Below are 115343 nucleotides of genomic sequence, written 5' to 3' on the forward strand. Positions count from 1 at the left end.
TTACATTCCGAACCCGGAAGCTAAGCCTCACAGCGCCGATGGTACTGCAGGGGGGACCCTGTGGGAGAGTAGGACACCGCCGAACAATTCTTGAGAAAACCCCCGCACTTCGGTGCGGGGGTTTTCTGCGTTGTATGGCCTTTCTGCCCCCGAAAAGGGGCGGCGGCGGACGCGGACGGAAGCCTCAGAGCCGGCCCGCCGCTTTCAAAGCCAGATACGCGTCCGCAAGAGCCGGCGCCAACTCCTCCGGAGTCGCGTCCACCACCGTCACCCCGTGACGGCGGAGCTGTTCCGCGGTGCGCCGGCGCTCGTTCTGCGCCTGCGCCGCTGCCGCCGCCTCGTACACGGCCTCCGGAGTCCCGCGGGCCTGTGCCATACGGGCGACATACGGATCCGCCACCGAGGCCACCAGAACCGTGTGCCGTTGCGTGAGCTGCGGAAGCACGGGAAGCAGCCCCTGCTCCACCGGTGCCGCGTCCAACGTCGTCAGCAGCACGATCAGAGACCGACGGGGCGCGGCGCGCAACGCGGTGGCGGCGAGGCCACGGGCATGCGTCTCCACCAGTTCCGGCTCCAGCCCGGCCATCGCGTTCACCAGAGAAGGCAGCACGTCCCCCGCCGACCGGCCCTGCACCAGGGCACGCACCCGACGGTCGTACGCCAGCAGCGCCACCCGGTCACCGGCGCGTGAGGCGAGCGCGGCGAGCAGCAGAGCGGCGTCCATCGAGGCATCCAGCCGCGGGACGTCGCCCACCCGGCCGGCCGAGGTGCGGCCCGTGTCCAGGATCAGCAGGATGTGCCGGTCCCGCTCGGGCCGCCAGGTGCGGACGGCGACCGCGGACTGCCTGGCCGTGGCCCGCCAGTCGATCGAGCGGGTGTCGTCTCCGGGGACGTACTCGCGCAGACTGTCGAACTCCGTCCCCTCGCCCCGGGTCAGCGCGCTGGTGCGCCCGTCCAGTTCCCTCAGTCGGGCGAGTTTCGAGGGAAGGTGCTTGCGGCTCGTGAACGGGGGCATGACGCGTACCGTCCAGGGCACGGTGTGGGCGCCTTGGCGGGTGAACAGGCCGAGGGGGCCGTAGGAGCGGATGGTCACGCGGTCGGCCTGGCGGTCGCCACGGCGGGTGGGGCCCAGCCGGGTCGTCACGCGCCGGCGCTCGCCCGGGGGCACGGTCAGCCGGTGCCGGGACGCCTCCGCCTCGGTGCCCGGCTGCCAGCTACTCGGCGGCCAGGCGTCGCGGAGCCGGGCGCGCAGCGGGCGGTTGCCGGGGTTGGTGACCGTGAGCGTGACGTCCGCGGTCTCGCCGAGACGGACGGTGGTGTCACCGGAGCGGGTCAGCCGCAGCCGGCGTACCGGTGCGGCCAGGGCCCAGTCGCAGGCGCAGGCCAGGGCCAGGGAGCCGTTCACCGCGAGGATGCCCGGCCAGCCCGGTTCCAGGATGCCGACGGGGAGGGAGCCGAGGGCCGCGAGGAGGGCGGCGCGGCCGGTGAGTGCCATCAGCGGGGAACCGGGACGTGGGCGAGGATGGCGGTGACGACCGAGTCGGCGGTCACACCCTCCATCTCCGCCTCGGGTCGCAGCCGGACACGGTGCCGCAGCGTCGGCAGGGCCAGGGCCTTCACATCGTCGGGGATGACGTAGTCGCGGCCCGTCAGCCAGGCCCAGGCGCGCGAGGTCGCGAGGAGGGCGGTGGCGCCGCGCGGGGAGACGCCGAGCGAGAGGGACGGCGATTCGCGGGTGGCGCGGCAGAGGTCCACGACGTAGGCGGTGATCTCGGGTGACACGGCCGTCTTGGCGACCGCGGCGCGCGCCGCCGCCAGATCGGCGGGTCCGGCGACCGGCCGTACGCCGGCGGCGCTGAGGTCGCGTGGGTCGAATCCCGAGGCGTGCCGGGTCAGGACGTCGATCTCGTCCTGGCGGGAGGGCAAGGGGATGGTGAGTTTGAGCAGGAAGCGGTCGAGCTGGGCTTCGGGGAGCGGGTAGGTGCCCTCGTACTCGACCGGGTTCTGGGTCGCGGCGACGAGGAACGGCTCGGGAAGCGGCCGCGGGGTGCCGTCGACCGTGACCTGGCGTTCCTCCATGGCCTCCAGGAGCGAGGACTGGGTCTTGGGCGGGGTGCGGTTGATCTCGTCCGCGAGGAGCAGGTTGGTGAAGACCGGGCCGGGCTGGAACGAGAACTCGGCGGTGCGGGTGTCGTAGACGAGGGAGCCGGTGATGTCGCTCGGCATCAGGTCCGGGGTGAACTGGACGCGCTTGGTGTCGAGTTCCAGTGCGGACGCGAGGGCGCGGACGAGCAACGTTTTGGCGACCCCGGGGACTCCTTCAAGGAGAACGTGTCCACGGCACAGGAGGGCGACGACGAGGCCGGTCACGGCGGGGTCCTGGCCGACCACGGCTTTGGCGATCTCGGTGCGCAGGGCTTCCAGGGAGGCGCGGGCGGTGTCCGCGTCCCCGCCCCGCGCGGCGTTGTCAGCGGTCGGGTCCGTCATGAACGGCGTACCTCTCTTTCGAGGGCGTCGAGTTGGTCGGTGAGGGCGATGAGGGCCGCGTCGTCGCCGGGCGGCGGCCCGAAGAGAAGGGAGTGCAGGGGCTGTCCGTCGCGGGAGAGGCGGGCGGACACCGCGGGCAGCAGGGCCTCGGGTGTGTGCGCCCGGGCGAGGGGGACGCCGACGAGAGGGGCGAGGCGCAGGCGGGTGGCGGAGCGGAGAGCGGCCGAGGCGCGGTCGCGGGCGTCGGCCTTGCGGTAGAGGCGGGCGCGGCCCTCGGTGGTCTCGGAGGCGCGGATCGCGACGGGGAGTCTCTCGGGCACGAGCGGGCCGAAGCGGCGTGCCCGCCAGAAGGCGGCGAGAGCCGCCGCGACGAAGAGTTGCAGGGTGGCCCACAGCCAGCCCGAGGGGAGCAGGTCGAAGAGGCTCTTCCGGTCGCCGGCTGTGGTGGCGGAGGAGTCGGCGAGCGAGGGGAGGTACCAGACCAGATGAGGGCGGGAGCCGAGGAGTTGGAGGGCGAGCGAGGCGTTGCCCTGCTCGTCGAGACGGTCGTTGTAGAGGATGTCGGGCGCGCCGAGCACGACCGTGTCGCCGCCCCCGGAGGCCGCGGGAACGCGCAGCAGGGTGGCGAGGCGCTCGCTGGGGTAGCAGGACTCGGCGTCGAGGTGGGTGGTGGTGTAGCGGACGCCGCCGGTGTCGGCGGTGCCCGCGCGCCGGGCCTCGGGCAGGGCGCAGTCCGGGGCGAGCGGGGAGTCGTCGCTGGTGGCGGGGTCCGCGGTGACCCCGGGAGCGAGGCGTTCGACGGACCAGATGCCGGCCGCGACCAGGACGGTGCGCCCGCCGGAGGCCGCGGTCGCCGTGTGCAGTTCGCTCTGCTGGCGGTGGGTCAGCAGGTCGGGCACGGCGACCAGCAGGGTGGTGTCCGGGCCGGCGGCCGAGCGGGCCGCGTCGAGGCGGGTGACCACGCGCGTGGACACGCCCCGCTGGGCGAGGAGTTCGGCGACGGCGCGGCTGCCGTAGGGGTCGGCGGAGCGTGGGTCCAGTTCGCCGTGGCGGGCGGTGGAGCGTACGGCGGCCATGGCGACGGCCGCGGCCAGGACCAGGACGACGGCGAGGACGATGCCGCGGGACCGGGTCCAGAGCTGACGGCCGGTGGGCGCGGTGGAGGTGCTCTCCGGCGGGGCCTCGGTGGTCACTCGGCCGCTCCCCGGCGGGTGCCGCCGGCCGGGCCGGCGGCACCGTCGACGAGGGCCGGTCTGGTGTGTTGCAGGTCGCGGTCGAGTTCCGCCAGACGGTGGTACGACGCCTCACCGGCGCCGCGTCCGCCGTATGTGACGTCGTCGAACTCACGGGCGGCGGCCCGCAGTCGGTCCGCGTGCGCGGGCAGCACCCGGCCTGCCTCGGCGGCTGCTTCGTCGGCGGTGCGGCCGGGGCGTGCGTCGAGCAGGGCGCGTTCCTCCAGGGCCCGGACGATGGCGCGCATGCGTTCCTGGACGGCCTGGTTCCAGTGGCCCTGGGCCGCGTGTGCCTCGCCGGCCGCACGGTGTTCGGCGGCGCTGCGGACCCGCTCGTCGAACAGGACCGCGGCGGAGACCGGCCGGTGGCGGGGTGTGCCGAGGCGCCACCAGAGGGCGGCCAGGACGGCGAGGACGAAGAGGATCACGACGAGCAGGCCGGCCGCGCCGCCCGGGGTGGCCGAGGCGGCGGTGTCGAACAGCCGGCCGAGCCAGTCCCAGAACGCGTTCAGGGCGCGCTGGAGCAGGCTGGGGTCGTTCTCGTGGTACATCCGCTTGGCCAGCTCGCGCCGGGCCGCGTCCCGGGCGGGGTCCCGCGGGACGGTCACCGGCGGCTCGTCCCCCGAGCCGCCGGCCGCCGGCAGCGCCCGGTGCGCCGTACGCCACAGCCGTGCGGCCGCGCCGGTGGTGCCCGACGGGATCGCCGCCGGGAGGACTCCCCCCGTGACGCTCACCGCATCAGCTCCCGGGGACGGGGCCGGGGGCCCCGGTGGCGTGGTCCCGGACACCGGCGGCGCGGGCCAGTTCGAGGTCGAGGGCTTCGCGGCGGATGCGCTGGTCGATGTAGAGGAGCACGGTGACGCCGGCGCTGATCGGAAGGGTGAGCGTGGTGCCGATCAGGGAGCCGACGCCCCGGATGATCAGGAACACCCAGCCGACGTGTCCGCCGTCGGTGTTGAGGACGTCGGCCATGCCGTCGCCGCTCGCGGCGGCACCGATGACGGCGAACGGGATGGTCACGATCGCCGAGACGATGTTGGCGATCAGTCCGGCGAGCAACTGGATGCCGAAGATGCGCCACCAGGAGCCCCGCACCAGTTTGGCGGAGCGGCCCATGGAGGTCCGGATGCCCTGCCGTTCCAGCATCAGCGCGGGCGCGGCCAGGTAGTAGCGGACGCCCAGCCACACCGCGACCAGGACGGCGGCCAGGATGCCGAGGACCAGCAGCGCGGACCCGCCGGCGTCGCTGCCGCCGCCGGCCAGGACCAGGATGCCGGGCAGCGCCCCGACGGCGATCACCCCGGCGATGATCAGTCCGAGCAGGATGAGCAGACCGCACAGCCTGGGCAGTTGCGGACGGGCCTCGCGCCAGGCCTCGCCGGTGCTGACCGGCCGGCCCAGCACGGCGCGGCTGGTGATGGTCGTGAGCAGGGCGGTGGCGATGATCATGGCGGCCGCGGAGACCACCGTGACGAGACCGGTGCCGATCATGGTGTCGCGCAGGCTGCGGAACACCTCGCCGGGCGTGGCGGTCCGGCTGTCCAGTGCGGGGCCGGCGAGGGCGTCGTTGAGGACGAGGCCTTGCAGGACGACCAGGCTGGTCTCGGTGAGCAGGGCGACCGCGAGCGAGATGCCGAGGACCGAGCGCCAGTAGGTGCGCATGGTGGAGACGGCGCCGTCGAGGATCTCGCCGACGCCGAGCGGACGCAGCGGGATGACACCGGGCTTGGCGGCGGGTGGCGGTCCGCCCCAGCCGCCGCCCCAGGCCGGGGGAGCGCCGTAGCCGGCGGGCGGGCCCGCGTAGCCGCCGCCGGGTCCCGGGCCGCCGGGGTGGTGAGCGCCCGGGTGCGGGCCGCCCCAGCCGGGGCCGGGCGGCGGGGGCGGCGGGGCCTGGTGCGGGCTCGGGGCACCGCTGGGTGCCGACCACTGGCCGGGTGGCGGCTGCTCCTTGGACCATTTCCCGCCCGGTCCCTGCGGTTCCGCACCCGGCTGCGGCGCGGGCTCGGCGGCGCCGGGGCGGCCGGCGGGCTCGGCGGGGCCGGACGCGCCGGGTTCCCGCCCCTCGGGCGACGGGGCGGATCCGGGCGAGGCCCAGCCCGGAGTGTCTGTCATCGAAGCTCCTTCTCGGTGCCCGTCCGCGGTCGCCGCGGCGGGTTGGCAGCCATCGTGCCATGGGCCGGTCGGCGCGGGACCGGCCACGGTGAGGGCCGGACTCCTTCAATTGTCCGCCGGATCCGGGGAAGACTGTCGGCATGGCTGATCAGCAGGCGCGTACCGGTGAGGACAAGCGGCCGGCCGAGATACCGGCGATCCGATGGGAGGAGCCACCGGAAGGGCCCGTGCTGGTCCTTCTCGACCAGACGAGGCTCCCGGCCGAAGAGGTGGAGCTGGTGTGCACGGACGCGCCGGCGCTGGTGGAGGCGATCCGTTCGCTCGCCGTGCGCGGGGCGCCGCTGCTCGGGATCGCGGGCGCGTACGGCGTCGCGCTCGCCGCCGCACGCGGCTTCGACGTGTCCGAGGCGGCGCGCGCGCTGGAAGGAGCCAGGCCCACCGCGGTGAACCTGTCCGTCGGGGTGCACCGGGCGGAGTCCGCGTACCGGACGGCGCTGGCCGGGACCGGCGATCCCACCGCCGCCGCCGTGGCGGCGCTGGCCGCGGCGCGGGCGCTGCACCGGGAGGACGCCGAGGCCAGCACCCGGATGGCGGCGCACGGTCTGGCGCTGCTGGAGGAGCTGCTGCCCGCCGGCGGGCACCGGATCCTGACGCACTGCAACACCGGGGCGCTGGTGTCGGGCGGGGAGGGCACGGCCTTCGCGGTGGCGCTCGCCGCGCACCGGACGGGCCGGTTGCGGCGGCTGTGGGTGGACGAGACCCGTCCGCTGCTCCAGGGCGCGCGTCTGACGGCGTACGAGGCGGCCCGCAGGGGCCTGTCGTACACCCTGCTCACCGACAACGCGGCGGGCTCGCTGTTCGCGGCGGGCGAGGTGGACGCGGTGCTGGTCGGGGCGGACCGGATCGCGGCCGACGGATCGGTGGCGAACAAGGTCGGAAGCTATCCGCTGGCCGTGCTCGCCCGGTACCACCATGTGCCGTTCATCGTGGTCGCGCCGGTGACGACGATCGACCCGGACACTCCCGACGGGGCGTCCATCGAGGTCGAGCAGCGTGCCGGCTTCGAGGTCACCGAGGTCATGGCGCCGCAGGTGCCGGTGACGGGAGCGGGCGGCGGGGTCCCGGTGGCGCCGCTGGGGACGCAGGCGTACAACCCGGCGTTCGACGTGACGCCGCCCGAACTGGTGACGGCGATCGTCACCGAGGAGGGAGCCGTGTCCCCCGTCACCGCCGAGGCCCTCGCCGGCCTCTGCGCCCGGTCACGCCAGACGACCACCGGCTGACCACGTTGCCATGAGAAAGGGGGGCGGTGCGCGGGGCGTACGCCGCGCACGGCCTGACGCGTCCGCGTGCGAGACCTGGACGCCAGGCGCCGGGTCTGCCCGGCACCGCCCTTCACTCGCTCCCTGTCGTACGGAACGGCTGCCCGGGGAGCCGGGGTGGTGCCCGCCTGGCCGGTCGGGAGGAGCCGGTGTTCCGGCGCCCAGACCTGACATCCACCGCTGACATCGATGCCGACGGGCAGGGGCAGACAGTGACGGTCCCCTACGACTATCGTCACGGGCCAGTGACCTCGCTCACCAGCGCCTCTGTCACTGTTACGAGAATGGGATGATGTCGTTTATGAAGGGACGAGTCCTTGTCGTCGACGACGACACCGCACTGGCCGAGATGCTCGGCATCGTGTTGCGTGGTGAAGGTTTTGAGCCGTCTTTCGTAGCCGACGGCGACAAGGCGCTGGCCGCTTTCCGTGAGAGCAAGCCCGATCTGGTGCTGCTCGACCTGATGCTGCCCGGACGGGACGGCATCGAGGTGTGCCGGCTGATCCGGGCGGAGTCCGGGGTGCCGATCGTGATGCTCACGGCCAAGAGCGACACCGTCGACGTCGTCGTGGGCCTGGAGTCGGGCGCCGACGACTACATCGTGAAGCCGTTCAAGCCCAAGGAGCTGGTCGCCCGGATCCGGGCGCGGCTGCGCAGGTCCGAGGAGCCGGCGCCGGAGCAGCTCACCATAGGTGACCTGGTCATCGACGTCGCCGGGCACTCGGTGAAGCGGGACGGGCAGTCGATCGCGCTGACGCCGCTGGAGTTCGACCTGCTGGTCGCGCTCGCGCGCAAGCCGTGGCAGGTGTTCACCCGTGAGGTGCTGCTGGAGCAGGTGTGGGGCTACCGGCACGCGGCCGACACCCGGCTCGTCAACGTGCACGTCCAGCGGCTGCGCTCCAAGGTCGAGAAGGACCCGGAGCGGCCGGAGATCGTGGTGACCGTCCGTGGTGTCGGTTACAAGGCCGGGCCGAGCTGACATGTCCGGGGACAGCGCCGCTTCGGCTCCCGGCGGACCCGGGACCCGTCCGGGGCGGCCTGTCGGCCGGACGGCGACGGGTGCGCGGGTCAGGAGCCTGATCGAGGGCGGACTGCAGCGGGGCGGTGTCCAGGGCAGTCCGGTCCTGCGGCTGCTGCTGCGCTGGGTGCGCCGCCCGCTGCTGCCCGTGATGCGGCTGTGGCGGCGCAACATCCAGCTCCGGGTCGTCGCGACGACCCTGGTGATGTCGCTGGGTGTCGTCCTGCTGCTCGGTTTCGTCGTGATCGGGCAGGTGCGCAACGGCCTGCTCGACGCGAAGGTGAAGGCGTCGCAGAGCCAGGCCACCGGCGGGTTCGCGGTGGCCAGGCAGAAGGCGGCCGAGGCGGTGAGCGCCGCGGACGCCGCCGGTGGCACCGGTGACGGCACGGCGACCGCGGACGGACGGCAGTCGCAGAACGTCATCCAGTGGATGAGCGATCTCGTGGAGTCGCTGTCCAGCGGCGGCGCGGGCGCCTTCGACGTGGTCACGCTGCCCGTCGGCGACGACAGCGGCGGCGGTCGCAGCCCGCGCGGTTCCGGGAACGTCAACCCGACCTCCAGCGTCCCCGCCGGGCTGCGCGAGCGGGTCAACAGCGGTACGACGGCCGTGCAGAGCAACACGCGGATCGTGTACTTCGGCGGCAAGGAGTCGCAGCCGGGGCTGGCCATCGGCAAGCAGGTCAGCGACCCCAACGGCCGCCCGTACGAGCTGTACTACCTCTTCCCGCTCACGCAGGAGGAGAAGTCCCTGAGCCTGGTCAAGGGCACCCTGGCCACGGCGGGACTGTTCGTCGTCGTGCTGCTCGGCGCCATCGCCTGGCTGGTGGTGCGGCAGGTCGTCACGCCGGTGCGGATGGCGGCCGGGATCGCGGAGCGGCTGTCCGCCGGGCGGCTGCAGGAACGGATGAAGGTCACCGGCGAGGACGACATCGCGCGCCTGGGCGAGGCCTTCAACAAGATGGCGCAGAACCTCCAGGTCAAGATCCAGCAGCTGGAGGACCTGTCGCGGATGCAGCGGCGGTTCGTCTCCGACGTCTCGCACGAGCTGCGCACCCCGCTGACCACGGTCCGGATGGCCGCCGACGTCATCCACGAGGCACGCGAGGACTTCGACCCGGTGACCGCGCGGTCGGCCGAGCTGCTCGCCGACCAGTTGGACCGGTTCGAGTCGCTGCTCGCGGACCTGCTGGAGATCAGCCGTTTCGACGCCGGTGCCGCGGCCCTGGAGGCCGAGCCGATAGATCTCCGGGAGGTTGTGCGGCGGGTGGTGAGCGGCGCCGAGCCGCTCGCCGAGCGCAAGGGCACGCGCATCCGGGTGGCCGGCGACCAGCAGCCGGTCGTCGCCGAGGCGGACGCCCGGCGCGTGGAGCGCGTCCTGCGCAACCTCGTCGTCAACGCGGTCGAGCACGGCGAGGGCAGGGACGTCGTGGTCAAGCTGGCCGCCGCGGGCGGGGCGGTGGCGGTCGCCGTACGGGACTACGGCGTGGGCCTGAAGCCCGGCGAGGCGACCCGGGTGTTCAGCCGCTTCTGGCGGGCCGATCCGGCCCGCGCGCGCACCACGGGCGGTACCGGCCTCGGCCTGTCGATCGCCCTGGAGGACGCACGGCTGCACGGCGGCTGGCTGCAGGCCTGGGGCGAGCCGGGCGGCGGCTCCCAGTTCCGGCTGACGCTGCCGAGGACCGCGGACGAGCCGCTGCGGGGCTCGCCGATACCGCTGGAGCCCAAGGACTCGCGCCGCAACCGCGGCCTGGACGACGCCGGTGCGCCGCGCCGGGACGAGGAGAAGCGGGCCACCGTTCCGGTGCAGCAGGGCGGCCCGCAGGCGCCCGCGCTGCCGCCCCGGACGTCGGCCGCGCCGCGGCTGGCCACCGGCACCCCGGGCACCGACCCGACCGCGCTGCCCGGCAACGGCAACGGTGCGCGCGTGGTGCCCCGGCCCACCGGAGGCGCCCGGCGTCCCGGGGACGGGCCGGCCGCACGCCCGGCGCCCGGCCCCGGCGCGGGCCGGCCGGACGCGGCCACGCCGCAGGACTCGACCGAGCCAGGGGAGGCTTTTCGTGGCCGCTGACCGCGAGGGGGGCGCACGGCGGCGGCCGGGGCGCGCGGTGGCGTACGCCGCCTTGGGCACCGTCCTGCTGGCCGGGTGCGCCTCGATGCCCGACAGCGGGGACCTGCGGGATGTGGAGTCCACGCCGCGGCAGGACACCGGGGTGCGGGTGTTCGCCATGCCGCCGGCCGACGGCGCCGGCCCGGGCGAGATCATGCAGGGCTTCCTGGAGGCGCTGACCAGTGACGACCCGGAGTACGACACGGCGCGCAAGTACCTGACGAACGACGCGGCGCGCACCTGGCGGCCGGAACGCTCGACCACGGTCCTGGCGAACGGGCCGAGCATCGAGACCGACTGCAGTCCGGGCGGCCGGGAGGAGACCAACAGCGTCACCTGTGTGCTGACCGGCAGCCGGGTCGCCACGGTCGACACGCAGCAGGCGTACCAGCCCGCCCAGGGCTCCTACCGCAAGAAGCTGCACCTGACGAAGAACCACGGGAACGGGCAGTGGCGCATCGACGGGCTGCCCGACGGCGTCGTCATGGGCAAGTCGGACTTCCAGCGGAACTACACGTCTGTCGACAAGTACTACTACGCCTCCAACACGGCGGTCGGGGAGAGCGGACAGCCGGTGGCGGTCGCCGACCCGGTGTTCGTGCGCAGCAAGGTGGACCCGACGACCCAGCTGGTCCGGTCGCTGCTGAACGGGCCCACCACCTGGCTCGGACCGGTGGTCAGGTCCAGCTTCCCGACCGGTACGGCGCTGCGCGGAAACGCGTCCGGGCTGACACCGGACGACGAGAACAAGCTGACCGTGCCGCTGAACCTCAAGCCGTCCCACGTCGCGGCGGGCAAGTGCACCGAGATGGCGGCACAGGTGCTGTTCACCGTGCGGAACCTGGCGCCGACCCTGAAGTCGGTGGAGCTGCGCGGGACCGGCGACCACCGGCTGTGCGAGCTGTCCGCGGAGCGCGCCGAGAGCACCGCCTGGCACGGGTCGTCCAAGCGCCCCGAGTACGTCTACTTCATCGACGGCAGGCACCGGGTGGTCCGGATGCCGACCGTGAGCACCGGCACGGGCTCCGTTCCGGTGCCGGGCCCGCTCGGCGAGGGCGACAACCCGCTGCAGTCGGTGGCGGTGTCGCGGGACGAGCACACCGCGGCCGGGGTCGGTGACGCGGGCGGATCGCTGTACGTGGCCTCGCTGGCGTCGGGCGGTTCGCTCGGCGAGCCGCTGGTGACCAGCGACGGGGCGAGCCCGGACGAACGGTTGACCACCCCGAGCTGGGACGCCCGCGGCGATCTGTGGGTGGCCGACCGGAATCCGCGCGACTCGCGGCTGTTCGTGCGGGAACAGGGCGGCGACAAGGCGGAGCGGGTCGCCGTCCCGGACCTGCACGGGCAGATCCAGGACGCGCGGGTGGCCGCCGACGGCGCACGGATCGCGCTGGTCGTGGCGAAGGACGGCAAGCAGTCCCTGTTCATCGGCCGCATCCAGCGCGACGAGGCAACCGGGCAGGGTGTCTCGGTGGACGGGCTGCGGCCGGCGACACCGGACCTGGAGCAGGTCAGCGCCATCTCCTGGGCCGGGGACAGCAGGCTGCTGGTGGTGGGCCAGGAGCAGGGCGGCGTGCAGCAGATGCGGTACGTGCAGGCCGACGGGTCCACGCTCGACGGCCCGGCACCGGGCGCGCTGACCAGCGTCAAGGCGATCGCCGCGGCCGAGGACGAGCGGGTGCCGCTGGTGGCCTGCTCCGAGGACGGGATCGTACGGCTGCCGGCCGGGGCGCAGTGGCAGAAGGTCGACAAGGACGGAACGGCCCCGGTCTACCCCGGCTGACCCCACGTCCTGCTCGCTGGCCCGCGTTGTCCACAGGCGGTTGTCCACAGGGGTGGCGGGCCGGCCGCCGGGTGGGCACAGTGGTGGTCATGCGGGGGTGGTGGCAGGACCTCACCGACCTGGTGCTGCCGGCCGACTGCGCGGGCTGCGGCGCACCGCGTACGGCCCTGTGCCCGCGGTGCCGGGCCATGCTGGACGGGTGTGTGCCGCGGCGCGCGCGGCCGGTGCCGGAGCCGGCCGGGCTGCCGGTGGTGCACGCGGTGGCGCCGTACGCGACGGAGGTGCGCTCGCTCCTGCTCGCACACAAGGAGCGGGGCGCCCTGGCCCTGGCGGGACCACTGGGCGCGGTGCTGGCCCGGGCGGTGCGGGCGAGCCTCGGTGAGGCCGGCGAAGCCGGCGAGGCCGACGGGGGCGCGGCCGAAGGTGGCGGGGGCCGGTGCGGCGAGGGCCGCGCAGGCGCGGGCCCCGGCGCGGCTCGCGGTGCGGGGCGTGACGGCCCGCACCTCGGAAACGGCGGCGGTGACTCAGACGACCTGGGACAGCGGGGTGACTCGGGTGGTCCCGGGGCGGCGGGGCGGGCCTGGCGGCGGCCCGTGCTGCTGGTGCCCGTGCCCTCCGCCCGGTGGGCCGTGCGGGCGCGGGGGCACGATCCGGTGCGGCGGATGGCGCTCGCGGCGGCCCGGGAGCTGCGGCGCGCCGGGACGCCGGCCCGGGTGGCGGCCGTGCTGCGCCAGCGGCGGGCCGTCGCCGACCAGACCGGACTGGACGCGCGGCGGCGCCTGGCCAACCTCGCCGGCGCACTGGAGGTCACCCCGGGCGCCGGCCGGCTGCTCGGCGAGGGCGGCCTCGTGCTCGTCGACGACCTCATGACGACGGGCGCCAGTCTCGCGGAGGCGGCGCGGGCCCTGCGGGAGGGCCGGCGGACCGCGATGTCCCGGGGCGATGACGAAACGGCTGTGTATCGGGCCATAACCCGGGAAGGTAGGGAGGAACGACAGATCGGTGTACGGCCGGAGAGGAGAGAGTCGGTGCACGGTGCATCAAGAAAGACGCTGCCGAACGCCCCCGGGTGGATGCCGCGGGCCGTCGTGATCGCCGCCCCCGCCGATTCTCTGGAAATAACCAGGAACTGACCATCGACGTGCATCGTTGCAGGTAGTGAGAGCCTCAATTCACCTGAACGGAGGTGCGGGGCGGTAGAGGGTGACGACATCCGTCCGGGCGAGATATGTTCGGTTGTGAGGAAAGGCGCAGGCCACACCTCGCATATCCGAATGCCGTGCTGCGGGTTTTCACTATCACCCGCGCCGGTGGGGTGGAGATCTCGCCCACGGGGGAGGAGGAGGTGGAAGTCACCGAGTCCGAGGTCCGGTGCTCACTGGACCTGGTGCGAAAGGGAGACGCTCCGCCGGCGCGGTGGAGCGATCCGGGAACGGAGTTCTGCGTGGACATCGTCGTCAAGGGCCGCAAGACCGAGGTGCCCGAGCGGTTCCGCAAGCACGTGGCCGAGAAGCTGAAGCTGGAGAAGATCCAGAGGCTCGATGCCAAGGTGATCAGCCTCGACGTCGAGGTGTCCAAGGAGCCCAACCCCCGACAGGCCGACCGCTGTGACCGAGTGGAGATCACGCTCCGCTCCCGCGGTCCGGTGATCCGGGCGGAGGCGGCGGCCAGCGACCCGTACGCCGCACTCGACCTGGCGGCGGAGAAGCTGGACGCGCGGCTGCGCAAGCAGCACGACAAGCGGTTCTCCCGCCGAGGCGCGCGCCGGATCTCGGCGGCGGAGGTCCCCGACCACGTCCCGGACGCGGTGACCCTGAACGGCGACGGCCTCCCCGTCCACGACGAGGAGACGGACGGGGTGCCGACCAAGAAGATCGGCCCGCTGGAGGTCAAGGGCGAAGGCCCCCTCGTCGTCCGCGAGAAGACCCACGTCGCCTCCCCGATGAGCCTCGACCAGGCCCTGTACGAGATGGAACTGGTCGGTCACGACTTCTACTTGTTCGTCGACTCCGAGACGAAGGAACCGAGCGTCGTCTACCGCCGGCACGCCTACGACTACGGCGTGATCCACCTCAGCACGGATCCGATGGTCGCCGAGGCGGAGACCTCCGCGGCGGGCGGCACGCTGGGCGGCTGACCCCGCCCGGCCGAAGCCGAGCCGGTGCCCCTGGAGCGCGTGTGCGCCCCCAGGGGCACCGGTGTGCGACCACTTCGCGTCCCACATGGCACCCCGGGGCCGGCCGGGCATGGAATCATGGCCGCACCGGCCCAACCGGTGGGCCGTTGCCTTGGGTTGGCGATGGCACAGGACCACAGGCCACAGCCTTCAGGGGGAGGAACGATGGCGGACACCTTCGGACCGATGCGGGACGGGGGCGCCGGCGACGACACCGCCGGCCGCGGCCCGGCCGCGGAATCGTCTCGCAAGGAGCCGATCAGAGTCCTGGTCGTGGACGACCACGCCCTCTTCCGGCGCGGCCTGGAGATCGTGCTGGCGGCCGAGGAGGACATCCAGGTCGTCGGCGAGGCGGGCGATGGAGCCGAGGCCGTCGACAAGGCCGCCGACCTGCTGCCCGACATCGTGCTGATGGACGTCCGCATGCCCAAGCGCGGCGGGATCGAGGCCTGCACCTCCATTAAGGAGGTCGCCCCCAGCGCGAAGATCATCATGCTGACGATCAGCGACGAGGAGGCCGACCTCTACGACGCGATCAAGGCGGGCGCTACCGGATACCTCCTCAAGGAGATCTCGACCGACGAGGTGGCCACCGCCATCCGCGCGGTGGCCGACGGACAGTCGCAGATCAGCCCGTCGATGGCGTCCAAACTCCTCACCGAGTTCAAGTCGATGATCCAGCGCACCGACGAGCGCCGGCTGGTGCCCGCGCCCCGGCTCACCGACCGGGAGCTGGAGGTCCTCAAACTCGTCGCCACGGGCATGAACAACCGCGATATCGCCAAGGAGTTGTTCATCTCCGAGAACACCGTGAAGAACCACGTCCGCAACATCCTGGAGAAGCTGCAACTGCACTCCCGCATGGAGGCCGTGGTCTACGCGATGCGGGAGAAGATCCTGGAGATCCGCTAGCCGAGAAGGCTGGCGAGTTCCCTGGTGAGGGGCTCGCGCAGGTCCGGGCTGTCGGCGCGCTCGACGCGGACGTCCGTGCAGTCCACCCAGGTCGCCGCCTCGGCCAAAGCCTGCGCGACGGCCGGGACCGCCTTCGGCCCGGTCAGCGTGACCTGCTTGGCCACCAGCGTGCGGCCCTCGCGCGCCGGGTCGACCCGCCCGACCAGCCGGCCGCCGGCGAGCACCGGCATCGCGAAGTACCCGTGCACCCGCTTGGGCTTGGGGACGTACGCCTCCAGCCGATGGGTGAAGCCGAAGATCCGCTCCGTGCGCGCCCGCTCCCAGATCAGGGAGTCGAAGGGGGACAGCAGCGTGGTGCGGTGCCGGCCGCGCGGCGGTGCCGCCAGGGCCGCCGGATCGGCCCAGGCCGGCCGGCCCCAGCCCTCGACCCCGACCGGCACCAGACCCGAGTCCGCGATCACCGCGTCGACCTGCTCGCCCTTGAGCCGGTGGTAGTCGGCGATGTCCGCGCGAGTGCCGACGCCGAGCGCCTCGCCCGCCAGCCGGACCAGACGGCGCAGGCACTCGGTGTCGTCCGGCTCCTGGCGCAGCAGCGCCTCCGGGATCGCGCGCTCGGCGAGGTCGTACACCCGCTTCCAGCCGCGCCGCTCCACGCACACCACCTCGCCGTACATCAGCGCGCGTTCCACGGCGACCTTCGTGCCCGACCAGTCCCACCAGTCGTTCGTCTTCTTCGCGCCGCCCAGGTCCGTGGCGGTCAGCGGGCCCTCCGCGCGGAGCTGCTTGACGACCTGCTCATAGGTGCCGTCGGGCAGGTCGTGGCTCCAGTGCGGGCGGTCGCGGTAGGCGCGGCGGCGGAAGGCGAAGTACGGCCACTCCTCGATGGGCAGGACGCAGGCCGCGTGCGACCAGTACTCGAACGCGTGCGTGCCCGTCCAGTACGCGGTGTCGACCGCCTTGCGGCCGACCGCGCCCAGCCTGGCGTACGGCACGAGTTCATGGGAGCGGGCCAGCACCGAGATCGTGTCGAGCTGGACCGCGCCGAGCCGGCGCAGCACACCGCGGACGCCCGCGCGCCGGTCGGGCGCGCCGAGCAGTCCCTGGGCCCGCAGGACGATCCGGCGGGCTTCGTCCGCGGTGAGCGTGAGGGTGGGACGCGGAAGGGTCGTCATGCTTCGGACGATAGAGGGTGCCACTGACAGGCCGCGAGGGGCGCCGGGTCCCCCGCGGACCGCGCGCGCAGTCGCCGGGTCCTCCGCGGACCGCGCGCGCAGAGCGGGCTCAGACGCGCGCCGGCAGGTACGGGGCCGTGGACGGCAGACCGAGGTCCGAGGGGAGCAGGGAGCCCACCCAGCAGTCGCGGCGCACCCCTTTGTTGTTGATGCCGGAGCGCAGGGTGCCCTCGACGGTGAAGCCGGCGCGTTCGGCCACCGCGCGGGAGGCGTGGTTGCCGACCTCGGCCCGCCATTCGACGCGGTCGACGCCGATCGCGGTGAAGATCCAGCGGCAGGCGGTGAGCGTGGCCTCCACGACATAACCGCGGCCGCGGTGCTCCTTGGCCGCCCAGAAGCCGATCTCGGCGGTGCCCAGCGAGCGCATCGTCAGGGCGAGCATGCCGGTCAGCGGACCGTCGGCGAGGAACACGCCGAAGGTGAACACCGCCCCCTGCGCCCAGCCGTCGGGGGCGGTCTGTTCCGTGAAACTGATCGCGTGCTCGGGCAGGTAGGGCGAGGGGACCGTCGTCCAGCGCTGGATGTCCGGGTCCTGTACGGCCGCGTACACGGCGTCGGCGTCGCCGGGGACGACCGGACGCAGCAGGAGACGGTCCGTGGTGAGCGTGACGTGTTCCATCGCCCGATTCTGCTCGGGCCGGCCGTCCGGGGCCACGGTTTTCCGCGATGCGTGAGCGGGTGATCACAATCAGCGCAATTCCTCGCCGCGGAGCGGCACCATCCAGACGCCCCGCCCGTTGTCCTCGATGAGCAGCCGCCGGGCCGCCAGGCCTCCCGGCGTGGCCGGGTCCTCGCATACGATGGCCGTTGCTCAGTACGTCAGAAGGAAAACCGACCGTCCCAGGCCCGACCGGCAAGGAGACCAGCCCCCGTGTCCGTCCTCTCGAAGATCATGCGTGCAGGCGAAGGCAAGATCCTGCGCAAGCTGCACCGCATCGCGGACCAGGTCAACTCCATCGAAGAGGACTTCGTCGACCTCTCCGACGCCGAGCTGCGGGCCCTCACCGACGAGTACAAGCAGCGGTACGCCGACGGTGAGAGCCTGGACGACCTGCTCCCCGAGGCCTTCGCCACGGTGCGCGAGGCCGCCAAGCGCGTCCTCGGCCAGCGCCACTACGACGTGCAGATGATGGGCGGTGCCGCCCTCCACCTCGGCTATGTGGCCGAGATGAAGACCGGTGAGGGCAAGACCCTCGTCGGCACCCTGCCGGCGTACCTGAACGCCCTGTCGGGCGACGGCGTCCACCTCATCACGGTCAACGACTACCTGGCCGAGCGCGACTCCGAGATGATGGGCCGCGTCCACCGGTTCCTGGGCCTGAGCGTCGGCTGCATCCTCGCCAACATGACCCCGGCCCAGCGCCGCGAGCAGTACGCGTGCGACATCACCTACGGCACGAACAACGAGTTCGGCTTCGACTACCTGCGCGACAACATGGCGTGGGCGAAGGACGAGCTGGTGCAGCGCGGCCACAACTTCGCCATCGTGGACGAGGTCGACTCCATCCTCATCGACGAGGCCCGTACGCCGCTGATCATCTCCGGTCCGGCCGACCAGGCCACCAAGTGGTACGGCGACTTCGCCAAGCTGGTCACCCGCCTCAAGCGCGGCGAGGCGGGCAACCCGCTCAAGGGCCTCGAGGAGACCGGTGACTACGACGTCGACGAGAAGAAGCGCACGGTCGCCATCCACGAGTCCGGCGTCAGCAAGGTCGAGGACTGGCTGGGCATCGACAACCTCTACGAGTCGGTGAACACCCCGCTCGTGGGTTATCTGAACAACGCCATCAAGGCCAAGGAGCTGTTCAAGCGCGACAAGGACTACGTCGTCATCGACGGCGAGGTCATGATCGTCGACGAGCACACCGGCCGTATCCTCGCCGGCCGCCGCTACAACGAGGGCATGCACCAGGCGATCGAGGCGAAGGAAGGGGTGGACATCAAGGACGAGAACCAGACGCTCGCCACGATCACCCTGCAGAACTTCTTCCGCCTCTACAAGAAGCTCTCCGGCATGACCGGTACGGCGATGACCGAGGCCGCCGAGTTCCACCAGATCTACAAGCTGGGCGTGGTGCCGATCCCGACCAACAAGCCGATGGTCCGCAAGGACCAGTCGGACCTGATCTACCGCACCGAGGTGGCCAAGTTCGAGGCGGTCGTGGACGACATCGCCGAGAAGCACGAGAAGGGCCAGCCGATCCTGGTCGGCACCACCTCCGTGGAGAAGTCGGAGTACCTCTCGCAGCAGCTCAGCAAGCGCGGCATCCAGCACGAGGTGCTGAACGCCAAGCACCACGAGCGCGAGGCGCAGATCGTGGCCCAGGCGGGCCGCAAGGGCGCGGTGACGGTGGCCACCAACATGGCCGGCCGTGGTACGGACATCAAGCTGGGCGGCAACCCCGAGGACCTCGCCGAGGCGGAGCTGCGCCAGCGCGGCCTGGACCCCGAGGAGCACATCGAGGAGTGGGCCGCCGCGCTGCCCGCCGCCCTGGAGAAGGCCGCGGAGGCCGTCAAGGCGGAGAAGGACGAGGTCGAGGCGCTCGGCGGGCTGTACGTCCTGGGCACCGAGCGGCACGAGTCGCGCCGTATCGACAACCAGCTGCGCGGCCGTTCCGGCCGTCAGGGCGACCCGGGCGAGTCCCGGTTCTACCTCTCCCTCGGCGACGACCTGATGCGTCTGTTCAAGGCGCAGATGGTCGAGCGCGTGATGTCGATGGCGAACGTGCCGGACGACGTGCCGATCGAGAACAAGATGGTCACCCGCGCGATCGCGTCCGCGCAGTCGCAGGTCGAGACGCAGAACTTCGAGACCCGCAAGAACGTCCTGAAGTACGACGAGGTGCTCAACCGGCAGCGCGAGGTCATCTACGGCGAGCGCCGCCGCGTCCTGGAGGGCGAGGACCTGCAGGAGCAGATCCAGCACTTCATGGACGACACGATCGAGGCGTACGTCCACGCGGAGACCTCCGAGGGCTTCCCCGAGGACTGGGACCTGGACCGGCTGTGGGGCGCGTTCAAGCAGCTCTACCCGGTCAAGGTCACCATCGAGGAACTGGAGGAGGCGGCCGGCGACCGGGCCGGTCTGACCGCCGAGTTCATCATCGAGTCCATCAAGGAAGACATCAACGAGCAGTACGCGGCCCGCGAGGCGCAGCTCGGCTCGGAGATCATGCGCGAGCTGGAGCGCCGGGTCGTGCTGTCGGTCCTGGACCGCAAGTGGCGCGAGCACCTCTACGAGATGGACTATCTCCAGGAGGGCATCGGCCTGCGCGCGATGGCGCAGAAGGACCCGCTGGTCGAGTACCAGCGCGAGGGCTTCGACATGTTCACCGCGATGATGGACGGCATCAAGGAGGAGTCCGTCGGCTATCTGTTCAACCTGGAGGTCCAGGTCGAGCAGCAGGTCGAGGAGGTCCCGGTCGAGGCGGAGGCCCAGCCGGCCGGCGAGGGCGCGCAGGACACGGTGCCGGCGCAGGCCGGTGGGCGTCCCGAGATCCGCGCGAAGGGACTGGACGTCCCGCAGCGCCGGGAACTGCACTTCTCCGCGCCGACGGTGGACGGCGAGGGCGGCATCGTCGAGCGTGACCTGGAGGACGACGAGCCGGTGCGCTCCGAGTCGGACGGACTGACCCGCGCCGAGCGGCGGCGGCAGGCCAAGGGCGGACGGCGCCGCAAGAAGTAGGCGCGGGCGGCAGGCGCGGCGCGAGCCGTCGCCCGCGGCGCCTCGGCCGTCGGCAAGGGCCGGGTTTCCCTCGGGAAGCCCGGCCCTTCCGCGTGGGCGCGCGGCTACCCCGGTACGGCGGCGGCCGCGTCCGCCTCGCCGCGCGGGCCCGTCTCCACCGCCGTGCAGCGCCAGCGGAGGTCGGCACCGCGTTCCAGGCGGAAGGCGATGGCCCGCAGCCGGTCACCGGCGGCGATCCGGGCGAAGACCTCCAGGGTGCCTTCGCTCGCCACGTAGTAGCCGATGTCGCGGACGACCGGACGGGCGCCGGCCGAGCGCAGGGGGCTGCGCTCGGCCAGGCGGGCCAGGTCGTCGTAGGCGCGGCCCGCCGTGTGCCGGAGCATCCAGTGGACGGGCCGCCGGCCGCTCAGCACGGCGAGCAGCCGGTCGGCGAACAGGTCGGTCGGGCGGGGCTGACCCGGGGCCGTCCCCGAGGCAGCCCCCAGAGCCGTCCCCGGAGCCGTCCCGGGGGCCGTCTCCGGGGCCGCGGGGGGACGGCCGGTGCGGACGGCCGCCGGTCGGCTGGGGGTGCGGGGAGGCGCGCCGCCGGGGCGGCGGGAGTCACGGCGGGTCGGCGGGCGGTGCCGCGGACGGGACCGGGCGGTGCGGCTCATGACCTTGTTCACGGGAGTCCCCGTTCGCCGGGCCCGGTGATACCGGGCGGTAACTTGCTGGTGGGGATCTTGTACGGGGTGCGGGGCGGACCGGCAAGGAGGACACCGCGCGCGGGGCGGAGCGGGAGGATTCACCTATCAGAGTGACCCGGCGGTGCGCGGGCCCCGTGGGCGGGCGGCGGGACCGGGTGAACCGGGGGACCGGGGTTGCCGGCCCGGCGGGTGCGGGCAGGGGCCCGAAAGGGGACGGGCGCACGTATCCTGAAGGCCCTCCGGGAGACGCGCCCCGCCGCTCTCCCCGGGGTCCGAGCGGAGCCTTTGACCAGGAAAGAGCGGCCAGTATGCGCGTCTACGTCCCCCTGACCCTCCCCGCTCTCGCCGAGGCGCACAGGACGGGTGAGCTGGGGGCCGGCCCCTTCGTCGCGTACGCCGTCACGCCCGCCCTGCGCGAGTGGTACCTCTCCGAGGACATCGAGGAACTGGAGTACGCGGCGCTCAGCCGGGCCGCGCTCGCCTCGCTGCGGCTGCTGGCGGCGGACCCGGACGCGGCACGGCGCCGGGTCGTGGTCGCGGTGGACGTGCCCGACGGCGCCGCGAGCGCCGACCCGGACCGCGGACTCGACCCGGCCGCGCTCGGCGAGGTCACCGTGCGGACGTCGGTGCCGCTGGCGAAGGCGGCCGCCGTGCACGTCGACGCCGAGGACGCCGGGCCGGACGTGGCCGCGGCGGCCCGGGCGCTCGCCGCGGCGGACGGCGGGGACGACGACGCGCAGTTCGTCGTGGACGGCGCCGACGACCACGAGCTGCTGTGGTACGCCACGCAGGAGATCCCGAACCTGGTCGCCCGGGGCTGATCCGGGGCGCGGTCGCGTTGTCGGTGGCGGCGGGTACGGTCTTGGACATGGGGATGCAGGCAAGCGCGCACATCGTCTGGGACTGGAACGGCACGCTGTTCCACGACAATGACGCGATCATCGGGGCGACCAACGCGGCCTTCGCCGAGCTGGGACTCGCGCCGATCACACTGGAGCAGTACCGGTCGCTGTACTGCGTGCCGGTGCCGAAGTTCTACGAGCGGCTGCTCGGCCGGCTGCCGACCGACGCCGAGTGGGAGCTGATGGACGGCGTCTTCCACCGGTACTACGCCGAGCACCGGGTGCGGTGCCGGCTCACCGAGGGAGCGGAGGAACTGCTCTCCGGGTGGCGGTCGGACGGGCACAGCCAGTCGCTGCTGAGCATGTACGGGCACGAGGAGCTGGTGCCGCTGGTCCGGAACCTCGGGATCGAGCCGCACTTCCTGCGGGTCGACGGGCGTACCGGGCCGTCCGGCGGCAGCAAGGCCGAGCACATGGTGCGGCACCTCCAGGCGCTGACCGGGGCGGCGCGGCCGGAGCGGACCGTGGTGATCGGGGACGCGGCGGACGACGCGGTCGCGGCGCGGTACGTGGGGGCGCGGGCCGTGCTGTACAGCGGAGGGTCGCACAGCCGCGCCAGCCTGGAGGGCGTGGGCGTACCGGTGGTGGACACGCTGGCGGAGGCCGTGGCACTGGCGCGCGGCATAGCGGCGTAGCGGCGGGTCCGCTTCCGGCTCCCGGTCACTGCGGGGCTCGGGGCCGCTTCAGGCGGCTCCCGGCGGCTCCAGACGGCTGCCGGTCCCTCCAGGCGGCTCCCGGCGGCCCCGCGCCGTGCTCAGTCTGCCGGGGCGGTCGTGCGCAGGATCTTCAGGAACTCCCGCATCCAGGCCGGGTGGTCCGGCCAGGCGCGGGCGGAGACCAGGGTGCCGTCGACGACCGTCTCGGCGTCCTGGAAGCCCGCTCCGGCGGCCTGCATGTCCGGTTCGAGCGCCGGGTAGGCCGTGACCCGGCGGCCCCGCAGCGAGTCGATCGCGGCGGTGAGCAGCGGGCCGTGGCAGATCTGGGCGACGGGCTTGTCCGCGTCGAAGAACGCCTTGAGGATCTTGCGCAGTTCGGGGTCGTTGCGCAGGTACTCGGGGGCCCGCCCGCCGGGGATGACGAGGGCCGCGTACGCGCCGGGGTCCACCTCGGCGAAGGACAGGTCGGCGGGCCAGGTGTAGCCGGGCTTCTCGGTGTAGGTGTCGTAGCCGGGCTCGAAGTCGTGGACGACGAAACGGAGCGTCTTGCGGGTGGGGGCCGCGATCTGGACCTCGTAGCCTTCCTCGCGCAGCCGCTGGTAGGGGTAGAGCACCTCCAGGGACTCCGCCGCGTCACCGGTGACGATGAGGATCTTCGTGGGCATGGTCGGCTCCTTCGGGGCGGACCCCGGGCTCGGCGAGGCGGCTTCCGGCACCGTGCCCCCGCCGGGCGCGCTCGCCGGGAGGACCCGTTGCCCTCCCAGAGTGCCGCAGATCCGCACCCCGGCGCCCGCGTATCCGCAAAGACCGCGGCCGGATACGTCACCCGACCGCACCCCGCCGCTGTGCAGAACGTCAAACTTCACCACTCGGTTTTGTACACATACGGCTCATGACGGAGCCCGGGTGCGGAGCGATAGCCTTGTGGCGTGATCAGCGCGATAGCTCGCGGGTGCGATCCTGCCCCCGCCCCGCGCCCGGGTTGCACGGAGCACCTCCGTGGCCGGGCGGCGGTCGCTGGTCTTCGCGGGCGGGACGGGGGCGCCGATGCCCCCGGGGCGCCGAGGACGGTCCGGGCCGCGGCGGTGCCGAGAGCAGCGTCACATCCGGCGGACGTCACGACAATGGCCGAAATCCCCCCGCTCATCTCATCTCGCGGCATACCGTCGGAACAGACCGGACACCCCGGGCCGTGGCGTTGTGTCGAGAGGGACGAGACAGAACTTCCTTCTACGTCACGCAACGGCGCGCGACAGGAGTCAGAGGACAATGCAGACCAAGCTGGACGAAGCCAAGGCCGAGCTGCTCGAGAGGGCCGCCCGGGTAGCTGAGAACAGCCCGGCCGGGGGGCATCTACCGACCGGGACGACGAGCGAGGGCACCCCCGGCACCCCGGACAGCGTGCTCGCGTTCCTCCAGCGCTACTACCTGCACACCGCCCCGGAGGACCTCGCCGACCGCGACCCGGTCGACGTCTTCGGCGCCGCGGTCTCGCACTACCGGCTCGCCGAGAACCGCCCGCAGGGCACCGCGAACGTCCGGGTGCACACCCCGACCGTGGAGGAGAACGGGTGGACCTGCACGCACACCGTGGTGGAGGTCGTCACCGACGACATGCCCTTCCTCGTGGACTCGGTCACCAATGAGCTGACCCGGCAGGGCCGTGGCATCCACGTCGTCATCCACCCGCAGGTCGTGGTCCGGCGGGACCTGACCGGCAAGCTGATCGAGGTGCTGCCGACCCCGTTCACCGGGCCCCTCGGCGACCTCCCGCACGACGCGCACATCGAGTCCTGGATCCACGTCGAGATCGACCGGGAGACCGACCGCGCCGACCTCAAGCAGATCTCCGCCGACCTGCTGCGCGTCCTGTCCGACGTCCGCGAGGCCGTCGAGGACTGGGAGAAGATGCGGGACGCGGCGATCCGGATCGCCGACGGCATGGAGGACGAGCCCGTCCCCGCCGACCTGCCCCGGCCCGAGGTCGAGGAGGCCCGCGAGCTGCTGCGCTGGCTGTCCGCCGACCACTTCACCTTCCTCGGCTACCGCGAGTACCAGCTGCGCGACGACGACACGCTCGCCGCCGTGCCCGGCACCGGGCTCGGCATACTGCGCTCGGACCCGCACCACGCCGAGGACGACCAGCACCCGGTCAGCCCCTCCTTCGAACGCCTCCCGGCCGACGCCCGCGCCAAGGCCCGCGAGCACAAGCTGCTCGTGCTGACCAAGGCCAACAGCCGGGCCACCGTGCACCGGCCGTCGTACCTGGACTACATTGGCGTCAAGAAGTTCGACGCGGACGGCAACGTCGTCGGCGAGCGCCGTTTCCTCGGCCTGTTCTCCTCCGCCGCGTACACCGAGTCCGTGCGCCGGGTCCCGGTGATCCGCCGCAGGGTCGCCGAGGTGCTGGACCGCGCCGGCTTCTCGGCGCACAGCCACGACGGCCGCGACCTGCTCCAGATCATGGAGACCTACCCGCGCGACGAGCTGTTCCAGACGCCGGTCGCGGAGCTCCAGGCCATCGTCACCAGCGTCCTCTACCTCCAGGAGCGCCGCCGGCTGCGGCTGTACCTGCGCCAGGACGAGTACGGCCGCTACTACTCGGCGCTCGTCTACCTCCCGCGCGACCGCTACACCACCGGCGTCCGGCTGCGGATCATCGACATCCTCAAGGAGGAGCTGGGCGGCACCAGCGTCGACTTCACCGCCTGGAACACCGAGTCGATCCTGTCCCGGCTGCACTTCGTCGTCCGGGTCCCGCAGGGCACCGAGCTGCCCGAGCTGTCGGACTCCGACAAGGAGCGCATCGAGACCCGCCTGGTCGAGGCGGCCCGCTCCTGGGCCGACGCGTTCGCCGAGGCGCTGACCGCCGAGTGCGGCGAGGAGCGCGCGGCCGAGGTGCTGCGCCGCTACAACCACGCCTTCCCCGAGGGCTACAAGGCCGACCACAGCCCGCGGGCCGCCGTCGCCGACCTGGTCCACCTGGAGCAGCTCAGCGCGGACAAGGACTTCTCGCTGAGCCTGTACGAGCCGGTGGGCGCCGCCCCCGACGAGCGCCGCTTCAAGATCTACCAGAACGGCGGCACGGTCTCCCTGTCCAAGGTGCTGCCCGTGCTGAGCCGGCTCGGCGTCGAGGTCACCGACGAGCGGCCGTACGAGCTGCGCTGCGCCGACCGCACCACCGCCTGGATCTACGACTTCGGACTGCGCATGCCGAAGACGCTCGGCGGCGGCAACGGCGACTTCCTGGGCGACGACGGCCGCGCCCGGTTCCAGGACGCCTTCGCCGCGACCTGGACCGGCAAGGCCGAGAACGACGGCTTCAACGCGCTGGTGCTGAGCGCCGGGCTGACCTGGCGGCAGGCGATGGTGCTGCGCGCCTACGCCAAGTACCTGCGGCAGGCCGGCTCGACCTTCTCCCAGGACTACATGGAGGACACCCTCCGCAACAACGTCCACACCACCCGGCTGCTCGTCTCCCTGTTCGAGGCGCGGATGTCGCCGGAGCGGCAGCAGGCCGGCGTGGAGATCACCGACGCGCTGCTGGAGGAGCTGGAAGCGGCCCTGGAGCAGGTCGCCAGCCTGGACGAGGACCGCATCCTGCGCTCCTTCCTCACCGTCATCAAGGCGACCCTGCGCACCAACTTCTTCCAGGAGGCGTCCGGCGGCGAGCCGCACGACTACGTCTCCATGAAGTTCGACCCGCAGGCCATCCCGGACCTGCCCGCGCCGCGCCCGGCGTACGAGATCTGGGTGTACTCGCCGCGGGTGGAGGGCGTGCACCTGCGCTTCGGCAAGGTCGCGCGCGGCGGTCTGCGCTGGTCCGACCGGCGCGAGGACTTCCGCACGGAGATCCTCGGCCTGGTCAAGGCTCAGATGGTGAAGAACACCGTCATCGTGCCGGTCGGCGCCAAGGGCGGCTTCGTCGCCAAGCAGCTGCCCGACCCGGGTGTGGACCGCGACGCGTGGCTGGCCGAGGGCATCGCCAGCTACCGCACGTTCATCTCCGCACTGCTCGACATCACCGACAACATGGTGGCCGGCGAGGTCGTGCCGCCGCAGGACGTGGTGCGCCACGACGGCGACGACACCTATCTGGTGGTCGCCGCCGACAAGGGCACCGCGACCTTCTCGGACATCGCCAACGACGTCGCGGACACCTACCGCTTCTGGCTCGGCGACGCCTTCGCCTCCGGCGGCTCGGCCGGCTACGACCACAAGGGCATGGGCATCACCGCGCGCGGCGCCTGGGAGTCCGTCAAGCGGCACTTCCGCGAGCTGGGCGTGGACACGCAGAGCGAGGACTTCACGGTCGTCGGCATCGGCGACATGTCCGGTGACGTGTTCGGCAACGGCATGCTGCTGTCCGAGCACATCCGCCTGGTCGCCGCCTTCGACCACCGGCACATCTTCATCGACCCCACCCCGGACGCGGCCACCTCCTACGCCGAGCGCCGCCGTCTGTTCGAGCTGCCCCGCTCCAGCTGGGCCGACTACGACACCCGGCTGCTGTCGACGGGCGGCGGGATCTTCCCGCGCAGCGCCAAGTCGATCACGCTGAACGCGCACATCCGGCAGGCGCTGGGCATCGAGGAGAAGATCTCCAAGATGACCCCCGCCGACCTGATGAAGACGATCCTCAAGGCGCCGGTCGACCTGCTGTGGAACGGCGGCATCGGCACGTACGTGAAGGCGTCGACGGAGTCGAACGCGGACGTCGGCGACAAGGCCAACGACGCCATCCGCGTCGACGGCAGGGACCTGCGGGCCAAGGTCGTCGGCGAGGGCGGCAACCTGGGCCTGACCCAGCTCGGCCGGATCGAGTTCGCCCTGCTCGGCGGCAAGATCAACACCGACGCGATCGACAACAGCGCCGGCGTGGACACCTCCGACCACGAGGTGAACATCAAGATCCTGCTGAACGGCCTGGTCGCGGACGGCGACATGACCGTCAAGCAGCGCAACAAGCTGCTCGCCGAGATGACCGACGAGGTCGGCGCGCTGGTCCTGCGCAACAACTACGCGCAGAACACCGCCCTGGCCAACGCCCTGTTCCAGGCCAAGGACATGCTCCACGCCCAGCAGCGCTTCCTGCGCCACCTGGTGCGCGAGGGCCACCTGGACCGGGCGCTGGAGTTCCTGCCGACCGACCGGCAGATCCGGGAGCGCCTCGCCCAGAGCCAGGGCCTGACCAGCCCGGAGACGGCCGTCGTGCTGGCGTACACGAAGATCACGGTGGCCGAGGAGCTGCTGCACACCTCGCTGCCGGACGACCCGTACCTGCGCGGGCTGCTGCACGCCTACTTCCCGGCGCCGCTGCGCGAGCGGTTCGCCGACGCCATCGACAACCACCCGCTGCGCCGCGAGATCACCACGACGGTGCTGGTCAACGACACGGTCAACACGGGCGGTACGACGTATCTGCACCGGCTGCGGGAGGAGACCGGCGCCTCCCTGGAGGAGATCGTCCGCGCCCAGACCGCGGCCCGCGCGATCTTCTCCTCGGCCCCGGTGTGGGACGCGGTGGAGGCGCTGGACAACGAGGTCGACGCGGCCGTCCAGACCCGTATCCGGCTGCACTCGCGCCGGCTGGTCGAGCGCGGCACGCGCTGGCTGCTGAACAACCGGCCGCAGCCGCTCCAGCTCGCCGAGACGGTGGAGTTCTTCGCCGACCGGGTCGAGCGGGTCTGGCAGGAGCTGCCGAAGCTGCTGCGCGGCGCGGACCTGGAGTGGTACCAGCACGTGTACGACGAGCTGTCCGCGGCCGGCGTCCCGGACGAGGTGGCCGCGCGGGTGGCCGGGTTCTCCTCCGCCTTCCCGACGCTCGACATCGTGTCGGTGGCCGACCGCACGGGCAAGGAGCCGCTGGACGTCGCCGAGGTCTACTACGACCTCGGCGACCGGCTGGGCATCACCCAGCTCATGGACCGCATCATCGAGCTGCCCCGCGCCGACCGCTGGCAGTCCATGGCCCGCGCCTCGATCCGCGAGGATCTGTACGCGGCGCACGCGGCCCTCACCGCGGACGTCCTCGCGGCGGGCGACGGCACCTCGACGCCGGAGCAGCGGTTCACGGCGTGGGAGGAGAAGAACGCCCCGATCCTCAGCCGGGCCCGCACCACCCTGGAGGAGATCCGCAGCTCGGACTCGTTCGACCTCGCCAACCTGTCGGTGGCGATGCGCACGATGCGGACGCTGCTGCGCACGCACGCGTAGCCGCTGCGGCGTGACAGGCGCCCCGGGCCCGCCGTGGCCCGGGGCGCCTTCGCCGTGTCCGGGCGGTAGGGTCGGTGGACCATGCACACCGTGCCGTCCGAAACCGAGCGGGAGCGCCGTACGGCACCGGCGCGCACCCCGGCGGCCCGCGCCGGCCGGGTGGCGGCGCGCGCCGCGGCGGCGCTCGTCGTGGTGCTGCTGCTCCTGGTCGTCGTCCGCCTGCCGTGGGCCGGTGACCTCGGCATGCACGCGGCCACCCTCCAGCGGCTCCGGCACAGCCTGACGCACCCGGGCGATCCGCTGGTCGACGCCGATACGCCGAGCCCGTACTACTCGCCGTGGATGCTGCTCCTGGGCCTGGTCGCCCGGCTGACCGGGCTCTCCGTCTTCGTGGTGCTGCGCCTGGCCGCGCTCGCCGGGCTGGCCCTGCTGGTGACCGGCGTGCGGCGCTACGTCCGCACCCTCACCGCCCACCCGGCCGCTCCCGCGCTGGCCCTGCTGAGCCTGCTGTTCCTGTGGGGCCCGGCGCTGTTCGACTGGAGCGGCTTCCTCGGTCTGCACTCCCTGGCGCTGACGGCCTCGTACCCGAGCGTGTGCGCGCTCGGACTCACCTTCCACTTCTGGGCGTGGCTGACGCGGACGGCGCGCGAGCCGGCCGGGTGGGGGCCGGTGCTCGGGCTGGGGGTGCTGTGGGCGGTGATCCTGCTGTGCCACCAGTTCACCGGGGTGGTGGCGTCCCTCGGCGCGACGGCCGTGATCGTCGCGGCCCGGCCGGCGCGCCGGACCCTGCTGCGGCTCGGCGCCGGGCTGGTGCCGGGGCTGCTGGTGCTGTGGCTGTGGCCGTACTACGACTTCTTCGCGCTGTTCTCCGCGGGCGGGGACCTGGAGGCCATCCACCGCTCGCTGTACCGGGACCCGGCCGGGCGGTTCGGGTTCGCGGCGCTCGGGGTGGCGGCGCTGGTGCCGCGGTGGCGCCGGGACCGCCGGGACGCGCTCGTGCTGTTCTTCCTGCTCGGCGCGGCGGTGTGCGCGGCGGGCGGACTGACCGGCCACTACTCCTGGGGCCGCGCCCTGCCCGCCGCGCTGATCCCGGCGCAGCTCGCCGCCGCGCTGGAGGCGGTGTCGGCGGGACGGCGGGCGGTGCGCCGGGGGTGGGCGTGCGTGCTGCTCGCCGCACTGGCGGCGGGCGCGTGGACGCAGGCCGGGACGCTGGGGTACGTGGTGGACCGGGACGCGCTGCCCGGGGTGGTCGCGGCCAAGTACCGGGCGCCGTGGGCGGGCTGCCAGTGGATGGTGCGGGCGGGGCTGCGGTACGGCGATGTGGTGATGGCGCGCACGTTCCCGGCCCGGCAGCTCCCCGCGTACGGGGCGTACACCGTGGCGCCCGGCTACCCGGACCTGTTCCTGCGGGACGCCGGGCGGCGGGAGGCGGCGGTCGCGCGGTACTACGCGGGCGGGACGGACACGGCCGGCCGGCGGGACATCCTGCGGGAGTACGGGGCGCGCTGGGTCGTGGACGGCCCCCCGGCACCGTGGCTCCGCAAGGCGGCCGTAGGACCGGGCGGCCGGACCCTGTACCGGGTGCTGCCCTAGGGCCTTTCGTTCGGCCCGGTCCAGACGGCCGCACCGCGGGAACCCGCTCAGGCCGCGCGGGTCCTCACCTCAGTGCGCTCGTCACCAGCCGCGCGGCGTTGCGCACCGCCGGGCGCGCCACCCGGCGGGACAGCGGGCGGATCACCCGGGCCGTCACGCCCAGCGGACGCCAGCGGAACTGGAGGCGGCCGGGGTCGCGGCCCTCCGGTTCCGCGGTGACGAGGTGGTTGCCGAGCCGGATCCGGCGCGCCGGGAAGTCGGGCGGGGCGAGCAGCACGCCCGCGTTGGCCAGGCCCTGCTGGTTCAGGCGGACCACGGGGTGCCGGACGCCCTCGAAGCCCTGGAGCGGGAGCGAGGCGGTGGCGAGGTCGAGGCGGACCGTGCCCTCGAAGACGCCGGGGCGGACCGGGTCCAGACGGAAGGGGACCGTCAGCCGGCGTCTGCCGGGCGTCAGCAGCAGGGCGGCGCGCTGCGGGCCCACGGGCAGCCGGAGCCCGGGGTCGTGGGTGCGGACCGTGAGCGTCAGGACCGCTCCCGCGCCGTACGCCAGGGACGTGATCTCGTGGCGGAACAGGGCGGTGGGGAACGGCCGGGTCTCCAGCTCCAGTTCGGACAGGTCCAGCTCGCGCCGGGCGCGCTCGGTGGCGGGCGGTGTGTCGCCCCAGTACGGCACGCCCGCGCCGTCCGTCGTCACCTGCCGCGGCGCCACCGCGTGCCCCAGCGCGCGCGCCGCCTGCCGCACCTCCTCCGTGCGGCCCTGGCGCAGCAGCTCCAGCACCACCCGCTCGGCCCGCGGCAGCCTGGCGTAGGCGCCGGCGGAGAGGGTGTCCAGGTAGGGGTTCACGATCCCGGCGAAGGACGCCAGCCACGCGTCGTCCCGGTAGGGCAGGTCACCGGCGTACATGCGGAAGTCGTGCTTGAGGAACTTGTAGTCCTTGTCCTCCCGCAGCCCCGCGTGCCCGCTGCCGGCCAGGAAGTCGTCGATCAGCCGCTGGACGTGGACGCGGTCGCGGACGTTGGAGAGCTTGTGCCGCTGGTTGGAGATGGAGGCGGCGGCGGCCGCGGCGAACGGCTCGATGTACCAGACGTAGACCGGGTCCGGGATGATCGTGAACGCCTCGGCCAGGCAGTACGCCTGCGCCGAGAAGAGCTGGTCCTCGTAGTGGATGCCCTCGGGGAAGCGGAGCCGGTGGCGGTCCAGGAAGGCGCGGGCGTACATCTTGCTGGTCGACAGGTGCTCGAACAGCAGCCGCGGGTCCTGCTCGATGCCCTCCAGCGTGCGGCGCTCGGCGACCAGGTGGGGCATCCACGTCGTACGGCGTCCGTTGTCCACCCGGACCCGGCGCACCGCGCCCATGGTGAAGTCCACCTCGCGTTCCCGGTGGGCGGCGAGCAGCGACTCGACCGCGCGCGGCGGGAGTTCGTCGTCGCTGTCCAGGAACATCAGGTACGGCGCCCGGGCGATCTCGACGGCCCGGTTGCGCGGCGCGCTGCATCCGCCGCTGTTCTCCGGCAGCCGGAGGTAGCGGATGCGGTGGTCCTGGGCGGCCAGCCGCCGGGCCACCTCGGGCGTGTCGTCCGTCGAGTGGTCGTCGCTGATGACGATCTCGATGTTCGCGTGGGTCTGGGCGCGCAGGGAGGCGACCGCGCGGGGCAGGCGGGCGGCGTCGTTGTAGACGATGACCGTCACCGTGACGTCGGGGCGGGTCATGCCGTGGCCTCCTCGGGGGTCGGGGCGGGGCGGCGGTCCTCGACGGGGAGCACCGGGGGCAGTGCCTCCTCCGGTTCGCCGAGGAAGACCCGCCGGACGACCCGTTCGGCGGCGCGGCCGTCGTCGTACTCGCAGAACCGGCGCCGGAACGCGGCCCGCGCCTTGGCCGCGCTCTCGTCGCGCCAGGCCCCGGAGAGGAGGATCTCGGCGAGGTCCTCCTGGGTGCGGGCGACCTGGCCGGGGTGGTCGGCCATCAGGTCGAAGTAGACGCCCCGGGTGGTGCGGTAGGTCTCCCAGTCGTCGGCGTAGATCACGATCGGCCGGTCCAGGTTGGCGTAGTCGAACATGATCGACGAGTAGTCCGTGACCAGCGCGTCGGCGGCCAGGCACAGCTCCTCGACCGGGTCGTAGCCGGAGACGTCGATGATGCGGCCGGAGCGGCGCAGGCCGGTCAGCGGGGAGGCGGCGCCGCCGTAGAAGTAGTGGGCGCGGACCAGCAGGACGGTGTCCTCGCCGAGCCGGTCGGCGAGGGCGGCGAGGTCGAGGCGCGGGGTGAAGCCGGCCTCGTAGTCGCGGTGGGTGGGGGCGTAGAGGACGGCGGTCCGGCCGGGGGCGATGCCGAGCCGGGCGCGGGCGGCGCGGACGTCGGCGGCGGTGGCCGTGTAGTAGACGTCGTTGCGCGGATAGCCGTGGTCCAGCGAGGTGTAGCGGGACGGGTAGGCGCGTTCCCACATACGGGTGGAGTGGCTGTTGGCGCTGACGCTGTAGTCCCACTTGTCGACGCGGGCCAGCAGGGCGGCGAAGTCCAGGCCCTTGGCGGCGGCCGGGTGGTCCATCTGGTCCAGGCCCATGCGTTTGAGCGGGGTGCCGTGGTGGGTCTGGAGGTGGACGGCGTCCGGGCGTTTGACCACCGCGTTCGGGAAGTTGACGTTGTTCGTCAGGTACTTGGCGGTGGCCAGGGTCTCCCAGTAGCGGCGGGTGCCGGGCACCACGTGGTCGGTGCCGGGCGGCAGCAGGGCCGCGTTCTCCTTGCTCACCACCCACACGCGGCGCATGTGCGGGGCGAGTTCGGCGAGTTTGGCGGCGATCGCGGCCGGGTTGCAGGCCACACCGCGGTCCCAGTAGGCCGCGAACACGGCGAGCCCGGGGTCCACCGGGCGGCTCAGCGCCCGGCGGTACTGCTGGTCGCGGACCTTGGCGCCCAGTTGCCGCTTGCGGGCCCGTACGGTCTGGCGGGCGGCGCGGCGGGCGCGGTTGGCGGTCTGGAACGCGCGGTACTTGGCGTACGCGCCCTCCTCCAGCAGCGCGTGCCGTACGCCGTCCAGCCCGGGCGGGTGCCGGTGGCCCTCGGGCCGCCAGCGGACCGCGGCCAGGGAGGCGCGGCGGAAGAACTCGCGGGCGACCGGGTCGGGCAGGTCCTCGCGGGCGAAGGTGCGCACCAGCTCGCGGACCATCAGGTCGTACAGCACCGTGTGCGGGGCGCGGCGGCCGCGGGTGAGCGGGAGCAGCGACTCGTAGCGGTCGACGAGCGCGAGCCGGTCCTCGGGGGCGCGCGGCGGCAGGCTCTCCGGGCGCAGCACGCGGTGTTCGTACGCCGTCTGGTTCAGGCAGGCGACCCGGCCGGCGCGCAGCAGGGCCGCGTGGGCGGCGCGCGGCTCGTCGTCGGTGGCCAGGTGGTCCCGGTGGGCCTGCCAGAACGCGGCGCGCAGGGCGCGGTTGCCGAGCAGCGGGGTGAGCCGCAGCAGGTCGGGGGTCTCGTCCAGGGGGCGGGCGGCCCGGCCGGCGGCGGCCAGGTGGCGGCCGTCGCGGGAGGGCCGGGCGGCGGTCTGCCAGGTGGTGGTGACGTGGTCGAAGAGGAGGACGTCGACCGGGCCGGCGTCGCCCGGGGCGTCCAGTTCCGCGGTCCGCTCGACGATCAGACGGGGCGCGCCGGCCGGCAGGCCGTCCCTGGCGTGGACGAAGTGCAGCCAGCGGCCGGACGCGCGGTCGGCGCCGGCCGCGCGGGCCGCCGCGTCACCGGTGCCGTCCGGCAGCGCCACGACGGTCGTCTCCGGTGCCCGGCGCTCGGCCGTCTCCCGCGCCCAGTCGCCGACCGCGGCGACGATCACCTCGGTGTCGGGCAGCGGACGGGCCGCCAGGGAATCCAGCAGCCCGGCCAGATGCCCCTGTGCGTTCGGCCCGTAGACGATCACACTCAGCTGGGGCATCGCGGGGGACTCCTTCGGCTCGACGGCTCCGGGCGCACCTTTTCCCACATAGTGGCACCAAGGCAGTGAAAGGGATAATCGCACCGGCTGGAGGGGTACAGCTCAGGACGGAAGAGGGACTTTCGGCGCCGCGGGTTTCCTCGGGGCGGGCTTCTTCTCACCCGTGAAGGCCTCGTACTCCTTCATGACCTCCTCCGTCGGCCCGTCCATGCGCAGCTCGCCCCGCTCCAGCCACAGCACCCGCTCGCAGGTGTCACGGATCGACTTGTTGTTGTGGCTGACCAGGAACACCGTGCCGGCGTGCTGCCGCAGCTCGCGGATCCGCGCCTCCGACCGCCGCTGGAAGGAGCGGTCGCCGGTGGCCAGCGCCTCGTCGATGAGCAGGACGTCGTGGTCCTTCGCGGCGGCGATGGAGAAGCGCAGCCGGGCCGCCATGCCGGAGGAGTAGGTGCGCATCGGCAGGGTGATGAAGTCGCCCTTCTCGTTGATGCCGGAGAAGTCGACGATGTCCTGGTAGCGCTCCTTGATCTGCTCCCGGGCCATGCCCATGGCGAGACCGCCGAGGAAGACGTTCCGCTCGCCGGTGAGGTCGTTCATCAGGGCCGCGTTGACGCCCAGCAGGGACGGCTGGCCGTCGGTGTAGATGTGCCCGTTCTCCACCGGGAGCAGCCCGGCGACCGCCTTGAGCAGGGTGGACTTGCCGGACCCGTTGGTGCCGATGAGCCCGACGGCCTCGCCCCGGTACGCGACGAACGACACGTTCCGCACCGCGTGCACCCGGCGCACCCCGGCCGCCTTCTCGGCCCGCTCGCGGCGCAGGATGCGGTTGAGGGCGGCGGTGGCGGAGCCGCGGCCGGCGCCGGTGCCGTTGACGCGGTAGACGATGTCGACGCGGTCGGCGACGACGGTGGGGATCTTCTCTGCGGTGTGCTCAGCCACGGCCGTACGTCTCCTCAGCCTTCCAGAAGTAGATGAAGCCGCCGATGCCGGCGAGCAGCGCCCAGCCGACGGCCGCCGCCCAGACGTGCGGCGGCAGCTGGTGGGCGTGGAAGCTGTCGATCAGCGCGAACCGCATCAGGTCGATGTAGACGGCGGCCGGGTTGATCTGCAGCAGGACGGTGACGAGGTGCGGCAGGTGGTCGTGCTCGGTGATCTTGTCGATGCTCCACATCACACCGGACACGTACATCCAGGTGCGCAGCACGAACGGCATGAGCTGGGCGATGTCCGGGGTCTTGGCGCCCATCCGCGCCACGATCATGGACACGCCCGCGTTGAAGGTGAACTGGAGCACGAGCGCCGGCAGCGCCAGGATCCAGGAGGCGGCGACCGGCACGCCGAAGCAGAGCAGGATGACGACCAGCGCGCACATGGAGAACAGGAGCTGCTGGAGCTGCTGGAGCGCGAAGGAGATCGGCAGGGCCGCGCGCGGGAAGTGCAGGGCGCGGACCAGGCCGAGGTTGCCGGAGATCGCCCGGGTGCCCGCCATGATCGAACTCTGCGTGAACGTCCAGATGAAGACGCCCGTGACCAGGAACGGCACATAGTCGGGCACGTTGTGCTTGGTGCCGAGCAGCACGCCGAAGATGAAGTAGTAGACCGCCGCGTTCAGCAGCGGGGTCATGACCTGCCAGACCTGGCCCAGCTTCGCCTGGCTGTACTGCGCGGTGAGCTTGGCGGTGGCGAAGGCGCCGATGAAGTGGCGCCGGGCCCACAGCTGGCGGACGTACTCCGGCAGGGAGGGCCGGGCGCCGCTGACGGACAGGCCGTGCCGGGCCGCCAGCGCCGCGAGATCGTCGCCGGCCGGGGCCTGGGTGGGGGGCGGTGTGTCGAGGACCTGGCTCACATCCGCTGCTTTCGCTCGGGGGAGGGGGTGCCGCGGCCGACTCTCGCCGGGAGTCGCCGCGTCCGTCCCGTCGTACGGCGTTTCCTTACGCTCTTCTTCACGTTCTCTTACGACGGGACGGGACCGTATCGTCGTGACGTGAGCGTAGGCCCAACCGACGTCGGAACGCAACCGTTCCGTCGTCACGCCCTATGCTGGGGGTATGACCACGAACGCCGCCGCCTCCGCCGACGAGCCGCCGGCGCGTCCGGCCCGCCGGGCGCCCGCCGGGGCCGCCGTGCTCCGGCAGGACGTGACCGAGGCCATCCGGGCGGCGGTCTTCGAGGAACTGGCCGCCGCCGGCTACGCGCGCATGTCCATCGAGGGCATCGCCCGCCGGGCCGGCGTCGGCAAGACGGCGGTGTACCGGCGCTGGCGCTCCAAGCTGCACCTGGTCCTGGACGTGGTCTCCGCGCTGGCCGTGACCGGCTTCCCGGTCCCCGACACCGGCTCCCTGGAAGGCGATCTGCGCCTGCTGTACGAGGTCACCTCGCGCGCCCTGCGCCATCCCGTGGCCTCCCAGGTCATCCCCGACCTCCAGGCCGAGGCCGCCCGCAACCCCGACCTCGCCGAGGCCTTCCAGAAGGCCCTGCGGGACGGCCAGGAGGGCGTGGCCAGCCGGATCGTGGCGGCGGCGGAGGAGCGCGGCGAACTGCGCCCCGGGATCGACACCGACGTGGCCCTGGACCTGATCTCCGGTCCGCTCTACTGGCGCTCGGTGGTCATCCGCGCGCCGAAACCGCCGAAGGGCTACCTGGAACGGCTGGCCAGGGCCACGGCCGGGGCGCTCAAGGCGCTGTGACCGCGCCGGCCGCGCCCCTGCCCCGGCGCAGCAGGCGGCGGAGCCGGCCGCGCAGCACCCGGAGCACTCCGCCCCAGCCGGTCGCCACCCGCACGGCCAGCGCACCGGAGTGCGTGGCGTACGGCTGCACCAGGAGTACGCCGTGCACGGCGCTCGGGACGGCGCGGCGGCGCAGTCGGCCGGGGCCCGCAAGCGCGTGCGCCGTGACCTCGCGCCCGGTGCCGTCCGCGAACCGGAGCGTCAGCCGCAGATCCCAGGTGCCCGAACCGAGCCCGGCCAGGTCCACGGTGACCTCCGCCGTCCAGGTGTCCGCCGCCGAGGGCGTGAGCGCCGCGGCCGTACGCCCGCGTGTCCGGTCGTCCTCGCGCGCCTGCCAGACGACCTCCACCTCGCGCGGGCCCGCCCCGGCCACCGTCCCGTACAGCTCGTGCAGCCGCAGGCGCAGCAGCGCGGCGCGCGCGCCCGGGCGCAGCGCGGCGTCGACCGCGAGCGGCAGCGCGGCGACGGGCGCGGTCAGCAGCGGGGCCAGCGAGACCTCGGGAAGGCCGGCGGACCAGACCGGGGCACCCTCGCGGTCACGGGCGTAGGGCGGGAGCAGGCGGGCCGGGCGGGCGGCGAGTTCGCGCAGGCGGTCCAGGTCGCGGGGCTCGGGCGACGCCAGCACCACCCGGCCGAGCACATGTCCCGGGGCGGCGGGGTGGCTCTCCCAGTCGGCCGTGTCGTAGCGCGCGAGGTACGCCCGGGTGCGGGTCCACCACTCGCGCTGGTAGCGCGCGTCGTGGAGCACCAGTTCACGGGCGTACATGCGCACCTCGTGGTCGAGGAACTTGGCGCGCGCCGCCCGCGCCAGCTCCTTCTGCCCGGCGCCCAGCAGGGTGTCGTACGCCAGCGCGCACGCCTCGACGCGCGCCGTCCAGTTCCCGATGTGCCCCCGGTCCAGGGAGAGCGACAGCCGCTCGGCCGACCGGCGCACCTGCCACACGTACACCCGGTCCGCGACGAGCGCGACGCGCGGGCTCGCGGCCAGCACGCGGGCGGTGAAGACGATGTCCTCGTAGAGGAAGCGGCCCTCGGGGAAGCGGATGCCGTGGGCGCGCAGGAAGTCGGTGCGGTACAGCTTGTTGACGCACAGCGTGTCGTGGACCAGGCGGGGGCGCTCGGCGGGGCGCGCGAGGACGGTGTGCGCCGTGTAGAGGGGCGCCTGCCAGGGCTGTTCGCGCCCCGACGGCAGCTCCCGGCGCACGCACAGACCGCTCGCGACCTCCGCGCGCGCCCGGGTGGCCGCCGTCAGCAGCGCGTCCACCGCGCCGGGCGGCAGCACGTCGTCGCTGTCGAGGAACATCACGTACGGCGCCGTCGCCTCCTCGACACCGGTGTTGCGCGGGGTGCCGCAGCCGCCGCTGTTCACGCTCCGGCGCACCACCCGCAGCCGTGGCTCGCCGGCGGCCAGCCGGGCGAGCAGGCCGTCGCTGCCGTCGGTGGAGCAGTCGTCCACGGCGATCACCTCGGCGACCGCGGGGCCCTGCGCGAGCGCCGAACGCACGGCGTCGGCGACATGGGCGCGGTCGTTGTAGCCGATGACGACCACGGCGACCCGGGGCGCCGGGACCGGCTCGGACGCGGGCGCCGGCGGTGCCGGACGGGGGTCACGCGGTTCTGGGTGCATGGTGTCCATGGGCCAGGAGCGTCGGGACGTCCGCCGATACCCCGCTACGGGGCACTGAGTGCTCGCTCCGGTAGACGGCCGGCGCCGGGCCGGGGTTCCGTCACCGGCACGGTCTTTCCGGCCGGCGGCCGCGCGGCCCGCCACAGCCGGGCGAAGGACAGCACCGCGGCGGCGGCCAGCAGCCCGTTGCGGGCCAGCATCAGCAGGCATCCGGCCCAGGTGCCGTCGACCACCTCGCGGTAGTACACCGGGAACGCCACGGTGCTCAGCGCGGACGCCGCCAGGACCAGCGCCGCCACCGGCCGCTGGCTGGTGTGGCGCGAGGTCAGGCACACGGCGGCCAGTCCGATCAGCCAGATCATGTACTGCGGGCTGATGACCCGGCTGGTGACCGTGAACAGCAGCACCGCGCTCAGCGCCGCGTCGTACGGCGTGGCCTCGCTCCAGCGCCGGGCCCGCACCCGCCACAGCACCAGCAGGCCCAGCGAGAGGGCCGACAGCGCGAGGGAGACGGTGGCGACGGCGTGCACCTGCGGGCCGACCAGTTCCACCGCGCCGTACTGGTAGCGGGTCCGGCCCGGCCAGCCGGCGTGCCGGGCCAGGCTGAGCACCGTCCCGCCGAGCGACTCGACCTGCACGCCCCGGCCGCCCTGTTCGCGCAGGAAGGACAGCGGATGGGTGAAGAAGACGGACAGGACGGCCAGGCACCCCGCGCCGGTCCACACCGCCGACGCCCACGCCGTGCGGGTCGGCCGGCCCCGGGGCGTGCCCAGCAGCACCAGCGCCGGCCACACCTTCACCAGCGCGCCCAGCGCCCCGAGCACCCCGCCCGCGCGCGGGGAGCGCGCCGAGACCAGCAGGGAGAGCACGGCCAGCGCGGTGACCTGCACGTCGTACCGGGCGAGCGGCAGGTGCAGCAGCAGCGGCAGACCGCCCGTCCACAGCGCCGCGCCGAGCAGGCTGCGCCCGGCCGCGGTGCCCGCGCGCACCAGCGCCACCGCCGTCAGCGCGTCCACGGCCAGGGTGAGCAGCACGAAGGACTGGAAGTACGTCAGGCCCGGCAGCAGGCCGGGCGCCAGCAGCACCGCGCCGGCGCCCGGCGGGTACTGCCACAGCGTGTCGTGGTCCGGGAAGGAGCCGTGCGCGAGCACGCCGTACCAGTGGAAGTACAGCCGCCACACCTCCCGGGTCACCGCGCCGCCGCCCGGCAGCCGGGCGGCGCCGTGGACGATCAGCCACAGCATCAGGGCGCGGGTGGTGAGCCACAGGGCGGTGAGGGCGAGGACCGGGCCGGGGGTGACACGGGAACGGTTCATCACATGGGAGCCTAAGCGGTGCGGATGGTGTATCCATGCTGATACGCCGTCAACGGCCGCAAATGTTGGCTAATCGCAAGAGATCGGGCCAGGGTGAACGTCGGGCTTCCTGCGCAACCGCAGTCACGTCGGCCGGCCGGGGCGACCACGGGTGTATCCGGTGCAACGAGCGACCCGCCGCGCCGGCTACGGGCGCCCGCCCGGGAACGGCCGCGCCGGGCCGCCGCCGTGGCGGTGCCCGCGCTGGTGATGCTGGTCCTCGGGCTGTGGCGGCTGGACCGGGGCGGCATGTGGCGCGACGAGGCCGTCAGCTTCCAGGTGGGGCGCCGTACGGTGCCGCAGATCTGGCGGCTGCTGCACGACGTGGACGCGGTGCACGGCCTGTACTACCTGCTGGTGCACGCCGTCCTCGCCGTCCGCCCCGGCGAGGTCGCGCTGCGGCTGCCCTCGGTGTGCGCGGCGGCCGGCACGGCGGCGCTGGTGGCCGCGCTCGGCGCCCGGCTGGTCCGGCCGCGCGTCGGGCTGTGGGCCGGACTGCTCTACGCCGTCACGCCGATGGCCGGCCACTACGCCCAGGAGGGCCGCTCCTACGCCCTCGTCGCGGCCGGCGCCACCGCCGCGACGCTGCTGTTCGTGCGGGCCGTGCGCGGCGGCACCTGGTGGCCGTACGGCGCGGTGCTCGCCCTGACCTGCTGGCTGCACGAGTTCGCCGTCCTGCTGCTCCTCGCCCACGCCGGGTCGCTGGCGCTGGCCCGGGCCGGGGCGCGGGTGTGGCGGGCCTGGGGCGGCACGGCGGCGGCGGTCGTCCTCGCGCTGCTGCCGATGGCGCTGGTGTCGTCGGGGCAGGCCGCGCAACTGGCCTGGCTGCGGGCGCCCACGGGGGACACGGCCGGGGGGCTGCTGCGGAAGTTCCTGGGACCGGCCGACTCGGTGTTCTGGGTGTGTCTCGCGCTGGGAGTGCTGGGGCTGGCGGGGCTGGTCGGGCGCAAGGGCGAGCTGACGTGCCCGGGGGTGGGGCTGCCGGTGATGGTGGTGCCGCCGGCGGTGCTGATGCTGGTCTCCCAGGTGTCACCGCTGTACGTCGACCGGTACGTGCTGTACGCGCTGTCGGGCGCTCCGCTGCTCGTGGCCTGCGGGGCGGAGCGGCTGGCCGGGGCCCTGGCGCGGCTGCCCGCCGGTGCCCTGTGGGCGTCCGCCCGTCCCGCCCCGGGCGACGGCTGCCCGGACGCGGGCGGGCCGGATGCGGGCGGGCCGGGTACGCGACCGGGTGTCCCGGGGCGGTCCTCCGCCGTCGCCCTCGCCGGGGTCCTCGCGGTCGTCCTCGCCCTCGTCCACCAGTTCCCGCTGCTGCGGCTGGACCGCGATCCCGGGCGGCGCCCGGACGATCTGGCCGCCGTCTCCCGGGCGGCCGGGCGGGAGGTGGGGGCCGGCCAGGCCGTGGTGTTCGTGCCGGCGGCCCTGCGGAACGCGGCGCTCACCTATCCCCGGCCGTTCCGGGGCACCCGGGACGTGCTGCTGGTGACGGGCGCGGCGGAGTCCGGGACGCTCTACGGACGGGAGGCCGGGGTGGCGGAGGCGCGCCGCAGGCTGGCGGGCCTGGAGCGGGTGTGGGTCGTCGGGGACCGCAGACTGCTGGGCGGCGCCTGGGTCCCGCACGACCCCGTGGAGCGGGCCAAGGCGGCTGTCCTGTGGCAGCAGTTCACGGCGCGCCGGGAGACCGTGCGGGGCTGGATCACCGTACGGCTCTACGTCCGCCCGGTCAGCGCCCCGCCTCGGTCCGCACCGGTTCCGTCCGCGCCGCCTCGGTCCGTCCCGGTTCCGTCCGCGCCGTCTCGGTCCGTCCCGGTTCCGTCCGCGCCGTCTCGGTCCGTCCCGGTTCCGTCCGCGCCGCCTCCGTCCGCGCCGCCTCGTCCAGCGCGGCCGTGAGCCGGTCGAGCCGGTCCCGCAGCGCGCCGATCTCCGCCAGGTCGAACCCGGTCGCCGACCCGATCCGGCGCGGCACCTCCAGCGCGCGCTCGCGCAGTGCCGCGCCCTCTCCGGTGACGCGCACGAGGACCGAGCGCTCGTCCGCCGCGCTGCGCTCGCGCCGTACCAAACCGGCCGCCTCCAGCCGCTTGACCAGCGGGGACAGCGTGCCGGAGTCGAGCCGCAGCCGCTCGCCCAGCTTCTTGACCGGCAGGTCGCCCTCTTCCCACAGCACCAGCATCACCAGGTACTGCGGGTAGGTGAGCCCGAGGCCCTTCAGGACGACGCGGTAGACGCCGTTGAAGGCGCGGGAGGCGGCGTGCAGGGAGAAGCAGATCTGGCGGTCCAGGCGGAGCCACTCCGAGTCGGTCATGACTCCAGGATAGCGCTCACCCAATTTGGTTGTGCACAACTTAATTGTGTGATGTAGTTGGCGGCACAACGCACCCCGACCCCGAAAGGGATGGTCTCCATGGACGCGCTCTACACCGCCGTCGCCACCGCCACCCACGGCCGCGAGGGCCGCGCCGTCTCCTCCGACGGCAGGATCGACCTGGCCCTGGCCATGCCCGCGGAACTCGGCGGGAACGGCCAGGGCACCAATCCCGAGCAGCTCTTCGCCGCCGGGTACGCCGCCTGCTTCGGCAGCGCCCTCGGGCTGGTCGGCCGCCAGGCGAAGGTCGACGTCAGCGACGCGGCCGTGACCGCCGAGGTGGGCATAGGCAAGCAGGGCGAGGGCTTCGGCCTGAAGGTCACCCTGCGCGTCGAGCTGCCCGACACCGTGGACGAGGAGACCGGCCGCAAGCTGGTCGAGTCCGCCCACCAGGTCTGCCCCTACTCCAACGCCACCCGCGGCAACATCGAGGTCGACCTCGTCGTCGAGTAGCCGCTAAGCCGGCGACAGCGCGTCCGGGGACGCGGCCTGGCCCGGGACCCGCGGCACCGGACCGGGCATGGTCTCGCCCAGCAGCAGTGTCCGGACTACCCGCTCGGCGGCCCGCCCGTCCTCGAACTCGCAGAACCGGGCCCGGAACCGGGCCCGCAGCCGCGCCGACTCCTCGTCCCGCCAGGCGCCCGAGGCCAGCAGCCAGGCCAGGTCCCGGTAGGAGGAGGCGACATGGCCGGGCGGCTCGGCGGTGATGTCGAGGTACGCGCCCCGGCTCGCCGTGAACGCGGGCCAGTCGTCGGCGTAGATCACGATCGGCCGGTCCAGGTTGGCGTAGTCGAACATGATCGACGAGTAGTCGGTGACCAGGACGTCCGCCGCGAGCAGCACCTCCGCGAGGTGCGGCTCGTCGGTCGCGTCCACCACCACCCGGCGCCGGGCCAGCTCGGCCAGGCCCAGGCCCCGCGCCGGGCCGCTCGCCAGCGACGGGTGCAGCCGGACCACGAGCGTGCGCCCCTCGCCCAGGCCGGCCGCGAACCGGGCCAGGTCGATCCGGTCCACGAGCCCGCCCCGGCGGTAGTCCCGGCGGGTCGGCGCGTACAGCACCACCGTGTGGTCCGCCGGGATGCCGTGCCGCTCCCGGAAGCCCCCGGCGCCGCCGGGGCCGCCGTTCACCAGCACGTCGTTGCGCGGGCTTCCGGTGCGCGCCGAGGCGAAGTGGCAGGGGAAGGCCCGCTCCCAGACCAGCTCGGAGTGGCGGTTGGCGACCAGGCTGTGGTCCCAGCGGTCGGCCCGGCGCAGCATCTGCGGCACGTCGAAGCCGAGCCGGGCGCCGGGCTTGTCCAGCAGGTCGGCGCCCAGGTGCTTCAGCGGGGTGCACTGGTGGGTGTGGATGTGCACGCTGCCGGGCCGTTTGGCGAGGGAACCGGGCCAGTTGACGTCGTTGACGAAGTACTTGGCGCGCGCGGTGACCTCCAGATAGCGCCGGGAGCCGACGAGCACGTGCTCGACACCGGCCGGCAGCGCCGCGGCCGTCTCCGCGTCCCGCACCACCCACACCCCGCGCAGGTGCGGCGCGATCTCGCGGGCCGCCGCGTACACGGCGGCCGGGTCGCCGAGCAGACCCCGGTGCGAGGACGCCGAGTACACCACCAGGTGCTCGTCCAGCGGGCGGTGCGCGTGCAGCGCCGCCCAGCCGGTCCCGGCCCGCGCGGCGGCGGCCTGGCGGGCCCGGACCGCCCGCCGGGCCGCCTCCCGCCGGGCCCGCCCCGCCTGCCGCCTGATCCGGTACCCGGTCCAGGAGCCGGTCAGCACGGCGACCTCGCCGTCCACCGGCGTGCCCGGCGGCCGGTGGACGCGGAACATCTCAGCCGTGCGCCGGAAGAACTCGGCCTTGTCGGCGGGCGGCAGCCGGTCCGGCTTGGCCAGGATGTCCAGGCAGTGCTCGCCCATCTTGCGGTGCAGGTACGGCCGCCACCGCGCCAGCTCCGGCCGCTCGGCCACGAACGCGAACACCCGCTCGTACTGGTCGTGGATGTCGAAGTGCTTGCGGCTGGTGGTGGACAGGATGTTGCCCTGCCGGCGCTGCCGGTAGTTCAGGCAGATCCGGTCCAGCGCGGCGATCCGGCCGGCGCTGAGCAGGACCGGGAAGGTCCAGGGCGTGTCCTCGTAGTAGCCCGGCGGGAAGGTGAAACCGTGCCGGGCGACGAACTCCCGGCGGTAGGCCTTGTTCCAGACCACCATCAGCAGGTCGAGGATCTGCGGGTACTCCGCGGCGCTGAAGGTGTCCTCGCGGGTGAGGAGGTGCGCGAGGACGTTGCGCCGGATGCCGCCCCACCAGTAGGCGCGCGCGTAGTCGAAGACCAGCACGTCCGGGTCGGCGCTCTCCGCGAGCCGGTCGGCGATCGCCTCCAGCGCGCCCGGCGTGAGAGTGTCGTCGCTGTCCAGGAAGAGCAGGTAGTCGCCGCCCGCCTCGGCCGTCCCGGCGTTCCGGGCGCGGCCGAGGCCCACGTTCTCCGGCAGGTGCAGCACCCGCACCCGCGGGTCGCGGTCGGCGTACTCGTCGAGGATCGCGCCGCAGCCGTCCGGGGAGCGGTCGTCCACGGCGATCAGCTCGAAGTCCCCGAAGGACTGCCCGAGCACCGAGTCCAGGCACTCGCGCAGAAAGCCCTGCACCTTGTAGCAGGGCACGATCACACTGAAGCGGGGCACGGCGGGTCAGCTCCTCACGAGGGTCGCGGCGGCGGGGGCGGGGACGCGCTCGGCGAGCGGGAGGACGGGCGGCACCGCCTCCGGCGGCTGGCCGAGCAGCACCCGCCGCACCACCCGCTCCGCGGCCCGCCCGTCGTCGAACTGGCAGAACCGCTCCCGGAACGCGGCCCGCAGCGCCCGGGCCCGGGGACCCGCGTACGAGCCGTCGCGGAACACGGCGGCCAGCTCCCGCGGGTTCCGGGCGACCGGGCCGGGCGGCTCGGCCGGCAGGTCGAAGTAGACGCCCCGGGTCTCCCGGTAGACCTCCCAGTCGTCGGCGTAGATCACGATCGGCCGGTCCAGGTTGGCGTAGTCGAACATGATCGACGAGTAGTCGGTGACCAGCGCGTCCGCCGCCAGGCACACGTCCTCCGAGGAGCGGTGCGCGGTGACGTCGAGGACCCGGCCCGAACTCCGGCGGCGGCCCTCGTCGTAGAAGTAGTGGGCGCGCAGCAGCACGACGACGTCCTCGCCGGCCGCCTCGCAGAACGCCTCCAGGTCCAGGCCGGGGGTGAAACCGGTGTGGTGGTCGCGGTGGGTCGGCGCGTACAGCACGGCCGTCCTGCCCTCCGGGACGCCCAGTTCGCGGCGGACGCGGGCCACGTCGCGGGCGGTCGCCGTGTAGTACACGTCGTTGCGCGGATAGCCGTACTCCAGGTGCTCGTAGGAGCCGGGGAAGGCGCGTTCCCACATCTGGGTGGAGTGGCGGTTGGCGGACAGGTTGTAGTCCCAGCGGTCGACCCGGCCCAGCAGCCTGGCGAAGCTGCCGGTGCGCGCGGCCACCACCGGGTACGCCGCCTGGTCCACGCCCATCGTCTTCAGCGGGGTGCCGTGCTGGGTCTGCAGGTGCACGCTGCCGGGCCGTTTGACGACGCCCTCCGCGAAGTTCGCGTTGTTGACCAGGTACGTGGCGCGGGCCAGCACCTCCCAGTAACGGCGGGAGCCGATCACCGCGTACTCCACGTCCCCGGGGAGGGTGTGCTCCTGGCCGGCCTCCACCAGGAACACCGAGCGGATGTGCGGGGCGAGTTCGCGGGCCTTGGCGTGGATCGCGGCCGGGTTGCAGGCGTAACCGCGCCCCCAGTAGGCGCAGTACACGGCCAGGTCGGGGTCGAGCGGGCGGCGCAGATCACGGGCGTAGCGCAGCCGGGTGCGGGCCATGCGCGGGCGCGGCAGCCGCGCGGCGGCGCCGCCGGCCGCCTGGTTGGCGCCGCGCAGTGCGCGGAACGCGCTGTACGCGCCCGCCGCCAGCAGCCGGTGCTGCACCCCGAGGCTGCCGTCCGGGACCCGGTGCCCGGCCGGCCGGTACCGCCGGTAGAGCCGGGCCGCGCGGCGGAAGAACGCCCGGTGCCCGGCGGGCAGCCGCTCGGGCCGGGACGCCGTCTTCAGCACCACGGCGAACAACTGGTCGAACAGCGGCCCGGTCCGCTCGGCCGGCAGCTCCCGCTCGGCCGCCCGGGTCAGCACCCGCTCCACCTGGTCCAGCAGGGTGCACTGGTGCGGGCCGGGCTGGTTGAGCCGGCTGCCCTGGCGGCGCGCCCGGTGCCGTACGACGGGCCGGCGCAGTACCGCGATCCGTCCGGCGGCGACGGACACCAGGCCGCCCCAGCCGAGGTCGGTGAAGTGCCCTTCGGGGAAGGCCAGAGCGTGCTCGGTGAGGAAGGCGCGGCGGTGCACGGCGCTCCACGCGGGCAGCGGCACTCCGGTCAGCTCCGGCCGCTCGGCGGGGGCGAAGGCACCCTTCGGGGCGCCCGCGAGCAGCGGCCCGGCCGGGTTCGTCGGCTCGCCCTCCCACCAGGGCACCCGCTCGTGCTCGGTGTAGAGCACGTCCACGCCGGAGGTCTCCGTCAGCCGGGCGTCCAGCGCCGCGAGCGCGCCCGGCAGCAGCAGGTCGTCACCGTCCAGGAACAGCAGGTACGCGCCGTCCGCCGCCCGCATCCCGGTGTTGCGCGCCCCGCTCAGCCCGGCGGACGGCGGCGAGTGGACGACGCTCACCCGGGCGTCCCGCCCGGCGTATCCGGCGGCGACCTCGGCGGCGGGGGAGTCGGGGGCGTCGCAGACCGGGATCAGCTGGAGGTCGCCGAAGGACTGGCCGAGGACCGAGTCCAGCGCCTGGGACAGCCGGCCGGCGACCCCGTGGGACGGGACGATGATGCTGAAGCGGGGCATTGTGTTCTCTCTGTCGTCGTGCGGACGCGGCCGGGCCGTCCCGCCGGGCGCCAGGTGGACGGCCGGCTCGGGGCGGGCCGCGTCGAGCCGAAGGGCATGGGAACTCCCGGAAGCAACAACGGCGTTCAGCGGCCCCCGGTGACGGGGAGGGGACCGGGAGGTTGCTCGACGGTGGCCAGCGGGGAGCGCGCGCGGGCCGGTGGCGCCGGGCCCCGCTCGGTGAGCCGGGCGGCGAGCTGGTCGCGCACCAGGCGGCCGTCGCCGTGGGCGCGCGCGGAGTCGAAGGCCGGCACGTCCGGGTCGCCGGTCTCCTCGAGCCGGTCGGCGATCGCCTCCGGCGCGTCCGGTGTGAGCGTGTCGTCGCTGTCCGGGAAGAGCAGCCGGTACACGGGGACGATGACACTGGACCTGGGCAAGGGACATCCAACGGTCGGCTCGGCGCGGGCGTACTGCCCGGGAACGCCCGGCGCGGCGACTTGGTTACGGCCCCTGCGTCATCCGGGCTACCACCACAGCAACGCGAAGGGGCGGGCCGCCGGCGGCCCGCCCCTCGAAGTGCTCCTGGTGTACGGCTACTTGACCGCGCCCGCCATCACTCCGGACACGAACTGCCGCTGGAACGCGAAGAACACGGCCAGCGGGATCACCATGGACAGGAACGCGCCCGGTGCCAGCACGTCGATGTTGTTGCCGAACTGCCGCACCTGGGTCTGGAGGGCGACCGTGACCGGCTGGGTGCCGGACTTGGTGAACACCAGCGCCACCAGCATGTCGTTCCACACCCACAGGAACTGGAAGATGCCGAGGCTCGCGATCGCCGGCCCGCCCAGCGGCATCACCACCCGGGCGAACAGCCGCAGTTCGCCGGCGCCGTCCAGCCGGGCCGCCTCCAGCAGCTCGCGCGGGATCTCCGCGAAGAAGTTCCGCAGCAGGAACACCGCGAACGGCAGCCCGAAACCGGTGTGGAACAGGACCACCCCGAAGATCGTCCCGAACAGCCCGATCTTCCCGAAGAGTTCGGCGATCGGGATCAGCGCCACCTGCACCGGCACCACCAGCAGGCTCACCACGCCCAGGAACCACCAGTCCCGGCCGGGGAACTCCAGCCACGCGAACGCGTACCCGGCCAGCGAGCCGATCACCACGACCAGGACGGTCGCCGGGACCGTGATCAGCACGGTGTTCAGCAGGGAGCCGGTGATGTCGCCGTTCTCCAGCAGCTTCTGGTAGCTGTCGACGGTGAGCTGGGACGGCTTGGCGAACACCGTCCACCAGCCGCTCGCGCTCATGTCCTGCGGCGTGCGCAGCGAGGAGACGAGCAGACCGATCGTCGGCACCAGCCAGAACAGGCCCACGACGATCAGCACCACACGGACCAGCCCGCCGCTCAGCCGCTCCGCGATCCGGGAGCCGGCCGACCGCCGGGCCGCGGTCTTGCGGACCGGCCCGGCCTTGCCCACCTCTTCGGCGGTCACCGTCATCGCCGCACCTCCCGCCGCAGCCGACGCACGTTGAACAGCATCACCGGGATCACCAGCAGCAGCAGGAACACGGAGATCGCGCTCGCGACACCCGGGCGGCCCTCCGCGAAGCCCTTGCGGTACAGCTCCAGCGCCAGCACGTTCGCGTCGTCCTGGGAGGAGCCCGGCGCGATGATGAACACCAGGTCGAACACCTTCAGCACGTTGATCATCAAGGTGACGACCACGACCGCCAGCACCGGCGCCAGCAGCGGCACGGTGACCTTGCGGAACACCTGCCACTCGGTCGCGCCGTCCACCCGCGCCGCCTCCAGCAGTTCCCGGGGCACGCCCGCGAGCCCGGCCGCGATCAGCACCATCGCGAAGCCCGCCCACATCCACACGTACGCCCCGATGATCGCCGGGGTGACCAGCGCCGGACCGAGCCAGCCGACGCCGTCGTACGGCTCCCGGAAGTTCTCGGCGGGCAGCCGGAGCCGGGCCCCGTCCGCCGCCGCGGGCAGCGTGAACGTGCCGTCGCCGGACGCCGTCGCGGACGCCACCACCGTGCCGTCCTTCACCGCCTCGATCCGCATCCCGGCATAGCCCACCTCGGTGGGATCGGGCGCGCCGAGCCGGCCGACGCCCTTGCCGCGGGTGAAGTCCTGCCAGGTGCTGCCGGTGACCCGGCCCGGTTCGGCGCGGGCGGCGGCCGCCTTGCGCACCCCGTCCGGCAACTGGTCGGGGGCCACCCCGACCAGCGGCAGCGCGACCGGCCGCCCGGCGTGCACGACGTCCTGGGTGACGAAGCCGCCGCCCTCGGCCACCAGCGGCGACCGACGGCCCGGGTGGGCCTTCGGGAACGCCGACGACTGCGCGAAGGTGTCGTGCACGCCCACCCACACCGCGTTCGCGACGCCCTTGTCCGGGTCCTGGTCGTACACCAGCCGGAAGATGATCCCGGCGGCCAGCATGGAGATCGCCATCGGCATGAAGACGACCAGCTTGAACGCCGTGCCCCAGCGCACCCGTTCGGTCAGCACCGCGAACACCAGGCCGAGCGCGGTGGCGACCGTCGGCGCGAACACCACCCAGATGACGTTGTTCTTCAGGGCGGTCCGGATGCCGTCGTCGGTGAACAGGGTCCGGTAGTTGTCCATCCCGGCGAAGCCGTCGCCGGAGTTGTCGTAGAAGCTGCGGACGACCGAGTACCCGATCGGGTAGACCACGAGCGCACCGAGCAGCACCAGCGCGGGCAGTAGGAACAGCGCTGCCACGGTCTTGCGGGTGCCGGTCACGCTCTTGCGACCGCGGGGCGCGGCGGGGCCCGGTGGGGACCCCGCCGCCGCTGCCGACGCCATGGCCGGATCAGCCCCCGTTCCCGTACGCCGCCGCCGCGTCCTTCTCCAGCTTCGCCTGGGCGCCCGCGACGTCCCGCGGGTTCTTCAGGAAGTCCTGGAGGTCCTTCCACTCGCCCTTGCCGGGCGTGCCGCCGAAGGCCTGCGGCGCCTGGTCGGACATGTCGAAGCGGAAGTCGTCGCCGGCCGCGACCAGCGCCTTGGCGATCTTCTGCTGCACCGCGTTCGGATACGCCGTGAGCGGCACGTTCTTGTTCGGGGAGAGGTAACCGCCCAGCTTGGCCTGGATGGTGGCCGCGTCCGGGGAGGCGAGGAAGGTGACCACCGCCTGCGCCGCCTTGGAGTCCTTCAGGACCACGGCCGCGTCACCGCCGGAGACCACGGGCGCGGCCGAGCCGACGGCCGGGAACGGGAACACCTTGGCGTCCGTGCCCACCTTCGCCTTGGTCTCGGCGATGTTGACCTGCACGAAGTCGCCCTCGTAGACCATCGCGGACTTCGGCTGGTCGCCGCCGGTGAACGTCTGGGTGACCGACTGCGGGAACTCCGTCTGGAGCGCGCCGCTCTGGCCGCCCGCCAGGTAGTCCTTGCGGTTCCAGAGCTGGGCGAGGGTGGTGAGCGCCTGCTTCACCGACGGATCGGTCCACTTGATCTTGTGCTGGGCGAGCTGGTCGTACTTCTCCGGGCCCGCCTGGGACAGATAGACGTTCTCGAACCAGTCGGTCAGCGGCCAGCCGTCGGCGCCGGCCACCGAGAACGGCGTGACCCCGGAGTCGTACACCGCGCGCGAGGCGGTCAGCAGGTCCTGCCAGGTCTTCGGTTCCTTCGCCCCCGCGTTCGCGAAGACCTCGGCGTTGTACCAGATCAGCGACTTGTTGGCGGCCTTGTAGTAGACGCCGTACCGCTTGCCGCCGACCGCGCCGATGTCCTGCCAGCCCTGCGAGTAGTTCTCGCCCAGCTCCTTCAGCGCCTCCGGGCCGAGCGGTTTGGCCCAGCCCTTCTGCACGGCCTGCCTGATCGCGCCGGGCTGCGGGAGCAGCGCCACGTCCGGCGGCTGGCCGCCCGCGATCTTCGACCCGAGGAAGTTGATGATCGGGTCCTGCGCGGGCACGAAGGTGACCTGCGCTCCGGTGCGCTTCTCGAACTCGGCGAGGACCTTCTTGAAGTTGGCCTGCTCCCCGCCGGTCCAGACGGCGGCCACCTCCAGTCTGGCGCCGTCCAGCTTCGGCAGGGTGACCGTGGACCCGGTGGTCCCGCCGCTCTCCTGCCCTGTGCCCCTCTCACCGTCGTCGCCGTCGCCGCCGGAGCAGGCGGAGAGCGCCAGGGCTCCCGCGAGCAGGGCGGCGACCGCGGTGACGGCCCTGTGGGTGTGGAACGTGTTGCTCTTGCTGCGCATCACTTCCCCGTTCGTCGTTCTTCGTTGAACGCGCGTTGAACGTATGAACTCTGTCCCGTGCGGTCCGGTGTACGCCGGGCCGCTCCGGGCGGGCAAGAGCACCTGCGGCACGGACCGGTGCATCGTGATCGGCTCGTGACCAGCGGTGTATGCGCACCGGTTTCCGGGAGCCGGCGCGGACGGCTCCGGCGGCCGGTTACAGCAGGGACGGCACCTCGGCCGCCGCGACCTGCCGGGCCGCCCGCTCCACCGCGCTCGCCAGCAGGGCCAGGTCGGTGGGACCGTTGCCCAGCTCCCGCACGGGCCGGCGGGCCGGCGGGTCGCCCATGCGCTGCCAGTCCAGCGGGACCACCGTGGGCCGCTGGGTCGCGGTACGCGGGATACGGCCGGTCACCCGGCCGCCCTGGAAGGCCACGGCCCGCCCGTCCGCGTACGCCAGCCTGCCCCGGCCCGGCGCCGGCTGGTCCGGCCCCGGCTGCGGCGCCTCCAGCACCACCCGCAGGGCCGCCCGGCGGGCCGGCTCCGACTCCGCCGTCCGGCCGTCGGCCCCGGCCGCCGCCACCAGGTGCACCCCGAGCCGCTCGCCCTCGCGGGCCACCGCCTCCAGCGCGCGTATCACCGAGCCGGCGGCCGGCCGGCCCGGTGAGCCGAGCGCCGGGGAGACCAGCGCGTCCAGGTCGTCGACGACGACCACCAGCCGGGGCAGCGGCGGGACCGCCCCGGCGCGCTGCCGGGCCGCCGCGCCCGGCCGCAGCCGCAGGGTGGAGCTGGGCGGCGACTCTATGTCCCCGGAGGCGGTGCCGCCGGGAGCGGTGCGCTGGGCCACCATCCGGCCGGACACCTCCCGCCCCGCGTGCCAGTCGGTGAAGTCCGTCCGGCCCAGCAGCTCCGCCCGGCGCTTCAGCTCGGCGCTCAGCGACTGGGCGAACTCCCGCATGCGCACCGGGTCGTTGGCGATCAGATGGGTGGTCGCGTGCGGGATGTCCGTGCACAGGCGCAGGCCCTCGTCCCCGCCGGCGCCGATCCCGTCCCGGCCGTCGAGCAGCACCACGGCCAGCCGGTCCGGCCGCTCGGCGGCGGCCAGCGCGGCGACCACGGTCCGCAGCAGCTCGGTACGGCCGCTGCCGGTCGGGCCCTCGATCAGCAGGTGCGGGCCGTCGGCCACCAGGTCCACGGTGACCGGGCCGCGCGGTCCGGCGCCGAGCACCGCCCGGGCCCGGCCGCCCGGCGACTCGGTGTCGTCCGCCGCGTCCGCCCAGCGCGCCATCAGCGACGCCGGGGTGGCGCGGGCCAGGCCCAGCTCGTCCAGGAGCCGCGCCGAGCGGGGCAGCGGCGTGGCCACGCGCGCGTGCGGCTCGCCGGCCGGGCCGTCCGGGCGCAGCGGCGCCAGCGCCCGCGCGAAGCGTTCCGCCCAGGCGGCGGAGACGGCGTCGACGGTGGCGTGCGTACCGGGGCCGACCGGGCCGCCCGGCGCGACCCGCAGCAGGTGCAGCGCGGCGGCGACGTCCCCGCTGAGCAGCGCGACGGCACCGCAGTGCCGGAAGGCGGGCGTCACCGCGCAGGCCGCCTCGTACGTCCGCGGCACCGGGGAGGAAGGGGAGGCGGGCTCGGTCTCGGCCAGGCACAGCAGATGGATCCCGGCCCGCGGTCCGGCCACGGCCAGCCGCGCGAGGGCGTCCCGCAACGCGGTGCCGCCGGGATCACCGTCCACGACGACGACGGTGAACGGGCCCGGGAAGCGGCCGGTACGCGGGTCCTCGCCGGTCGCGGTGCTTTCCGGGGCCGGACGGCCGGCGGTGCGCGCGGCGGCCGGGTTTCCGGTCCCGTGGTCCCGGGGGGCGGCGAGGGCGCCGCGCGGGTCCGCCGGGCCGCCGGGGGCCGTGCCGGGGACGGGCAGACCCGGCAGACCCGGGCCCGCGGCGCGCGGGCCGTACGGGCCGTGCGCGGGATCGGCGGGGGCCGGGCGGCCGGCGGTCCGGGAGGGCGTGCCCGGCGCGGGGATGCCCGGTGCGGGGACGCCGGGTGCGGGGAAACCCGGTGCGGGCGGGCCGGCCGCCGGGAAGGAGCGCGCGGGGTCCTCGGGGTCCTCGGGGTCCGCGGGGTGCGGTGCGGCGGGGCGGGCCGTCGGCCGGTCCGTCGCCGCCTGGTCCTCCACCCGGCGCAGCAGTTCCTCCACCCGCGCCGCCGCCTGCTCGCGGTCGTAGGCCAGCAGCAGACGGCAGTCCTGGCCGTGGCCCGGCCGCACCTGCGGGAGCCAGCCGAGCCAGGTCCACTCCGCCGTGCGGTCCGCCACCGGACGGGCGCGGTCCGCGCTGATCAGCACGATCTCCAGCAGGTCGGGGGAGTGCAGCGCGGCGAGCTGGGCCAGCACCGAGCGGGCCAGCCCGGACAGCCGGGGGCGCGGCCCGGCCAGGCCCAGCGCGCCCGCCTCGCGGAGCGCGGCGGTCACCGGCACGGCCGGCAGCGGGCCCGAGCCGTCCGGCGCGCTCCGGTCGGCCGTGCCCAGCCTCACCGTCAGCGCCTCCGGATGGCCGGGCCCCCGCTCCCACAGCCGGGGCCCGGGGCCGAGCGCCGTCAGCAGCAGGGCGGCCGGGTCCGGCCAGGTCTCCGGCTGCCGCGCGGGTCCGGCCGGCGGGACGTCACCGGCCGGGACGGCCGTGCCCTCGTACGGCGCGGTCCCGGCGGTCTGCTCCCCGCGCCCGCCGGTCAGCCGCCGGGCCCAGGCGCCGAGCCCCCGCCGCCGCCCGCCCTGCGGGGCGTCGGCCGGCTCGGGACGGGTGCCCAGCGGGGCGTCGGCGGGCCCGGGACGGCCACCGGGGAAAGGGTCGGAAGTGTGTGTGATGTCCGGATGGCCGGGGAAGTCCGTACCCCTGACCGGGGTGCCCTTGCGGCCGCCCGCGCGTACGTCCTCGCCCTCCGGCCCGCCGCCGTACGCCGCCGTGGGGGCCCCGCCCGGCCCGCCGGCCCCGAAGTGCCCCGCGTGCGTGTCGCCGCCGGACCCGGTGCCGGGCGCACCGGAGCCCGCGCCGTGGCTCTCCACGCTCGGCGCCCCGGCCTGTCCCGGCACCAGCGGCGCCGCGCCGCGCCGGTGCTCCCGGCCGGCGGGGTCGTAGGGGCCGTAGGCGTGCCGCGTACGGCCCGAGGGACCCGCGGCGCCGGCCCGCGCCCCCGGTGTCTGCCCGCCGGCGCCCGTTCCCGCGCCGCCGGGGCCGCCCGCGCGCGTGCCGTCCGCACCCGGTGCGTCCGCGTCAGCGCCGCCCGCCGGCACCCGTACGCAGCCCTCTCCGTCGGGCACCGTGCGGACCCGTATCCCGGGGCCGCCGGACGGGGTGACCCGCAGGGCGGACTCGCCGATCCGCAGCAGCGCCCCGGCCGGGAACCGCACCGGCCGCTCGGTCACCCGGGTGCCGTCCAGGACCGTGCCGTTGGTGGAGCCGAGGTCGGCGACCGAGACACGGCCGTCGGCGCCGACGGTGACCGCGCAGTGCAGCCGGGAGACGTCGGGGTCGTCCAGCGGGACGTCGGCGTCGGCGGAGCGGCCCACGGTGATCCGGCCGCCGTGCAGCAGATGGACCCCGCCCGCGTCCGGCCCGGCGACCACGTGCAGCCGGGTCGGCGCCTCGTCCAGCTCGGGATGCGGCTCGGGGGCCGCCGGGGCGCCCAGGGACAGCACCGCGCCGTCGACCAGCGGCGGCTCGCCGAGGGTGCACCGGCGCGGATCGAGCCGCTCGGCGCCCGCGTACAGCACCACGGCACCGCCGGCCTCCCGGCCCGCGCCGCTCTCGCCGGTGACCGCTCCGGCCAGCGCCGACGCGACCGCGGCCAGCTCCGTGCCCACGGGCGCCGTGACCAGCACGTCGCGGCACGCGGCGCGGCCCCGCTGCGGATGCGGACCGAGCGGGTCTACGACGGTCAGCCGGATCTGCATCGGCGTCAGCGGTCCCTTCTGCGCGGGTCTGCGCGGGCGCGGACTTCCCCCCACCCCCACACGAGCACGTCGGCCAGTAGCCGCTGAGCCGTCCCAGCAGGCTGCTGGAGGCATCCTCGCACCTGCCGCCGACAACGCGCCCCGAACCCGGCAACAAGTGATCTTGATTGGTCGGCTCTGCCCCCAAAAGTGCCGGACCCGTGCACCGCCGGCGATCAGTTGAGATCGGTCACGTCCGGCCCCGGCAACCACGCGCCCGCGACCCGCGTCTTTCCGTCGAAACCCCGCGCCGGCGCCCCCGGACATGCCCGACAACGCGTAGGTGGCGCCCCGAAAGGCGGCACTACAGTGGGGCGGAACACCGGCAAGCACCGGGAAACGCAGGCAGCGAGCAAGCGAACAACAGCAACCAGCAGGGAGCGCGTGACGTGCGGCCAGTCGGCAGCAAGTACCTGCTTGAGGAGCCGCTCGGACGCGGCGCCACAGGCACCGTCTGGCGTGCCCGCCAGAGGGAGACCGCGGGCGCCGAGGCGGCCGTGCCCGGCCAGCCGGGGGAGACGGTCGCGATCAAGGTCCTCAAGGAGGAGCTGGCGAGCGACCCGGACATCGTGATGCGCTTCCTGCGTGAGCGCTCCGTCCTGCTCCGGCTCACCCACCCGAACATCGTCCGGGTCCGCGACCTGGTCGTCGAGGGCGACCTGCTGGCCCTGGTCATGGACCTCGTCGACGGCCCGGACCTGCACCGCTACCTGCGCGAGAACGGCCCCTTCACCCCCGTCGCCGCCGCCCTGCTGACCGCCCAGATCGCCGACGCCCTCGCCGCGAGCCACGCCGACGGCGTCGTCCACCGGGACCTGAAGCCCGCCAACGTGCTGCTGAAGCAGCAGGGCGGCGAGATGCACCCGATGCTGACCGACTTCGGCATCGCCCGCCTCGCCGACTCGCCGGGCCTGACCCGCACCCACGAGTTCGTCGGCACGCCCGCGTACGTCGCCCCGGAGTCCGCCGAGGGCCGCCCGCAGACCTCCGCCGTCGACATCTACGGCGCCGGCATCCTGCTGTACGAGCTGGTCACCGGCCGCCCGCCGTTCTCCGGCGGCAGCGCCCTGGAGGTGCTGCACCAGCACCTGAGCGCCGAGCCGCGCCGCCCGTCCACCGTCCCGGACCCGCTGTGGACGGTCATAGAGCGCTGCCTGCGCAAGGACCCCGGGCAGCGGCCGAGCGCCGAGAACCTCGCGCGCGGCCTGCGGGTCGTCGCCGAGGGCGTCGGCGTGCACGCGGACGCCGCGCGGATCGCCGCCGCCGACGCCGTGGGCGCGCTGCTCGCGCCCGACCCGGCGCCGGCCGCCGTCCCGGGCGTGCCCGGGGCCGCCGACCCCACCCAGGTGCTGCCGGCGAACGCGCCGCAGGGGGCGTACGACCCGGACGGCGCCACCAGCGTGCTGCCGCACACCGGCGGCCCGGCCGGCGCCGCCGACCCCACCGCCGTCCTGCCGCACACGGGCGCCGCGGACCCGACGGCCGTCCTGCCGCCCGTGCCCCAGGGCCAGCCCGGCCAGCAGGGCCCGTACGGCCAGGACGGACAGGACGGGCAGCAGCCGGGGCAGCCGCATCCCTGGCAGTCGCAGCTCCGCGCCGCCCGCGACCGCAACGAGCAGACGCAGGTCCAGTACCTGGACCCGGACGAGGACCCGCTGCGCCGCCGGCCCCAGCGGCAGGTCGCCCGCCCCCAGCAGCAGCCGCGCCCGGCCCCGCAGCCCCGCCCGCAGCAGCCCCAGCCGCGCGGCCGGCAGCAGCAGGCACCGGGCTACGGCTCCCCGCAGCAGCAGTCCCCGCGGTATTCCACCCCGCAGCCGCCGCAGCCCGCCCAGCAGCCGCAGCGGTACGCGCCGCCGGCCCCGGCCGAGCCGCGGCGGCCCGCGCGCGAGCCCCGCGCGCCGCGGCAGCGCGGCGCCAACCCGATGAAGATCCCCGGTCTGGGCTGTCTGAAGGGCTGCCTGTTCACGATCGTCATCCTGGTGGTCGCGAGCTGGCTGGTCTGGGAGCTGACCCCGCTCCAGGACTGGATCGGCACCGGCAAGGGCTACTGGGACCAGCTCAGCGACTGGGCGGGCCGGCTGGGCGACTGGCTGAACAACCTGGGCGGCTCTTCGGGCGGCAACTGACCGCCGGTTCGGAGATTTGTCGACATCTGCCGGGTGATTTCCGCCTCCGCGGTGAAGGTTGGCTCGTCGGACGCGTAGTTTTGGCGACAACACGCGTCTGTAGGAGCAGTCTTGGCACGGAAGATCGGCAGCCGGTACACCGCGCACCAGATCCTGGGGCGGGGGAGCGCCGGGACGGTGTGGCTCGGCGAGGGACCGGACGGCCCCGTCGCCATCAAGCTGCTGCGCGAGGACCTCGCCTCCGACCAGGAACTCGTCGGACGCTTCGTCCAGGAGCGCACCGCGCTGCTCGGCCTGGAACACCCGCACATCGTCACCGTGCGGGACCTGGTCGTCGACGGCAACGACCTGGCCCTGGTCATGGACCTGGTGCGCGGCACCGACCTGCGCACCCGGCTGGAACGGGAGCGGCGGCTCGCGCCCGAGGCGGCCGTGGCGATCGTCGCCGACGTCGCCGACGCGCTGGCCGCGGCCCACGCGGCCGGGATCGTCCACCGGGACGTCAAGCCCGAGAACGTCCTGCTGGACATGCAGGGCCCGCTCGGTCCGGGCGGCGCCCACCCGGCCCTGCTCACCGACTTCGGCGTCGCCAAGCTGATCGACTCGCCGAAGCGGACCCGCGCCACGAAGATCATCGGAACGCCGGACTACCTCGCCCCGGAGATCGTGGAGGGCCTGCCGCCGCGCGCCGCGGTCGACATCTACGCGCTGGCGACGGTCCTGTACGAGCTGCTGGCCGGCTTCACGCCGTTCGGCGGCGGCCACCCGGGCGCGGTGCTGCGCCGGCACGTCACCGAGACCGTCGTACCGCTTCCCGGCATCCCCGAGGAGCTGTGGCAGCTGCTGGTGCAGTGCCTGGCGAAGGCCCCCGCCTCCCGGCTGCGCGCCTCGGAGCTGGCGGCGCGGCTGCGCGAGCAGCTCCCGCTGCTGGCCGGGCTGCCGCCGCTGGACGTGGACGAGCCGGGCCTCGCCGAGGACGAGGAGCCCGAGGAGCCCGCACCGGCGGCCTCCCCGGCGGGCACCCCGGTACGGCGGCGCGGCGCGGTGTCCCTGGTGCCCGGGGCCAGGCCGGACTCCAACCGGGACACGCACACGTCGATGCGGGTGCCGGGACCGGACGAGCTGGCCGGCGGCGCCCACGGAACCGCGCGCGCCCCGCGCGCCACCGGCGCCCCGCGCCCCGGCTCGGCCCGCCACCGCGCCACGGTGCGGCGCCGCCGGATCACGCTGAGCGTGGCGGGAGCGGCCGTGGCGGCCCTCGTGGGCGTCGGCGCCTGGTGGGCGTCCACCGGCCAGGACCCGGAACCGCCCCGTCCGCCCCAGAGCACGGCGACCCCCTGATCCCGCCCCGCCCGCCGAGCCGGGCGGCAGCGGGCGAGGAGGGCGGCGGGAGGCGCCCGCGGCCGGCGGCGGAACGAAGCGCTCACTGGGTGCCCGGCGGAGCCGTTACGCTGGAGGCGTGGCAGTCGTCGATGTATCCGAAGAGCTGAAGTCCCTCTCCTCGACCATGGAGTCGATCGAGGCCGTCCTGGACCTCGACAAGATGAGGGCAGATATCGCCGTGCTCGAGGAGCAGGCGGCCGCGCCGTCCCTGTGGGACAACCCGGACGAGGCGCAGAAGGTCACCAGCAAGCTCTCCCACCTCCAGGCCGAGGTCAGGAAGGCGGAGGCGCTGCGCGGCCGGATCGACGACCTCGCGGTCCTGTTCGAGATGGCCGAGGAGGAGGACGACTCGGACACCCGTGCCGAGGCCGAGTCCGAGCTGGTCTCCGTGCGCAAGGCGCTGGACGAGATGGAGGTCCGCACCCTCCTGTCCAACGAGTACGACTCCCGCGAGGCGCTCGTCAACATCCGCGCCGAGGCCGGTGGCGTCGACGCCGCCGACTTCGCCGAGAAGCTCCAGCGCATGTACCTGCGCTGGGCCGAGCAGCGCGGCTACAAGACCGAGCTGATCGAGACGTCGTACGCCGAAGAGGCCGGCATCAAGTCGACCACCTTCGCCGTCCAGGCGCCGTACGCCTACGGCACCCTCTCCGTCGAGCAGGGCACGCACCGCCTGGTGCGCATCTCGCCCTACGACAACCAGGGCCGCCGCCAGACCTCCTTCGCCGGTGTCGAGGTGCTGCCCGTCGTCGAGCAGTCCGACCACGTCGAGATCGACGAGAGCGAGCTGCGGATCGACGTCTACCGGTCCTCCGGGCCCGGCGGCCAGGGCGTGAACACGACGGACTCCGCGGTCCGCATCACCCACCTGCCCACCGGCATCGTCGTCTCCTGTCAGAACGAGCGGTCGCAGATCCAGAACAAGGCCACCGCGATGAACGTCCTCCAGGCCAAGCTGCTGGAGCGGCGCCGGCAGGAGGAGCAGGCCAAGATGGACGCCCTCAAGGGCGACGGTGGCAACTCGTGGGGCAACCAGATGCGTTCCTACGTGCTGCACCCGTACCAGATGGTCAAGGACCTGCGCACCGACTTCGAGGTGGGCAACCCGGAGGCCGTGTTCAACGGCGAGATCGACGGGTTCCTGGAGGCCGGAATTCGCTGGCGCAAGCAGCAGGAGAAGTAACTTTGTCGACATGACAACTGCCGTCCCGTGGACGGCAGTTGTTCTTTTGTCTGGGTTTTACGTCACACTCACAGGTTTCAACTCACCGCAAACGCCCTCCCGCCGGACATCGCGCCCGCAACGCCCTTGACGTTGCTTTGAAAAATGGGAAGGGTGAGCCGCGGCATGCGTGTTTGAGGGGCGCATGTGAACCGGGGGATCGAGTTGACGCCATCGCGTCACCAGCCGCCCCCGTCGATCACGGCACGCCCCACGCGACGCCCCACGGACGAACAGCTACTGGGGGTAGCAACCATATGACGAAGAAGACGCGTATCCGGGTCGCGCGGATAGCCGCCGGCGCCGTGATCGCGGCCGGTGCGTCCCTGACGGCCGCCGGTGCGGCCTCCGCCCTGGACCTCGGGGGCCCGATCAGCCTGGGTGTGAGCGGGGTCGGCGCCGACGGCGGCAACACGGACGGCGGCAACACGGACGGCGGCAACACCGACGGCGGAGCCATCGAGGGCGCGACCATCGGTGTGTCCGAGGGGCCCGACGGCGGTGGCGCCTCGATCGGCGGTCACGACACCATCGGTGGCGACGCCTCGATCGGCGGTGACGCCTCCATCGGTGGCGACGCTTCCATCGGCGGTGACGCTTCCATCGGTGGCGACGCTTCCATCGGCGGTGACGCCTCGATCGGCGGTGACGCTTCCATCGGCGGCGACAGCGGCACCGACGGCGGTAACGGCAACTCGGGCGGCAATGGCACCGATGGTGGCAACGGCAACTCGGGTGGCAACGGCAACTCGGGTGGCAACGGCACCGATGGTGGCAACGGCAACTCGGGTGGCAACGGCACCGACGGCGGTAACGGCAACTCGGGTGGCAACGGCACCGATGGTGGCAACGGCAACTCGGGCGGCAATGGCACCGATGGTGGCAACGGCAACTCGGGTGGCACCGGTACCGACGGTGGCAACGGCACCTCGGGCGGCGACAGCGGCTCCGGCGGTTCCACCGACGGCGGTTCCGGCAACTCCGGCGGTTCCACCGACGGCGGCTCGACCACCGGCGGCGGCTCCACCACCGGCGGCTCCACCGACGGCGGCTCGACCGACGGCGGCACCGGCTCCACCGGCGGTTCCACCGACGGCGGCACCGGCACCGGTGGCAACCACACCACGCCCGAGGGCGGCAACAACAACGTCCCGCAGGACGAGGGATCCTCGGCGCTGACGGACACCGGTTCCGACACCTCGGTCCAGGGCGGCGACAAGCAGCTCGCCGAGACCGGTGCCGGTCAGACCGCGTTCCTGCTCGTGGGCGCCGCGACGATGATCGCCGGCGGTATCGGCTTCCGCGTCCTGCCGCGTCTGGTGAGCGGCCGGGGCGGCGCCACCGCCTGACCGTAGCCGCACGCTCACGCTGGGCATGCACGTAAGGGCCCGGAGCCTTGAGCTCCGGGCCCTTACGACGTCTCGGACGGGCCTACGCGCCCTGGTGCGCCAGCAGCGCCACCGCGGCGATCAGCACCGCCAGCAGCGCGATCAGCGCCATCGGGTTCAGCCCGGACAGGCCCTGGAAGAAGCCCTCCTGCTGCAGTCGCTCGCGGTTGGCACGGCACACCGGGCACCGGCCCTCGTTCACGGGCGCCGCGCAGTTCGCGCACACCAACCGGTCGTACGTCATGCGCTCGCCCTCCTCGCACCGGCCATCACCTGTACAACGCTCACGGGGCCGGGAACGTTCCCCCGCGTTTGGCGTCGTCTCCGTCTCCCCTCCACTGTGCCAGGTTCCCGCGGAGCCCGCGCGGGGCCTCCGTACCCGGGGACACGAACAGGGAGCGGTACAAAAACGTACAAGTCTTGCCCAACCTCAGCCTGCGACTGCGCTCGCGCACCCGGTTCGCGTATGGTCACGCTCATCTACCCCCGGCGACCCGTGGTGCATCCGTGATCCGATTCGACAACGTCTCCAAGGTCTACCCCAAGCAGACCCGCCCCGCACTCAGGGATGTCTCCCTGGAGGTGGAGAAGGGCGAATTCGTCTTCCTCGTGGGGTCCTCCGGCTCCGGAAAGTCCACCTTCCTCAGGCTCGTCCTCCGCGAGGAGCGGTGCAGCCACGGCCAGGTGCACGTGCTGGGCAAGGACCTCGCGCGCCTGTCCAACTGGAAGGTGCCGCAGATGCGGCGCCAGCTCGGCACGGTCTTCCAGGACTTCCGGCTGCTGCCGAACAAGACGGTCGCGGAGAACGTGGCCTTCGCCCAGGAGGTCATCGGCAAGTCCCGCGGCGAGATCCGCAAGTCCGTGCCGCAGGTCCTCGACCTCGTCGGCCTCGGCGGCAAGGAGGACCGCAGGCCCGGCGAGCTGTCCGGCGGTGAGCAGCAGCGCGTCGCCATCGCGCGCGCGTTCGTCAACCGGCCCAAGCTGCTGATCGCCGACGAGCCCACCGGCAACCTCGACCCGCAGACCTCCGTCGGCATCATGAAGCTGCTCGACCGGATCAACCGGACGGGCACCACCGTCATCATGGCGACGCACGACCAGAACATCGTGGACCAGATGCGCAAGCGCGTCATCGAGCTGGAGAAGGGCCGTCTCGTCCGCGACCAGGCCCGCGGCGTCTACGGCTACCAGCACTGACCGCACCCAGCTCCCGAAAGGCCTGAAGAAGTAGCCATGCGCGCCCAGTTCGTCCTGTCGGAGATCGGTGTCGGTCTCCGCCGCAACCTGACGATGACCTTCGCCGTCATCGTCTCCGTCGCCCTGTCCCTGGCCCTGTTCGGCGGCTCGCTGCTGATGAGCGACCAGGTGAGCACCATGAAGGGCTACTGGTACGACAAGGTCAACGTCTCGATCTTCCTGTGCAACAAGCACGACGCGGAGAACGACGTGCACTGCGCCAAGGGCGCGGTCACCGAGGACCAGAAGAAGCAGATCCTCACCGACCTGAAGGGCATGCCGGTCGTCGACAAGGTGACCTACGAGTCCCAGGACGAGGCGTACAAGCACTACAAGCAGCAGTTCGGCAACTCCCCGCTGGCCGGCTCGCTGACGCCGGACCAGATGCAGGAGTCGTACCGGATCAAGCTCAAGGACCCGCAGAAGTACCAGGTGATCGCGACCGCGTTCAACGGGCGGGACGGCGTGCAGTCGGTGCAGGACCAGAAGGGCATCCTGGACAACCTCTTCCAGCTGCTGAACCTGATGAACCGGGGCGCGCTCGGCGTGATGGCGATGATGCTGATCGTCGCGCTGCTGCTGATCGTCAACACCGTGCGCGTCTCGGCGTTCAGCCGCCGGCGCGAGACCGGCATCATGCGGCTGGTCGGCGCCTCGGGCTTCTACATCCAGGCGCCGTTCATCGCCGAGGCCGCGGTCGCCGGGCTCATCGGCGGCGGCCTCGCCTGCGTGGCGCTCGTGCTCGGCCGGTACTTCACCATCGACCACGGCATGGACCTCTCCCACAAGCTCACCCTCATCAACTTCGTGGGCTGGGACGCGGTGTTGACCAAGCTGCCGCTGATCCTCGCGACCAGCGTGCTGATGCCGTCGCTCGCGGCGTTCTTCGCCCTGCGCAAGTACTTGAAGGTGTGACGCACACCAAGAAGGGCCGTACGGGCATCCGTCCGTACGGCCCTTCGCGTTGTCCTAGACTCACCGCCATGTCAGGCCGCGACCCGTTCCACGAGACCCGCCGCACCCGCCGCGGGGCCGCCCTGACCCTGGTCTTCGCCGGTGTGCTGATCGCCGGCGCCGCCACCGGCTCCCTCCCGGGGCCCGGCGCACCGGCGCGGCGGACGCCGGTCGGACCGGCGGACCCGGCCGCCCGGCACACGGCCGTGGAGAAGGCCGCCGCCGAGGCGCTGGCCGCCGGCACGTCCCCCATGGAGGCCGCCGAACGGGCCGTCAGCCGCAGCGGCGACCGCTGGGCCGCGGTCTACTCCGAGGACGAGTACGAGGAGTTCCAGGACGCGCTGGACGGCCGCTACACCGGGGTCGGCCTGTGGGCGCGGCAGCAGCCGGACGGCCGGATCGAGATCACCAGGGTGCGGGCCGGCTCGCCCGCCGCCCGTGCCGGGATCCGCGCCGGCGACCGGCTGCGCAGCGTCGACGGCCGCCCGGTCGACGGGCGCCCGGTCACCGAGGTGATCGCCCTGCTCCGCGGCGACGCGCCGCGCGCGGAGGCCCCGGCCGGCACGACGGTCACGCTCGGCCTCCGGCGCGGCGCCCGCGCCTGGACCGAGACGCTGCGCCGGGCCCGGCTGTCCACCGACTCCGTGACCGTGTGCCGGCTGCCCGGCGGGGTCACCGTCCTGAAGGTCTCCGCGTTCACCAAGGGTTCCGCCGGCGCGGTCCGCGCGGCCCTGCGCACGGCCCCGGCGGACGGCCGCACCGTCCTCGACCTGCGCGGCAACTCCGGCGGCCTGGTCACCGAGGCCGTGGACACCGCCTCCGCCTTCCTCGACGGCGGCCTGGTCGCCACCTACGACGTCGACGGCGTCCAGCGCGCCCTGCACGCCGCCCCGGGCGGTGACACCGCCCGGCCCCTCGTCGTCCTCGTCGACGGCGGCACCATGAGCGCGGCCGAGCTGCTCACCGGCGCCCTCCAGGACCGGGGCCGCGCCGTGGTCATCGGCTCGCGCACCTTCGGCAAGGGCTCGGTCCAGATGCCGGTGAGCCTGCCCGACGGCTCCGTGGCCGAGCTGACCGTCGGCCACTACCGCACCCCGTCCGGGCGCACGGTCGACGGCCGGGGCATCACTCCCGACCTGGAGGCGGGCGCGCGGGCCCTGCAACGGGCCGAGACGGTCCTCGAAGGACTGGGCGATCCGTCGTAGCCACGGGTAAACCGCTGTACTCGCACCCCCCGCCTGGTGCGAAAATGGTCGGCACTATGGCTAAGGAAACAGGGCGCAAGCTGATCGCGCAGAACAAGAAGGCGCGGCACGACTACCACATCCTCGACACCTACGAGGCCGGTCTGGTCCTCATGGGCACCGAGGTGAAGTCGCTGCGCCAGGGCCGGGCGTCGCTGGTCGACGGCTTCGTGCAGCTCGACGGCCACGAGGCGTGGCTGCACAACGTGCACGTCCCCGAGTACAGCCAGGGCACGTGGACCAACCACAGCGCCCGCCGCAAGCGGAAGCTGCTGCTGCACCGCTCCGAGATCGACAAGCTGGAGGCGAAGTCGCAGGAGACGGGTCACACGATCGTGCCCCTCGCGCTGTACTTCAAGGACGGCCGGGCGAAGGTCGAGATCGCCCTCGCCCGGGGCAAGAAGGAGTACGACAAGCGCCAGACCCTGCGGGAGAAGCAGGACCGGCGCGAGGCGGAGCGGGTGATCTCGGCGGTCCGGCGCCGGCAGCGCGCCTAGCGGGAATGCGCTGGCCCCCGCCCGCGTTGTTCCCGTACGATGGGACACAGCACCGGACGTTCGCGCCTGGTGCGCACCTTGAGAAATCAACATGGGGATGATCGGTTTCGACAGCGGCTGTCGAAGCAGGGGAAGCGTGTCGAGGAAGCGGCCATGATCTCGTAAACCACAGGCCGAAAAAAATAATCGCCAACACCAAGCGCGATTCCTTCGCCCTCGCTGCCTAAGTAGCGACTTGCGAAGTGTCAGCCCGGGGCTGTTCCCGACCCGGATCCTGGCATCAGCTAGGGAACTAAACCTCTAGACCCGGTCACGGGGTGTAGAGGGAAATCACACAGTGACTGAGCCCGTCGGAGACTTGTCCGCGTGATCTCCGGGGCCGAGAAAAACGTAGCGGACTGCACACGGAGAAGCCCTGATTCCGCACCGTTGGACGCGGGTTCGATTCCCGCCATCTCCACGATCGGGAGGCCACCGGCCTCCCACCCATGTGGGCGAAGGCCCCGCGGCGATGCCGCGGGGCCTTCGTCTTGTCCTACGCCTGGCCGGGGCCGGGCCCGCCCTCCTCCGGCACTCCCGGTTCGGACAGCTCGCCCTCGACGGGCGCGGCCGTCACGGAGTGCGGCCCGACCGTCAGCCGCAGATGCGGGCTGAGTTCCACGGTCACGAACGACTTGGTGCGCGCCACCACGCTCCGGAACGCCTCCAGCGCGGGCAGCGGCACCACCAGCCGCTCGGCGTGCTGGGGCACGCCGAAGGTCTCGGCCCCGGCCGGCGGCCGGCCGCGTGACCCGCCGGAGCGGTGCGCGGAGCGCAGCGGCCGGCGGACGCCCGGATACAGCGCCGCGTACAGGCCGGCGAAGGTGTTGAGGTGGGCGAGCCCGGCCGCCGTCAGCCGGCACACGCAGACGTCCTCGATCCGCCGCCGTTCGACCAGGTGGGGTGGCAGCCGCTCGGCGTGGGCGGAGAGCAGCCCGGCCACCGCCCACAGCCCGCCCTCGGCCCGGGACGCGTGGGCCTCCACGTTGAACAGGTCCACGAGTAGCTGCCAGTGGGTGGAGGGCTGCGCGTTGCGGTGGAACTGCTCCATGCGCGGAGCGATCCGGGTCAGCTCCCGGGCGTAGACGTGGGTCCAGCGCAGCAGGGCGAGCCGGGCGTTGGCCTGCCGGTCCCGGTCGGTGTCGAAGTCGGCGATCACCCGTTCCCGCTCCGCCCGCACCCGGGTCTGGCGCAGCTCGCCCAGTTCGTGGGCCAGCACCCGGCGGGTGCGCTGCACGGGCCGGCCGTAGGCGGTGGCCAGCTCGATCAGGTCCGGGTCGTCGGGCGACGGGCCCTTCCACGGCCCCGGCGCCGGTACATAGCGGTCGGCCAGGGTCTCGATCAGCTCGGCGGCCCGCTCCTGGCGCCTGCGGACGGCCGGGGTGCGGTTGACGGCGCGCTCCAGAACGGCGCGGGAGACGCCGAACAGCGCCGCCACCTCGTCGAGGAAGCACGGCCGCCGGCTGGGCACGATGCCCTCGTTCTCGAACCGCCGGTAGTTCTTGGGCGACACACCGAGCGCCTCCACCACGTCCCGGGCCCGCAGGCCGCAGGCGCGGCGGGTGTCGGCGATGCCCCAGGGGGCGTGCAGCCGGTCGTTCATCAGGAAGGAGGGGTGGGTGCCCAGGGCCCGGGCGAGGGCGCGGATGCGGGGCGGATCTGGCACTCGGTGCCCGTTCTCGTAGGCCAGTATCTGGGCCTTGGTGGTGCCGACGGCCCGCGCCAGTTCCTCCGCCGTCATGGCCGTCGCGCCCGGACGCGCGTGGAGGTTCATCCGGAGAGCGCGCAGCTCCGACGGGCTGAAATCGGCCAGTCCCCGCGCCATGCCAGTGCTCTTCCTCTTCGGGAGGACCACTTTAGGGGTACCATTCCTGCGTCACGGCGGTCGTCCATCGACGGTCCGCGGGAGCGGCTCACCTGGCCCGGCTTGCTTTTAGGCGGCTGAACAGGTGGATGCGCCCGCTGAAATGCGCGAGGTTGGACGACGTCGGGCCCAGGTTGGTGACTGCGGTCCATGTGGATCGATGGTGAAAGTGGCCCTGGCCCCCACGGTTGTCAGGCCGCCTACGAGGGCACAGGGCCGGCGTGTGGGAGCGAGACTCCGAAGGCCCTCTGTTGCCGCAGAGGGCCTTCCGCCGTCAGAAGAGACTTTCCAGCTGGTGTCGCAGCCAGGCACCCAGTGCCTGGAGCGCCAGCCAACCGAGGATCTTCCTCACGGTCTTCCGGTTGTCCCGCCCGCCGCCTTCCGGCGGATTCTCCACGCGCACACCTCCTCTCGGTCGCGGGGCGATCGGCCCCGATCGGGCGAACCGATCGCGAAGCGCGTCACGAGAGACGATGTGTGATGAGCCTACCCGGTCACACGCGTCACACAGGTCGAGTTCAGAGCGCGTCGGGCCCCAACTCCGTTGCAGGTTGTCCGTTTGACGATCAGTTGATTGCCGTACTTGTCCGTAGGGTGCCGGACCGTTCCGTCGGCTCCCGGGGCCGCGGGCCGGGCTGCCGACCGTTGCCGCAGTTCACAGCCGCTACGGGTACGCCGGGCCGGTGGGACGTGCGCGGAGTGGGCAGACGCCGTCCACGGGCCGTCGGTGTTTCCGGCCGTAGACGAAATCGATCATGTGTTGTCGATCACATCGGTCACCATCCGCCCACTTCACGTCGCCTTCCGTAAGCGTGCGGTCAGGCCGTGCGGTCCCGGCCGGCCAGGCCGACGAGCAGGGCCAGGACGGCGGCCGACGCCGGGACCGCGAAGGCGGTCACGGGGGAGAGACGGTCCGTCGCCCAGCCGCCCGTCGCCGAGCCGCAGGCGATGCCGGTGAGCAGCCCGGTCACCATCAGGCTCATGCCCTCGTTCAGCCGGCCGGCGGGCGTGCGCCGCTGCACCAGGCTCATCGCCGTCACCATGGTCGGCGCGGTCGCCATGCCCGCGACCAGCAGCGCACCGGCGAGCACCGGCAGCGAGCCGGTGCCGGCCGCCGCCCAGGGCAGCGCCATGAGGACGGCCATGGCCGCCAGGCACCGGGTCAGCCGGACGGCGGCCGGCCCGAGCGCCCCGTACACCAGCCCCGCCGCGCACGACCCCGCCGCCTGCAAAGCGAGCACCGCGCCCGCCGCGGCGCGCTCTCCGCGCGCGTCGGCGAAGGCGATCGTCGCCACCTCCATCGCGCCGAACACCGTGCCGGTCGCCGTGAAACAGACCAGCAGCGCCGGGACGCCGGGCGCGCGCAGCGGCGACGGCGCCTTCGTGCGGGCCGCCGGCGGCGGTTCGGTCGCCCGCTGCGCGGTGAACAGCACCATCCCGGCGAGCAGCAGGCCCGCCCCCGCGAGGGTGCCCGCCTCCGGGAAGAACGTGCCGGTCAGGAAGGAGGCGAGCACCGGCCCGAGCATGAAGCACAGCTCGTCCGCGGCCTGCTCGAACGCGTTCGCCGCGTGCAGCGCGCCGGGCTCGTCCCGCAGCAGATGGGCCCAGCGGGCCCGGGACAGGCCGCCCACGTTGGGCGTGGCGGCGGTGGCGGCGTACGCGGCGAACAGGGTCCAGCCGGGCGCGTCGTAGTGGACGCACAGCAGCAACGCCAGGCTGCCGAGTACCGAGACGACCGTGGCCGGCAGCGCGATCCGGGCCTGCCCGTGCCGGTCGACCAGCCGGGCCAGCCAGGGCCCGGCCGCCGCGGTCGCCGCGAGCCCGGTCGCCGTGACGGCACCGGCGAGGGCGTACGAGCCGCGGGAGCCGGCGATCATCACGACCGCGCTCACGCTGAACATGCCGGTGGGAAGGCGGGCGAGCAGGTTGCCGGCGGTGAAGGCGCGGGCGCCGGGGACGGCGAAGAGCCGCCGGTAGCCGGTGCCCGGCCGCCCGCCGCGGGGTATGCGGCGGCTTTGGAGGGCGGGTCGGGGTGGGTGCGGGGGCGCGGGCGGCGCGGTCTGGTGCGGCATGGATCCACGGTCGCCCGGGGCGGAGCACCGGGTCCAACACCTTCCGCGCGCCGATTGACGCACTTGCATTGTAAGTTCGCCGTCATGCCCGCCGCCGCCTTCATCGACCCGCGCCTGCTGCGCGCCTTCGTCACGGTCGCCGAGGAACTGCACTTCACCCGGGCCGCGGCCCGCCTGTACGTCGCCCAGCAGGCGCTCAGCCGTGATGTGCGGCGGCTGGAGCGGGAGTTGGGCGCGGAGCTGTTCGTGCGCACCACCCGGCAGGTCACCCTGACCCCGGACGGCGAACGCCTGCTGCCGTACGCGCGCCGCGTCCTCGCCGCCCAGGACGACCTGCTCGCCGCGTGCGCGGCCGGCCGGTCCCGCCCGCTGCTGGTCGACCTCAACTCGGCGGGTCTGGCCACCGGCCGCCGGGTGCTGTACCGGGCCCGCGAACTGGCCCCCGCGCACGAGCTGATGGCCCGCTACGAGAGCGGCCTGACCGGTGCCGCCGCCGATCTGCTGGCCGGCCGCCTGGACGCCTCCTTCGGCCGCTTCGCCGGCCTGGACCCGGCGCTGCGCTCCGGCCTGGCGCAGCAGCCGGTGCGGTACGAGCCGATGGCGGTCGTCCTGCCCGAGGACCATCCGCTGGCCCGCTCGCCCGAGGTGCCCCTGTCCGCGCTGGCCGGGGAGACGGTGTACGCCGGCGCCGGCAACCCGCGCACCCGGGAGTGGACCGACCTGGCCCTGCGGCTCTTCACGGGCCGGGGCGTCCGGCCGGCCCCGCCGCTCCCGCTGGCCGTCGGCGACGAGGAGTTCGGCCGCGTCATGGCGAAGACCGGGAACCCGGTGCTGGCCGTGGTGGACTTCCCGGCGCTGCCCGGCACGGTGGTGCGGCCGCTCGTCGATCCCGTCCCGCTGTCCCCCGTGTCCCTGGTCTGGCGCAGAGGACTGGTCCATCCCGGCCTGGCCGCACTGCGCGAGGCGGCGGCCGGACTCTCCCGAACCGAGGACTGGCTGCACCGGCCCCCCGACGGCTGGCTCCCGCCGGAGGACGAGGAAACGATGACCGCCTGCACGTGAGACACGGGACGGGCCCCTTGCGAGGTGGGCCTTCTCCGGTGGCGGGCTCCTTGCGACGCGGGCCTTCCCAGCGGAGAGCCTCACCCCGGTGTGGCCTACTCCGGATGTGCCACGGCTTCCTTCTGCAATTGCACCGCCGCGAGCAGGCTCAGGTCCGGTTCCGCCTGGCGCAGGGCCTTCACCGCGGCGACCGAGGTGATGTCCCCGGTGAACCCGACGCCGGCCAGCCGCGACCGCACCCACGCGGCCCGCAGCGGCCCCTCACCGGCGTCCGCGGTCGCCTCGACGAGCGCGGCGGCCCGCTCCAGACCCGGCCGCTCGTCCTCCGGTGCCCCGGCCAGCGCCTCCCGCAGCGCCGCCGCGACGAGGTCCGAGTCCCGGATGACCAGAACGCAGTCCAGCCTCTTGCCCCATCCCGCGAATGCCTTCATACGATCATGGTCGCTCCCGTCCGCCGCCCGGTCCACACCGGTTGAGCAGTTCCAGAGCTTCGCGCCGTCCGCGCCGCCGGGGGCCGGGCCGGACGCCTCACCGGCCGCTCCCGGGCCGAGTGAGAGCATCGTTTTCTTCCGGTCACCCACAGCCACAGGCCGGAAACGCGCCCTCCCTACCTTCGGACCGAGTCAGTGGTCGGCAGACCGAGCAGCCGGAGCACCCGTGGAGGCGTGATGACAGCCCCAGCCCCAACCCGTCGCAGTGGCCGCTGGATCGAGCACTGGGATCCGGAGGACGAGGCGTTCTGGAGCGCGACCGGGGAGCGGACCGCGCGCCGGAACCTGTGGTTCTCCGTGCTCTCCGAGCACATCGGCTTCTCCGTGTGGACCCTGTGGTCCGTGCTGGTGCTGTTCATGGGACCCGAGTACGGGCTGACCCCGGCCGACAAGTTCCTGCTGACCTCGGCGGTCACGCTGGTCGGCGCGGTGGTCCGGGTGCCGTACACCTTCGCCGTGGCGGTCTTCGGCGGCCGCAACTGGACGATCATCTCGGCGAGTCTGCTGCTCGTCCCGACCGTCGCCGCGTTCGCCGTGATGGAGCCGGGGACGTCCTTCACGACCTTCCTCCTCGTGGGCCTGCTGGCCGGCATCGGCGGCGGCAACTTCGCCTCCTCCATGACCAACATCAACGCCTTCTTCCCGCTGCGGAAGAAGGGCTGGGCGCTCGGGCTCAACGCCGGCGGCGGCAACATCGGCGTGCCCGTCATCCAGCTCGTCTCGCTCGCCATCATCGGCGCCGGCGGCGGCCCGCGCGTGCTGCTCGGGATCTACATCCCGCTGATCGTCGTGGCCGCCGTGCTCGCCGGGCTGCGCATGGACAACCTCGCCTCGGTGCGCAACGACACCGGCGCCGCCAAGGACGCCGTCCGGGACGCCCACACCTGGATCATGGCCGTGCTCTACATCGGCACCTTCGGCTCGTTCATCGGCTACAGCTTCGCCTTCGGCCAGGTGCTCACGAACCAGTTCGGCCGGACCCCGCTCCAGGCGGCCTACCTCACCTTCATCGGCCCGCTGCTCGGCTCCCTCATCCGTCCGCTGGGCGGCCGTCTCGCCGACCGCTACGGCGGTGCCCGCATCACCCTGTGGAACTATGTCGGCATGGCCGCAGCCACCGCCGTACTCATCGTCGCCGGCATGCAGAAGTCGCTGCCGCTGTTCGTGTCCGTGTTCGTCGTCCTGTTCGTGCTCAGCGGCCTCGGCAACGGATCGACGTTCAAGATGATCCCCGGCATCTTCCAGGCCAAGGCACTGGCCCGGGGGCTGGAGGGCGAGGCGGCCGTGGCCCACGGCCGGCGGCTGTCCGGTGCGGCCATGGGCCTGATCGGCGCGGTCGGCGCGCTCGGCGGAGTCGGCATCAACCTGGCGTTCCGCCAGTCGTTCCTCGCCTACGGCTCCGGCACCGGCGCGTTCGTCGCCTTCCTCGCCTACTACGGCCTGTGCTTCGCGGTCACCTGGGCCGTATACCTTCGCCGCTCCCCGGGGCGGGTTCAGGCCACGGCGCCGGCTTCGGAGACGACGGCCCGGCTCGGTTATGCAGAGGTGTGACGTAACACCGGCGACATCGATCCGTACCGAGCCTGTCACGCCGTGTTGACAGGCTCGGGCGGCGTGCCGGCCAGCTAGGAGAGCCATGTACGACGAAGACCAGCAACCCGAGCACGGCCCCCTCGCCGGGTTCACCGTGGGCGTCACCGCCGCGCGCCGCGCCGAGGAGCTGAGCGCCCTGCTCCAGCGACGCGGTGCCACCGTCCTGCACGCGCCCGCGCTGCGGATCGTGCCGCTCGCCGACGACGGCGAACTGCTCGCCGCAACGAAGGAGATCATCGACCAGGTGCCCGACGTCGTCGTGGCCACCACGGCGATCGGCTTCCGGGGCTGGGTCGAGGCCGCCGACGGCTGGGGCCTGGGCGAAGAGCTGGTGAGCCGGCTGCGCGGGGCACGGCTGCTGGCGCGCGGGCCCAAGGTCAAGGGCGCGATCCGCGCGGCGGGCCTCACCGAGGAGTGGTCGCCGGCCTCGGAGTCGCTGGCCGAGGTGCTCGACCGGCTGCTGGAGGAGGGCGTCGACGGCGACCGGGTCGCCGTCCAGCTGCACGGCGAGCCGCTGCCCGGCTTCGTGGAGTCGCTGCGGGCGGCCGGGGCGGAGGTGCTCCCGGTGCCGGTCTACCGCTGGATGCCGCCCGAGGACATCGGCCCGCTGGACCGCCTGCTGGACGCGGCCGTCACCCGCGGCCTGGACGCGCTCACCTTCACCAGTGCGCCCGCCGCCGCCTCCCTCCTGGCCCGGGCGCAGGACCGGGGCCTGCTGGACGAGCTGGTCTCCGCCCTCGCCCACGACGTCCTGCCGGCCTGTGTCGGCCCGGTCACCGCGGTCCCGCTCCAGGCCCACGGCGTGGACACCGTGCAGCCGGAACGCTTCCGGCTGGGCCCCCTGGTCCAGCTCCTGTGCCAGGAACTCCCGGGCCGGGCGCGGACCTTGCCCGTCGCCGGGCACCGGGTGGAGATCCGCGGCCACGCGGTCCTGGTCGACGGCGACCTCAAGCCGGTCCCGCCGGCCGGCATGTCCCTGCTGCGCGCCCTGGCCCGCCGGCCCGGCTGGGTGGTGCCCCGCGCGGACCTGCTGCGGGCGCTGCCCGGCGCGGGCCGGGACGAGCACGCCGTGGAGACGGCGATGGCCCGCCTCCGTACGGCGCTCGGCGCGCCGAAACTGATCCAGACGGTGGTCAAGCGCGGCTACCGGCTGGCCCTGGACCCGGCGGCGGACGCGAAGTACGCGGACTCCTGAGCCGGCCCGCGCCCGCGCCCGCGCCCGCGCCCGCGCCCGCGTCCCGGCACCGCGGCCCGCTCCCGCGCGCCCGGGCGGGGCCACGGCGGCCGGCGCGGGTCCGGGTCCGGGACGACCGCGGCCGGTACGGGGGGTTCCGGCGGGTGCCGCGGGCGGGCACTGTGGAGGGGCGGGGCGGACCGGGCCCCGCATGCCGTCCGCGCGGCGCCCCGCACGCTGCCGCGCGGCTCTCGCCTAGGCGGTGACTGGCACATGGCACCGGGAAGCGCCCCGCCCGCGCACGCGCCGCGGTTCGACGCCGGACGGGTCTGTCTGGACCTGCTCGCCACCCTGCACCCGGACGAACGCCTCGGCGGTGTGGGCGCGTTGCGCGCGTGGATCGCGGACGCCGGACTGGTGCCGGACGGTACGCCCCTCGGACACGCCGACGGATCGTGGCCGGCCGCCTTCCAGGACCTGCGCGAGAGCGTCGGGCACGTGGTGCGGGGCATGCTGGCCGCGCCGTCACCGGCGTACGGGCCCGCACTCGGACGGGTCAACGAGGCCGCCCGGTGCCCGACCCCCGCGCCCGTCGCCGTACCCGGTCCGGACGGGCGGCCGGTGCGGGAGCTGGCCGGGCCGCCCGGCTGCGCCGCGCTGCTCGCCGTCGTCGCCCGGGACGCCGTGGACCTGCTCACCGATCCCGTCGCCCGGGCCGCCGTACGGCGCTGCGCGGCGGACGACTGCCCGCTCGTGTACCTGGACGCCTCCCGCGGGCGGCGCCGGCGCTGGTGCTCCAGCGAGGGGTGCGGCAACCGGGAGCGCGTCGCCCGGCACCGGCGGCGGGCCGCGCTCGCGCGGAGCTGACACCCGCGACGTGATGTCCGCTACAGCGCGGCCGGCCGCCCGCTACGCGGGTAGCGCGCGGCCCGCTCGGTGCCGTGCCGGGAAAGTGAAGATCGTGCGGTGGGAATGTGCGCGCATGTCCCGCTCGTCACCCCGGCCTCGGGAAATCCGCCCCTCCGGTTTGAACACCGGGCCGCCCGGGCCCGTACCGGTGGGCGAGCGACCGACTGGGGGAACCCCCGGACACCGGAGGTGGGCGTGCGCAAGGATGCGGCCGTGGCCAAAGAACGTGGAACGAGGGCCCGACATCGCATGTCCTCACAGTCTCCGGAGCCTGACGAGGAGCTGATGCGCGCGCTGTACCGAGAGCACGCCGGACCTCTGCTCGCGTACGTCCTGCGGCTGGTCGCCGGTGACCGCCAGCGCGCCGAGGACGTCGTACAGGAAACGCTCATCCGTGCCTGGAAGAACGCCGGTCAGCTCAACCGGGCGACCGGATCGGTACGCCCCTGGCTGGTGACGGTCGCGCGCCGCATCGTCATCGACGGCCACCGCAGCCGGCAGGCCCGGCCGCAGGAGGTCGATCCGTCGCCGCTGGAGGTCATCCCCGCGGAGGACGAGATCGACAAGGCGCTGTGGCTGATGACGCTGTCGGACGCGCTCGACGACCTGACCCCGGCCCACCGGGAGGTTCTCGTCGAGACGTACTTCAAGGGGCGTACCGTCAATGAGGCGGCCGAGACGCTGGGCATCCCGAGCGGGACGGTCCGCTCCCGGGTGTTCTACGCCCTGCGGTCGATGAAGCTGGCACTGGAGGAGCGGGGGGTGACGGCGTGATGAGCGAGGGGTACGGGGGAATGCAGGGATTCGGACCGGGAGGTCCGGGTATGTCTGGGCCCATGAGCCCCAGCCAGGGATCTCCGGTGCCGAGCGAGCACGAGACCGTCGGCGCGTACGCCCTCGGCATCCTCGACGACGCCGAGGCGACCGCTTTCGAGGCGCACCTCGCCGGCTGCGAGTGGTGCGCCCGGCAACTGGACGAACTGGCCGGCATGGAACCGATGCTGGCCGCGCTCGCCGACCTGCCCGGCTCCGGCGGCACGCCCCCGATCGGCGAGTCGCTGTCCGCCCGGCCGAGCCCCCGGCTGGCGGAGAACCTGGTCGACGAGGTCGCCGAGCAGCGCGCCCGCAAGCGCCGCCGCGGCTTCTACCTGGTCGCGGCGGCGGCCGCGCTGATCATCGGGGGCCCGCTGGCCGCCCTCGCGGTCGACGGCGGTGGGGACGGCGGGCAGGTCACCGCCACGCCCGCCCAGGCGGCCTTCCGCACCATGTCCGACAAGAAGTCCGCCACGGACGCGGCGACCCGGGTGAGCGCGACCGTCGCCCTGGCGGGCAAGGACTGGGGCACCCAGGCGGTGCTGGAGCTGAAGAACGTCAAGGGCCCGCTGAAGTGCTCCCTGGTGCTCGTCGCCAAGAACGGGCAGCGCGTGACCATGTCCTCGTGGTCCGTGCCCGACTGGGGCTACGGCGTCCCGGGCGCGCGGACCGAGGAGGCCAAGAAGCCGCTCTACATCGGCGGTGCGGCGGCCTTCCAGCCGAACGAGATCGACCACTTCGAGGTCGTGACGTTCGAGGGGAAGAAGCTGGTGCAGGTGGGCGCGTAGCGGGCGCCGTCCGCCGGGGCCGCGCGCCGCGCCCCCGGCGAGCCGCCGCCCCGTAGCCCCGACGGGTCCCCTTCGCGTACGGTTGACGGCTGCCCAGCACGTCAGAAGGGGGCCCGGTGGCCGCTCAGGTTCAGCAGTCCGCGGTCGGCTCGGTACACGAGGCGCACGATTCCGTGCGCGACCGAGAGATCAGCGTCGAACAGGAACACCTGGACCGGGTGTACCGGCGGCTGGAGGAGAAGATCCACGAGGCCGAGTTCCTCATGCAGGACGCGGCCCAGCGCGGCCAGGTCGGCACCCCGGGCGCGCTCGCCGAGCGGGACGCGCAGGTCTTCCGGGCCGGTGTCCATCTGAACCGGCTGAACAACGAGTTCGAGGACTTCCTCTTCGGACGCATCGACCTGCTGCCCGGCAAGGACGGCAAGAAGGGGCCCGACGGGGCCTACACGGCGGTCGAGCCGGCGGAGGGCGCCGTACGCGACGACGACACCGCCGACATCGCCGAGACCCTGCACATCGGCCGGATCGGCGTCCTCGACCAGGACTACTCCCCGCTGGTCATCGACTGGCGGGCGCCGGCCGCCGCGCCCTTCTACCGGGCCACGCCCGTGGAGCCGGGCCGGGTGGTGCGGCGCCGGGTCATCCGCTCCAAGGGACGCCGGGTGCTCGGCGTCGAGGACGACCTGATGCGGCCCGAGCTGACGGCCTTCCTGGACGGCCGGGAACTGCCCGTCATCGGCGATGGCGCCCTGATGGCCGCGCTCGGCCAGGCCCGCGGCCACACCATGCGGGACATCGTCTCCTCCATCCAGGCCGAGCAGGACCTCGTCATCCGGGCGCCCGCCGCCTCCGTCACCCAGGTGGAGGGCGGTCCGGGCACCGGCAAGACCGCCGTCGCCCTGCACCGCGCCGCCTACCTGCTCTACCAGGACCGCAGGCGCTACGCGGGCGGCATCCTGATCGTCTCGCCGACGCCGCTGCTCGTCGCCTACACCGAGGGCGTGCTGCCCTCGCTGGGCGAGGAGGGCCAGGTCGCCATCCGCGCGATCGGCTCGCTGGTCGACGGCGTCGAGGCCACCTTGTACGACTCCCCGGCCGTGGCCCGCGCCAAGGGCTCGTACCGGATGCTGAAGGTGCTGCGGAAGGCCGCCCGGGGCGCCCTGGAGCTGGGCCCGGCCGCACCGGCGGACAGCGCGGAGACCGCTGACACCGCGGACACCGCGGACACCGGGGACGGCGCGCGCCGGCCGGCCGGCGGGCCGCCCGCGCGTCTCCGGGTCGTCGCCTTCGGGCGCCGGCTCGAACTGGAGGCCGACGAGCTGGAACGCATCCGCCGCACCGCCCTCGGCGGCACCGCGCCGGTCAACCTGCTCCGCCCGCGCGCCCGCAGGCTGCTGCTGGACGCCCTGTGGGCCAAGTCCGGCTCCCAGACCCGGCACACCGACCCGGAGCTGGCCGCCGAGCTGCGGTCGTCCTTCGACGAGGACGTCGCGGGCGAGGACTCCTTCACCGCCTTCCTCGACGCCTGGTGGCCCGAGCTGACCCCGAAGTCGGTGCTCACCGCCATGGCCGACGACAAGCGGCTCGGCCGCTGGGCCCGGCGCATCCTGAACCCGGGCGAGGTCCGCAAGGTCGCCCGCTCGCTCAGACGCGACGGCTTCTCCGTGCACGACATCGCCCTGCTCGACGAACTCCACGCGGTCCTCGGCGCACCCGCCCGGCCCCGCCGCAAGCGCGAGCTGGACCCGCTGGACCAGCTCACCGGGCTGGAGGAGCTGATGCCGGTGCGCGAGGAGACCCAGCGTGAGCGGGCCGAGCGGCTGGCGCAGGAGCGCACCGAGTACGCGCACGTCATCGTGGACGAGGCGCAGGACCTCACGCCGATGCAGTGGCGCATGGTCGGCCGCCGGGGCCGGCACGCCACCTGGACGGTCGTCGGCGACCCGGCGCAGTCCTCCTGGTCCGATCCGGACGAGGCGGCCGAGGCCCGGGACGAGGCGCTCGGCACCCGGCCCCGGCGCCGCTTCCAGCTCACCGTGAACTACCGCAACCCGGCCGAGATCGCCGAGCTGGCCGCACGGGTGCTGGCGCTCGCCATGCCCGGCGCCGAGGCCCCGTCCGCCGTGCGCTCGACCGGGGTCGAACCCCGGTTCACCGTCGCCGGACAGGCGCTGGAGCAGACCGTGCGCGCGGAGGCCGGGCGGCTGCTGGACCTGGTGGACGGCACGGTCGGCGTGGTCGTGGCGATGAACCGGCGCGAGGAGGCCCGGCGCTGGCTGGCCGGGCTCGGCGACCGGGTGGTGGCCCTCGGCAGCCTGGAGGCCAAGGGACTGGAGTACGACGCGACGGTGGTCGTCTCGCCCGCGGAGATCGCCGACGAGTCGCCGGCCGGCCTGCGCGTGCTGTACGTGGCGCTGACCCGGGCGACGCAGCAGCTCACGGTGGTCTCCGGGGAGCGGGACCAGCCGGACGCGGCGGGCGTGCCGGACCTGCTCCGGGACTGATTTCCGAGGAAGGCGGCGCAGGGGGAATGGCTTCCGGGATCCGTTTGTTAGCCTTGACGTGACACCGGCCCGATCCAAGCCCCCGGGCCCAACCTTCGTCGCTACGAGCGACCACTTGCCGCGAGGCGAGCATGGCGGGTCGGTGTCACCTACGTGGGAGGCCCACGTCACGGATGTGACGTGGGCCTCTTTCTTTGCCCCGGCGGCCTCTTTCCTCGCCCGACCGTTTCTCGTATGGTGGAAGTCGTTTTCCGAAACCGCGCACCCGCAGCGAACCTCGCGTGAACACAACGTCCGCAACCCGGGGCGGCTACCACGTACTGGGCGGTAGGTGCGACGATCGGACGGCACAACCCGCGACACGGTGAAAGCAGAGGAAGTCGGCCATGGCAACGGCGCCCAGCGTCTCCTACTCGATGACGATCCGGCTGGAGGTGCCCGCGAGCGGAACCGCCGTATCGCAGCTCACCACCGCCGTGGAGTCCTCCGGAGGCTCGGTGACCGGCCTCGACGTCACCGCGTCCGGCCACGAGAAGCTCCGGATCGACGTCACCATCGCGGCCAGCTCCACGGCCCACGCCGAGGAGATCGTCGAGCAGCTCCGCGGCATCGAGGGCGTCACCCTGGGCAAGGTCTCCGACCGTACGTTCCTGATGCACCTCGGCGGCAAGATCGAGATGGCGTCCAAGCACCCCATCCGCAACCGTGACGACCTGTCGATGATCTACACGCCCGGCGTGGCCCGGGTCTGCATGGCCATTGCCGAGAACCCCGAGGACGCCCGCCGCCTCACCATCAAGCGCAACTCCGTTGCGGTCGTGACGGACGGTTCCGCCGTGCTCGGCCTGGGCAACATCGGCCCCAAGGCCGCGCTGCCCGTCATGGAGGGCAAGGCGGCCCTCTTCAAGCGGTTCGCCGGCATCGACGCCTGGCCGCTGTGCCTGGACACCCAGGACACCGACGCCATCGTGGAGATCGTCAAGGCCATCGCCCCGGGCTTCGCCGGCATCAACCTGGAGGACATCTCCGCGCCGCGCTGCTTCGAGATCGAGGCCCGGCTGCGCGAGGCCCTCGACATCCCCGTCTTCCACGACGACCAGCACGGCACCGCCATCGTGGTCCTCGCCGCCCTCACCAACGCCCTGCGCGTGACGGACAAGGCGATCGAGAACATCCGGGTCGTCATGTCCGGCGCCGGCGCGGCCGGCACGGCCATCCTCAAGCTGCTGCTCGCGGCCGGCGTGAAGAGCGCGGTCGTCGCCGACATCCACGGTGTCGTCCACGCGGGCCGCGCGGACCTGGTGGACGCCCCGGCCGACTCGCCGCTGCGCTGGATCGCCGACAACACCAACCACGAGGGCCTGACCGGCACCCTGAAGGAGGCCGTGCGCGGCGCCGACGTCTTCATCGGCGTCTCCGCCCCGAACGTCCTGGACGGCGCCGACGTGGCCGCCATGGCCGACGACGCCATCGTCTTCGCGCTCGCGAACCCGGACCCCGAGGTGGACCCGGCCATCGCCCGGCAGACGGCGGCCGTCGTGGCCACCGGCCGCTCCGACTTCCCGAACCAGATCAACAACGTGCTGGTCTTCCCGGGTGTCTTCCGCGGCCTGCTGGACGCCCAGTCCCGCACGGTCAACACCGAGATGATGCTCGCCGCCGCGAAAGCCCTCGCCGACGTGGTGAGCGAGGACGAGCTGAACCCGAACTACATCGTCCCCAGCGTCTTCAACGACAAGGTCGCGGGCGCGGTGGCCGGAGCGGTCCGCGAGGCGGCCAAGGCGGCCGGCGCGACGGTCTGAACGCGGCGCGCTGCGCGGTGCGGGGGGCTGTGAGCATGACCACTGCGGCCCCCCGCACCGGCGCGTCGTGGAACCACGCGGTGCCCGGTGCCCTCTAGGGTGACGGCCGAGCGGGCGCTTTTCGTGTGACTCCCCAGGGTGTTCTCACGACTGCTGCGGGTGCCGGATTGGCTTTCCCGCCGCAGGTAGGGGCAGGATGCCTCCCTGGGCGCGAGCGCATCGGCATCGCAGTGCCTCGGGCGGCTTCCGCCGCGTGGCACACCCCAACGGCAAGAAAAACACGGGAGTAACAACATGAACCGCAGTGAGCTGGTGGCCGCGCTGGCCGACCGCGCCGAGGTGACCCGCAAGGACGCCGACGCCGTGCTGGCCGCGTTCGCCGAGACCGTCGGCGAGATCGTCGCCAAGGGCGACGAGAAGGTCACCATCCCTGGCTTCCTGACCTTCGAGCGCACCCACCGTGCCGCGCGCACCGCGCGCAACCCGCAGACCGGCGAGCCCATCAACATCCCGGCCGGTTACAGCGTGAAGGTCACCGCGGGCAGCAAGCTCAAGGAAGCCGCCAAGGGCAAGTAAGGCCCCGCTTCGAGCGCCGGCCCGCTTCGGCGCCGTGGTCGACTGCCGGTCCCTCGCGGCCGGTCGCGCCCCGCGGCGGAGCCGCCAGTTCGACACGGCCCCGCGCCCCTTCGGGGCGTGCCCGGCCGGAGACGCCAAAAGGGCGGCCCCCCTCTCGCGAGGGGGGCCGCCCTTTGCCGTTCGTGACCGCTAACCGAGCGCCTTGCCGGGCAGCTCGACCTTCGCGCCCAGCTCCACCAGCTTCTCCATGAAGTTCTCGTAGCCGCGGTTGATCAGGTCGATGCCGTGCACCCGGGACGTGCCCTCGGCGGCCAGGGCCGCGATCAGGTACGAGAAGCCGCCGCGCAGGTCGGGGATGACCAGATCGGCGCCCTGGAGCCGGGTGGGCCCGGAGACGACCGCGGAGTGCAGGAAGTTGCGCGCGCCGAAGCGGCAGGCGGAGCCGCCCAGGCACTCGCGGTAGAGCTGGATGTGCGCGCCCATCTGGTTCAGCGCGGAGGTGAAGCCGAGCCGGGACTCGTACACCGTCTCGTGGATGATGGACAGGCCCGTGGCCTGGGTCAGCGCCACCACCAGCGGCTGCTGCCAGTCGGTCTGGAAACCGGGGTGCACGTCCGTCTCCAGGGCGATGGACTTGAGCTGCCCGCCCGGGTGCCAGAACCGGATGCCCTCGTCGTCGATCGTGAAGGCGCCGCCCACCTTGCGGTAGGTGTTCAGGAACGTCATCATCGAGCGCTGCTGGGCGCCGCGGACGTAGATGTCGCCGTTGGTCGCCAGCGCCGCCGACGCCCAGGAGGCGGCCTCCAGGCGGTCGGGCAGGGCGCGGTGGTTGTAGCCGCCCAGCTTGTCCACACCGGTGATGCGGATCGTGCGGTCGGTGTCCATCGCGATGATCGCGCCCATCTTCTGCAGCACGCAGATGAGGTCCTCGATCTCCGGCTCGACGGCCGCGTTGGACAACTCGGTCACGCCTTCGGCGAGTACGGCCGTCAGCAGCACCTGCTCGGTCGCGCCGACGGACGGGTACGGCAGCCGGATCTTCGTGCCGCGCAGCCGCTGCGGCGCCTCCAGGTACTGCCCGTCGGCCCGCTTCTCGATGACCGCGCCGAACTGCCGCAGCACGTCGAAGTGGAAGTCGATGGGCCGGCCGCCGATGTCACAGCCGCCCAGGCCCGGGATGAACGCGTGGCCGAGACGGTGCAGCAGCGGACCGCAGAAGAGGATCGGGATACGGCTGGAACCCGCGTGGGCGTCGATGTCGGCCACGTTGGCGCTCTCGACGTGCGTCGGGTCCAGCACCAGTTCGCCGGGCTCCTCGCCCGGACGGACCGTCACCCCGTGCAGCTGGAGCAGGCCGCGGACGACCCGCACGTCACGGATGTCCGGAACATTGCGCAGTCGGCTCGGCTCGCCGCCGAGCAGGGCGGCGACCATGGCCTTCGGCACGAGGTTCTTCGCACCGCGGACACGGATCTCGCCCTCCAGCGGGGTTCCGCCGTGGACAAGCAGGACATCGTCGTTGACGGTCATGAATCTCGCGTTCCGATGAGTTGGGCAGGGGCCGGCCGATCATTGTGCGCGGGGGCCGGGAAGACAGCGTAATCGCCGATTACCCCCCTCCCGTAAGCCCAAGTCCCGGCCGGCCCGTCATAGCTGTGTCACAACACGAATTGTTCGCCGCCGGGCACGTCGGGTCACCGCGGGCCGGGCGTGCGCCGGTGGCGCCGCCCCGCCCCGCCCCGCTTCACCCCCGTTGCCCCGATTGGGTCCCCACACCCGGGGAAGATGCGGGATCATGTCTGGCATGACCGAGGTGTCCTCGCTCACAGGGCGGCTGCTCGTGGCCACTCCCGCTCTGGCGGACCCGAACTTCGACCGCGCGGTGGTGCTCCTCCTCGACCACGACGAGGAGGGCTCCCTCGGTGTCGTCCTCAACCGCCCCACCCCGGTGGACGTCGGCGACATCCTGGAGGGCTGGGCCGACCTCGCCGGCGAGCCGGGCGTGGTCTTCCAGGGCGGACCGGTGTCGCTGGACTCGGCGCTGGGCGTGGCGGTCATCCCGGGCGGCGCGGACGCCGACCGGGCCCCGCTCGGCTGGCGGCGGGTGTACGGGGCGATCGGCCTGGTGGACCTGGAGGCCCCGCCGGAACTGCTCGCCTCGGCCGTGGGCAGCCTGCGGATCTTCGCCGGATACGCCGGCTGGGGCCCGGGCCAGCTCGAGGACGAGCTGGTCGAAGGCGCCTGGTACGTGGTCGAGTCCGAACCGGGGGACGTGTCCTCGCCGGCCCCCGAGCGGCTGTGGCGCGAGGTGCTGCGCCGCCAGCGCAACGAGCTGGCCATGGTGGCCACCTATCCGGACGACCCTTCGCTCAACTGATGCCGGGACGCTTCAGTACTCTTGCTGATATGAGCACTCTCGAGCCCGAGCGCGGGACTGGTACGGGGACCCTCGTCGAACCGACGCCGCAGGTGTCCCACGGCGACGGCGACCACGAGCGCTTCGCCCACTACGTCCAGAAGGACAAGATCATGGCGAGCGCCCTCGACGGCACCCCCGTCGTGGCGCTGTGCGGCAAGGTCTGGGTGCCGGGCCGCGACCCGAAGAAGTACCCCGTGTGCCCCATGTGCAAGGAGATCTACGAGTCCATGGGCAGCGGCGGCGACGGCAAGGGCGGCGACGGCAAGGGCGACGGCAAGTAGGTCCCCGTCCGGCCGGACGGCGAGATCCCCGGGGTGCGCGGCAGTGGCGCGTCCCGGGGATCTCCGTGTTTTCCGGCCGTCGACTGGTCCAGACCTCTTGTGGGCGCCGTGCGCAGTGCCTAGCCTTCGGGGTGCGTATCTCCGTTGTGTGTCAAGCAATGCGCGTTGCAAAGGGTGCAACGCGCTTGCGGGGTGAGGGGCTGATGACGTGGAACTGATTCCGGCGCCGCGCGCCGTGCGGGAACCGGCGGGAACTGACGTGCCCCTCGGGCCGGACACCACCCTGTGGGCCGCCCCCGGCACCGAGCGCGCCGAACGCTGGCTGCGCGCCACGCTCGGCGCGGCCCTGGGCCTGCCGCTGCGCCCCGGGCCGCGGGACGCCCGCGACGGCGTACGGCTGGTCCTGGACGACACCCTGGAGCCGGAGGCGTACCGGCTCGACGCCTGCGCGGGAAGCGGCGTGGAGATCCGCGGCGGCGGGCCCGCCGGCGTGTTCTGGGGCGCCCAGACCCTGCGCCAGCTCCTCGGCCCCGACGCCTTCCGGCGCGCCCCCGTACGGCCGGACGCCGCCCCCGCCGTGCCCGCCACGGCCGTCGAGGACGCCCCGCGGTTCCGCTGGCGCGGTCTCCTCCTGGACGTCGCCCGGCACTTCATGCCCAAGGAAGGCGTGCTGCGCTATCTGGACCTGATGGCCGCGCACAAACTCAACGTCCTGCATTTGCATCTGACGGACGATCAGGGCTGGCGCGTCGAGATCAAGCGGTATCCGAAACTGACCGAGATCGCCTCCTGGCGTACCCGGACGAAATTCGGCCACCGCGCCTCACCGCTGTGGGACGAGAAACCGCACGGCGGGTACTACACCCAGGACGACATCCGGGAGATCGTCGCCTACGCCGCCGAGCGGCACATCAGCGTCGTCCCCGAGATCGACGTGCCGGGCCACTCGCAGGCCGCCATCGCCGCGTACCCGGAACTCGGCAACACCGACGTCGTCGACACCGCCGCCCTGTCCGTCTGGGACACCTGGGGCATCTCCGCCAACGTGCTGGCCCCCACCGACACCACCCTGCGCTTCTACGAAGGCGTGTTCGAGGAAGTGCTGGAGCTGTTCCCGGCCGGCGCCGCCGAGTTCTCCGCGTTCGTGCACGTCGGCGGCGACGAGTGCCGCAAGGAGCAGTGGACCGAGTCCGTCACCGCCAAGACCCGCATCGCCGACCTCGGGCTCACCGACGAGGACCAGCTCCAGTCCTGGTTCATCGGCCACTTCGACGCCTGGCTCGCCGCGCGCGGGCGCCGCCTCATCGGCTGGGACGAGATCCTGGAGGGCGGGCTCGCGCCGGGCGCGGCGGTCTCCTCCTGGCGCGGCTACGCGGGCGGCGTCGCCGCCGCCCGGGCCGGCCACGACGTGGTCATGTGCCCCGAGCAGTACGTCTACCTGGACCACCGGCAGGCCCCGGGCGACGACGAACCCGTGCCCATCGGCTTCGTCCGCACCCTGGAGGACGTCTACCGCTTCGAGCCGGTGCCGGCCGCGCTCACCGCCGAGGAGGCCCGCCGGGTGCTGGGCACGCAGGCCAACGTGTGGACCGAGGCGCTGGAGGACTCCGCGCGGGTGGACTACCAGGCCTTCCCGCGCCTCGCCGCCTTCGCCGAGGTGGCCTGGAGCCCGCTGCCCGCGCCGGCCGAACGGGACTACGCCGGCTTCGCGCGCCGGATGAGCGCCCACTACCGGCGGCTCGACGCCCTCGGCGTCGCCTACCGGCCGGCCGACGGGCCCCGCCCCTGGCAGCGGCGCCCCGGCGTGCCCGGCCGCCCGATCGACGGGCCGCCCCCGAACCGGTGACGGCGCGGGGCCGCCCCGCCCCGCACCCGTAACGGTAAAACCCGCCAGGATCACCGAAGAGTGGCAATCCGCGCGCACCGGTGATGCCGTGCGAAACCGGGCCATCCCCCTGGTGAGACGGGCGAATGCCTCCTAGCGGACCCCCGCGTCCGGGCGTCGCGAAGATGTGCCAGAGTTGCGTCGTCCGCCCTGTCAGCACGTACCGTACGGCAGCACAGGCGGGACCAGGTGGGGCAGCGGGAAGGGGCAGCCGGTTTGACCACGCACGCACCGCGGACGGCGCAGGCCGTCACGTTGCCCACGACACTGGACGAGGCCGTCGCGGCCCTGGCCGCCCGGCCCGCCGCCGTCCCCGTGGCGGGCGGCACCGACCTGATGGCCGCCGTCAACTCCGGTCAGCTCAGGCCCGCCGCGCTGGTGGGACTCGGCCGGATCAGCGAGATCCGCGGCTGGCAGTACCAGGACGGCCACGCGCTGCTCGGCGCCGGCCTCACGCACGCGCGCATGGGCCGCCCCGACTTCGCGGCCCTCATCCCGGCGCTCGCCGCCGCCGCGCGCGCCGCGGGCCCGCCGCACATCCGCAACGCCGGCACCCTGGGCGGCAACATCGCCTCGGCCGCCCCCACCGGGGACGCGCTGCCGGTGCTGGCCGCCCTGGAGGCGACGCTGATCATCGCGGGCCCGGGCGGCGCCCGCCGGGAGATCCCGGTGTCGCACCTGCTGGCCGGCGTGGAGATGCTGCGCGGCGGCGAACTCATCGGCTATGTGCGCGTACCGCTGCTGCACGCCCCGCAGGTCTTCCTGAAGGCCACCGGACGCACCGGCCCGGGCCGCGCGCTGGCCTCCGTGGCCCTCGTGCTCGACCCCGCCCGGCGCGGTGTGCGCTGCGCCGTCGGCGCCATCGCGCCGATGCCGCTGCGGCCGCTGGAGGCCGAGCAGTGGATCGCGGGACTCATCGACTGGGACAACGACCGCGCCCTCGTACCGGAGGCCCTGCACGCCTTCGGCGAGTACGTCGCCGCGGCCTGCATCCCCGACCCGGCCCCCGGGCCGGACGGTTCGGCGGCCCCGCTCCCGCCGGCCGTACTGCACCTGCGGCGCACCGTCGCCGCGCTGGCCCGACGAGCACTGGGGAGGGCGCTGTCGTGACCGACGACCAGCACGGAGAGGCCACGCCCCAGGGCGGCGGACGCTGGGACCCGCTGCCCCAGGGCGACTACGACGACGGCGCCACCGCCTTCGTCAAGCTCCCCGAAGGCGGCATCGACGCGCTGCTGTCCGGCGACAGCCCGCTGGCCGCGCCCGGGCACGGCTACGTGCCGCCGCGGATCGCGGCCACGCACGCCGAAGGCGCCGCGGTCTGGCCGGTGCCGGACGCGGGCGGCCAGTGGCCAGGACCGGACGCCGGGGCCGCGCCGCACACCGCGGACGACCGGTTCACCTACCAGCCCGAGGCCACCCAGCAGTGGGCCTACGAGGAGCCCGCGGCACCGGCCGCCCCGGGGCACGACGTCACCGGGCAGTGGTCCATCCCCGTCGCCGGGGGCCACCTCCCCGACGAGTCGGGCGAGTTCACCGCGTCCGCGCTGGCCGGGCAGTGGGGCGGCGCGCCGGCCACGCTGCCCGGCGGCGCGCCGGCCCCCTGGGCGACGGACGGCGCGGGCCACGCGTGGGACGCCCCCGGCCACATCGACGCGGGCGCGCCCCAGGCGTACGCCCCGGCCACCGGGTACGGACACCCGGCACCCGACCAGGGCGGCACGGGGGACACCGGGCACGGCTACCCGGCGCCGGGCCACGCGGAGCCCGGTCACCTGCAGCCCGGTCACGCGGAGCCCGGTCACGTGGAGAACGCCGACGCGGAGGCGGGACACGCGGAGGGTGTTCACGGGCAGCCTGGTCACGTAGAGCCCGGACACGCCGAGGGTGTTCACGCGCAGCCTGGTCATGTGGAGCCTGGACACGCCGACGCCGCCCATGCGCAACCTGGTTACGCGGAGGCGGGACACGCCGAGGGTGGTCACGGGCAGCCTGGTCACGTAGAGCCCGGACACGCCGAGGGTGCCCACGCGCAGCCCGGACACGCCGGCAGCGGTCACGCGGACGCCGGTCACGGCGGGGCGGAACACGCCGACGACGCTGGTGCCACGGACGCCGGTCACCCGGAGGACGTGCTCCCGGACGCCGGTCAGCCCGAGGGTGGTCACGCCGAGGGTGGTCTCCCGGACACCGGGTACTTCGGGACGGGACACGCCGACACCGGACACCCGGAGGACGTGCTCCCGGACGCCGGTCACCCCGAGGGTGGTCACGCCGAGGGTGGTCACGCCGAGGGTGGTCTCCCGGACGCCGGGCACGCCGAGTCGGAACACGCCCACGCCGGACACGCCGAGGCCGGTGCCGTCGACGCGCCGGGCGGTGCCGACGCGCCGGGCGTCGCCGCCGCGTCCGGCGGACCGGTCGCACCGGCGCATCCGCAGACCGGGCCCGGTGTGGCGCCGGAGGCGGAAGTCCACGCCCTCGCGGACGCCCCTGAGCGCCCCGCTGAGGCCCCCGCGGGCCACGACCGGCCGAGCGGTCCGGCCGACGCGTCCGGGTCCGCCACGGCGGCGACCACGGCCGCCGAGGCTCCTCAGGACCCCGACGCCCCCGCCGCGCCGACGGCCGCACCCGAGCCCGCCGCGGCCGAGCCGGACGAGTCCGCCGAGTCCGCCGAGTCCGCCGTAGCTGAGGCTGCCGCCGAGGCCGCCGAACCGGCCCCGGAAGCAGAAGCCGAAGCCGAAGCCGCGACCGAAGCCGAAGCCGCGGGCGTGGCTGCGGCCGTGCCCGAGGACGGCGGGGAACCGGCCGCCGCGCCCCTGGCGCCGCACGACGACCACCCGCTCGCCTCCTACGTGCTGCGCGTCAACGGCGCCGACCGGCCGGTCACCGACGCCTGGATCGGCGAGTCCCTGCTGTACGTGCTGCGCGAACGGCTGGGCCTGGCCGGCGCCAAGGACGGCTGCTCGCAGGGCGAGTGCGGCGCCTGCAACGTGCAGGTCGACGGCCGTCTGGTGGCCTCCTGCCTGGTCCCGGCGGTCACCACGGCCGGCAGCGAGGTGCGCACCGTCGAGGGCCTGGCCGTGGACGGACAGCCCTCCGACGTCCAGCGCGCGCTGGCCCGGTGCGGTGCCGTGCAGTGCGGTTTCTGCGTACCGGGCATGGCGATGACCGTGCACGACCTGCTGGAGGGCAACCCGGCGCCGAGCGAGCTGGAGGCCCGGCAGGCCCTGTGCGGCAACCTGTGCCGCTGCTCGGGCTACCGGGGCGTGCTGGAGGCCGTCAAGGAGGTCGTCGCCGAGCGCGAGGCGTCCCACGGCGGTGGCGGGGCGGACGGGGACGACGCCCGTATCCCGCACCAGGCGGCCCCCGGCTCCGGCGGCGTCCACCCGTCGGCCTTCGAGGCACCGGGCGCGTTCGCCGCCCCGCGCTCACGGGAGCCGTACGAGGCACCGGGCCCGTACCAGGCACCCGGCCCGTACGACGCCCCCGACCCGTACGGCACGCCCCCCGGACCGCCCGACGAGCACCCGGGAGCGCAGGACCAGCACTACGGCCAGGACGGAGGCCAGGCGTGAGCAACGAAGCCGGCATCGCGACCACCGCCGCGGAACCCGCCTCCGCGACCGAGCCGTCGCCGCACGGCCTCGGCGCCTCCCTGCCGCACGCGGACGCCCGCGCCAAGACCGAGGGCACCTTCCCGTACGCCGCCGACCTGTGGGCCGAGGGCCTGCTGTGGGCCGCCGTGCTGCGCTCCCCGCACGCGCACGCGCGCATCGTGTCCATCGACACCACCCACGCGCGCGAGATGCCCGGCGTCCGGGCCGTCATCACCCACGAGGACGTGCCCGGCACGCCCCGGCACGGCCGCGGCACGCCCGACCGGCCGGTGTTCGCCTCCGACGTCGTACGCCACCACGGCGAGCCCATCGCCGCGGTCGCCGCCGACCACCCGGACACCGCGCGGATGGCCGCCGCCGCCGTCATCGTCGAGTACGAGGTGCTCGACCCGGTCACCGACCCCGAACGGGCCTTCGAAGCACAGCCGTTGCACCCCGACGGGAACCTGATCCGGCACATCCCGCTGCGCCACGGCGACCCGGAGGCGGCCGGCGAGGTCGTGGTCGAGGGCCTGTACCGCATCGGCCGCCAGGACCCGGCCCCGATCGGCGCCGAGGCCGGACTCGCCGTGCCGCGCCCCGACGGCGGGGTGGAGCTGTACCTCGCCTCCACCGACCCGCACACCGACCGCAACACGGCCGCCGCCTGCTACGGCCTGCCACCCGAACGGGTGAAGATCGTCGTCACCGGGGTGCCCGGCGCCACGGCGGACCGCGAGGACCAGGGCTTCCAGCTCCCGCTCGGCCTGCTCGCGCTCCGCACCGGCTGCCCGGTGAAGCTCACCGCCACGCGCGAGGAGTCCTTCCTCGGCCACGCCCACCGCCACCCCACCCTGCTGCGCTACCGCCACCACGCCGACGCCGAGGGCAGACTCGTCAAGGTGGAGGCCCAGATCCTGCTGGACGCGGGCGCGTACGCCGACACCTCCGCCGACGCCCTGGCCGCCGCCGTCTCCTTCGCCTGCGGCCCGTACGTGGTGCCGAACGCGTTCATCGAGGGCTGGGCCGTACGCACCAACAACCCGCCCTCCGGTCACGTACGCGGCGAGGGCGCCCTGCAGGTGTGTGCCGCCTACGAGGCGCAGATGGACAAACTGGCGCGGAAACTGGGCCTGGACCCGGCCGACCTGCGCCTGCGCAACGTCCTGGCGACCGGGGACGTCCTGCCGATCGGCCAGACCGTGACCTGCCCGGCCCCGGTCGCCGAACTCCTCCAGGCCGTCCGGGACTTCCCGCTGCCCGAGCTGCCGGTGGACCTGCCCGAGGAGGAGTGGCTGCTGCCCGGCGGCCCCGAGGGCGCAGGCGAACCGGGCGCGGTGCGCCGGGGCGTCGGCTACGGCCTGGGCATGGTGCACATGCTGGGCGCGGAGGGCGCCGACGAGGTGTCCACGGCCACCGTCAAGGTCCACGACGGCGTGGCGACCGTGCTGTGCGCCGCCGTGGAGACCGGCCAGGGCTTCACCACGCTGGCCCGGCAGATCGTCCAGGAGACCCTGGGCGTCGAGGAGGTCCACGTCGCGCCCGTCGACACCGACCAGCCGCCGGCCGGCGCGGGCTGCCGGGGCCGGCACACCTGGGTGTCGGGCGGCGCGGTGGAGCGCGCGGCGAAGATGGTCCGCGCCCAGCTCCTCCAGCCGCTCGCGCACAAGTTCGGCATGTCGACGGAGCTGCTCCAGATCGCCGACGGCAAGATCACCTCGTACGACGGGGTGCTGTCGACCACCGTCGCGGAGGCACTGGAGGGCAAGGAGCTGTGGGCCACGGCCCAGTGCCGCCCGCACCCCACCGAACCGCTGGACGCCGCCGGCCAGGGGGACGCCTTCGTGGGCCTCGCGTTCTGCGCGATCCGCGCGGTGGTGGACGTCGACGTGGAGCTGGGCTCGGTCCGGGTGGTGGAGCTGGCGGTCGCGCAGGACGTCGGCCGGATCCTCAACCCGGCCCAGCTCGCCGCCCGTATCGAGGCGGGCGTCACCCAGGGCGTGGGCATCGCCCTCACCGAGAACCTGCGGACACCGCGCGGCCTGGTCCGCCACCCCGACCTCACCGGCTACGCCCTGCCGACCGCGCTGGACGCCCCGGACATCCGGATCGTGAAACTGGTCGAGGAACGGGACGTGGTGGCGCCCTTCGGCGCCAAGTCGGTCAGCGCGGTCCCGGTGGTGACGGCACCGGCCGCGATCGCCTCCGCGGTGCGCGCCGCCACCGGCCGCCCGGTCAACCGGCTGCCGATCCGCCCGCAGGCGGCGGTGGTGGCGGACCGGTGAGCCCGCCACCGTCCGGCGGACCGCGCTACGAGCCCGCGCCCGGCGCGGGCCGGCTGCTGCTGTGGATCGCGGTGTTCGCGGTGGCGGCCCTCGCCGTCGTGCTGGGCGGCGTCTACCTCACCTGAGGTGCCGGCCGGCGGGACCGTGCGCCGGGCCCGCCGGGTGTCTTCCCTCGTGCGGGGCGTTGTCAGTGGGCCGGCGTAGTGTGCCGAGCGGTGGGGGGACCTGCCCGGGGGCGCGCACGAAGCGGTGCGCGCGCCTGCCACGCACGGGGAAGATCGCGGGGGAGCGATGAGCACGACCGACGCCGGAATCGCGGCGATCACGCTGACCGAGGCGGAGCTGGACCGGTACGTCAGCCACGCGCCGACGCGCGGCCTGCTCGCGGACCCCGGTCTGCCCGCCCGTACCGGTGCGCTGACCTTCTCGCCGCTGCGCACGCACGGCCTGCGCACCCTCGCCGACGCCGCCGACGGCCCCTTCCGCCTCGCCGAGGAGCTGCGCGGCCGGCTGGTCATCGGCGAACTCCTCACCCCGGCCGGCCGGGAGAGCGCCTCGATCCTGCTCGACGGCGCGACGGGCGAGCTGACGACGGCCTTCCTGTTCGACCCGGCCGAGCCGCGCCCCTTCGCGCCGTCCCTGCACACCCTGCTGCGCTTCGCCGCGGTCACCGAGGAACTGGCGGGCCTGCGCGGCCGGTTCGCCGCCCTCGCCGGCCGGTACGGCCCCCAGACGGTGACCGAGGCGTCCCGGCGCCTCCTCACCCTCTTCGAGGAGGGCTCGGACGGCGCCGTCCCGCCGTACTGGAAGGTGGCGGCGCTCATCCGCCCGCTCGCGTTGGTCGCCGGCCCCGGCACGGCCTCCGGGCTCACCCTGGACGTCCCCGCGCGCGTGCTGGACCAGGAGTTCGGGCACGGCAGGGTGACCCGGCACGAGGAGGTCGACTTCCCGGCGACGCTCACCCACGGGCCGACCCGCCGCTTCCTGTGCGAGACGGGACTGCCGCAGGCGGCGGTCTTCTTCCACGCCGACACGGACGCCCCGCTCCCGACGCTGCGGGAGTACTTCGCCGAGGAACACCCCGGCCGTCCCGCCGCGCTGCTCCCGGCCCACTGCGACCACCTGGTCCGCCTGGGCCGGCTGGACGAGGAGACCAGCCTGGTGGTCGACGGCAGAACGGGCGCGGTGCTGACCTACAGCCACCCGGACGCGACGCTCAACGCCCTGAACACCGACGTCTCCACGCTGGCGTTCACCCTCTGGCTGCTCCACCACGAGCGCACGATCGACGCCCACCTGGGCGGCGAGCTGGCGACCCGGGCCTACGAGGACCTGGCCGCCGCGATGATCCACACCCTGAACAGCGTGGACCCCACCGGCACCCTGCCGGACACCACCTGGCACTACTGGACGGACCTGCTCCGCAACGACCCGGACACCCTCTTCTGAACACCCGTCCCCGCACGGAACGCCGACATCGCGGCCGACCACCCGCCAGTGGCCGACCGCGTACCGGTATGGAGGCCGTGGCGGGAATCGAACCCACGTAACTCGCTTTGCAGGCGAGTCCCTAAACCACTCGGGCACACGGCCGTGTTGAGTTGTCGTTCTCGGCCGTGGGGGGAATCGGACCCACGTGACTCCCCGCGAGCGGAGCTCGCTGATGGATGCAGCGCAGGCGAGTCCCTGAACCACTCGGGCACACGGCCGTGTTGAGTTGTCGTACTCGGCCGCGATGGGAACGCCGCCGGGTTCGTGAGACGAACGTACGGGGGCGGGCCGGTGGGGCTCAAGGGGCGGCGGGGCGCCGCAATGCGACTGCCATACGCCGTTCATGAAACGGCGCGGGATCTACGACCATGGGCGGAGCGCGGGTCGGTCTTCTGACAGGGGTCAAAGTCGGTTGCGGGCCTTACCCTGACGGTCATGAGCGCCCTCGAATCCCGTGACCCCGCCGTCCTCGATCCCCCCGCCGAGCAGGCGTCCGGCGTGCTGAGCCGGGCCTACCGGGCGCTCAGTGTCGGGATCGTGTCCGTCGTCGTGCTGATCGCCTTCGAGGCGACCGCCGTGGGCACGGCGATGCCGGTCGCCGCCCGGGAGCTGGACGGCGTGGCGCTGTACGCGTTCGCCTTCTCCGGCTACTTCACGACCAGCCTCTTCGGCATGGTGCTCGCCGGGCAGTGGTCCGACCGCCGGGGCCCGCTCGGCGCCCTGACGGCCGGCATCGGGGCCTTCGCGGCGGGGCTCGTCGTCGCCGGCACCGCGCAGGCCATGTGGGTGTTCATCCTCGGCCGGGCCGTGCAGGGCCTGGGCGGCGGCCTGGTGATCGTCGCGCTGTACGTGGTCGTGGGCCGGGCCTATCCGGAACGGCTGCGGCCCGCGATCATGGCGGCGTTCGCGGCCGGCTGGGTCGTCCCGTCCATCGTCGGCCCCCTGGCCTCCGGCGCCGTCACCGAGCACCTCGGCTGGCGCTGGGTGTTCGTCGGCATCCCGGTCCTCGTCGTGTTCCCGCTCGCCCTCGCCCTGCCCCAGATACGGCGCAGGGCGGCGGGCCCGGTGGACGGGCGGGCCGGCGCCGGCTCCGTCGACCGGCGGCGCATCCGGCTCGCGCTCGGCATCTCCCTGGGCGCCGGGCTCCTCCAGTACGCCGCGCAGGACCTGCGCCCCCTCTCCCTGCTCCCGGGGCTGGCCGGCGCCGCGCTGCTGGTGCCCGCCGTGCTCGGCCTGCTCCCGCGCGGCACCTACCGGGCGGCCCGCGGGCTGCCCTCCGTCGTGCTGCTGCGCGGGCTGGCCGCCGGTTCCTTCATCTCCGCCGAGTCCTTCGTGCCGCTGATGCTGGTCACCCAGCGCGGGCTGTCGCCGACGCTCGCCGGGTTCTCGCTGGCGGCCGGCGGCGGCACCTGGGCGCTGGGCTCGTACGTGCAGTCCCGGCCGCGCCTGGCGCCGTACCGGGAGCGGCTGATGACCGCCGGCATGGTGATGACCGCCGCCGCGATCACCACCGCGCCGAGCGTGCTGATCCACGCCGTGCCCGTGTGGACGGTGGCCGTGGCCTGGGGCGTCGGCTGCTTCGGGATGGGCCTGGTGATCTCCTCCACCAGCGTGCTGCTGCTGCGGCTGTCCGCCCCGGCGCAGGCCGGCGCCAACTCCGCCGCGCTCCAGATCTCCGACGCCCTGACCAACGTCGTCCTGCTGGCCGGGACCGGCGCGGCCTTCGCCGCCCTGGGCGGCGGCAGCACCGCGGCCACCACGGCGGGCGGCGGGCACCCCGCCGCCTTCGCCGCCGTCTTCCTGCCGATGGCGGTGGTGGCGCTGGCGGGCGCCTGGGTGACGACGCGGCTGCGGGAACGGCCCTCGCGCGCCGGGTGACAGGCCGGTCACCGGGAGGCGCGGGGCCAGTGACCGGAGGGTCCGCCGGGCCGGTGACCGGCAGGCGGGGGGCCGGTGACCGGAGGGTCCGCCGGGCCGGTGACCGGCAGGCGCGGGGCCGGTGACCGGCAGGCGGGGGCCGGTGACCGGAGGGGCCGCCGGGCCGGTGACCGGCAGGCGGGGGGCCGGTGACCGGAGGGGCCGCCGGGGCCACTGTGACGTGGCTCCCACCCGCGGGCGACCCGGGCTCGTCCGCGGGGCGGGCGGGTGGCGGCGCCGGTAGGGTGGCCCGGTTGTCATACGTAGCCGCCCGACCCTGATGCCCGGAGACCGTGACTACCACCGCCGCTTCCTCCGCCTCCTCCCACCACCTCTCGCCCGCCTTCCCGGGCCGGGCCCCCTGGGGTACCGCCAGCAAGCTGCGTGCCTGGCAGCAGGGGGCGATGGAGAAGTACATCCAGGAACAGCCGCGCGACTTCCTCGCCGTCGCCACGCCCGGCGCCGGCAAGACGACCTTCGCGCTGACGCTGGCGTCCTGGCTGCTGCACCACCACGTCGTGCAGCAGGTGACCGTCGTCGCGCCCACCGAGCACCTGAAGAAGCAGTGGGCCGAGGCCGCGGCCCGGATAGGGATCAAGCTGGACCCGGAGTACAGCGCGGGCCCGCTCGGCCGGGAGTACGACGGTGTCGCCGTGACGTACGCCGGTGTCGGCGTCCGGCCCATGCTGCACCGCAACCGGGTCGAGCAGCGCAAGACCCTCGTGATCCTGGACGAGATCCACCACGCCGGCGACTCCAAGTCCTGGGGCGAGGCGTGCCTGGAGGCCTTCGAGCCGGCCACCCGGCGGCTGGCCCTGACCGGTACGCCGTTCCGCTCCGACACCAACCCGATCCCCTTCGTGACGTACGAGGAGGGCCAGGACGGCATCCGGCGGTCCTCCGCCGACTACACGTACGGCTACGGCTCCGCGCTGTCGGACGGCGTCGTCCGCCCGGTGATCTTCCTTTCCTACAGCGGCAACATGCGCTGGCGCACCAAGGCCGGTGACGAGGTCGCCGCCCGGCTCGGCGAGCCGATGACCAAGGACGCGGTCAGCCAGGCCTGGCGTACCGCGCTGGACCCGCGCGGCGACTGGATGCCGAGCGTGCTGCGCGCCGCCGACCAGCGGCTGACCGAGGTCCGCAAGGCCATCCCGGACGCCGGCGCGCTGGTCATCGCCTCCGACCAGGACTCCGCGCGCGCGTACGCCAAGCTGATCCGGGAGATCACGGGCAGCAGGGCGACGCTCGTGCTGTCCGACGACGCCGGCGCCTCGCAGCGGATCGACGAGTTCAGCGCGGGCGACGACCGGTGGATGGTCGCCGTGCGCATGGTGTCCGAGGGCGTCGACGTGCCGCGCCTCGCGGTGGGCGTGTACGCCACGACGATCTCGACCCCGCTGTTCTTCGCCCAGGCCGTCGGGCGTTTCGTGCGGTCGCGGCGGCGCGGCGAGACCGCGTCCGTGTTCCTGCCGACCGTGCCCGACCTGCTGACCTTCGCCAACGAGATGGAGAAGGAACGCGACCACGCCCTGGACAAGCCGAAGAAGGAGGGCGAGGAGGACCCGTACGCCGAATCCGAGAAGGAGATGGAGGAGGCGAACCAGCAGCAGGACGAGGACACCGGCGAGCAGGACATGCTGCCCTTCGAGGCGCTGGAGTCCGACGCCGTGTTCGACCGGGTGCTCTACGACGGCGCCGAGTTCGGCATGCAGGCGCACCCGGGCAGCGAGGAGGAGCAGGACTACCTCGGCATCCCGGGCCTGCTGGAGCCCGAGCAGGTGCAGTTGCTGCTCCAGAAGCGGCAGGCCCGGCAGATCGCGCACAGCCGGAAGAAGCCGGACACCGACGCCGACCTGCTGGAGCTGCCCGCCGAGCGGCGCCCGGTGGTCACGCACAAGGAGCTGATGGAGCTGCGCAAGCAGCTCAACACGATGGTCGGCGCGTATGTGCACCAGAGCGGGAAGCCGCACGGCGTGATCCACACCGAGCTGCGGCGGGTGTGCGGCGGGCCGCCGAGCGCGGAGGCCACGGCGGGACAGCTACGGCAGCGGATCGCCAAGGTCCAGGAGTGGGCCACCCGTATGAAGTGACCCGGTCAGAGGGCGTCCGGCCCCCGGTCCCGTGTGCGTATCCGGACGAAAGCAGGCAGGCCGGATCTGGCCTTGCCCGGATTCTGGACGGAGGCTTCCGCTCAGCGAACCGGCTTCGCTACTGTCCGGCTACGCATACGCCCCGTGGCAGCGCCGCCGCGGAGCGCAGCCGTGAAGCGACAGGGTCCGGAGCCTCCGGGCCGACCTGCCGATCGGCGGCCTCTGGAGCGCGTCGCCGACGGGACTCGGTGACGCATCCGCCGCTCGGGGGTCCGCCGACCCTCACCGCCGAAGGAGTGGGCGTCGTGACCGCGGAGACCTCTCAGACGCTCGACCGGGGACTGCGTGTCCTCAAGCTGCTGGCCGACACGGACCACGGGCTGACCGTCACCGAGTTGTCCACCAAACTGGGCGTGAACCGGACCGTGGTGTACCGGTTGCTCGCCACCCTCGAACAGCACGCGCTGGTACGGCGTGACCTCGGCGGCCGGGCCCGGGTGGGCCTCGGGGTGCTGCGGCTCGGCCGGCAGGTGCACCCGCTGGTGCGGGAGGCCGCGCTGCCCGCGCTGCGCTCGCTAGCCGAGGACATCGGGGCCACCGCGCACCTGACGCTGGTGGACGGGACGGAGGCACTCGCCGTCGCGGTGGTGGAGCCGACGTGGACCGACTACCACGTGGCCTACCGGGCCGGTTTCCGGCATCCCCTGGACCGGGGCGCCGCGGGCCGGGCGATCCTGGCCGCGCGGCAGACGCCGTCCGCCGGGCCGGGGTACACCCTCACGCACGGCGAACTGGAGGCCGGGGCGAGCGGGGCCGCCGCGCCGCTGGTCGGGGTCACGGGCGTCGAGGGCAGCGTGGGCGTGGTGATGCTGGCGGACGCGGTGCCGGAACGGGTCGGACCGCGGGTGATGGAAGCGGCCCGTGAGGTCGCGGAGGCCCTGCGCTGACCGGCGGCCGCGCCCGCGCCGGCCGCCGCCGGGACCGTGCCGGGCGCGGCGCTCCGTCACGTTAGATTGATCCCGTGCTCTCACGTCTCACACGTCCCCAGGCCCTCGCCGTCTGCGCGGCGCCCGTCGTGGCCCTGCTGGCCACGGCGGTCTTCGCGCCGCTGCCGTTCTCGGTGGCGCAGCCCGGGATGACGGCGAACGTGCTCGGCGAGAACCAGGGCACCCCGGTGATCACCGTGTCCGGCGCGGCCACCCGGAAGACCAGCGGGCAGCTCCGGATGACCACCATCGAGGCGACCGGCCCGGACGCCCGGGTCTCCCTCGCCGACGTGGCCGGCAACTGGTTCCGCACCGACCGGGCCGTCATGCCGCGCGACGCGGTCTACCCGAGCGGTGACACCGTCAAGGAGATCGAGAAGCACAACGAGGCGCAGATGCGGCAGTCCCAGGACGCGGCCACCCAGGCGGCGCTGCGCTACCTCGGGCTCGGCACCGGCCGGGTCCGGGTCTCGCTGCGGCTGGCCGACGTGGGCGGCCCCAGCGCAGGCCTGCTGTTCTCGCTCGGCATCATCGACAAGCTGGACGGCGACGGCCGCGGCGGCGACCTCACCGGCGGCCGCACCGTCGCCGGTACGGGCACGATCGACGCCGACGGCCGGATCGGCGCGGTCGGCGGGGTGGCCCTGAAGACCCAGGCCGCGCGCCGGGACGGGGCCACCGTCTTCCTGGTCCCGCGTGCGGAGTGCGCCGACGCCGAGGCCGAACTGCCGAAGGGGCTGCGGCTGGTCCCGGTGACCACGCTCAAGGGCGCGGTCGGCTCACTGGCGGCGCTGGAGCAGGGCAAGGGCGCGGTCCCGAGCTGCTGAACCCGCGGCGAGGACCGGCCTCACGGCGGCCTCCCGGGCGGGGACCGGTCTCACGGCGGCCTCCCGGGCAGAGGCCCCGCCGCACGGCGGCTCCCCGGCGGGGGCCCCGCCTCACGACGGCTCCTGCTCCGCCCGGTCCCCGGCCGCCTGCTCCACCAGCGGGATGATCCGGAAGGGCACCGGGTTCTCCATGACGATCGCCGTGGACGCCCGCACGATGCCGTCGAAGGCGATCACCCGGTCGATCACCCGCTGCAGATCGGCGTTGGAACGGGCCACCAGCCGGCACAGCATGTCCCCGCTGCCGGTGGTGGTCAGCAGTTCCAGCACCTCCGGCACGGTCGCCAGGTGCGCCCGCACGTCCGCGCCCTGGCCCTGCCGGATCTGGAGCGTGGCGAACGCGGTGACCGGATAGCCGAGGGCCGCCGGCTCCACCTGCGGACCGAAGCCGCGGATGACGCCGTTGGACCGGAGGCGGTCCAGCCGCGCCTGCACGGTGCCCCGGGCCACGCCCAGCCGCCGGGACATCTCCAGCACACCGATGCGCGGCTCCTCGGCCAGCAGCACGATGATCCGGCCGTCCAGATGATCGATCGCCACGGAACCCCCTGAGATGGTCATCCTGTACAGAAAGACCGCCGGACCCGGCGTACCACTGAACACATTGCCCAGCGGATTCGCGAACTATTGCGCACCTTGCAGAGCGGGGCCACCCTTCCGCTATGACGCAGACCACAGAGCACACTCCCGGCACGGCCACCCGGCAGGACGATCCCTTCCCGGTCAAGGGAATGGACGCGGTCGTCTTCGCCGTGGGCAACGCCAAGCAGGCGGCGCACTACTACTCCACCGCCTTCGGCATGCGGCTGGTCGCCTACTCCGGACCGGAGAACGGCAGCCGCGAGACCGCCAGCTACGTACTGGAGAACGGCTCCGCCCGGTTCGTGTTCACCTCGGTGATCAAGCCGGCCACCGCCTGGGGCCACTTCCTGGTCCAGCACGTGGCCGAACACGGCGACGGCGTCATCGACCTGGCCATCGAGGTCCCGGACGCCCGCGCGGCGTACGCGTACGCCGTCGAGCAGGGCGCGCGGGGCGTCACCGAGCCGTACGAGGTGAAGGACGAGCACGGCACGGTCGTCCTCGCCGCGATCGCCACCTACGGCGAGACCCGCCACACCCTGGTCGACCGCTCCGGCTACGACGGCCCCTACCTGCCCGGCTACACCGCGGCGAAGCCGCTCGTCGAGCCGCCGGCCGCCCGCACCTTCCAGGCCGTCGACCACTGCGTCGGCAACGTCGAACTCGGCCGGATGAACGAGTGGGTCGGGTTCTACAACAAGGTCATGGGCTTCACGAACATGAAGGAGTTCGTGGGCGACGACATCGCCACCGAGTACAGCGCGCTGATGTCGAAGGTGGTCGCGGACGGCACCCTCAAGGTCAAGTTCCCGATCAACGAGCCCGCCATCGCCAAGAAGAAGTCCCAGATCGACGAGTACCTGGAGTTCTACGGCGGCGCCGGCGTCCAGCACATCGCGCTCAACACCAACGACATCGTGCAGACGGTCCGCACCATGCGCGCCGCCGGCGTGGAGTTCCTCGACACCCCGGACTCCTACTACGACACCCTCGGCGAGTGGGCCGGCGAGACCCGGGTGCCGGTCGAGACCCTGCGCGAGCTGAAGATCCTCGTCGACCGCGACGAGGACGGCTACCTGCTCCAGATCTTCACCAAGCCGGTGCAGGACCGGCCGACCGTGTTCTTCGAACTCATCGAACGGCACGGCTCGATGGGCTTCGGCAAGGGCAACTTCAAGGCCCTGTTCGAGGCGATCGAGCGCGAGCAGGCCAAGCGGGGCAACCTGTAACGGCTACTCGCTGGGCGGCGGCTCGTCGGGCACGCCGCCCAGTTCCCGCAGTGCCTCCCGGGCCGCCGGCGCCAGCAGCGGCGAGAAGTACGGGTTGATCCGCAGCGCCTCCTCCAGATGCCGCCGCGCGGGCCCGGTCCGGTCCACCGCCGCCTCGATCATGCCCAGGTGGAACGCGTACGCCGCGCTGCGCACCCCGCCGCCCTTCGTCTTGTCCGTCGCGGCGGTCGCGTACGCCAGCGCCTCCTGGTCCGCGCCGGTCCGGTGCAGCGCCCAGCCCAGCGCGTCGGCCACCTCGGTCCCCGGCTGCCGCCGCCACTCCTCCTCCAGCCGGTCCACGGCCTCCCACGGGTCCCCGTGGTCCGCCTCGAACCGCCCGGTCAGCAGTTCTTCGTCGACCCCGCCCGCCACCGACCGCGCCACCGCCTCCCGCAGCCGCGCGTACGACTCCTCGGCCGGCTGCCGCTGCCCCAGCGACTCGTACAGCTCGCCCAGCTCCAGCAGGTCCTCCGGGCGCGGTTGCCGCGCGACGGCGGCCTGGTACGCGGCCAGCGCCTCCGCGGTACGGCCCTGCGCGGCCAGCGTCCGGGCCCGCCCGGCCGCCGCCGCCCGCTGGTCCGGATCGAGCCGCAGCGCGCCCTCGAAGTGCCGCAGCGCCTCCGGCAGGTCCCCGCGCTCCCAGGCGAGCTGCCCCACGCCGGCCAGCCAGGCGGCCCGCTCCGCCGGGGTGCGGGCGGCGGCGGCCGCGTCGGTCAGCTGGGCCACCGCGTCCTCCCGCCAGCCCCGGTCCCGGTACACCGCGGCGGCCCGCGCCCGCACGGCCGGCCGTGCCTCCGCGCCGGTGCGCAGGGCCAGCAGCTTGTCCAGGGCCGCGCGGGCCTTCGCGTAGTCGCCGAGCCCGGTGTAGGCGTCGATCAGCGGCGGATACGCCGACCAGCGCTTCGGCGCCGCCTTCAGCGCCTGTTCGCCGTATCGTTTCGCCGCCGGGAAGTCCCGGCGGGCCAGCGCCAGCGCGGCCAGGCCGTCCAGCGCCTCGGTGCCCGGCGTGCCGCGCACCTGGAGCGAGGCCCGCAGCGCCCGCTCGGCCTTGGGATAGTCCGCCGCGTCACCCGCCCGGCGGCCCCGCTCCGTGTACGCCGCCCCCAGCACCGCCCAGGCCCGGGCATCCTCGGGCTGCTCCCGCACCCGCTGCTCCTGCCGTCCGATCAGCGCCGTCAGGCCGGGCAGCGCGGCCGGCACGCCGTAGGTCACCGCCGTCAGCGCCTGCGCCTGGTCCCGCGCCTGGGCCCGGGGCCCTGCCTGCGGGCCGGCGGCGGGCGGCCGGGCCGCCCGCCGCGGCTGCGGCTCCCCGGGCAGCAGCGCCAGCGCCGCGCCCGCGGCCGCACCGCCCGCCAGCGCGACGACCAGCACCCACCGCAGCACCCGCCGGGACCGGCGTGCCGCCGGCCGCTCGGAGATCAGGGACGTGCCCACGCTCTGCCGGTTGTCCATGGCGCTCACTGTGCGTCAATATGACGAGCACATCCGGGTGGCCCAAGGACGGCGCGGGCGGGGTTCACACCGATGGCCGCGAGTGCCACGCTGTGATCATGAGCCGTATCGAAGTGCCGAGCGACGCGCACACGGGTGGCCTCACCGACCGGCTCCTGGCCGGCCTGCCGCCCGAGGCCGTCCTGACCGACCCGGACGTCACCGCCTCCTACGCCGGCGACATGGCCGGCTTCTGCCCGGCCGGCGCTCCCGCGGCCGTGGTCCTGCCGCGCACCGTCGAGCAGGTGCAGCACGTCATGCGCACCGCCACCGAGCTGCGCGTGCCCGTCGTCCCGCAGGGCGCCCGCACCGGCCTGTCCGGCGGCGCCAACGCCACCGACGGCTGTGTCGTGCTGTCCCTCACCAAGATGGACCGCATCCTGGAGATCAGCCCCGTCGACCGGATCGCCGTGGTCGAACCGGGCGTGATCAACGCGACGCTCTCCCGCGCGGTCGGGGAACACGGCCTGTACTACCCGCCGGACCCCTCGAGCTGGGAGACGTGCACCATCGGCGGCAACATCGGCACCGCCTCCGGCGGCCTGTGCTGCGTCAAGTACGGCGTGACCGCCGAGTACGTCCTCGGTCTGGACGTCGTCCTCGCCGACGGCCGCCTGCTGTCCACCGGCCGCCGCACCGCGAAGGGCGTCGCGGGCTACGACCTCACCCGGCTGTTCGTCGGCTCCGAGGGCACCCTCGGCATCGTCGTACGGGCGGTGCTGGCGCTGCGGCCCAAACCGCCCCGGCAGCTCGTGCTGGCCGCCGAGTTCGCCTCCGCGGCCGCCGCCTGCGACGCCGTCTGCCGCATCATGGCGGGCGGCCACGTCCCGTCCCTCCTCGAACTGATGGACCGTACGACCGTCAAGGCGGTCAACGACCTCGCCCACATGGGCCTGCCCGAGACCACCGAGGCGCTGCTGCTGGCCGCGTTCGACACCCCGGACCCGGCCGCCGACCTCGCCGCCGTCGCCGCCCTGTGCGAGGCCGCCGGCGCCACCCAGGTCGTCCCGGCCGAGGACGCCGCCGAGTCCGAACTGCTGCTCCAGGCCCGGCGGCTGTCGCTGACCGCGCTGGAGGCGGTCAAGGGCACGACGATGATCGACGACGTGTGCGTGCCGCGCTCCCGGCTCGGCGAGATGCTGGCCGGCGTCGAGCGGATCGCGGCGAAGCACGGCCTGACGATCGGGGTCTGCGCGCACGCCGGCGACGGCAACACGCACCCCACCGTCTGCTTCGACGCCGGCGACCCGGACGAGTCCCGCCGGGCCCGCGCCTCCTTCGACGAGATCATGGCCCTCGGCCTGGAACTGGGCGGCACCATCACCGGCGAACACGGGGTCGGCCTGCTGAAGAAGGAGTGGCTGGCCCGGGAGATCGGCCCGGTCGGCGTGGAGATGCAGCGGGCGGTGAAGCAGGTCTTCGACCCGCTGGGCATCCTCAACCCGGGCAAGCTGTTCTGAGCCCGGGCGCGCGCACCTCACCGGGCGAGCAACTGGTCGAGGGCGTCGTCCAGGCCCGGCTGCCCGCCCTCCGTGCCCGGCGGCACCGCCCGCAGCGTCCGCTCCAGCCAGGCCGACACCTGCGGCACCGGCGCCTGGAGCAGCGCGTCGCCGGCCGGGGAACTCAGCGCCATCAGGACGACCGCGCGCCCGTCCGCGCGTGACGGCCACACCCGCACATCGCCGTGCCCGCACGGCCGGAACACCCCTTCCACCAGCAGTTCGCGGGCGAACGTCCAGTGGACGGGGTGGTCGGAGTCGATGTGGAAGGCGATGTGGACGGCGTAGGGATCGTCGGAGCGGTAGCCGAGCCGGGCCGGTACCGGGACGCTGTGCCCGGGGGACAGGACCAGTTCGAGTTCCAGTTCGCGCTCCACCACGATGTGCTGCATGACCTGCGTTTCCTTTCCTGCCGGGGCCGCTTCGGCCGGGCCCGTGCCCGGGGAGAGGCGGCGCGGGCCGGGGCATTACGCGAGTGGGGGGAATTCTTTTTCGGCAGTACGTGCGAGGCGGGCACGGCGTTGCCCGGAAAGGATTGGCTCCTGCCGGACTGGCGCTGCGGACTGCCCGTGTCTGATAGATGTGGAGGCCCCCTACCACCTCCGAGCAGATACGGGACGACGGACATGAGCGCCCCAACCCCGGCACCCGGTGACGACAGGCCCCGCGAGGGCTACTACCCGGACCCGTCCATCCCCGGCTACGTCCGGTACTGGAACGGCGCCTCCTGGGTGCCCGGCACCAGCCGCCCGGCGCCGCGGGACGGCGAGCCGCTCAGCCCGCCGTCCGGCGTCCATCCGGCCGTCCCGTCCGTGGAGGAGACGGGTCCTCACTTCTTCGACGAGGACCCGCCCGCCCTGGACGGCCGGCTCGAGACCGGCCACCCGGAACCCGCGGCGCGGGCGGACGGGACCGGCTCGCCCGGCCCGTGGACCCGGGCCGGCCAGGCCGTGCAGGCGGGCCGGCCGGCCCCGGCCGGCCAGGCGGCGCAGGGCGCGCAGTGGAGCCGGTCCGCCCAGCCGGCCGGTTACGGCGCGGACGCCGCGCCCGCGGGGGCCCGGGGCGCGGACCCGCGGGTGCCGGCCCAGGGCCCGGGGGCCGCCGGCCAGGGCACCGCCCGCACCGACGGCACCGCGGCGCCCGCCGACGGAGGCGGCGCCCCGGACCCCGGCACGTTCGTCTTCCGGCGCCCGGTCCCCGGCCCGGCGGCCGCCCCCGCCGACGACGGCACGTTGATCATCCGCCCGGTGCCCGCCGACCCCGCGGGCCCGCCCGGCGCCGGGAGCGGCCCGGCCGCCGGCTTCGGCCCCCAGGGACCGGCCGGCGCGCCCGCGCACCAGGGGTTCGGCGCCGGCAAGGCCGCCGCGGCCCGGGCCGCCGCCGCGCAGACCCCGCCGGCGGCCCCCGCGCCCCAGCCGCCTCCCGTGGCGCAGCCCGCGCCGGGCGCCGCGGTGCCGCAGCAGGCCGGTCCCGTCCAGGGCGCCGCTCCCGTCACCCCGCTGACCACCGGACCCGGCGGCGGTCAGGCGTCCTGGGCGCAGCAGGTGCACCAGCTCGCCGGGGGCGGGGACGAACAGCCCCTGGCGCCCTGGAAGCCGCCGGTGGAGGACCTCTTCCAGGCCGCCGCGCGCCGGCAGGCCGCCGCCCGCCCCGCCGGGCTCGGCAGGCGGTGCGCCGCGCGGCTGATCGACCTGCTGGTGGTGGGCGCCGTGACGGCCGCCGCCGCGGTCCCGCTCGGCCTGCGGGCCGCGGACCACGTCCAGCAGAAGATCGACGCGGCCCGGCTCTCCGGCCACGAGGTCACCGTGTGGCTGGTGGACGGCCAGACCGGCACCAGCCTCGGTATCGTCCTCGCGGTCCTGCTGCTCGCCGGCGTCCTGTACGAGGTGCTGCCCACCGCCAAGTGGGGCCGCACCCTCGGCAAGAAGGTGTGCGGTCTTCAGGTACGGGACATCGAGGGGCACGAGCCGCCGGCGTTCGGCCCGGCGCTGCGCCGCTGGCTGGTGTTCAGCGTGCCGGGGCTGCTGGTCGTCGGGATCGTGGGCGTGCTGTGGTGCCTGTTCGACCGGCCCTGGCACCAGTGCTGGCACGACAAGGCGGCGCACACGTTCGTCGCGGGCTGAGGCGGGGCGGGCGCGTACTCCGTACGGCCGTCTGCCGGATGCGCGGCCGCGGCCCCCGGGTTCCACTCGGGCCATGAGCAGCGAACCGCCCCCCGGCTCCGGAGAGCAGCCCCCCGAGGACGACCCGTTCAGGAAGCGGCCCCCGTCGGACCAGGGACCGGGCTCGCCGTACGACAGCCCGCACGGCGGCGACCAGCAGCAGCCGCCGCCCTACGGCACCGGCCCCTACGGCGGCAGCCCGTACGGGGGCAGCCCTTACGGCGGAGGTCCGCAGGGCGGCGGCCCGTACGGCTCAGGTCCGCAGGGCGGCGGCCCGTACGGTGCGGGCCCCTACGGGTCCGGAGCCGGCGGCTACCCCGCCGATCCGCTGGCCGGCATGCCCCCGCTCGCCGACAGCGGCAAGCGGACCGTCGCGCGGATCCTGGACATGATCCTGGTCGGCATCGTCGTCTGGCTGCTCACCTGGGTGTTCGGCGTGCGCGAGTACACCGTCGACGGCGACCGCGTCGAGGTGGGCCGCTCCCTCGCCCAGTCCGTCATCGCGGCCGTGCTCTACATCGCCTACGACACCTTCACGACCAGCAGGTCGGGGCAGACCCTGGGCAAGAAGTGGCTGGGCCTGCGGGTGGCCAACCTCGCGGACGGCGCCACCCCGTCCGTGCGCACCTCGCTGCTGCGCGCCCTGGTGCTGTGGGTGCCGTTCGCCTTCTGCTGCGCCTGCGTGTGGACGGCGGTCTCGGGCGGCTGGAGCTTCTTCGACAAGCCGTACAAACAGGGTCTGCACGACAAGGCGGCCAAGACGGTGGTGGTCGCCACCCGTTGAGCACGGCGCCGCCGGCGCCCGCGTCCCGCGCCGCCGCACCCCGCGCCGGTCACAGGGACGAGGGCACGCGCTCCTCGTCCGCCACGGCCGCGGCGGACCCCCGCGCCGTGCGCGCCCCGGGCGCCGGGACGGTCCACGCCACCAGCAGGCCCAGCGCGAGTGCCGCCAGGGCGATGACGACGATCCCGGGGCCCGAACCCGTCTGGGAGAGCACCAGCATGGCGAGCGTGGAGAAGACCACGGTGCAGGCACCGTAGGCGAGCTGTGCGACGGTCGGACGAGGCATGGCCATCGTGTCCTCGGCAGTCTGCGGACGGGAGTCGGGGGTGCCGTGCGACTTTCCTGGCGTGCATGCCCGAGCGGGAAGCCCGGTAAGCGTGACCTGACCCACGGTACCGGTGCACGGGGGGCGCACGGAGTCAACGTCGCGCCGGTCGGCCGCCGTTGCCGCCCGAGGACACCTGTCCGTAAAGCGAACGTCGGCTCCGCATAGTGCACTTGTCCTGCTCAAGTCAAGGTCTGTCTTTTCCGTCAGACCTCTAGTCAAATGTCGTCACTTGACTACACGCGTTGATCGTGCGCGCACGGATTCCTCCATTACCCGGAACCCCCTGTCCGTGTGCGCGGCGCGGGGGAGGAACTCAAGTGACCAGCAGATCCTGGACGTTCAGAGCGGCCGCCATGGGCGTGACCCTCGCCGCGGCCTCTGCCACGTTCGCGACGTACGCCGTCGCGGAGGCGAGCACCCAGGCCCGGCCCGCCGCCTCGAACCGGCACGACCCGGCACCGGTGAAGCAGCGGAAGCACGACCTGGACGGCCCCCTGAGCAAGACCCAGGACGCCCAGCGCGAGGAGGCCCTGAAGCAGCTCATATCGGGCAAGGCCACCACTCAGGAGCGCAACGGCTCCAAGGTCGTCAAGCTCAAGAGCGGCAAGGGCAAGAGCAAGTACGTCGAGCTGGGCCGCGAGAAGACCGACAAGATCTTCACGATCCTGGTGGAGTTCGGCGACAAGACCGACCCCAAGTACGGCGGCGCCGCGGGCCCGCTGCACAACCGGATCGCCGCGCCGGACCGCGCCAAGGACAACTCCACGGCCTGGCAGAAGGACTACGACCAGAAGCACTACCAGGATCTCTACTTCGGCACCGGCAAGAAGACCGAGTCGCTGAAGAAGTACTACGAGAAGCAGTCCTCGGGCCGCTACTCGGTCACCGGCGAGGTCACGGACTGGGTCAAGGTCCCGTACAACGAGGCCCGTTACGGCAACAACGCCTGCGGCTCGACCAACTGCTCCAGCGTCTGGAACGTCGTCAGCGACGGTCTGAGCGCCTGGGTCGCCCAGCAGAAGGCGGCCGGCCGCACCGACGCCGACATCAAGAAGGACCTCGCCCAGTACGACCAGTGGGACCGCTACGACTACGACGGCGACGGCAACTTCAACGAGCCGGACGGCTACGTCGACCACTTCCAGATCGTGCACGCCGGTGAGGACGAGTCCGCCGGCGGCGGCGCGCAGGGCACCGACGCCATCTGGGCCCACCGCTGGTACGCCTTCGGCACCGACGCCGGCGCCACCGGCCCGCAGAACAACAAGCTGGGCGGTACCCAGGTCGGCGACACCGGCATCTGGGTCGGCGACTACACCATCCAGCCCGAGAACGGCGGCCTGGGCGTCTACGCCCACGAGTACGGCCACGACCTCGGCCTGCCGGACGAGTACGACACCGCCGGCGGCGACAACTCCACCGGTTTCTGGACCCTGATGTCCTCCGGTTCCTGGCTCGGCCGGGGCAAGGACGCCATCGGCGACCTGCCCGGCGACATGAACGCCTGGGACAAGCTCCAGCTCGGCTGGCTGAACTACGACACCGCCACGGCCGGCAAGCAGTCCACGCACAAGCTGGGCCTCGCCGAGTACAACACCTGGGACAAGCAGGCCCTCGTGGTCAACCTCCCGGACAAGGCGGTCACCACCACGATCACCCAGCCCGCGCAGGGCTCGGCGCAGTGGTGGAGCGGCAGCGGCAACGACCTGAAGAACACGCTGACCCGGTCGGTGGACCTGACCGGCAAGACCTCGGCGAGCCTCACCCTGGACGGCTGGTGGGCCACCGAGGACGGCTACGACTACGTCTACACCGAGGTGTCGACCGACGGCGGCGCCAACTGGACCGCCCTGGACGGCACGGCCGACGGCCAGGCCCTCCCGCGTGACGCCAGCGGCAAGCCGGCGCTGAGCGGCTTCTCGCAGACGCACAAGAAGCTGGCGTTCCCGCTCGACGCCTACGCGGGCAAGAAGATCGACCTGCGCTTCCGCTACGCCACCGACGGCGGTGTCGCGGAGAACGGCTTCACGGCCGACGAGATCACCGTGACCGCCGACGGCACCCCGCTGTTCTCGGACGACGCCGAGAAGGCGGACGCCGGCTGGGCCGCGAACGGCTTCTCCCGCATCGGCGCGTCCTTCACCAAGGACTACAAGCAGTACTACCTCGCCGAGAACCGCCAGTACGTGTCGTACGACAAGACGCTGAAGACGGGCCCGTACAACTTCGGCTTCACGTCGCGTCCGGACTGGGTGGAGCACTACCCGTACCAGAACGGCCTGCTGATCTGGAAGTGGGACACCTCTCAGGCGGACAACAACACCAACAGCACCAACGGCCACCCGGGCACCGGCCTGATCCTGCCGGTCGACTCGCACCCGAAGGCGCTGAAGTGGGCCGACGGCACGCTGCTGCGCAACCGCGTCCAGGCCTACGACTCGCCGTTCAGCCTCTACGCCACGGACGGCATCACCCTGCACAAGGCCGACGTCGCGCTGAAGACCAAGGGCTCCAAGGGAGTCGGCGTCTTCAACGACCACGCCAGCGCCTACTACGACCCGTCGAACCCGACGGGCGGGGTGAAGGTCACTGACACCAACACCAAGATCACGATCGTCAAGGAGGCCAAGGACGGCTCGACGATCTCCCTGAAGGTCGGCCCCGCGGTGAAGTAGTCCCCATCACTGCAGGTCACAGACGTATCGGCGGCGGCCCCCTGGCGGGTCGCCGCCGTTCGTGTTTAGGTGCGTCCTGTGGACCGCTTATTGACACCGGCCGGACCGACCGGAACGGAGAGGTGACCGCATGGCCGCTGGAGGCTTCAGCAAGCTGCCGAACGGCACGGTGGTGGTGGCGCTGAACCTGCCGTACGGCGCCGCCGGGGTGCGGATCCTGGTGCACGCCCGCAACCGCGCCCGGGCCCTGACCAGGCTGCGCAACCTGGGCCTGCGGGCGGTCTACCTCCGGGGGAACGCCGCGCCTCCGACGCCGGACGAGATCACGGCGGTCCTGCACCATCCCGACGGCCTGATATGGCGCACGGACCACACCGGCGACGCCGTCCCGGGGAACGAGCCCTGGCGCCCGATCCGGGCGCTGCTGCGGGGACCGGTCGTGGTCCGCTAGGGCGCCCTCAGCCGCTCACCACCGGCTTGCCGGTCAGTTCCACGCCCGCCCCGCGCAGCTCCTCCAGGGCCCGCTCGGTGGTGTCCGGGGCGACCCCGGCCGTCAGGTCCAGCAGGACGTGGGTGCGGAAGCCCTCCCGCGCCGCGTCCAGCGCGGTGGCGCGCACGCAGTGGTCCGTGGCGATGCCCACCACGTCCACCTCGCTGATCTCCCGCTCCCGGAGCCAGTCGGCCAGCGACACGCCGTTCTCGTCGGTGCCCTCGAAACCGCTGTAGGCGGCCGAGTACGCCCCCTTGTCGAACACGGCGTCCACGGCGCCGGAGGCGACCGCGGGGGCGAAGTTCGGGTGGAAGCCCACGCCCTCCGTGCCCGCGACACAGTGCGCGGGCCAGGAGCGGACGTAGTCGGGGTCGTCGGCGAAGTGGCCGCCGGGCGCGATGTGGTGGTCGCGGGTGGCCACCACGTGCCGGTACCCGGTGCCCGCCGCCTCGCCGATCAGCTCGGTGACGGCGGCGGCCACGTCCGCCCCGCCGGCCACCGCGAGGCTGCCCCCCTCGCAGAAGTCGTTCTGCACGTCTACGACGATCAAGGCGCGGCGCATGCTGGATGTCCTTCGACTAAGAGTGAAGTAACTGAGCCTAGAGACTTCGGGGCCCGGGCGGGAGGGGGCGTTCACGGGGGCGGACGGCGGTCGCGGTTTAGCTACCCGAGCGCCCCTGGACGTACTCCGTCGGAAGGACGGGTTCCCCGCGGGAGAGCTGGGTGGCGGACAGCGGCAGGTTCGCGCGGGCCGCGATGTGGCGCCGGCGGGGCACGTCCAGCGGTTCCCGGGCGATCACCGTGCCGCCCCGCACCAGCGGCACCAGCAGCTCCCGGCCGGCCAGCTCGGCCGGGACCTGCCCGGTGCCGACGACCTCGGCCTCCGCTATCCCGTCCGCGTCCAGCCGGCGCGCGGCCCACTTGCGCCCGCCGACGGAGACCTTGCCGCCGCTGGACTTCTTCGCGACCGGCACCAGCGGCGCGCCGGGGTCGGCGGACTCGGCGCGCGCCACCAGCTTGTAGACCATGGAACTGGTCGGGTGCCCGGAACCGGTGACGAGCTGGGTGCCGACGCCGTAGGCGTCCACGGGCGCGGCGGCCAGCGAGGCGATGGCGTACTCGTCCAGGTCGGAGGTGACCACGATCTTCGTGCGGGTGGCGCCCAGTTCGTCGAGCTGCTGGCGCACCCGGTGGGCCACCAGCAGCAGGTCGCCGGAGTCGATGCGGACCGCGCCCAGCTCGGGACCGGCCACCTCCACCGCCGTGCGGACGGCCTCGGCGACGTCGTAGGTGTCCACCAGCAGGGTGGTGCCCCGGCCGAGGGTGTCCACCTGGGCCTGGAAGGCGTCCCGCTCGCGGTCGTGCAGCAGGGTGAAGGCGTGGGCCGAGGTGCCGACGGTCGGGATGCCGTAGCGGAAGCCGGCCGCGAGGTCGGAGGTGGTCGCGAAACCGCCGACGTAGGCGGCGCGGGCGGCGGCCACCGCCGACAGCTCGTGGGTGCGCCGGGCACCCATCTCGATCAGCGGCCGGCCGCCGGCGGCGGAGGCCATCCGGGAGGCGGCGGCGGCGATCGCGGAGTCGTGGTTGAGGATGGAGAGGATCACCGTCTCCAGCAGGACGCACTCGGCGAAGCTGCCCTCGACGCGCAGGACCGGCGAGCCCGGGAAGTACACCTCGCCCTCGGGATAGCCCCAGATGTCCCCGCCGAACCGGTAGCCGGCGAGCCAGTCCCGCGTCTGCTCGTCGACGATCCCGCGCTCGCGCAGGAAGGCGAGGACGTCCGCGTCGAAGCGGAAGTTCTCCACCGCGTCCAGGACGCGCCCGGTGCCGGCCACCACGCCGTAGCGGCGGCCGTCCGGCAGCCGCCGGGTGAAGACCTCGAACACGCTGCGCCGTTCGGCCGTACCGGCCTTCAGGGCGGCCTGCAGCATCGTCAGCTCGTACTGGTCCGTGAAGAGCGCCGTCGACGGAACATCCACCGGCAGCCCAAGGTCCGCTGTGTTCATGAGGAGCGATCGTACTCCCTTCTCGTCGGTGTGACGATTTTTGTGCGCCGTGGCAGCATGGCTGTGTGACGTCACCCGCGCCCGTAGAGACCGAACGCACCGAGTCGGCGGAGGAGGTCTTCGCCGTACCCGAGCCCGACGTCCCCTGGGTCACGATCGTGCACAACGACCCGGTCAATCTCATGAGCTACGTGACGTACGTCTTCCAGACGTACTTCGGCTACTCCAAGGACAAGGCCACCAAGCTCATGCTCGACGTCCACCACAAGGGCCGGGCGGTCGTCTCCAGCGGCAGCCGCGAGGAGATGGAGCGTGACGTGCAGGCGATGCACGGCTACGGTCTGTGGGCCACCCTCCAGCAGGACCGGAAGTAAACGCATCCAGATGCCCGGACACTTCGAACCGCTTCCCGGCGGCGGCGCGGCCGTCGCGCTCGACGACGTCGAGATCTCCATCATCCGGTCGCTGGCCGTCCAGCTCCTGGAGCTGATCGGCCCCGGCCCCGGCGGCGACGCCCCGGCCGACCCGCTCGCCGAGCTGTTCGCGCAGGGCCCGAGCGAGCCGCCCGCCGACCCGGTGCTGCGCAGGCTCTTCCCGGACGCCTACGGCGACCCGGAGCACGTTCCCGGTGCCGCGGCCGAGGCCGAGAAGCAGCGGGCGCACTCCGCGGAGTTCCGCCGCTTCACCGAGAACGACCTGCGCGCCGGCAAGCGGACGAACGCGCTCGGCGTGATCCGCAGCCTGGACGCGCTCGCCCCGGTGGACGCGGGCGGGGCGGTGCTGAAGCTGTCCCCGGAGGAGTCCCGGCAGTGGCTCGGCGCGCTGAACGACCTGCGGCTGGCGATCGGCGCCCGGCTGGAGATCACCGACGAGGACGACACGGATCTGCTCTACCGGCTGCCGGACGAGGACCCGCGCAAGCCGATGGTGCTGGCCTACCTCTGGCTGGGCGGGCTCCAGGAGACCCTGGTGACGACCCTGATGCCGTAAGCCGGTATGGCTGGTTCCTTTTGTGAACCCGGTCATGTCCGCTCAGAGGACGCTCAACTTCGGATAACGATCCCATCACCATCCTGGCCGTTTTTGACGCATTTGGGCGCTCTTTGTCCGCTTTTACCTGTGCGATGGATCACAACGCACCGGTGTGATCAGTATTGCGGCCGTGATAAATCTTCACGACCGCCCGGCCCACACCACCCATGTTCGGCCGGGTGCGCCACCGAGCCGACGACCGTCGGCCAGGCAACAGCTCCATCAATCCGGGGGGATCGAGACCCGATCCGAGGCCGACGAAAGGCCCGGGTCGGCATGGAGAAAGGCGCACCACACATGACCTCAGCGCAGGTCGACCAGCATCACGACGGCAACGAGGCCGCGCGGGGCGAGGGCAGCGAGGGCGGCGAGGGGTATCAGCGCGGGCTGGGGGCCCGGCAGATCCAGATGATCGCCATCGGCGGAGCCATCGGCACCGGCCTGTTCCTCGGCGCGGGCAAGGGCATCTCCAAGGCGGGCCCGAGCCTCATCCTGGCCTACGCCGTCGCGGGCCTGGTCATTTTCATGATCATGCGGGCGCTCGGCGAGCTGCTGATGTACCGCCCCGTGTCGGGTTCGTTCTCCGAGTACGCGCGCGAGTTCATCGGCCCGTTCGCCGGTTTCGTGACCGGCTGGACGTACTGGCTGTTCTGGGTGGTCACGGGCATCACCGAGGTCACCGCGGCCGCGAAGTACATGACGTACTGGTTCGACATCCCGCAATGGGTGACGGCCCTGGTCTTCACGGTCGTCCTGTACGGCGCCAACCTGATCTCCGTGAAGCTCTTCGGTGAGCTGGAGTTCTGGTTCTCCATGGTCAAGGTCACCGCCATCATCGGCATGATCCTGATCTGCGCCGGCATCCTGACGATCGGCTTCTCCGACGCCGGCCACACCGCGTCCGTCAGCCACCTGTGGAACCAGGGCGGGTTCTTCCCGCACGGCATCGGCGACACCCTGATGACGCTCCAGATGGTGATGTTCGCCTTCCTCGCCGTCGAGCTGGTCGGCGTCACCGCGGGCGAGTCCAAGGACCCGAAGACCGTCCTGCCCAAGGCGATCAACACCGTGCCGTGGCGCATCGCCGTCTTCTACGTCGGCGCGCTGATCATGATCCTCTCGGTCGTGCCGTGGACCAGCTTCCACGCGGGCGACAGCCCCTTCGTGGTCGCCTTCCAGAAGATGGGCCTCCCGGCCGGCGCGGGCATCGTCAACTTCGTCGTGCTCACCGCCGCGCTGTCCTCCTGCAACTCCGGCATGTACTCCACCGGCCGCATGCTGCGCGACCTCGCGCTCAACAGCCAGGGCCCGAAGCTGTTCACCCGGCTGACGCCCAGCGGCACCCCGCTCATCGGCACGTCGTTCTCCGCCGCGCTGATGCTGGTCGGCGTCTGGATCAACTACCAGTGGCCGGGCAAGGCGTTCGACTACGTGGTGTCCTTCGCGACCATCTCCGGCATGTGGGCCTGGATCGTCATCCTGATCTGCCAGATCCGCTACCGGGCCAAGTCCGACCGCGGCGAACTGCCCCGCTCCGAGTTCCGCGCGCCCGGCGCGCCGTACACGAGCTGGTTCGCGCTCGCCTTCATCGGCATGGTGATCGTGCTGATGGGCATCGACAAGGACGCCCGGATCTCGCTGTACTGCGCGCCGGCGTGGGGCCTGGTCCTCGCCGTCGCCTATCTGGTGCTCAAGCGCCGCAACCCGGAGGCCGCCGCCTTCCGCAAGCGCTGACCCGGAACCTCCCGGAAAGGACGTCCGGCCGCCGGGAGCTCTCGTGGCGCCCCCGCCGGCCGCCGCTCAGGACGTCCGGCATACGGGCCGTCCCGTACCGATCCCCGGTACGGGACGGCCCGTCGTCTTCCCCCGCCGCCTGCCCGACGCGCCGGGCGCGGCCCCTTTCCCCTCTGCTTATCCTGACCTCCATGCTGACCATCACCCAGGCCCTGTACGACCAGATCGTCGCCCACGCGCGCAAGGACCACCCCGACGAGGCGTGCGGCGTGGTGGCGGGCCCGGCCGGCTCGGACCGCCCCGAGCGCTTCATCCCCATGCTGAACGCGGCGATGTCGCCCACCTTCTACGAGTTCGACTCGGGCGATCTGCTCAGGCTGTACCGCGAGATGGACGACCGCGACGAGGAGCCGGTGGTGATCTACCACTCCCACACCGCCACCGAGGCCCACCCCTCGCGCACCGACATCTCCTACGCCAACGAGCCCGGCGCCCACTACGTCCTGGTCTCCACCGCCGACACCGACGGCCTCGGCGACTTCCAGTTCCGCTCCT

General features: G+C 73.5%; 86 protein-coding genes, 2 tRNA genes, 1 rRNA gene, 1 other RNA gene and 2 pseudogenes (1 of these 92 running past the window's edge). 56 read left to right on the forward strand and 36 right to left on the reverse strand.

What is annotated here, in order from left to right:
• Positions 1-85, forward strand: a 5S ribosomal RNA gene (gene rrf, locus ACZ4SV_RS26680); the annotation flags it as partial.
• A gap of 99 nt (positions 86-184) precedes the next feature.
• On the opposite strand, the gene ACZ4SV_RS26685 is transcribed toward rrf, so the two are convergent.
• From ACZ4SV_RS26685 to ACZ4SV_RS26705, 5 genes are all read right to left on the reverse strand, one after another.
• The gene (locus ACZ4SV_RS26685) at positions 185-1495 is read right to left on the reverse strand and encodes a DUF58 domain-containing protein (RefSeq protein WP_468007044.1); all 1311 of its coding nucleotides are present in this window, start codon (positions 1493-1495) and stop codon (positions 185-187) included.
• Complete coding sequence (locus tag ACZ4SV_RS26690; RefSeq protein ID WP_468007046.1) at positions 1495-2487, reverse strand: AAA family ATPase; 993 nt, start codon at positions 2485-2487, stop codon at positions 1495-1497. Before ACZ4SV_RS26690 ends, ACZ4SV_RS26685 begins: the two co-directional genes overlap by 1 nt.
• Positions 2484-3680 (reverse strand): DUF4350 domain-containing protein, encoded by a 1197-nt coding sequence (locus tag ACZ4SV_RS26695; RefSeq protein WP_468007047.1) that lies wholly within the window; start codon positions 3678-3680, stop codon positions 2484-2486. Before ACZ4SV_RS26695 ends, ACZ4SV_RS26690 begins: the two co-directional genes overlap by 4 nt.
• Positions 3677-4387, reverse strand: coding sequence for a DUF4129 domain-containing protein (locus tag ACZ4SV_RS26700; RefSeq protein ID WP_468007345.1), 711 nt, complete (start codon positions 4385-4387; stop codon positions 3677-3679). The genes ACZ4SV_RS26695 and ACZ4SV_RS26700 overlap by 4 nt, the downstream gene beginning before the upstream one ends.
• Positions 4388-4457: 70 nt before the next feature.
• Positions 4458-5831, reverse strand: coding sequence for a glycerophosphoryl diester phosphodiesterase membrane domain-containing protein (locus ACZ4SV_RS26705; RefSeq protein WP_468007049.1), 1374 nt, complete (start codon positions 5829-5831; stop codon positions 4458-4460).
• 140 nt (positions 5832-5971) lie between these two features.
• Between ACZ4SV_RS26705 and mtnA the strand changes: the two genes are divergently transcribed.
• The 7 genes from mtnA (at position 5972) to ACZ4SV_RS26740 (ending at position 15149) form a co-directional block, all read left to right on the forward strand.
• A complete protein-coding gene (gene mtnA / locus ACZ4SV_RS26710; protein WP_468007051.1) occupies positions 5972-7114 on the forward strand; it encodes an S-methyl-5-thioribose-1-phosphate isomerase in 1143 nt (380 codons plus the stop codon).
• A 328-nt stretch (positions 7115-7442) separates the two neighbouring features.
• Positions 7443-8132: a two-component system response regulator MtrA gene (mtrA, locus tag ACZ4SV_RS26715; protein WP_187279108.1), complete on the forward strand. Its 690-nt coding sequence runs from the start codon at positions 7443-7445 to the stop codon at positions 8130-8132.
• Between the two features lies 1 nt (position 8133).
• The gene (mtrB, locus tag ACZ4SV_RS26720) at positions 8134-10239 is read left to right on the forward strand and encodes an MtrAB system histidine kinase MtrB (RefSeq protein WP_468007053.1); all 2106 of its coding nucleotides are present in this window, start codon (positions 8134-8136) and stop codon (positions 10237-10239) included.
• Entirely contained in the window at positions 10229-12061 is a 1833-nt protein-coding gene (locus tag ACZ4SV_RS26725) for an LpqB family beta-propeller domain-containing protein (RefSeq protein WP_468007055.1), read from the forward strand. Before mtrB ends, ACZ4SV_RS26725 begins: the two co-directional genes overlap by 11 nt.
• An 89-nt stretch (positions 12062-12150) precedes the next feature.
• Positions 12151-13194 carry a ComF family protein gene (locus ACZ4SV_RS26730; RefSeq protein ID WP_468007057.1) on the forward strand — a complete coding sequence of 348 codons (1044 nt, stop codon included), beginning with the start codon at positions 12151-12153 and terminating at the stop codon, positions 13192-13194.
• A 311-nt stretch (positions 13195-13505) separates the two neighbouring features.
• Complete coding sequence (gene hpf, locus ACZ4SV_RS26735) at positions 13506-14198, forward strand: ribosome hibernation-promoting factor, HPF/YfiA family (protein ID WP_365881033.1); 693 nt, start codon at positions 13506-13508, stop codon at positions 14196-14198.
• Between the two features lie 204 nt (positions 14199-14402).
• A complete protein-coding gene (locus tag ACZ4SV_RS26740) occupies positions 14403-15149 on the forward strand; it encodes a response regulator transcription factor (protein WP_365881031.1) in 747 nt (248 codons plus the stop codon).
• Here ACZ4SV_RS26740 and ACZ4SV_RS26745 read toward each other — a convergent pair.
• Both ACZ4SV_RS26745 and ACZ4SV_RS26750 read right to left on the reverse strand, forming a co-directional pair.
• A complete protein-coding gene (locus ACZ4SV_RS26745) occupies positions 15146-16321 on the reverse strand; it encodes a winged helix-turn-helix domain-containing protein (protein ID WP_468007059.1) in 1176 nt (391 codons plus the stop codon). The genes ACZ4SV_RS26740 and ACZ4SV_RS26745 overlap by 4 nt on opposite strands.
• Positions 16322-16430: 109 nt before the next feature.
• A complete protein-coding gene (locus ACZ4SV_RS26750; RefSeq protein ID WP_365881027.1) occupies positions 16431-17000 on the reverse strand; it encodes a GNAT family N-acetyltransferase in 570 nt (189 codons plus the stop codon).
• A gap of 252 nt (positions 17001-17252) precedes the next feature.
• Here ACZ4SV_RS26750 and secA point away from each other — a divergent pair, with 252 nt between their 5' ends.
• Positions 17253-20066 carry a preprotein translocase subunit SecA gene (gene secA, locus ACZ4SV_RS26755; RefSeq protein ID WP_365941931.1) on the forward strand — a complete coding sequence of 938 codons (2814 nt, stop codon included), beginning with the start codon at positions 17253-17255 and terminating at the stop codon, positions 20064-20066.
• Between the two features lie 104 nt (positions 20067-20170).
• Here the strand turns inward: secA and ACZ4SV_RS26760 are convergent, their stop codons facing one another.
• Complete coding sequence (locus tag ACZ4SV_RS26760; RefSeq protein WP_468007060.1) at positions 20171-20731, reverse strand: Rv3235 family protein; 561 nt, start codon at positions 20729-20731, stop codon at positions 20171-20173.
• Between the two features lie 329 nt (positions 20732-21060).
• On the opposite strand from ACZ4SV_RS26760, the gene ACZ4SV_RS26765 reads away from it, so the two are divergent.
• Together ACZ4SV_RS26765 and ACZ4SV_RS26770 are read left to right on the forward strand one after the other, a co-directional pair.
• The gene (locus ACZ4SV_RS26765; RefSeq protein WP_397941296.1) at positions 21061-21573 is read left to right on the forward strand and encodes a DUF6912 family protein; all 513 of its coding nucleotides are present in this window, start codon (positions 21061-21063) and stop codon (positions 21571-21573) included.
• Between the two features lie 47 nt (positions 21574-21620).
• Entirely contained in the window at positions 21621-22289 is a 669-nt protein-coding gene (locus ACZ4SV_RS26770) for an HAD family hydrolase (RefSeq protein ID WP_468007062.1), read from the forward strand.
• A gap of 119 nt (positions 22290-22408) precedes the next feature.
• Here ACZ4SV_RS26770 and ACZ4SV_RS26775 read toward each other — a convergent pair whose 3' ends face one another.
• Positions 22409-22975 carry a DJ-1/PfpI family protein gene (locus ACZ4SV_RS26775; protein ID WP_468007064.1) on the reverse strand — a complete coding sequence of 189 codons (567 nt, stop codon included), beginning with the start codon at positions 22973-22975 and terminating at the stop codon, positions 22409-22411.
• A gap of 604 nt (positions 22976-23579) precedes the next feature.
• Here ACZ4SV_RS26775 and ACZ4SV_RS26780 point away from each other — a divergent pair.
• Both ACZ4SV_RS26780 and ACZ4SV_RS26785 read left to right on the forward strand, forming a co-directional pair.
• Positions 23580-28526 carry an NAD-glutamate dehydrogenase gene (locus tag ACZ4SV_RS26780; RefSeq protein WP_468007066.1) on the forward strand — a complete coding sequence of 1649 codons (4947 nt, stop codon included), beginning with the start codon at positions 23580-23582 and terminating at the stop codon, positions 28524-28526.
• 90 nt (positions 28527-28616) lie between these two features.
• Entirely contained in the window at positions 28617-30119 is a 1503-nt protein-coding gene (locus tag ACZ4SV_RS26785) for a hypothetical protein (RefSeq protein ID WP_468007068.1), read from the forward strand.
• Positions 30120-30183: 64 nt separating this feature from the next.
• Here ACZ4SV_RS26785 and ACZ4SV_RS26790 read toward each other — a convergent pair whose 3' ends face one another.
• The 4 genes from ACZ4SV_RS26790 to ACZ4SV_RS26805 form a co-directional block, all read right to left on the reverse strand.
• On the reverse strand, positions 30184-31830 hold the full coding sequence (locus tag ACZ4SV_RS26790; protein WP_468007070.1) for a glycosyltransferase family 2 protein: 1647 nt from the start codon (positions 31828-31830) through the stop codon (positions 30184-30186).
• Entirely contained in the window at positions 31827-34037 is a 2211-nt protein-coding gene (locus tag ACZ4SV_RS26795; RefSeq protein WP_468007072.1) for a CDP-glycerol glycerophosphotransferase family protein, read from the reverse strand. Before ACZ4SV_RS26795 ends, ACZ4SV_RS26790 begins: the two co-directional genes overlap by 4 nt.
• Positions 34038-34139: 102 nt before the next feature.
• A complete protein-coding gene (locus ACZ4SV_RS26800) occupies positions 34140-34976 on the reverse strand; it encodes an ABC transporter ATP-binding protein (protein ID WP_397941287.1) in 837 nt (278 codons plus the stop codon).
• Positions 34969-35883: an ABC transporter permease gene (locus ACZ4SV_RS26805; protein ID WP_397941285.1), complete on the reverse strand. Its 915-nt coding sequence runs from the start codon at positions 35881-35883 to the stop codon at positions 34969-34971. The genes ACZ4SV_RS26800 and ACZ4SV_RS26805 overlap by 8 nt, the downstream gene beginning before the upstream one ends.
• Before the next feature lie 202 nt (positions 35884-36085).
• Between ACZ4SV_RS26805 and ACZ4SV_RS26810 the strand changes: the two genes are divergently transcribed.
• Positions 36086-36724: a TetR/AcrR family transcriptional regulator gene (locus ACZ4SV_RS26810; protein ID WP_365882565.1), complete on the forward strand. Its 639-nt coding sequence runs from the start codon at positions 36086-36088 to the stop codon at positions 36722-36724.
• On the opposite strand, the gene ACZ4SV_RS26815 is transcribed toward ACZ4SV_RS26810, so the two are convergent.
• Both ACZ4SV_RS26815 and ACZ4SV_RS26820 read right to left on the reverse strand, forming a co-directional pair.
• The gene (locus ACZ4SV_RS26815; protein WP_468007076.1) at positions 36711-38399 is read right to left on the reverse strand and encodes a glycosyltransferase family 2 protein; all 1689 of its coding nucleotides are present in this window, start codon (positions 38397-38399) and stop codon (positions 36711-36713) included. The two genes, ACZ4SV_RS26810 and ACZ4SV_RS26815, sit on opposite strands and share 14 nt — an antisense overlap.
• 35 nt (positions 38400-38434) lie before the next feature.
• On the reverse strand, positions 38435-39706 hold the full coding sequence (locus ACZ4SV_RS26820) for a glycosyltransferase family 87 protein (RefSeq protein ID WP_468007078.1): 1272 nt from the start codon (positions 39704-39706) through the stop codon (positions 38435-38437).
• A 228-nt stretch (positions 39707-39934) separates the two neighbouring features.
• Between ACZ4SV_RS26820 and ACZ4SV_RS26825 the strand changes: the two are divergent.
• Positions 39935-41521: pseudogene (locus ACZ4SV_RS26825) on the forward strand (glycosyltransferase family 39 protein); the annotation flags it as partial.
• Here the strand turns inward: ACZ4SV_RS26825 and ACZ4SV_RS26830 are convergent.
• Entirely contained in the window at positions 41466-42044 is a 579-nt protein-coding gene (locus ACZ4SV_RS26830; protein ID WP_468007080.1) for a MarR family winged helix-turn-helix transcriptional regulator, read from the reverse strand. The pseudogene ACZ4SV_RS26825 and the gene ACZ4SV_RS26830 sit on opposite strands and share 56 nt — an antisense overlap.
• A gap of 99 nt (positions 42045-42143) precedes the next feature.
• Between ACZ4SV_RS26830 and ACZ4SV_RS26835 the strand changes: the two genes are divergently transcribed.
• A complete protein-coding gene (locus ACZ4SV_RS26835; protein WP_365880771.1) occupies positions 42144-42557 on the forward strand; it encodes an organic hydroperoxide resistance protein in 414 nt (137 codons plus the stop codon).
• A gap of 3 nt (positions 42558-42560) precedes the next feature.
• Here ACZ4SV_RS26835 and ACZ4SV_RS26840 read toward each other — a convergent pair whose 3' ends face one another.
• The 7 genes and pseudogenes from ACZ4SV_RS26840 to ACZ4SV_RS26870 all read right to left on the reverse strand — a co-directional run bounded on the left by ACZ4SV_RS26840 (position 42561) and on the right by ACZ4SV_RS26870 (position 55118).
• Positions 42561-44768 carry a bifunctional glycosyltransferase/CDP-glycerol:glycerophosphate glycerophosphotransferase gene (locus ACZ4SV_RS26840; protein ID WP_468007082.1) on the reverse strand — a complete coding sequence of 736 codons (2208 nt, stop codon included), beginning with the start codon at positions 44766-44768 and terminating at the stop codon, positions 42561-42563.
• Between the two features lie 6 nt (positions 44769-44774).
• Entirely contained in the window at positions 44775-46976 is a 2202-nt protein-coding gene (locus ACZ4SV_RS26845) for a bifunctional glycosyltransferase/CDP-glycerol:glycerophosphate glycerophosphotransferase (protein WP_468007084.1), read from the reverse strand.
• A 200-nt stretch (positions 46977-47176) separates the two neighbouring features.
• Positions 47177-47356 (reverse strand): annotated as a pseudogene (locus tag ACZ4SV_RS26850) (hypothetical protein); the annotation flags it as partial.
• Positions 47357-47548: 192 nt separating this feature from the next.
• Positions 47549-48457: a carbohydrate ABC transporter permease gene (locus ACZ4SV_RS26855; protein WP_468007086.1), complete on the reverse strand. Its 909-nt coding sequence runs from the start codon at positions 48455-48457 to the stop codon at positions 47549-47551.
• Positions 48454-49734, reverse strand: coding sequence for a carbohydrate ABC transporter permease (locus ACZ4SV_RS26860; RefSeq protein WP_365871559.1), 1281 nt, complete (start codon positions 49732-49734; stop codon positions 48454-48456). The genes ACZ4SV_RS26855 and ACZ4SV_RS26860 overlap by 4 nt, the downstream gene beginning before the upstream one ends.
• 70 nt (positions 49735-49804) lie before the next feature.
• Positions 49805-51190: an ABC transporter substrate-binding protein gene (locus tag ACZ4SV_RS26865; protein ID WP_468007088.1), complete on the reverse strand. Its 1386-nt coding sequence runs from the start codon at positions 51188-51190 to the stop codon at positions 49805-49807.
• 196 nt (positions 51191-51386) lie between these two features.
• The gene (locus ACZ4SV_RS26870) at positions 51387-55118 is read right to left on the reverse strand and encodes an FHA domain-containing protein (protein ID WP_468007090.1); all 3732 of its coding nucleotides are present in this window, start codon (positions 55116-55118) and stop codon (positions 51387-51389) included.
• Between the two features lie 428 nt (positions 55119-55546).
• Between ACZ4SV_RS26870 and ACZ4SV_RS26875 the strand changes: the two genes are divergently transcribed.
• The 4 genes from ACZ4SV_RS26875 to ACZ4SV_RS26890 all read left to right on the forward strand — a co-directional run bounded on the left by ACZ4SV_RS26875 (position 55547) and on the right by ACZ4SV_RS26890 (position 61237).
• Complete coding sequence (locus tag ACZ4SV_RS26875; protein WP_468007092.1) at positions 55547-57283, forward strand: serine/threonine-protein kinase; 1737 nt, start codon at positions 55547-55549, stop codon at positions 57281-57283.
• A 111-nt stretch (positions 57284-57394) separates the two neighbouring features.
• Complete coding sequence (locus tag ACZ4SV_RS26880; RefSeq protein WP_397941262.1) at positions 57395-58624, forward strand: serine/threonine-protein kinase; 1230 nt, start codon at positions 57395-57397, stop codon at positions 58622-58624.
• Between the two features lie 118 nt (positions 58625-58742).
• Positions 58743-59849 carry a peptide chain release factor 2 gene (gene prfB / locus ACZ4SV_RS26885; RefSeq protein ID WP_365871549.1) on the forward strand — a complete coding sequence of 369 codons (1107 nt, stop codon included), beginning with the start codon at positions 58743-58745 and terminating at the stop codon, positions 59847-59849.
• A 296-nt stretch (positions 59850-60145) separates the two neighbouring features.
• Positions 60146-61237 carry a hypothetical protein gene (locus ACZ4SV_RS26890; RefSeq protein ID WP_468007095.1) on the forward strand — a complete coding sequence of 364 codons (1092 nt, stop codon included), beginning with the start codon at positions 60146-60148 and terminating at the stop codon, positions 61235-61237.
• 82 nt (positions 61238-61319) lie between these two features.
• Here the strand turns inward: ACZ4SV_RS26890 and ACZ4SV_RS26895 are convergent, their stop codons facing one another.
• Positions 61320-61520, reverse strand: coding sequence for a hypothetical protein (locus ACZ4SV_RS26895; RefSeq protein ID WP_365871546.1), 201 nt, complete (start codon positions 61518-61520; stop codon positions 61320-61322).
• A 263-nt stretch (positions 61521-61783) separates the two neighbouring features.
• On the opposite strand from ACZ4SV_RS26895, the gene ftsE reads away from it, so the two are divergent.
• From ftsE to ssrA, 5 genes are all read left to right on the forward strand, one after another.
• Positions 61784-62473 carry a cell division ATP-binding protein FtsE gene (gene ftsE / locus ACZ4SV_RS26900; RefSeq protein ID WP_020940379.1) on the forward strand — a complete coding sequence of 230 codons (690 nt, stop codon included), beginning with the start codon at positions 61784-61786 and terminating at the stop codon, positions 62471-62473.
• A 36-nt stretch (positions 62474-62509) separates the two neighbouring features.
• The gene (ftsX, locus tag ACZ4SV_RS26905) at positions 62510-63427 is read left to right on the forward strand and encodes a permease-like cell division protein FtsX (protein WP_365871543.1); all 918 of its coding nucleotides are present in this window, start codon (positions 62510-62512) and stop codon (positions 63425-63427) included.
• A gap of 68 nt (positions 63428-63495) precedes the next feature.
• Entirely contained in the window at positions 63496-64671 is a 1176-nt protein-coding gene (locus ACZ4SV_RS26910; protein WP_468007098.1) for a S41 family peptidase, read from the forward strand.
• Positions 64672-64727: 56 nt separating this feature from the next.
• Positions 64728-65207, forward strand: coding sequence for an SsrA-binding protein SmpB (smpB, locus tag ACZ4SV_RS26915; protein WP_365871539.1), 480 nt, complete (start codon positions 64728-64730; stop codon positions 65205-65207).
• A gap of 93 nt (positions 65208-65300) precedes the next feature.
• Positions 65301-65670, forward strand: a transfer-messenger RNA (tmRNA) gene (gene ssrA / locus ACZ4SV_RS26920).
• A 72-nt stretch (positions 65671-65742) separates the two neighbouring features.
• Here the strand turns inward: ssrA and ACZ4SV_RS26925 are convergent.
• Together ACZ4SV_RS26925 and ACZ4SV_RS26930 are read right to left on the reverse strand one after the other, a co-directional pair.
• Positions 65743-67071 carry a helix-turn-helix transcriptional regulator gene (locus tag ACZ4SV_RS26925; protein WP_468007100.1) on the reverse strand — a complete coding sequence of 443 codons (1329 nt, stop codon included), beginning with the start codon at positions 67069-67071 and terminating at the stop codon, positions 65743-65745.
• A gap of 857 nt (positions 67072-67928) precedes the next feature.
• A complete protein-coding gene (locus ACZ4SV_RS26930; protein ID WP_468007102.1) occupies positions 67929-69182 on the reverse strand; it encodes an MFS transporter in 1254 nt (417 codons plus the stop codon).
• Positions 69183-69266: 84 nt separating this feature from the next.
• On the opposite strand from ACZ4SV_RS26930, the gene ACZ4SV_RS26935 reads away from it, so the two are divergent.
• Entirely contained in the window at positions 69267-70244 is a 978-nt protein-coding gene (locus ACZ4SV_RS26935; protein ID WP_468007104.1) for a LysR family transcriptional regulator, read from the forward strand.
• A gap of 95 nt (positions 70245-70339) precedes the next feature.
• Here ACZ4SV_RS26935 and ACZ4SV_RS26940 read toward each other — a convergent pair whose 3' ends face one another.
• Positions 70340-70675: a hypothetical protein gene (locus tag ACZ4SV_RS26940; protein ID WP_365871531.1), complete on the reverse strand. Its 336-nt coding sequence runs from the start codon at positions 70673-70675 to the stop codon at positions 70340-70342.
• 237 nt (positions 70676-70912) lie between these two features.
• Between ACZ4SV_RS26940 and ACZ4SV_RS26945 the strand changes: the two genes are divergently transcribed.
• The 8 genes from ACZ4SV_RS26945 (at position 70913) to ACZ4SV_RS26980 (ending at position 80894) form a co-directional block, all read left to right on the forward strand.
• Positions 70913-72286, forward strand: coding sequence for a nitrate/nitrite transporter (locus ACZ4SV_RS26945; RefSeq protein WP_468007106.1), 1374 nt, complete (start codon positions 70913-70915; stop codon positions 72284-72286).
• Between the two features lie 85 nt (positions 72287-72371).
• The gene (locus tag ACZ4SV_RS26950; RefSeq protein ID WP_365871527.1) at positions 72372-73523 is read left to right on the forward strand and encodes a uroporphyrinogen-III synthase; all 1152 of its coding nucleotides are present in this window, start codon (positions 72372-72374) and stop codon (positions 73521-73523) included.
• Between the two features lie 252 nt (positions 73524-73775).
• Positions 73776-74369, forward strand: coding sequence for a CGNR zinc finger domain-containing protein (locus tag ACZ4SV_RS26955; RefSeq protein ID WP_468007108.1), 594 nt, complete (start codon positions 73776-73778; stop codon positions 74367-74369).
• A 231-nt stretch (positions 74370-74600) separates the two neighbouring features.
• The gene (locus ACZ4SV_RS26960) at positions 74601-75185 is read left to right on the forward strand and encodes a sigma-70 family RNA polymerase sigma factor (protein ID WP_365871523.1); all 585 of its coding nucleotides are present in this window, start codon (positions 74601-74603) and stop codon (positions 75183-75185) included.
• A 62-nt stretch (positions 75186-75247) separates the two neighbouring features.
• Positions 75248-76012, forward strand: a complete 765-nt coding sequence (locus ACZ4SV_RS26965; protein WP_365871521.1) for an anti-sigma factor family protein — start codon at positions 75248-75250, stop codon at positions 76010-76012.
• A gap of 116 nt (positions 76013-76128) precedes the next feature.
• A complete protein-coding gene (locus tag ACZ4SV_RS26970) occupies positions 76129-78516 on the forward strand; it encodes a HelD family protein (protein WP_468007111.1) in 2388 nt (795 codons plus the stop codon).
• Between the two features lie 386 nt (positions 78517-78902).
• On the forward strand, positions 78903-80318 hold the full coding sequence (locus ACZ4SV_RS26975; RefSeq protein WP_397941240.1) for an NAD-dependent malic enzyme: 1416 nt from the start codon (positions 78903-78905) through the stop codon (positions 80316-80318).
• 294 nt (positions 80319-80612) lie between these two features.
• Complete coding sequence (locus ACZ4SV_RS26980) at positions 80613-80894, forward strand: HU family DNA-binding protein (protein ID WP_023550134.1); 282 nt, start codon at positions 80613-80615, stop codon at positions 80892-80894.
• A 189-nt stretch (positions 80895-81083) separates the two neighbouring features.
• On the opposite strand, the gene murA is transcribed toward ACZ4SV_RS26980, so the two are convergent.
• Positions 81084-82424, reverse strand: coding sequence for a UDP-N-acetylglucosamine 1-carboxyvinyltransferase (murA, locus tag ACZ4SV_RS26985; protein ID WP_365941862.1), 1341 nt, complete (start codon positions 82422-82424; stop codon positions 81084-81086).
• A gap of 274 nt (positions 82425-82698) precedes the next feature.
• On the opposite strand from murA, the gene ACZ4SV_RS26990 reads away from it, so the two are divergent.
• The 8 genes from ACZ4SV_RS26990 to ACZ4SV_RS27025 all read left to right on the forward strand — a co-directional run bounded on the left by ACZ4SV_RS26990 (position 82699) and on the right by ACZ4SV_RS27025 (position 92812).
• On the forward strand, positions 82699-83271 hold the full coding sequence (locus ACZ4SV_RS26990; RefSeq protein WP_365878662.1) for a YqgE/AlgH family protein: 573 nt from the start codon (positions 82699-82701) through the stop codon (positions 83269-83271).
• A gap of 29 nt (positions 83272-83300) precedes the next feature.
• Positions 83301-83594 carry a DUF3039 domain-containing protein gene (locus ACZ4SV_RS26995; RefSeq protein WP_365878664.1) on the forward strand — a complete coding sequence of 98 codons (294 nt, stop codon included), beginning with the start codon at positions 83301-83303 and terminating at the stop codon, positions 83592-83594.
• Positions 83595-83802: 208 nt separating this feature from the next.
• A complete protein-coding gene (locus ACZ4SV_RS27000) occupies positions 83803-85440 on the forward strand; it encodes a beta-N-acetylhexosaminidase (protein ID WP_468007114.1) in 1638 nt (545 codons plus the stop codon).
• Between the two features lie 255 nt (positions 85441-85695).
• Positions 85696-86589 (forward strand): FAD binding domain-containing protein, encoded by an 894-nt coding sequence (locus ACZ4SV_RS27005; RefSeq protein WP_365878668.1) that lies wholly within the window; start codon positions 85696-85698, stop codon positions 86587-86589.
• Positions 86586-89057, forward strand: coding sequence for a (2Fe-2S)-binding protein (locus tag ACZ4SV_RS27010; RefSeq protein WP_468007116.1), 2472 nt, complete (start codon positions 86586-86588; stop codon positions 89055-89057). Before ACZ4SV_RS27005 ends, ACZ4SV_RS27010 begins: the two co-directional genes overlap by 4 nt.
• Positions 89054-91363, forward strand: a complete 2310-nt coding sequence (locus ACZ4SV_RS27015; RefSeq protein ID WP_397967797.1) for a xanthine dehydrogenase family protein molybdopterin-binding subunit — start codon at positions 89054-89056, stop codon at positions 91361-91363. The genes ACZ4SV_RS27010 and ACZ4SV_RS27015 overlap by 4 nt, the downstream gene beginning before the upstream one ends.
• Entirely contained in the window at positions 91360-91488 is a 129-nt protein-coding gene (locus ACZ4SV_RS27020) for a hypothetical protein (protein WP_365878674.1), read from the forward strand. The genes ACZ4SV_RS27015 and ACZ4SV_RS27020 overlap by 4 nt, the downstream gene beginning before the upstream one ends.
• 166 nt (positions 91489-91654) lie before the next feature.
• Positions 91655-92812 (forward strand): SUKH-4 family immunity protein, encoded by a 1158-nt coding sequence (locus tag ACZ4SV_RS27025; protein WP_468007119.1) that lies wholly within the window; start codon positions 91655-91657, stop codon positions 92810-92812.
• A 69-nt stretch (positions 92813-92881) separates the two neighbouring features.
• Here the strand turns inward: ACZ4SV_RS27025 and ACZ4SV_RS27030 are convergent.
• Both ACZ4SV_RS27030 and ACZ4SV_RS27035 read right to left on the reverse strand, forming a co-directional pair.
• Positions 92882-92956: transfer RNA gene (locus tag ACZ4SV_RS27030), tRNA-Cys, on the reverse strand.
• An 18-nt stretch (positions 92957-92974) separates the two neighbouring features.
• Positions 92975-93072, reverse strand: a tRNA-OTHER gene (locus tag ACZ4SV_RS27035).
• Positions 93073-93289: 217 nt separating this feature from the next.
• On the opposite strand from ACZ4SV_RS27035, the gene ACZ4SV_RS27040 reads away from it, so the two are divergent.
• The 4 genes from ACZ4SV_RS27040 (at position 93290) to ACZ4SV_RS27055 (ending at position 98677) form a co-directional block, all read left to right on the forward strand.
• A complete protein-coding gene (locus tag ACZ4SV_RS27040) occupies positions 93290-94732 on the forward strand; it encodes an MFS transporter (protein ID WP_468007121.1) in 1443 nt (480 codons plus the stop codon).
• A gap of 332 nt (positions 94733-95064) precedes the next feature.
• The gene (locus ACZ4SV_RS27045; RefSeq protein ID WP_365878705.1) at positions 95065-96864 is read left to right on the forward strand and encodes a DEAD/DEAH box helicase; all 1800 of its coding nucleotides are present in this window, start codon (positions 95065-95067) and stop codon (positions 96862-96864) included.
• A gap of 305 nt (positions 96865-97169) precedes the next feature.
• Positions 97170-97811, forward strand: coding sequence for an IclR family transcriptional regulator (locus ACZ4SV_RS27050; RefSeq protein ID WP_365878707.1), 642 nt, complete (start codon positions 97170-97172; stop codon positions 97809-97811).
• A gap of 74 nt (positions 97812-97885) precedes the next feature.
• Positions 97886-98677 (forward strand): S16 family serine protease, encoded by a 792-nt coding sequence (locus ACZ4SV_RS27055; protein ID WP_468007124.1) that lies wholly within the window; start codon positions 97886-97888, stop codon positions 98675-98677.
• Positions 98678-98788: 111 nt separating this feature from the next.
• Here the strand turns inward: ACZ4SV_RS27055 and ACZ4SV_RS27060 are convergent, their stop codons facing one another.
• The gene (locus tag ACZ4SV_RS27060; RefSeq protein ID WP_468007126.1) at positions 98789-99277 is read right to left on the reverse strand and encodes an Lrp/AsnC family transcriptional regulator; all 489 of its coding nucleotides are present in this window, start codon (positions 99275-99277) and stop codon (positions 98789-98791) included.
• A 122-nt stretch (positions 99278-99399) separates the two neighbouring features.
• Between ACZ4SV_RS27060 and hppD the strand changes: the two genes are divergently transcribed.
• The gene (gene hppD, locus ACZ4SV_RS27065) at positions 99400-100548 is read left to right on the forward strand and encodes a 4-hydroxyphenylpyruvate dioxygenase (protein ID WP_468007128.1); all 1149 of its coding nucleotides are present in this window, start codon (positions 99400-99402) and stop codon (positions 100546-100548) included.
• Between the two features lie 3 nt (positions 100549-100551).
• Here the strand turns inward: hppD and ACZ4SV_RS27070 are convergent, their stop codons facing one another.
• The gene (locus tag ACZ4SV_RS27070; RefSeq protein ID WP_468007130.1) at positions 100552-102039 is read right to left on the reverse strand and encodes a tetratricopeptide repeat protein; all 1488 of its coding nucleotides are present in this window, start codon (positions 102037-102039) and stop codon (positions 100552-100554) included.
• 92 nt (positions 102040-102131) lie between these two features.
• Between ACZ4SV_RS27070 and ACZ4SV_RS27075 the strand changes: the two genes are divergently transcribed.
• Entirely contained in the window at positions 102132-103538 is a 1407-nt protein-coding gene (locus ACZ4SV_RS27075) for an FAD-binding oxidoreductase (RefSeq protein ID WP_468007347.1), read from the forward strand.
• Between the two features lie 17 nt (positions 103539-103555).
• Here the strand turns inward: ACZ4SV_RS27075 and ACZ4SV_RS27080 are convergent, their stop codons facing one another.
• Complete coding sequence (locus tag ACZ4SV_RS27080; RefSeq protein ID WP_365883200.1) at positions 103556-103969, reverse strand: SsgA family sporulation/cell division regulator; 414 nt, start codon at positions 103967-103969, stop codon at positions 103556-103558.
• A gap of 234 nt (positions 103970-104203) precedes the next feature.
• Here ACZ4SV_RS27080 and ACZ4SV_RS27085 point away from each other — a divergent pair, with 234 nt between their 5' ends.
• Complete coding sequence (locus ACZ4SV_RS27085; protein WP_468007132.1) at positions 104204-105700, forward strand: RDD family protein; 1497 nt, start codon at positions 104204-104206, stop codon at positions 105698-105700.
• Between the two features lie 73 nt (positions 105701-105773).
• Positions 105774-106523: an RDD family protein gene (locus ACZ4SV_RS27090; RefSeq protein WP_468007134.1), complete on the forward strand. Its 750-nt coding sequence runs from the start codon at positions 105774-105776 to the stop codon at positions 106521-106523.
• Positions 106524-106572: 49 nt separating this feature from the next.
• On the opposite strand, the gene ACZ4SV_RS27095 is transcribed toward ACZ4SV_RS27090, so the two are convergent.
• Positions 106573-106809 (reverse strand): hypothetical protein, encoded by a 237-nt coding sequence (locus ACZ4SV_RS27095; protein ID WP_468007136.1) that lies wholly within the window; start codon positions 106807-106809, stop codon positions 106573-106575.
• Positions 106810-107168: 359 nt separating this feature from the next.
• On the opposite strand from ACZ4SV_RS27095, the gene ACZ4SV_RS27100 reads away from it, so the two are divergent.
• On the forward strand, positions 107169-109526 hold the full coding sequence (locus tag ACZ4SV_RS27100) for an immune inhibitor A domain-containing protein (RefSeq protein ID WP_468007138.1): 2358 nt from the start codon (positions 107169-107171) through the stop codon (positions 109524-109526).
• 130 nt (positions 109527-109656) lie between these two features.
• Positions 109657-109977, forward strand: a complete 321-nt coding sequence (locus ACZ4SV_RS27105; protein WP_468007140.1) for a hypothetical protein — start codon at positions 109657-109659, stop codon at positions 109975-109977.
• Positions 109978-109984: 7 nt separating this feature from the next.
• On the opposite strand, the gene ACZ4SV_RS27110 is transcribed toward ACZ4SV_RS27105, so the two are convergent.
• Positions 109985-110578, reverse strand: a complete 594-nt coding sequence (locus ACZ4SV_RS27110; RefSeq protein ID WP_365876680.1) for an isochorismatase family protein — start codon at positions 110576-110578, stop codon at positions 109985-109987.
• A 97-nt stretch (positions 110579-110675) separates the two neighbouring features.
• Positions 110676-112022, reverse strand: coding sequence for a nicotinate phosphoribosyltransferase (locus tag ACZ4SV_RS27115; protein WP_468007143.1), 1347 nt, complete (start codon positions 112020-112022; stop codon positions 110676-110678).
• Between the two features lie 65 nt (positions 112023-112087).
• On the opposite strand from ACZ4SV_RS27115, the gene clpS reads away from it, so the two are divergent.
• The 4 genes from clpS to ACZ4SV_RS27135 form a co-directional block, all read left to right on the forward strand.
• Positions 112088-112396, forward strand: coding sequence for an ATP-dependent Clp protease adapter ClpS (gene clpS, locus ACZ4SV_RS27120; protein ID WP_365876676.1), 309 nt, complete (start codon positions 112088-112090; stop codon positions 112394-112396).
• 10 nt (positions 112397-112406) lie between these two features.
• On the forward strand, positions 112407-113012 hold the full coding sequence (locus tag ACZ4SV_RS27125) for a DUF2017 domain-containing protein (protein WP_365876674.1): 606 nt from the start codon (positions 112407-112409) through the stop codon (positions 113010-113012).
• A 339-nt stretch (positions 113013-113351) separates the two neighbouring features.
• Entirely contained in the window at positions 113352-114788 is a 1437-nt protein-coding gene (locus ACZ4SV_RS27130) for an amino acid permease (protein WP_365876672.1), read from the forward strand.
• Between the two features lie 191 nt (positions 114789-114979).
• Positions 114980-115343: the 5' portion of a M67 family metallopeptidase gene (locus ACZ4SV_RS27135; protein WP_365876670.1), read on the forward strand. The gene runs 59 nt beyond the window's last position; the window shows 364 of its 423 coding nt (coding positions 1-364); its start codon is at positions 114980-114982; its stop codon lies off the right edge, out of view.

The sequence above is a fragment of the Streptomyces sp. NPDC027672 genome (genome assembly GCF_055566335.1).

Bases quoted from the DNA above. Each gene is read 5' to 3' on its own strand.
- ACZ4SV_RS26685 (WP_468007044.1), bottom strand. From the start codon at position 1,495: ATGGCACTCACCGGCCGCGCCGCCCTCCTCGCGGCCCTCGGCTCCCTC.
- ACZ4SV_RS26690 (WP_468007046.1), bottom strand. From the start codon at position 2,487: ATGACGGACCCGACCGCTGACAACGCCGCGCGGGGCGGGGACGCGGAC.
- ACZ4SV_RS26705 (WP_468007049.1), bottom strand. From the start codon at position 5,831: ATGACAGACACTCCGGGCTGGGCCTCGCCCGGATCCGCCCCGTCGCCC.
- mtnA (WP_468007051.1), top strand. From the start codon at position 5,972: ATGGCTGATCAGCAGGCGCGTACCGGTGAGGACAAGCGGCCGGCCGAG.
- mtrA (WP_187279108.1), top strand. From the start codon at position 7,443: ATGATGTCGTTTATGAAGGGACGAGTCCTTGTCGTCGACGACGACACC.
- mtrB (WP_468007053.1), top strand. From the start codon at position 8,134: ATGTCCGGGGACAGCGCCGCTTCGGCTCCCGGCGGACCCGGGACCCGT.
- ACZ4SV_RS26730 (WP_468007057.1), top strand. From the start codon at position 12,151: ATGCGGGGGTGGTGGCAGGACCTCACCGACCTGGTGCTGCCGGCCGAC.
- ACZ4SV_RS26740 (WP_365881031.1), top strand. From the start codon at position 14,403: ATGGCGGACACCTTCGGACCGATGCGGGACGGGGGCGCCGGCGACGAC.
- ACZ4SV_RS26745 (WP_468007059.1), bottom strand. From the start codon at position 16,321: ATGACGACCCTTCCGCGTCCCACCCTCACGCTCACCGCGGACGAAGCC.
- ACZ4SV_RS26750 (WP_365881027.1), bottom strand. From the start codon at position 17,000: ATGGAACACGTCACGCTCACCACGGACCGTCTCCTGCTGCGTCCGGTC.
- ACZ4SV_RS26765 (WP_397941296.1), top strand. From the start codon at position 21,061: ATGCGCGTCTACGTCCCCCTGACCCTCCCCGCTCTCGCCGAGGCGCAC.
- ACZ4SV_RS26770 (WP_468007062.1), top strand. From the start codon at position 21,621: ATGGGGATGCAGGCAAGCGCGCACATCGTCTGGGACTGGAACGGCACG.
- ACZ4SV_RS26775 (WP_468007064.1), bottom strand. From the start codon at position 22,975: ATGCCCACGAAGATCCTCATCGTCACCGGTGACGCGGCGGAGTCCCTG.
- ACZ4SV_RS26780 (WP_468007066.1), top strand. From the start codon at position 23,580: ATGCAGACCAAGCTGGACGAAGCCAAGGCCGAGCTGCTCGAGAGGGCC.
- ACZ4SV_RS26790 (WP_468007070.1), bottom strand. From the start codon at position 31,830: ATGACCCGCCCCGACGTCACGGTGACGGTCATCGTCTACAACGACGCC.
- ACZ4SV_RS26795 (WP_468007072.1), bottom strand. From the start codon at position 34,037: ATGCCCCAGCTGAGTGTGATCGTCTACGGGCCGAACGCACAGGGGCAT.
- ACZ4SV_RS26810 (WP_365882565.1), top strand. From the start codon at position 36,086: ATGACCACGAACGCCGCCGCCTCCGCCGACGAGCCGCCGGCGCGTCCG.
- ACZ4SV_RS26815 (WP_468007076.1), bottom strand. From the start codon at position 38,399: ATGGACACCATGCACCCAGAACCGCGTGACCCCCGTCCGGCACCGCCG.
- ACZ4SV_RS26820 (WP_468007078.1), bottom strand. From the start codon at position 39,706: ATGAACCGTTCCCGTGTCACCCCCGGCCCGGTCCTCGCCCTCACCGCC.
- ACZ4SV_RS26830 (WP_468007080.1), bottom strand. From the start codon at position 42,044: ATGACCGACTCGGAGTGGCTCCGCCTGGACCGCCAGATCTGCTTCTCC.
- ACZ4SV_RS26835 (WP_365880771.1), top strand. From the start codon at position 42,144: ATGGACGCGCTCTACACCGCCGTCGCCACCGCCACCCACGGCCGCGAG.
- ACZ4SV_RS26845 (WP_468007084.1), bottom strand. From the start codon at position 46,976: ATGCCCCGCTTCAGCATCATCGTCCCGTCCCACGGGGTCGCCGGCCGG.
- ACZ4SV_RS26855 (WP_468007086.1), bottom strand. From the start codon at position 48,457: ATGACGGTGACCGCCGAAGAGGTGGGCAAGGCCGGGCCGGTCCGCAAG.
- ACZ4SV_RS26865 (WP_468007088.1), bottom strand. From the start codon at position 51,190: ATGCGCAGCAAGAGCAACACGTTCCACACCCACAGGGCCGTCACCGCG.
- ACZ4SV_RS26870 (WP_468007090.1), bottom strand. From the start codon at position 55,118: ATGCAGATCCGGCTGACCGTCGTAGACCCGCTCGGTCCGCATCCGCAG.
- ACZ4SV_RS26890 (WP_468007095.1), top strand. From the start codon at position 60,146: ATGACGAAGAAGACGCGTATCCGGGTCGCGCGGATAGCCGCCGGCGCC.
- ACZ4SV_RS26895 (WP_365871546.1), bottom strand. From the start codon at position 61,520: ATGACGTACGACCGGTTGGTGTGCGCGAACTGCGCGGCGCCCGTGAAC.
- ftsX (WP_365871543.1), top strand. From the start codon at position 62,510: ATGCGCGCCCAGTTCGTCCTGTCGGAGATCGGTGTCGGTCTCCGCCGC.
- ACZ4SV_RS26910 (WP_468007098.1), top strand. From the start codon at position 63,496: ATGTCAGGCCGCGACCCGTTCCACGAGACCCGCCGCACCCGCCGCGGG.
- smpB (WP_365871539.1), top strand. From the start codon at position 64,728: ATGGCTAAGGAAACAGGGCGCAAGCTGATCGCGCAGAACAAGAAGGCG.
- ACZ4SV_RS26925 (WP_468007100.1), bottom strand. From the start codon at position 67,071: ATGGCGCGGGGACTGGCCGATTTCAGCCCGTCGGAGCTGCGCGCTCTC.
- ACZ4SV_RS26930 (WP_468007102.1), bottom strand. From the start codon at position 69,182: ATGCCGCACCAGACCGCGCCGCCCGCGCCCCCGCACCCACCCCGACCC.
- ACZ4SV_RS26935 (WP_468007104.1), top strand. From the start codon at position 69,267: ATGCCCGCCGCCGCCTTCATCGACCCGCGCCTGCTGCGCGCCTTCGTC.
- ACZ4SV_RS26940 (WP_365871531.1), bottom strand. From the start codon at position 70,675: ATGAAGGCATTCGCGGGATGGGGCAAGAGGCTGGACTGCGTTCTGGTC.
- ACZ4SV_RS26945 (WP_468007106.1), top strand. From the start codon at position 70,913: ATGACAGCCCCAGCCCCAACCCGTCGCAGTGGCCGCTGGATCGAGCAC.
- ACZ4SV_RS26950 (WP_365871527.1), top strand. From the start codon at position 72,372: ATGTACGACGAAGACCAGCAACCCGAGCACGGCCCCCTCGCCGGGTTC.
- ACZ4SV_RS26955 (WP_468007108.1), top strand. From the start codon at position 73,776: ATGGCACCGGGAAGCGCCCCGCCCGCGCACGCGCCGCGGTTCGACGCC.
- ACZ4SV_RS26965 (WP_365871521.1), top strand. From the start codon at position 75,248: ATGAGCCCCAGCCAGGGATCTCCGGTGCCGAGCGAGCACGAGACCGTC.
- ACZ4SV_RS26975 (WP_397941240.1), top strand. From the start codon at position 78,903: ATGGCAACGGCGCCCAGCGTCTCCTACTCGATGACGATCCGGCTGGAG.
- ACZ4SV_RS26980 (WP_023550134.1), top strand. From the start codon at position 80,613: ATGAACCGCAGTGAGCTGGTGGCCGCGCTGGCCGACCGCGCCGAGGTG.
- murA (WP_365941862.1), bottom strand. From the start codon at position 82,424: ATGACCGTCAACGACGATGTCCTGCTTGTCCACGGCGGAACCCCGCTG.
- ACZ4SV_RS26990 (WP_365878662.1), top strand. From the start codon at position 82,699: ATGACCGAGGTGTCCTCGCTCACAGGGCGGCTGCTCGTGGCCACTCCC.
- ACZ4SV_RS26995 (WP_365878664.1), top strand. From the start codon at position 83,301: ATGAGCACTCTCGAGCCCGAGCGCGGGACTGGTACGGGGACCCTCGTC.
- ACZ4SV_RS27025 (WP_468007119.1), top strand. From the start codon at position 91,655: ATGAGCACGACCGACGCCGGAATCGCGGCGATCACGCTGACCGAGGCG.
- ACZ4SV_RS27040 (WP_468007121.1), top strand. From the start codon at position 93,290: ATGAGCGCCCTCGAATCCCGTGACCCCGCCGTCCTCGATCCCCCCGCC.
- hppD (WP_468007128.1), top strand. From the start codon at position 99,400: ATGACGCAGACCACAGAGCACACTCCCGGCACGGCCACCCGGCAGGAC.
- ACZ4SV_RS27070 (WP_468007130.1), bottom strand. From the start codon at position 102,039: ATGGACAACCGGCAGAGCGTGGGCACGTCCCTGATCTCCGAGCGGCCG.
- ACZ4SV_RS27080 (WP_365883200.1), bottom strand. From the start codon at position 103,969: ATGCAGCACATCGTGGTGGAGCGCGAACTGGAACTCGAACTGGTCCTG.
- ACZ4SV_RS27085 (WP_468007132.1), top strand. From the start codon at position 104,204: ATGAGCGCCCCAACCCCGGCACCCGGTGACGACAGGCCCCGCGAGGGC.
- ACZ4SV_RS27090 (WP_468007134.1), top strand. From the start codon at position 105,774: ATGAGCAGCGAACCGCCCCCCGGCTCCGGAGAGCAGCCCCCCGAGGAC.
- ACZ4SV_RS27095 (WP_468007136.1), bottom strand. From the start codon at position 106,809: ATGCCTCGTCCGACCGTCGCACAGCTCGCCTACGGTGCCTGCACCGTG.
- ACZ4SV_RS27105 (WP_468007140.1), top strand. From the start codon at position 109,657: ATGGCCGCTGGAGGCTTCAGCAAGCTGCCGAACGGCACGGTGGTGGTG.
- ACZ4SV_RS27110 (WP_365876680.1), bottom strand. From the start codon at position 110,578: ATGCGCCGCGCCTTGATCGTCGTAGACGTGCAGAACGACTTCTGCGAG.
- ACZ4SV_RS27115 (WP_468007143.1), bottom strand. From the start codon at position 112,022: ATGAACACAGCGGACCTTGGGCTGCCGGTGGATGTTCCGTCGACGGCG.
- ACZ4SV_RS27125 (WP_365876674.1), top strand. From the start codon at position 112,407: ATGCCCGGACACTTCGAACCGCTTCCCGGCGGCGGCGCGGCCGTCGCG.
- ACZ4SV_RS27130 (WP_365876672.1), top strand. From the start codon at position 113,352: ATGACCTCAGCGCAGGTCGACCAGCATCACGACGGCAACGAGGCCGCG.